Below are 115,343 nucleotides of genomic sequence, written 5' to 3'. Positions count from 1 at the left end.
TGAGCAGCACCGCCGCGTTCCTGGCCGCGGCCCGGGCCGCCACCACCGAGGACCTGGGCCCGTTCTGGGCCGACCACCGGATCGGCGCCTGAACGGGCCGGTCCCTCCCGCCCCGGTGGCCCGCCCCGGTCAGGAGACCAGACCCTGCTCCGCCAGCTCGGTCAGCGTCACGGTGCACAGCCCGCCGCGCTCGGCCCTCACGTCCGTCACCTTCAACTGGGTGCCGGGCAACAGGATGAACTCCTCCTCGCCGGTGAACGCCGAGTAGCGCTGGATGCCGGCCGCCCGCACCGGGATCACCTCGAAGAGGGTGCGCTTGCCGCGGCTGCCGAGGAACCCCCGGGCCACGCCCGGCTCGGAGGTGCAGGAGGACACGCCCCACCAGGTCACCGTCCGTCCGAGCGGATACTGCGCGCGCAGGTCCAGCGGCACCCCGCGCCAGAGCGGCTCGGTACGGGCGGGCAGCTGCGACACCGCCGAGAACAGCAGCCGCAGGTACGGGAGGTACGGCACGATCCGGTCGCGGTCCGGCGAGCGCAGGATGGCGTTGATCTCCCGGTAGAAGGCCGATTCGCAGGTGTAGAGGTAGAGGGCGGCGATCGCCTCGGCGGACAGGCCGTCGGCCGCTTCCTCCGCCCGCCGCCGGCCGAACGCGTGCGACCGCTCGACGTGCCGGTCCAGACCGGACAGCAGCCCGGCCACCGGGGCGACGGCGTCGCGGAACTCCATCAGCGGGGTGTCGAACACACCGGTGATCGCGGGGAGGACGAGCCCCTCGTCCTTGACGCTCGCGAGCCGTTCGAGGTACAGCTGGTGCAGCTCCATGGTGGAGGCGATGAACGCGCCCATGCGTTCGGCGGTGTCGCCGCCCGCCCCGCCGCTCCGCTCGGCGAGCTCGTTCCACCCCTTGGCCGGAAGCCAGTCGATCGCGTCGGCGCCGAGCGACGCGAGGGCCGCGTTCACCGTGCCGAAGTGGTCGCCGTCGCAGAAGATGTCGCCCTGCGCCGCGGGGTTGGCGTGGTCGATGTGCCGGACCTCGACCTCGGGGTACTTCTCCTGGAGCTGGAGGACGACCTTCTTCAGGCTGCGCGCGTGCGCTCCCCACCACGCGAAGACGACGCCGCGGTCCTCCTCGTCGGCGTTCTGCTTGGCCCGGAGGATCTCCTCGACGATCCGCTCGGCGACCGGCCGCCAGAACGCCGTGTGCCGGTCGGTCGCCGCCGACCCGTCGCTGCTCGCGGTGAGTGCGGCGTTCAGCAGCAGCACACCCTGGGTGAGCATCGCCTGGAACCACTCCGGCGGCTGGACGGTGTCCCGCTCCTTCAGCAGCGCGCGTATGTCGGCGATCGGGGTCTTCTTCGGGATGCCGTGCTTCCACATCGCTGCCGCCTTGATGATGCAGCGGATGCTGACCACCCGGCCGAACTGGCTGTCCTTCCAGTCGTGGAAGGTGTTGTCGAACATGGCGATGCCGGTGGCGCTCTCCGGCCTCGGGTAGGGGTTCTGGCCGAAGACGACGACCTTCCACTGGTGCGGCGCGTTGGGCTTGAGCGCCTGGAAGGTCAGCTCGCGGACGGGGACGACCTCGGGGCCGCGACCCGGTCCGATGAACGCGGAAGCGCCCGGCTGGGCCTCGATGACCGGCTTCAGCAGCGGGAGCCACGGTTCTCCGCCGCCCCGGAAGAGTTCGGCGAGCGCCAGCGGGTCGGACGGGTCGGACGGGGCCGGGGTGGCGGCGGGGGTGGTGGCATCGCTCATGGTGGTGCGGCTCCGAATCACCGTGCTTCGGCGGACATGACGGGACGACGGCGCGCGGGACTCGCCGTGCGCGGGACCTCCGGTGCGCGGGGCGTACCGTGCACGGGTCGCGGCCCTCGGAAGATCCGTGAGGGTCCGTCATGTCCGCGGCGGACTCCACTGTTCTACCGGCCGGGTGTGACAGTCGACGGCCCGGCCGCGCGGGTCCGGAGACCGCCCGCCGACGTCGCGACCGGCCTGTCAGTGGCAGGCGCTAGCGTCATGACCAGTAGAGGAACCGTGTCCCGAAGGGGAGTGGAGCATGACCGCAGACCGCGTACAGTCGCCGCTCAGGGTGGTGCTGACCGACATCGACGCACCGGTGGTGGCGGCCTGGCGGGCGGCCTTCGCCGACCTGCCGGAGATCGAGGTCCGGCAGGGATCGATCCTCGACGAGACGGTCGACGCCTGGGTCAGCCCCACCAACTCCCGCGGCCGGATGGACGGCGGGGTCGACGCGGCCGTCAAGCGGCACCTGGGCGCGGGCATCCAGCTGCGCGTGCAGCGCGCGATACGCGACCGCTTCGCGGGGGCGCTCCCGGTGGGGAGCGCGGTCTGCGTGCCGTCCGGGGCCACCAACCCGAAGTTCCTGATCTCGGCTCCGACGATGCAGGAGTCCGCACAGAACGTGAGCGCGACCTTGAACGTGGCGCTGGCGTGCGCCGCCGCGTTCCAGGCGGTCCACCGGCAGAACAGGGAGGTCCCGGGCAGCATCCGCTCGGTGGCCCTGGTCGGTATGGGTGCCCGGACCGGCCGGGTGCCGGCCCGGGTCTGCGCCAACCTGATGTGGACGGGCTACACGCTGTTCAACGACCACGCCTTCGAGGACGACGACGACCTGCGCCGCACGATCCTCGCGCAACTCGACGACCTGGAGAGCGCTCCCGCCACCGAGCGGGTCCGCATCGCCCCGCCCGCACGCCGCACGCGCCGCTGACCGACGGCCGCCCCACGCGTCCGCCCGGCCGGCCTCCCGACAGCCCCGTCGGTGGCCGGGCTCCGCGAGCCCGGCCCGCCCGGTCAGTGACCGACGGTCGCGATCCTCGCGCTCACCCGGATCTTGTGGTCCGGCTTCAGGTCGTCGAGAAAGCGCACCTTCCCCGGCTCGAACACCAGGCACATACTGGAACCCCCGTAGCTGAACCAGCCCAGCAGGTCGCCCTTCTTGACCGACTGCCCGGCCTTCACCTCGACGTGCACCGAGGAGATCTCGGTGATGCCGATGGGGATGACGCAGACCATGCCGATCTTCGGCTCCGGGCTCTCGATGAACAGCAGCCCCCGGGTGTTGACCGAGGCCTGGTAGCCCTGCGAGTACGTCCCCGCGGTCGGGTCCTCCCCGGCGGACTCCGCGTTGCTGAACATCAGGCCGTCGACGACCTCGGCGCTCCGGACGACACCGTCGATCGGCGAGCGCCAGCGATGGTAGTCGGAGCCCGGGAGGAACGACTGGAAGACGTCCCCCTTGAGGAACCTGCTGGTGTACGTGCTGCCGTGCAGCATGTCGACCAGCGAGTAGGGCTGTCCCTTGAGCCAGAAGTCGTCCGTCTCCCGGACGTCGCGCGCGATCCTGAACACGGCACCGTCGTTGGCCGAGACGACGGCCGCCGGATCGGTGTCGACCGGCCGCTTCCCCGGGAGGAGCTCCCGGTGGAAGAACCCGTTGAACGAGGCGAAGCCCCAGTGCGGCTTCTTCCGGTCCGCCTCGGTGACGTACTCCCCGAGGCCGAACTCCTCGACGGCGGGAGGGGACAGCCAGCCGTCCTCCTGCTCCGTGAGGACGCCGGCACTCGGGGCACTGTCCAGGTAGTCGCACCACTCCTTCAGGATCTTCTGGATCGCCCGGTTGAACCGCTCGATCCGGAACAGCGCCTCCCCGGCCGGCGTCATCATCATGTAGACGAAGAGCGCCGACATCGGGAAGAACACCCGCTTCTCGCGGTCCGGGCTGTACTGCGGCGCGGTCCTCCTGATGCGGTCCAGCGCCGCCAGCAACTCGTCGACCCCCTTGATGTACTGGTGCGGCGGCAGGACTTCCTGGATCATCCGGGACACGTACATCCGGACGATCCCGTCACGCTTGATCAGTTGCTCCAGCTCCCGCACTCCGGGGCTGAACGCGTCTCCCCCGTCGTCCAGCCGCAGCACGAGGTCCGCCTGCCACGCGTCGACGGCCGCCCGACTGTCCGGCAGATAGCCGGCCACCCGCGCGAACAGGTTGTCGTACTGCCCATCGAGGACAGTCTCTTGGTCACCCATGGATCTCTCCACCCTGAAGGGTCCGACTCGCACATCCTCGGCCAGTGGTACCACCGCGGAGATCCATCGTGCACGAAGACATGCGGGCAATCCGGCGACCCGTGCCCAACTCCTCCAGAAAAGAGCAGATCTGACGATTTGCCAATCATGTTCATGCCCGACATGAGCACCCGGGCACAGGGCCTACCATCAGTCGCGACACCCGACTGACGCCGCGTCGGCACGACGTCCCCCCATGACGCCCGACCGGCCGGCAACCCCCTGCAAGGGAGCACCGCATGCCCCGGAGCCGGAAGCTTCATCGCCTCAGCACCCCCGACACCAGCGAGCGTCACGCGCAGCGCATGCTGTTCCGGCACCTCCGCGACGACACCAACGCGAATCGCGGCCGGATGGCCAAGCGGGTCCGGGAGCTCCAGCTCCTCCTGGCGATGGACCCGGTCGAGTTCGAACAGCTGATAGCCCGGTTGATGGAAGCCATGGGCATGAAGGTCGAACTCACCGCCCGCTCGCGGGACGGCGGGGTGGACGTGCGGGGGATCGACACCGACCCCTTCCGCGGCGGGAACGTGATCGTGCAGGTGAAGCGCTACCGGGACACCGTCACGCCGTCGGCCGTGCGGGACCTGTACGGCACGCTGCAGCACGACCAGGCCGCGACGAAGGGCGTCCTCGTCACCACCAGCCGGTTCGGTCCGAGTTCCCACCAGTTCGTGACGGGGAAGCCCATCACGCTGATCAACGGTGCCGAGCTGGTCGGCCTGCTCAAGCACCACGGCTTCCACGAGGTGTTCGCGGCCGCGCACCACAGCGCCGGCGGGGACGGCGACCAGGACGCCGTGGACCCGTCCGGGATCGAGCTGGCCACCGAACCCGCCCGGCTCCTCCTCCACTGGACCGGCGACGAGGAGTACGACATCGCCGCTCTGGTCTGCCAGGGGAACAGGGCACTGTCGGACGAGCATCTGGTGTTCTACAACAACGGTTCCACGCCCGACGGTTCGGTGCGGCTGGTGACCGGTTACGGCGACGCGAACGCCTGCCTGATGGTGGACTTCGACGCGCTTCCGGCCGGGGCCGACCGGCTCGTCATCGTCGCCGCGGCCGACACCGAGAACCGACCGGCGGCCACCATGGCCGGGTTCGCCGGGCCGGCCCTGATCCTCGAAGCCGGCGCCGACCGGCCCCCTGCCGTGGTCCACCTCGCCGACGGCGCCGCGACCAACACCGCGATGCGCCTGGGCCGGTTCGATCGCGACGCCGCCGGCGACTGGGACTTCACCCCCGCCCTCGCCGGCTACCCCGGCGGACTGCATCAGGCCGTCGTCGCCTACGGCCTGGAGGTCGAGGAGGCGTAGACCCGGGCCACCCGGCGGATCCGGCGGGGCCGGCCCCGACGGATCCGCCGAACACACAGGCACCCCGGGCACCCCGGGCACCCCGGCGGGATCATGGCCGGATCTCCCGGGCGGGGGCAGACGGGGCGGGCATCGTTTCCCTACGCTCAACCGTCATGCGTACACCCGCCCCCACACCGAGGCACGTTCGCCTCGCCGCCGTCCTGGCCGCCGTACTCTCCCTGTTCGTCAGCCTGATCGGCTTCAGCCGGCAGGCCTCGGCCGCCGAACCCCCGCCGCCCGCCCTCACCATGAGCGTGGACCGCCCGGTCGTGGCGCCCGGCGAGGTCGGCACACTGACCCTCACCTTCACCAACCGGCAGTCCAGCGACGTGCAGTTCCTCTACGTGTCGACCTACGCCTCCGAGCAGGCCTCGCCGACCCCCGGCACCACGCGGGCGGAGTTCACCTCCTGCACCGGTGACGCCAGCACCTGCGCGTTCGACCAGATCGTGTCGTACTTCAACATGACCGCGCCCACCGTGCCCATCGCCCCGGGCGAGAGTCGCACCGTGCGGCTCACCTACCGGTTCACCCCCGAGTCCGACTGCCACAACACCTCGGTCGTCGCGTTCGGAATCCTCTACTTCTACTACGAGTACGCCCAGGGCACCGGGACCCAGGAGGGCAAGCAGTGGGTCGAGCCGGGCGTCAGCCCCACGATGACCCTGGCCTGCCCCGCCGTTCCGTAGCGCGACACGCCGGTGGTGCCGGCCCCGTCGGGGTCGGCACCACCGGCCCGCGGGCGGAGGTCAGGGCCGGATCGCGGACCAGGTCGCGGACAGCGGGTCGAACCAGCCGATGACGCGGCCCTCACCGTCGTGGACCGAACCGGCGACGGCGGCGGGCGCGATGTGCAGGTCGTCCACCCGGCGGGCCAGCGCGCCGATGGCCACCTGCAGTTGCATCCGGGCCAGGGCCGCACCCGGGCAGTGGTGGGCGCCCATGCCGAAGCCGAGGTGGGCGTTGTCGTCGCGCCCGATGTCGAAGGTGTCCGGGTGGGCGAACGCGCGCTCGTCCCGGTTGGCCGCGCAGAGCGCTCCCACCGTGACCTCGCCGCGCCGGATCAGCGTGCCGCCGATCTCGACGTCCTCCGAGGCGTAGCGGGGGAAGGTCGAGGTGCTGTGGAACGGGGTGAAGCGGATCAGCTCCTCGACCGCGGAGGGCACCAAGTCCGGGTGCCGGCCGAGCCGTTCCAGGTCGGACCGGTGGTGCATCAGGGCCCGCAGGAAGTTGGCCAGCATCAGCACGGTGTTCTGGAGTCCGGGCAGGAGCAGCCGGAGCGCCGCGGTGACGAGTTGACGGTCCGTCAAGACGGCCAGGGTCAGGTCGTCACCGGCGTCGGCGCGGGCCCGGACCATGGTGCTCAGCAGGTCGTCGGCGGAGGCGCCGGCCGCGGCACGTGCGGCGATGAGGTCGGCCAGGTGGTGGGCGAGGGCGCGCCGGTCCTGCTTCTCGGCCTCGGCCGGGGGTGACGCGGTGGAGGCTCCCCCCAGCAGGCGGGCCCGGACGTCGGTCCGGTCGCCGGCGGGCACGTCGAGCAGTTCGCAGAGGACTTCGGCGGCGAGCGGCTTGACGAATCCGGCCATCAGATCGGTGGCCGACCGACCGACCGGCTCCAGCCGGTCCAGCAGGTCGTCGGCGATCGTCTCCGTCCGCCCGCGCAGCCGCTCGATCCGCCGGGGCTTCAGCCCACCCCTGGTGAGCCGGTTGACCTGGTCGGACGTCAACGCCGCGGCGCTGCGCGCGCCCGCCGGCGCGGCTCCCTCCGACGACGGGCACACGGCCGGGGCCGGGGCGGCTGCCGGAGCGGCTGCCGGAGCGGCTGCCGGGGCCGGCGGGGTCAGCCCGAACCGGCTGTCGGTCAGGATCCGGCGGACGTCCGCGTACCGGGAACACAGCCAGGCCTCGCCGAGTCCCCCGACCTCGACCCGGCGCAGGCCCGCGGTGTCGCGCAGACCGGCGTAGCGGTGGTCGAGGTCGAGGAGGTGGGGCTCCCCGAAGGGGTGGCACAGCACATCCGGTGCGGGCTCGGGGTGAGTCACCGTGCGTTCCTCTCTGCGACTGCGACCTGCGACTACGGGTGCGGGTGCGGGTGCGGCGTGCGACGTGCGACGTGCGACGACGACCGTGACCGCGGCGTGCGAGGCGGGCGGGACCGGCGACGCTCAGGAGCGCGGCGCGAACTGCCAGCCGAAGCCGTCGTCGTCGCCGGAGGCGCGTACCGTCACGGTCAGGCCGGCGCGGCGGACGGGCGGGCGCAGCGGGTCCGAACCGACCGTGGTGCCGGGGAAGTTGCTCATGGTCCTGCCTCCGGGGGGCTGCGGGGTGGTTGTCAGGAAACCTGTATACAGCGGGGATCCGGGCAGGTCAGCAGATTGCACCGGCCTCGGGCCGACATGGCAGGGACAGTCCGTTCCGGGGCCGGGAGGCCGGTTCAGGCCACGCCCGCCGGGGTGCAGGAAGTGACCACTACCGCCCGCTCCGGCCCGGGCCACAGCATGGGACCAGTCAGCAGCCCGCTGACGACCACCAGCCGAAGGAGACTGCGATGTCCGCGTTCGAGGAGCTTGAGGAACTGGTCAACACGATGGCTGCCGCCGAGCCGGCCGAGGTCGACGAGGACGGCATCGGCGACGTGGCGTGGAAGGTCTCGTACTCGACCTTCTACAACAACTAGTCGTTGCCGGCAGGGGCACCCGCCGCACCGCGCCGCAGGGGCCTCCCCTCCGGCCGGGCGACGGGTGCCCCTGCCGCGTCCGCGCGCCGTTCCCCCACCGTCCGGGCGCGTTGCGCGCCCGCGGATCCGCCCGGCGGGTCCCCGTCGATCCGAGGAGCTCGACCATGAACTTCGTCATTCCGGACGAGAAGGTCCAGCAGGGCATCAAGGTCCTGCTCGACGACTACGTCCTCGCCGAGAGCACCGACACGTTCGTCATCACCTACACCCCGGACAGCCGCGACCCGGCGGCCTGGCTGGCGCTCGCGCTGCGCCACCGGGGCTTCGCGACGCCGATCGTCCCGATGCGCAAGCTGGAGGACCCGGAGTTCGCCGGGCGCCTGGAGGCGGTGCTCCCCGACCCGGAGACCCTGCCCGGCCGCCTGGTCCTCCTCACCCTCGAACGCGACACCATGTCGCACTTCAACGTGTTCGAGAACGCGCTGAAGAGGTTCGGCGGCGACCGCACGATGATCCTGCGGATCATCAGCGCCTCCACCGCGTTCTTCACCAAGTCCCTCAACCTGGCCCCCGCGCAGCTGACCCGCTTCAACGCGACGCTGCTGGAACGGGTGAAGCCGGCCCGCAAGGTGCGGGTCACCAGCCGCGGCGGCACCGACCTGACGATCGAGCTCGACGCGGACAAGTACCACTGGATCAGCAACCGGGGTGTCTGGCGGCCCGGCGGGTTCACCATCCTGCCGGCCGGCGAGGTCGCGACCTACCCGGTCACGGTCGACGGTGTGCTGGTGGCGGACGGGGCGTTCAACGCCAACATCATCACGCCGCTGAACGCCAGCCTGGCCGCCAACCCGGTCCGGGTGGAGATCGAGAACGGCAAGGCGGTCTCCCTCAGCTGCGCCGACCCGCAGCTCGACGCGATGTTCCAACTCTGCCTGAACAGCCCGTTCGGCCGCAACGTCGGGGAGTTCGGCCTGGGCACCAACCGCGGCATCGACGAGTTCATCACCGCCAACTCGCACATCAACGAGCGGCGTTGCGGTGTCCACCTGGGGTTCGGCCAGCACAACCAGCGGGTGAGCAAGGTCCCGTACATCGCCGACGTCCACCTCGACCTGATCACCGCCGGCGCGCTGGTCTGGGTCGACGACGACCCGGAGCCGATCGATCTGGAGACCTTCGCGGCCACCGACGCGGAGCACCCGGCGGACGCCCTGGACGAGGACATCACCGGCGACTGCTGCGGTCTGGGCTACGGCCAGCTCGAAGGCCTGGCCGCCTGCGTCGTCCCCGGCAGCCCGGTGCAGGTCCAGCGATGACGGCGGCGAACGGCACCGCGACGGCCGCTCCCGAGACCGCGGTCTCCGCCGAGGAGTTCGCCCGGCGCGGCTATGTGATCCTGCGCGGGATCCTGGACGCCGAGGAGGTGGAGCGGGCCCGGGCGCTGTGCTCCGGCTACCTCACCGGCACCGGCTCGCAGGAGATGCTCACCAGCGACTTCCTGGCCGACGACTTCCTCGCCGGCATCGTGCTGCGCGAGCGCGTGGTGCGCGCCGTCAAGGAGTTGCTGGGCGAGGACCACCCCGTGCTCTACCCGAACTGCACCGCGCGCAAGAACGTGTACGTCCCCTGGCACGTCGACGCCACGTTCGTCGGACCGACCGCCGCGTACGTGTGGGAGCCCGGGTTCGCGCACGTCCAGTGCGGGCTGTACCTGCAGGACAACGACCCGGTCGGCGGGGGCGGCATCGACGTGGTGCGCTCCTCGCACCTGATGTCCTTCGACGGATACGGCACGATGGAACCGGAGTTCGACATCCCGGCGCGGACGGTGGGCGAATCCGACCTCCGCGAACGGGTCGATACCCGGGCGGGCGACGTCGTGGTGTGGAACGCTCGTCTGATGCACACCAGCACGACGGTCGTGACGGACCCGGGCCGGGAGAAGTTCGGCGTCTTCTTCAGCTACGCCCGCCCGCACGTGCGCGACAACCACCGGTTCCTGAGCCAGATCGCGGTGGACTCGATGCGCACGATGAACGGCGTCTCCCGGCTGATCCCCCGGCTGGCCGAGATCGCCCGGATGCGGTACCCGGAGAGCTTCCCGGCCTGGTTCGCCCAGGAGGCCGCCGACTCGGGCATCCGCATCGTCACCCTGTGAAAGGACGAGCGACGTGACAACGACGGCACTGACCGGCGGGGGTGAGCAGACCTCGGAGTCGCCGGTGTTCCCCGACCACCGGTTCCGGGCCCTGTGGGCCGCGACCGGCCTGTCCCAGGTCGGTTCGGCGGTCAGCAACGTCACGATCCCGATCTGCGCGGCGGTCACGCTGGGCGCGTCGGCCCTGGAGATGACCGCGCTGGCGGTGGTCGAGGTGGTGCCGTCCCTGCTGATCCGGCTCCCGGCGGCCGCGTGGTCCGACGGGCTGCGCCGCCCCCGCGCGCCGATGATGGCGGCCTGCAATCTGGTGCAGGCCGCCGTCATGGGGGCCGTCCCGCTGCTCTGGTGGTTCGGGGTGCTGCACATCGTGCTGTTGATGGTGCTGGCCGCGCTCGCCTCGGCGGCGCTCGGGGTGTACTCCGCGCTGTCCAGCCCGCTGCTGGTGCAGATCGTCCCCAAGGCGCACCTGGTGGAGGCCAACGGGAAGATCTCGGCGACCCGCAGCATCGCGGACATCAGCGGGCCGGCGCTCGGCGGGGCCCTGCTGGCCCGGATCGCGGCGCCGTACGTGGTCCTGGTCGACGCGCTGTCGTTCCTGGCGTCCGCCGCGCTGCTCACCCGGATCCGGCCGGGGACGGCCGACGCGACGGCCGGCCGGGAGGCAGCCGACCGCGGGGCGGCCGAGCAACCGATCTCCGAACGGAGTGCCGAGGGCACCGGCGGCGCCGCCCCGAAGCCCGCGAAGCAGCAGCTCGGCGCCGCCGCCAACCTCCGGCTGGCCCGCGCGATGGCGCGCCAGTCCGGCGTCCGGGCGGTGGTCACGGTGTCCTTCGTCAACGGCGTCACCCAGCCCGTCCTGGTGCTCTTCCTGCTGCACGCGGTGGACATGCGGCCCTCGCTGATCGGCGCGCTGTTGGCGCTCGGCGCGGTCGGCGGCGTGACCGGGGGCATGCTCGTCGGCCGGGCGCAGAAGCGCTTCGGGTCGGGCCGCACGCTCGCCCTAGGCACCGGCGTCAGTCTGCTGTCACTGGCCCTGCTGCCGTTCGCGTCCGCCGGACCGAGCGCGATGGCCGGGCTGGTCCTGCTGGAACTCGCGGGCAGCTTCGGGGGGACGCTGCTGGTCGCCACCGTCTTCGGGAGCCTCCAGGCCGCGGCGCCGAAGGACCGGATCGCGCAGGTGATGGCGATGACCTTCGTACTGCTGCAGGCCGCGAGCCTGATCGGGGTACCGGTCGGCGGGGCGCTGGCCGTCGCGTTCGGGACGCGGTGGGCGCTGGTCGTCGCGTTCACGGTGATGGCGGCCGGACTGGGCCCGCAACTCCTCCGCTGGGCCCTGACCCGGTGGGCCCCGGACCCGCCGATCACCGTCTGACCGGCCCCCGGGCGCCGGGCCCTGATCACCGGCCCCCCGGACACCGGTTCCCGGACCTCGACTCCCGGGCACCGGCACCCGAGCGCCGGTCGGGCCGTCCGCGCCCCGCGGCTCGCGCGCCCGACGGAGCGGCGGCGACCGCGCGGCGCACCCGGCCCGGGACCGGCTCGGAACGACGCGAGCGAAAGGTTCAGCGTGAATGCGCCACCGGTGAAGCCGGACCAGCCGGCCGGGCCGGGAGGCGGGCGCGACGGCGCCCGCGCCCGCCGGACCGGACCGCACGCCCCGGCCGGGAGCGGGTCGACCCATGTACCTGACCAAGACCACGGTTGACACCCCCGGCGGCGCGCCGCAGTGCGCGCGGGAGCTGCACCGCCATCTGCTGTGCAGCCGGGCGGGCACCGACAGCCTCCAGCACGCGCGGATCGAGGTCCACGAGGGGTTCGTGGTGTTCAACCTCTATGTGCAGGCCCGCGACCTGCTGGACGCGGCGCGGGTGGCCGTCCAGCTCTGCCGCCGCACCATGGCGGGGGCCGGCACCTGCCCCGACTGGGCAGTCCGCTCCACCGAGGTCGGGCCCTGAGGCGGCGGGCGCACGAGACCCGAGGCGGGCGAGACGGGCCCCAGGGGCCCCGCGCGACTACGGCCCTGCGGTGGCGGGCCGAACGCGTGCTACTCCAGGTCGTCCGGGGTGATCCAGGCCCGCGAGACGGCCTGGGCCCCTGCCTGGAACCTGCTGCGCGCGCCGAGCCTGGTGTGCAGGTCGGAGGCGACCCGGCGGGCGGTGCGGACCGAGACGCCCAGCTGACGGGCGATGGCCTCGTCGGTCAGACCCGCCGCCAGCAGCCGGAGCACCTGCCGTTCCTGGCCCGACAGCCCGTCGTCGTCGCGCCGGCGGGCGGCGCCCAGCACCGTCGCGGACCGCCAGACCGAGTTGAACAGCGCGGTCAGGGCCGTGATGATGCCGACGCTGGAGATCACCACCGCCGCGGTGCCCTCCTCCTCGGCCGTGTCCAGCGGCACCACGGCCACCCGCCGGTCGACGATCAGCATCCGCAGCGGCAGCGAGGCGGTGGTGCGCACCTCGCTGCCGAGCCCGCTGAGCCACTGGGCGTACTCCAGCGTCGGCCGGTGGTTGCGGACACTGTCCTGGTAGACCGTGCGCAACCGCACCCCGCGGTCGATGGCCTCGGCGTCCAGCTCCCGGCTGGCGTTGAGGTTCTCCTCCGACTGGGCGCCGCCCGGCATGAAGGAGCTGGCCTCCCACTCGCAGCCGCGCGCGAGCTCGCTCAACCGGTCGCGGATCGCTTCGATGCCGGAGAGCCGCTCGATGCCCTGCTCGGTCTCGGCCGGCCGGCTCTCCGCCCGCTCGGCCAGCAGGGTGGACAGCGCGGCGGTGCCCTCCTCGATCTGCTGGTGCCGGCGGGCCATCTCGGCCTGCTGACGGGCCACCAGCGCCGACAGTCCGACCTCCGGCCGGACGGCTCTCGGCGCGGGGCGGCCCGGGAACACCTGGAGCAGCGAGATGCCGGTGAGCTCGTCGAGCGCGACCCGGATCTGGGCGTGGTCCACGTCGAGCCGGCGGGCGAGGACGTCGAGGCTCTCGTCCGGGTGCTGGAGCATCGCGAGATAGACGGACTCGGCAAGGCTGCTCAGCCCAAGCCCTTCGAACATTGACCACTCCCCCTGACTCGGTCCGGCGACCGGCGTCGGCGCGCATCTCCTGCCCGTTTTTCGCCATGCCCGCAGTGGATCCGGCAACTGAGTTTCACAGATTGGCACTTGACGTGCCCACCCACAAGCGGGCCTACCGGGGCAGGGCGACGGCCGTGGGGGTGGCGGGATTCGGGCACCGACGGTCCGCCCCCGGGCCCGCCGACCCCGGGCCGGCGCGGTCACCGTGGTCACACGGCATGCCCGCGGGCTCCGGCGCCGCCGGGGCCCGCCCTCCGCACCTCTCCGACCGGGCCCGCGAGGGCCGGCGGACACCCGGTGGCAGGTTCCGGCCGGAGGGCCGCGCACCGGTACGGTCACGGCGCGTTCGCCCGGGCTCAGGCGTACAACAGTGCTACCGGCGCACGTCCGTGCGCCACCCGGCGCGGCCTCCGGTACGCCTCGGCGGCCGGTGTCGGACGGTCATCGGCCGGCGAACGGACGGCGGCGGCGGCGCGGCGACCGGGCGGCGGCACCGACACCCGCCGGGCGTCAACGGCCGGGCGTCAACGGCCGGCGGCCCGCAGGGGCTCGTCGTCGCGCCGGGCGAGGAGGTGGAAGAGCCGGGCGAGCCCTCGGTAGGGGTCGCGCAGACCGGCCTGCCACTCCAGCTCGCACAGGTCCGCGAACTCCTCCGGCGACGGCTCGCCGGAGCGGTGGTCGGAGAAGACCCGCACCCCGAACCAGTCCACGGTCGCCGCCCCGAGCCCGGCCAGCCGCCGACCCAGGTCCTGCGGGGTGTCCGGCCGGGTCGGCAGGTACTGGTCGCCCTGCTCCGCGGCCTCCAGCAGGGTCGCCAGCGCACCGCGCCAGTCGCCCTGCAGCCCGTCCCGCATGGCCTGGGAGTCCCGGTTGACGGTGAGCAGCGAGAGCAATCCGCCGGGCGCGGCCAGCCGCACCAGCGCGTCCAGCATGGGGCCGGGGTCGGCAAGGTACAGCAGGACGCTGTGGCAGCAGACCAGGTCGAACCCCGTCCCGACCAGGTCGGGGGCGTCCTCCCCGAGGCCCCGGACCAGGCGTACCCGGCGGCCGACCTCGGGGGGCTCCGCGGCGACGAGGTCGGCGGCGGCCCCCAGCAACGTGGCGTCGTCGTCCACCACGGTCACCTCGTGCCCGGCCCGGGCCAGGAGGACCGCCTGGCGGCCGAAGCCGCCGCCGATGTCGACGACCCGGCAGGGGCGCGGCGGCAGGTGCCGGGCCAGCGCGCGGGTGACGAGTTCGAACCGGACCTCGCCGCGGATGCCCCGGGCGTGGTCCAGGTAGGCCTGGGCCCGCGCCGGCGCGGAGTCCGTCCACAGGTTCCGCTCCGGCCATGCGGCGGGTTTCGTCATCTGCGTCGGTCCCTTCCCTGAAGGCCCTCGTGGTGCGGGCACCGCGGGACCCCGGCGGGCGGGTCCCGACGGGCGGCCCCGGTGGGAGTCGCCCGCGGCCAGTGTCGCGCTCCGGAGGGGCCGCTGTCCCGGGGTGACCGGTGGCCGAAAGCTGCACCGGCATGAACCGGCCCCCGCCGGGCGGCCCGGCCGCTTCCGCCCCACCGGGGGCCGCCGGGACCCGCCGGATCCGGTGGCAGCAACTGACCGCTTGCGGCCCGCCGCCCCGGCCGGGTAACCGGGCCGTCCGGGCCTACCGAGGTCCGGGCCCACGGACGTCAGGACCCACCGACGTCAGGACCCACGGGCGAGCGCCCGACCGGTGGCGCGGGCCACCCCCGCCCGCCGGACCGCCCACCCGCCCCCGTCGTCGTCGTCGGACCGTCAGGACTGCTGTGCCGCCAGCGCACAGAGCTGCGCCCGGTTCGGCAGGCCCGTCTTGGCGATCAGGCTGGCGACGTGCTTCTCGACGGTGCGCGGCGAGATGTAGAGCCGGGCGGCGATGTCCTTGTTGCTGAGCCGGTCGGCCAGGAGCTGGAATATCTCGTACTCGCGGACCGTCATGCCCTTGAGCCGCAGCTGCGCCGGGATCCGGTTGGTGCCGGTCCGGTGCTGGCGGACGGGTGCGCCGATCGCGCGGAGCAGGGTGCGGCAGGCGCCGACGACGGCGGTGGCGGAGGTCTCGCGGAAGTGGTGCTCCGCCTCCCGCAGCCACCCCTCCGGGTCGCCCCAGCCCAGGGCGTGGGCCTCGTCGGCGATCAGCCGCTGCCCGAGGTGCCGGGCGGTGGGGTAGGGCGCGCCGACCTCCTGGGCGAGCTGGGCCGCCCGGCCGGCCGCCTCGGGCTCCCCCTCCCGGCCGAGCAGCACGGCCTCGGCGAGCAGCACGAAGTGGCGGTTCCAGCGCATCCGGCCGGCCGAGCTGGCGGCCACCCGGTCGAGGCGCTCGCGGTCGGCCCGGCCGTCCAGCAGGTCGAGCAACAGGCCGAGGCCGTGCCGGCCGCCGAGGTGGAAGGTGCTCGGGTTCTCGGCCTCCAGGGCCTGGAGGCCGGCCATGTCCCGGGCGGCCCGGTCCCGGTCCTCCTCCAGGAGGGCGCAGAACACCCGGGCCAGGCCGAGGGCCAGCGGCTCCTCGGGCGAGCCGCTGCCGCCCCAGCGGCCGAACTCGGTCAGCGCCTCCTCCATGGCGGCCCGGTCGCCCTGATGGGCCGCCAGCACCGAGCGGGTCATCAGCAGGTAGCGGGCCACCGGCGCCAGGCGCAGCCGGGCCGCCATGGTCAGGGCCTCGTCGCCCAGCGCGCGGGCCTCGGCGAAGCGGCCGCACAGGACGTCGTGCAGGGCGAGGATCCCGTCGAGGGTGTAGACGACGGTGACGGCGCCCAGGCGGCGGGCCTCGGTGCGGGCCTCCTCCAGGGTGGCGGTGCCGCCGTCGGCCAGCCAGCGGCTGCCGCCGAGGCGGGTGAGCGCGTACATCCGCTGGAGGGGCAGGCTGTGCCGCTCGGCGGTGCTCATCGCCCGCTCCAGGTAGGTGATCGCCTCCGCCAGGTCGCGTTCGCGGGCGACGACGCCCAGCAGCTCCCAGGCCTGGCAGGCGGCCAGGGGCTGGTCGTGCCGCTCGGCGGTGTCGATCGCGGCGCGGGCCAGCCGCTCGGCCCGCTGGGTGCGGTCCTGTCCGGGGGTGTCGAGGCACAGGTAGGCCTCCACCACGTCGGTGAGGGCGGTGTGGGCCTCGTCCGGGTCCGGTCCGAGCAGGGCGCGGGCCCGTTCGATCTGGTTGTTGCCGTCGGCCCAGCGCCCCGCCATGTAGGCCACCTGGGCGAGCCGGGTGTGCAGGGCCGCCAGCCGGGGCGCGCCGAGGCCCGCGCCGACGAGCTCGCGCAGGCTGCCGGCCAGGCTGAGCGCGCGGGTCAGCTCGCCGGTCTCGGCGAGGGCGGGCAGCAGCGCCTCCAGTGCCTCGGCGCGGGCGGCGGAGTCGGTGCCCGCCGCCAGCAGGCGCTCGGCCCGGTCGAGCAGGGCGACCGCGGAGCCGACCGTGCCGTTGGCGAGGGCGCGACGGCCGGCCTCGGTGAACAGCCGGCCGGCCCGGACCTGGTCGCCCGCGTCGGCGCGCAGGGTCGCGGCCAGCGGGCACCAGTCGCCCTGGAGCTCGGGGTGGAGGGCCTCGATCGCGTCGGCGGCCTGGTGCGAGAGGGCGGCCCGGGCCGTCGGGGTGAGCTGGGCGAGCAGGGCCTCGGCGGTCAGCGGGTGCTGGAAGGCGTACCAGTCGGGAGCGGGCTCGTCGGCCGCGACCAGACGGGCCGTCACGCTCGCGTGCAGGTGGCTCAGCAGGCTCCGGTCGTCGGCACCGGTCATCAGCTGGAGCACCGACAGGGGGAAGCGCCGGCCGAGCACGGCGGCGGCGGAGAGCAGGGTCTGCCCCTGCGGGCCGAGTTCGTCGATGCGGTGGATGGCCCCTTCGAGGAGCGCCCTCGGCACGTTGCGGCGGAGGTTGCCGGCCACCCGCCAGACGGTGTTCTCGCGGACCAGCGCGCCGCCGGTGACCGCGCCCTGGAGGAGTTCCTCGACCAGGAACGGGATGCCCGCGCTGTCCTCCCGGATCTGCGTCAGCACCTCGGCGGGCACCAGGCCGGGTTCGGTGTCCAGGCAGGAGGCGATCAGCCGGTCCACCTCGTCGCCGTCCAGCGGGGCCAGCCGGAAGACCGTACCGCTGCGGCGGCGCCCGGCGGACTCGGCGAGCAGGAGCGCCTCGCCCGGCTCCGACCGGACGGTCGCCACCAGCATGGCCGGCTGCTGTTCGAGGTTGTCGACCAGGTACTCCACGACGGCCAGCGTCTCGGTGTCGGCGTCGTGCAGGTCCTCCAGCACCAGCAGGCAGCCCTGCTCGCGGCCGGCGGAGGCGAGCAGCCGCAGCACGGCCTCGGCGAGCACCACCGTCGAGCCCTGCTCCGGGGTGCCGGTGCCCCAGTCCGGGATGAGCCGGCCGAGCACCGGGCGGTACGGGCCGAGACTCGCCTCGTCCGGCGTCTCCCCGCCGCGCGAGAGCGGCATCAGCGCCTCGGTGAGCGGCCGGAGCGGCACCATCGGTCCGATGGTGCTGCTCCGGCCGCGCAGGACGCGGACCCCGGCGTCGACGGCCGCGCCGATCACCTCGGCGACCAGCCGCGACTTGCCGATGCCGCCCTCGCCGACCAGGAAGGTGGTACCGCCGTAGGAGCGGCGGAGATCCCGCAGTGAGTCGCCCAGTTTGGCGACTTCGGCATCACGGCCGATGAGATGGGCTGCCCGCACACGCATAGCCCCGGATAGTAGTCGCTCGGGCCACGGAGCGTCGCGCTCCTGTTCGGGCGGGCTCTACGTGAGCGCAGGTCAGAAGGGCACCGAGACGCTGGTGGTGATGGAGCCGAGGCCCACCACCACGCCACTGCCGAGGTTCATTCCGGCCAGCGCGCGGGTCCGGGCGCAGGCGCCGTTCCAGCGCACCAGCCGGATCTCGCCGGCCGGGTCCGGGACGGTCGCGGCCTGGTTCGCGGCCTCGTTGCGGACAGCACCGTTGTACAGGGAGTGGGACATGGGGCTTTCCTTTCCATTCGGGAAGCGATGCGTGGTGATAAGTCGCACTGTTCTCTGCGGTTTGGGTGCTTTTCAGGTGGTTCTGTTCTCTGCGGTTCTGTTCTCTGTGGTGCTCTGTGGTGCTCTTCGGGGGGTCTGAGGGGGTGGGGACAAGAGCCCCGGGGGCGCGGGTCCGGGCGGCCGGGGGCCGTCAGGAGCGGCTCGCACTGCGGGCATCGGGCCGGGCATCGGGCCGGGCGACCGCCGCGCGGCCCGCGGGCTCCGCCCGCCCGCCGCCCGGGGCCGGGTCCAGCAGCAGGACGGAGGGCACGGTGTCGGCGAAGCCCAGCCGGAGCAGGGCGTAGCCGATCCCGGAGAGCCCGGTGAGCAGGCCGGGCGTCGGCACCTGGCCGGGCGTCCCGCAGCGCGGACCCCAGTCGTGGAGCTGCCCGAGGACCGTCCCGGCCCGGCCGGTCAGGCTGTTCCGCGCGCCGCCGTGGCCGCGCTCGGCGAGCGCCGCCAGGGCTTCCACGGTGCCCAACTCGCCGTGACAGAGGCTGAGGTCCGCCAGTGGCGGCTGGCCGGTGAGCCGGCGGACCGCGTCCCGCAGCGGGCCGTCGGCCGGCTCGGCGGACAGGCCCGCGTCGGCCGCCGCCAGCACCGTCCCGGCCGGCCCCGAGCACCAGCCGGCGGTGGGCCGGTCCGCCGCGACGGCGGCGGCGGCGGTCAACCGGGCCCGGCCGGCGGCGGCGAACCGCGCGCCCTCCGGGCCGCCGGTGAACCGGGCGTGCCGGGCGAGCGCCCAGCCGATGCCGGCCTCCCCGAAGGCGAAGCCGGCCCGCTCCGGGGCCGTGCCGTCGAGCGGACCGGGCGGCGGCAGCCGGAGCAGCCGTTCGGCGATCCGGTCCGCGAGCGCGGCGGCCTGCGGCAGGCCGCGCTCGCGGTGCACCGCGTGCAGGGCCGCGAGCGCTCCGGCCAGGCCGGCCGACACGCCGGCCGGGGCGTCCTCGTCGAGCGCCGCCAGGGCCAGCGCGTCCAGCGCGGCCGGCAGGCAGTCGGCGAGGCCGTCGTCGACCAGGCCGGCCAGCCGGGCGAGGGCGTAACAGAGGCCGCCCAGGCCGTCGAAGCCGCCCGGGCCCACGGCCCGGCTCAGCGCCGGGTCGGCGGCCATCGCGGCGACCAGTTCGGGCAGCGGGGCGATCGCCGACCGGGCCAGCCCGGTGTGCCGGGCGGAGCCGGTGAGGACCCCGAGCTGGGCCAGGAACAGGGCCACTCCGCAGTAGCCCTGGGCCAGCCCGGCGCCCATCGGCAGCACCGTCCAGTGCTCGTCGACGGCTTCCAGGCCGATCCAGTTGGCCCGGCCGTGCCCCCGGACGGAGCGGCCGGCGATCTCGTCGGCGATCCCGGAGGCGGCGGCAAGCAGCGCGGACGGCTCCGGGACGGCGGCGGGCGAGGGGCGGGTGCGGCCGCCGGACCGGTGCCGGGGGCCCGCCGCGTCCGGACCGACCGAGGCCAGCGTGGCCGAGATGACCCACTCCTGGTCGAGCCGGTCGACGGTGTTCATCCCGTCGAGCTTCGCCCGGGCGGAGGCCAGACCGGAGGTCTCCAGGACCCCGGGCACCGGGCTCCCGTCCGAGGCGAACACCTCGGGGGTCGCCGGCCGGTGGAAGAAGACGGGGATGTCGCCGTCCCACAGGTCGGCGATCTCGTACTCGATCAGGGCCTGCCGGGCCGGATCGCCCTGGGACTCGGCCCAGAGCACCGCGAACATGGCGTCCCGGTCGAGCCCGTCGCCGAGCAGCTGCGGGTGGGTCGCCTCCTCCAGCAGGGTGGCGTAGAGCATCGTCGGGCGGACCACCAGCCGGCCGATGGCCTCCGCCCCGGCGGCCAGCAGCCCGGCCGGGTCGGACAGTTCCGCCCGGTGCCGGACGACGGCGTCGTACCCGGCGCGGAACCCGGCCAGGGTCGCGGACAGCCGGTCCGCGCTCGCGGCGCCCGGCACGGTGCCGTACGGCCGGTTCCGCGCGCCGGTGAACGGTACGGGCCGGCGCACCAGGCGCATCTCGTCCGTCCCGGCGTCCTCCCAGACCATCCGGGTGTTGGGGAAGTCCCCGCCCGGCGCGGCGCCGAGGGCGGAGACGTCGACCGCGCCGAGCTCGCCGACCAGCAGCTGCGGCAGCAGGCAGGTGCGGTGCACCGAGGCGGCGTGCGCGGCGGCCGCCGGGTCCGGCAGGGTGGTGGCGCCCTCGCCCAGGACGGGGTGCAGCAGCGTCTCGACGTCCACCAGCACCGGCTGGTCACCGTGCGCGAGAAGGTTCTCGCAGTGCAGGTCCACCCCTTCGAGGGTGTACGCCAGGGCGAGCAGCGCGCCCTGACGCCGGTGGAACCGGTCGATCTCGGTCAGCGAGCGGCAGACCCGGTGGTCGATGTACTCCAGCCAGCCGTAGCCGTCGCCGGCCACCCAGCGCGGGGTGCGCAGCCCCAGGCCCGGCGCCTTGGCGTCCAGCCAGCCGGCCATGTCGTCCAGGAGCGCGTGCTGGCCGATCGGCCGCGGCTTGTAGACCGCGCCGGCGCCGCTCGCGAACCGCAGCACCGCCACCGCCCGGCCCTGCTGGTGGAGGTCGCCGTGGCCCAGTTCGACGGCGGCCAGCGGGCCCTGGTCCCGTCCGTCGAACAGCCCGGCGGTCAGCGCGGACCGGTCGGCGGCGAGCCGGGTCAGCAGCTCCGCGCCGGACCGCGCGGTGTGCCGGCACATCCGGGCCAGCAGCCGGGCGAGCACCGGGTACCGGGTGAACAGCCGGACCAGCCCGGCCCGGGTGCCCGTCCGGGCGGCGAAGTCGGCGAACCGGGCCGCGCCGGTGGCGCCGCCCAGACCGCCCGCGGCCCGGGCGGCGGCGAGTTCCACGACCAGGGTCCGGGCCGCCTCGCCGGCGAGGCGCTCCGCCAGCCAGCGGGCGTACGCCGGGGCGAACACCGCCAGGTCGTCCGGTGCGGCGCCGCCCGAGCGGGCCCGCTCCGTCAGCTCGCCGACGGCGGCCGCCACCAGCGGGCCCAGCAGCGGCGCGAACACCGCCGCCCCCTCGGCCGCCTCGACCCGGACCTCCTCGGGCCGCTCCGGCGCCGCGGCGACGGCCCGCTCCGCGAACTCCGCCCACGACGGCTTGGCCAGCCGGCCGGCCAGCCGCTCCGGCGGCTCGGCGGCGAGGGCCGCGGCCTGCTCGGCGTCGACGCCCAGCCGGGTCAGCCGGACGGACTCGCAGGCCCGCTCGACCGCCGAACGGGTGCGCGTCCCGGTGGTCGGGCCCGCCGCCGGCGCCACCGGCGGGTGCGGGGCCGACAGCCGTTCGCGCAGCGTCGCGGCGGGCGCCCACCAGGAGGGCGACGGCCCTGAGGCGTGGGAGGCGGTGTCGGTTGTGGTCACGTCCGCCACCCTCCCAGCGGCACGACCCGTCCGTACAGGGGAGCACCACCCGTACATTTCCTCGCGGACTACCCAGACGCCGTACCCACCGTGCCCCACCTTTGTCCGACCGGGCGGTCCGACGGGCGGCGGGGGCCGGCGCGCGGCCGGCTCCGGGGGCCCGCGCAGGGGCGCGGAGCTGCAGCGGAGCCCGTCCCGGGCCTCCGGGACCGGTGTCCGGATCCGGTCACGCCGCAAACGGGGACGGGCGCACGACCCGGTACCCCCCGCCGCGGCGGGGAAAGCGGGTGATCGCGCCCCATGCGGCGCGGCGCACCGGACGCGAAGACTCCTCGCCGAGAGGTTCACCCCCACGCTGACCGAGGAGTGCACATGGGCAACCCCCTGCCGCTTTGCGTCGTGGCCCTGGACCCGGTGCTCGAAGCCGGCGCCGTCAGCGCGCTGTCCGGCAACCCGGACATCGCCCTGGTCCAGCCCGAGGAGAAGGCCGACGTCGCCGTCGTGCTGGTCGACCGGGTGGACCGCCAGGAGCTCGACCTGGTGAACGCGACGCGGACCGGCCCGCACCGGCCCGCCATCGTCGTGATCGCCGCCGACCTGTCCCCGGCCGAGGCCGCGGACGCCATCAACGCCGGGGCCCGCGGCCTGCTGCGGCGACGCGAGGTCAACGCCGACCGACTGGCCCGCACCGTGCTCACCGTGGCCGGCGGCGACTGCACGGTACCGCCCGACCTGATCGACGGACTCCTCGACCACGGCACCGAGCTCGACCCGCACCCCGGTGCCCGGGGCCACGGGCCCGGGTGGGGCCTGGACGAACGGGAGCGCGCCGTGCTGCGGCTGGTGGCCGACGGCCACGAGACGGACGAGATCGCCCGGGCGCTCTGCTACTCCGCACGGACCGTCACCACCGTGGTCCGCGACATCACCCAGCGGTTCCGGCTGCGCAACCGCGCCCACGCGGTGGCCTACGCGCTGCGGGCGGGTCTGCTGTGAGCGCCCTCGCCCTCGACGTCAGGCCCGGCACCGCCGCCCCCGACGTCAGACCCCGCGCCGCGGCCCTCGACGTCAGGCCCGGCACCGCCGCCCCCGACCCCTGGCCGGGGAGCGCGCGACGGCCGGCCGGACTGCGCGTGCACCTGGGCCCGGCGGGCGGGGCGGCCCGCGAGGCGGTGGCGGCCAACCTGCGCCGGGCCGGCATCGAACTGGCCACCGCGCGCTCCGGGGCCACCGTGCGGGTCGCCGCCGGGCAGACACCCGGCGCCGCGCTGGACGGCTGGCCGGACCCCGACGGCGCCCCGCTGCTGCTGATCGCCGACACCTTCACCGCGGCCGGGGTCCGCCGGGCCGTCCGGGCCGGGGCGGTGGCCATGCTGCAGTCCACCGAGGCCACCCCGGAACGCCTGCTCACCGCCGTCCGCGGGGCCCGGCACGGCGAGGGCCGGATGCCCTACGGCGTCCTGGTCGGCCTGCTCGGTCCGGTGCGGGACGACGCCGCGGCGCCGCGCCGGCCCGCCCCCGACTCCCCGTTGACGGCCCGGCAGACGGCGGTGCTCGGTCTGGTCGCCGAGGGTCACGGCAACGCGGCCATCGCCCGCGAGCTGTCCTGCTCCGAGCACACCGTGAAGAACGTCATCTACGACCTGATGGCCCGGCTCCAGGTCCGCAACCGGGCGCACGCGGTGGCCCACGCCGTCCGCACCGGGCTGATCTGACCCGGCACCGCGGCCGGAGCCCCGCCGAACCCGGCCGAGGCCCCCGCCGACCGCCGCCGGCCCGCCGCCCACCGGTCACCGGCCCGCCGCCGGCCCGGCGGCCGACCAGAGACATTGACGCAGCAAAAGCGGCGTCCCGCGCTGCCGCTCCTTCCCTACTGCCCCGCCGCACACGACCGGCAAGCTCCGGTTGTGCCCCGACCACCCGGGGCGCGCGACGGATCGACTACCCCTTGGAGGTGAGCCGGTGGACCGCGGTGACGTCCGGACGACATCCTTCTCGCAGCAGCGGCTGTGGTTCCTCGACCAGCTGCGGCCCGGCACGGCGGATCATCTGCTGCCGCTGGCCCTGCGCCTGCGCGGCGGCGTCGACGCCGCCGCCCTCGGCGCCGCGCTGACCGCCGTGGTCGCGCGGCACGAGGTGCTGCGCACCCGGTACACGGCCGCCGACGGCGAGCCGGTGGCCCGGGCGGTGCGGGCCGTCGAGGTCCCGCTGGAGACCGTCGAGGCGCCCGCCCCCGGCGAGGCCGGCATCACCGCGGTCCTCGACCGGGTGCTGGGCCGGCCGGTCGAGCTGGCGAGCGCGCCGCCGCTGCACGCCACCCTGGCGCGGCTGGCGGCCGACGACCACCTGCTGGTCGTCGTGGTGCACCACATCGCCTTCGACTTCTCCTCGTGGAACATCTTCACCCGGGACCTGGCGGCGGCCTACCGGGCGGCGGCCGCCGGCGACCCCGCGGAGCTGCCGGAACTCCCCGAGCAGTACGCCGACTTCGCGGCCCGCCAGCAGGAGCGGACCACCGGCCCCCGGCTCGCCCGCCAGCTCGGCTACTGGGGCTCCCGGCTGGCCGGCCTGCCGCCCCTGGAGCTGCCCACCGACCGCGCCCGGCCCGCCGAGTGGGACGGCGCCGCCGCGGTGGCCCGGTTCACCCTCCCGGCGGACCTGGTGGCCCGGGCCGACCGGCTGGCCCGGTCCCGGCGCGCCACCCGGTTCATGGTGCTGCTGGCGGCCTTCCAGGCCCAGCTCGGCCGGTACAGCGGGCAGCGTGACTTCGCCGTCGGCACCCCGGTCGCCGGCCGCGGCCAGGCCGTCACCCGGGAGCTCGTCGGACCGTTCGTCAACACCGTGGTGCTGCGCGCCGACCTGTCGGGCCGGCCGAGCTTCGCCGAGCTGGTGGACCGGGTCCGGGGCACCTCCCTCGCCGGCCTCACGCACGCCGAGACGCCGTTCGAGCGCGTGGTCACCGAGCTGGCCCCGGCCCGCGACCTCAGCCGCAACCCGCTCTTCCAGGTCTCCTTCCTGACCCTCGACGCGCAGGCCGAACCGCCCGCGCTGCCCGGGCTGGAGGTGGAGCTGGTGCCCACCCCCGTCGCCGGGACGCCGTTCGACCTGGCGCTGGACCTGCTCGGCCGCCCCGACGGCAGCCTGGGCCTGCGCCTGCAGTACGCCACCGCGCTGTTCGCCCCGGAGACGGCGGCCCGCCTCACCGAGGACTACGTCCGGCTGCTGCGCGCCGTCCTCGCGGCGCCCGACGAGCCGCTGGCGCTCGCCACCGCCCAGCTGGCCCCGCTCCCCTCCGGCGAGCGCCGCCGCCGGCTCGCGCTGGGCCTCGGCCCCGCCCGCGCTGTGCTCCCCCCGACCGTCACCGACCTGTTCGAGCGGCAGGCGCGCGCCACCCCGGACGCCCCCGCCGTCCGCTCCACGGACGGCGGGCTGAGCTACGCCGAACTCGACGCCCGGGCCGACCGGCTGGCGCACCGGCTGCGCGGCCTCGGCGTGGCGCGCGGCATGCGGGTCGGCGTACTGCTGGAGCGCGGCACCGGCCTGCTCACCGCCCTGCTCGCCGTCCTCAAGGCGGACGGCGTCTACGTCCCGCTCGACCCGATGCACCCGGTGAAGCGGGTCGGCTACCTGGTCGCGGACACCGGCGCCGCGGTGGTGGTCACCACCGGCCCGCTGGCCGACCGGCTCACCGGGACGGCCGCGACGACCCTGCTGCTCGACGGCGACGAGCCCCCGGCCGGCCCGACGGACCGGCTCGACCGGCTCGACCGGCTCGACCGGACCACCGGGCCGGACGACCTCGCCTACGTCTTCCACACCTCCGGCTCGACCGGCATGCCCAAGGGCGTGCAGATCCCGCACCGGGCACTGACCAACTTCCTCCACTCGATGGCCGCCCGGCTGGAACTGCCGCCGGCCGCCACCGTCCTCGGCCTGACCACCGCCTCGTTCGACCCCTCGATGCTGGAACTGTGCCTGCCGCTGCTGACCGGCGCCCGCCTGGTGCTGGCCGACACCGAGCAGGCCCGCGACCCGGAGCGGCTGATCCGGCTGATGGACGAGGCCCGGCCGCACGTCGTCCAGGCCACCCCGTCCATGCTGCGGATGCTGACCGACACCGGCTGGACCCCCGGTCCCGGCCTCACCGTGCTCTCCGGCGGCGAGAAGCTGCACACCGAACTGGCCGCGACGCTCGCCGCCGGCGGTGCCCCGGTGTGGGACCTCTACGGGCCCACCGAGGCCACCATCTGGACGAGCGTCGCCCGCCACGGCACCGACGGGCAGGTACTGACCTGGGCCGCGGTGGACAACACCACCGTGCGGGTGCTCGACGACCGGCTGGAGCCGGTGGCCGAGGGCGGCACCGGGCAGGTCTGCATCGGCGGCGACGGCCTCGCCTGGGGCTACCGGGGGCGGCCCGGCCAGACCGCCGGCGTCTTCCTCCCCGACCCGCACGCCACCACCCCGGGCGGCCGGCTCTACACCACCGGCGACCTCGGCCGGCTCCGCCCGGACGGCTCGCTGGAGATCCTCGGCCGCAGCGACCACCAGGTGAAGATCCGCGGCCACCGGATCGAACCCGGCGAGATCGAGGCCGCGCTGCTCGCCCTGGACGGTGTGCGCGCCGCCGTCGTCCACCCGACCCCGGACGGCGCGGGCGGCCGACAGCTCACCGCGTACCTGGTCGCGGAGGACGCCGAACGGCCGCCCACCGCCGAGGAACTGCGCACCGCGCTGCTCGACTCGCTGCCGCAGCACCTCGTCCCGGCCGCGTTCGTCCTGCTGGACGCGATCCCGACGGCGGTCAGCGGGAAGGTCGACCGGCACGCGCTGCCGGTGCCGGAACCCCGGACGGCCGCCCCCGCCTCCGCCGCCCCGCGCACCCCGCAGGAGCGGGCGGTGGCCGCGGTCTGGGAGGAGGTCCTCGGCGCCACCGGGATCGGCGCCCACGACGACTTCTTCCGGCTCGGCGGGCACTCGCTGCTCGCCACCCGGGTGTCGGTTCGGCTGCGGGCCGCCCTCGGGGTGGACGTGCCGGTGCGGGCGCTCTTCGACCACCCCACCGTCGCCGCCCTCGCCGCGGCCCTGGACGACTACCCCCGGCAGGCCGCCGCCGGCCCGCTGCCCCGGCTGACCGCCCGCCCGCGCGGCGACCGCGCGACCGCCGGCCGCTGACCGCCCCGCACCGACCTCCCTGCCCTCCTCGCCCCAAGGAAGCGCCATGACCACCGCCATCACCACCGACACCTCCGTCTTCGAGAAGCTCGAATCCGAGGTGCGGATGTACTGCCGCACCTTCCCCGTGGTGTTCGAGCGTGCCAAGGGCGCGCTGCTGCACACCGACGACGGCCGCGCCTTCATCGACTTCTTCTGCGGCGCCGGCAGCCTCAACTACGGCCACAACAACGACGCGGTCAAGCAGCGCGTGCTGGACTACCTCGCCGCCGACGGCGTCATGCACGGCCTGGACATGCACACCGTCGCGAAGCGGGAGTTCCTCACCCGGTTCAACGAGGTCGTCCTGCAGCCGCGCGGGCTCGACTTCAAGGTCCAGTTCACCGGCCCGACCGGCACCGACGCGGTGGAGGCCGCCCTCAAGCTGGCCCGCCGGGCCACCGGCCGCACCGGGCTGACCGCCTTCACCGGCGGCTACCACGGCATGTCGCGCGGCTCGCTGGAGATCACCGGCAGCCGGCGCGCCCGCCGGGCCGGCGGGGTCGCCGGCGGCGACGTCACCTTCGTGCCCTTCGAGGACGGCCCGCTGGGCCCGTTCGACTCGATCGACCTGATCGATCGGCTCTGGGCCGACCCGTCCTCCGGCACCGAGCCGCCGGCCGCCGTCGTCGTCGAGCCGATCCAGATGGAGGGCGGCGTCTACCCGGCCGGCCCGGAGTGGCTGCGCCGTCTGCGCGCGGTCACCGAGCGGTACGGCGTGCTGCTGGTCCTGGACGAGATCCAGTCCGGCTGCGGCCGCACCGGCACCTTCTTCGGCTTCGAGGAGTCCGGGATCGTGCCGGACATCGTCACCGTCTCCAAGTCGCTGAGCGGCTACGGGCTGCCGCTCTCGCTCACGCTGTTCCGCCGCGAGCTCGACCTGTGGCAGCCCGGCGAGCACACCGGCACCTTCCGCGGCAACCAGCTGGCCTTCGTCGCGGCCACCGCCGCGTGCGAACTCTGGCAGCAGGAGGCGTTCCTGACCGGCCTCCGGCAGAACTCGGCCCGGCTCGACCGGTTCCGGGCGGAGCTCGGCACGCTCGACCCGGAGCTGGTGCTGCGCGGCCGGGGCATGGTGCTCGGCATCGACACCGCCCGGGCCGGCGGCCCCGACCGGGCCGAGCGCGTCCAGCGGTACGCCTTCGACCACGGCCTGATCGTCGAGCGCTGCGGGCGGCACGACGAGGTCCTCAAGGTGATGCCCCCGCTGACCATCGTGCCGGAGCTGCTCGACGAGGGCCTCGGCATCCTGCGCGACGCCCTGCGCGCCGGCTGACGGCCCGTCACCCACCACCCGTCACCCGCCCGTCACCGCCCCCGCCCCCGCCTGCCGTCGCACGGCTGTCCTACCGCCCCGCCGCACCGCCGCCCGAGGAGGAACCCTGATGCCCCGCCCGCCCCGCCGCCACCTGGTCTCGATCGACGACCTCACCGACCGCGAACTGCGCTGGATCGCCTACCGCGGCGCCCAGTACGCCGCCGGGGAGTGCGAGAGCGCCCGCCCGCTCGACGACGCCGTCGTCGGCGTCCTGTTCCGCAAGACGTCCACCCGCACCCGGACGGCGTTCTCCGCGGGCGCGCTGCGGCTCGGCGCGCGGCTGATCACCTACGGCCCCGACGACCTCCAGGAGAACACCGGCGAGACCGCCGAGGACACCGGCGACGTGCTGTCCCGGATGCTCGACGTCCTGGTGGCACGCACCGCCGGCAGCACCGAGGAGCTGCGCGCCTACGCGGCCCAGCAGCGGATGTCCGTCGTCAACGCGATGAGCGCCGCCGAACACCCCACCCAGGCCCTCACCGACCTCACCACCATGCTGGGCCACTTCGGGCGGATCGAGGGCCTGCAGGTGCTCTACACCGGCGAGGGCAACAACACCGCCTCCGCGCTCGCCCTCGCGCTCGCCCGGTTCCCCGGCACCGAGCTGCACCTGCGGACCCCGGCCGGCTACGGGCTCGACCCGGTCTACCTCGACCGCGCCCGCACCCTCGCCAAGGAGTCCGGCGCCCTGGTCGAGGAGCGGCACGACATGGCCGACCTGCCGGAGGCCGACATCGTCTACACCACGCGCTGGCAGACCACCGGCACGGCCAAGGCCGACCCGGACTGGCGCCGCGACTTCGAGCCGTTCCGGGTGGACGCCTCGGTGCTCGCGGCCTGCCCCGGCGCCGTCTTCATGCACGACCTGCCCGCGCACCGCGGCGACGAGGTGACCGCCGAGGTGCTGGACGGCCCGACGAGCATCGCGTTCCAGCAGGCCGAGAACAAGTACCACAGCGCCCGCGCGGTCCTGGAGTGGTGCCTCGGCGGCATCCCGGCCGCACAGGCCTGACGACCACACGGGCCGACGGCCGAGCAGGCCCGACGGCCGAACGGGCCCGACGGTCGGCCGGCCATCGGCGGACGACCCGGCGCACATTTCCCAGGGAGGTAGTTCAGCAATGTCCGAGACCATACGAATGCCCGGCGGTGGGTGGCGCCTGTGGCCGCACTTCGCGCTCCGCGGGCCGGGCTTCCCCGCCGCCGGGGTGCTCCGGCTGGCGCCGGAGGGCCTGGCCGCGGCCGCCGACAAGTTCACCGCCGGGGAGGCACCGGCGGGGCCGGACTGGGAGGCCTTCGAGGAGGCGTTCACCGCCGCCGCCGTGCAGACCGCGCGGGACCTCCAGGAGATCGCCGCCTCGGGACCGTTCCGGGCCGCGGTGGCCTGGCAGAACCGCGCGGTGCTCGGCACCGGCATCAAGTCCTTCCTCGACTGGACACCGTCCGCCGAGGGCCGCACCAGCATGCCGCGCCAGCGCGAGGAACTGGTCGCCCACTACTGGCAGCGGTTCTGCGTCAAGAACGACACCATCGGCTTCTTCGGCCCGGTCGGTTGGGGCACCTTCGACACCGCCCGGCGCGGCGTCGAGGTCCACCCCGGCACCGGACTGGTCGCCGACTCCCGGGTGTACTTCTCCAGTTGGTCCATGGACGCGCTGGCCAAGGCCCTCGACCGCGACCCCCGGGTCCGGGACTGGACGCCGCCGCGACCGGTGCCGTTCGTCCGGGCGGGCGAGGGGACGGTGCACCTGCCCGGCCGCCCGCCGCAGCCGGCCCCCGAGCCCGCGCTCACCGTCTTCCGGTTCTGCGACGGCCGCCGGACCCCGGCCGAGGTCGGCGAGCTGGCCGGCCGGGAGCTGGGCCGGCCGCTGCCCGCCGCGGAGGTCACCGCCGCCCTGGAGTGGCTGGTCGCCCGCCGGCTGGTGCTGTGGCGGCTCGACGTGCCCGCCGGCACCTACCCCGAGCAGGAACTGCGGGCGATGCTCGACCGGATCGGCGACGCCGAGGTGCGCGACCCCGCGCTGGCCAAGCTGGCGGTGCTCGAACAGGGCCGCGACCGGGTGCAGCGGGCCGGTACCGACCCCGAGGAGCTGACCGCCGCGCTCGGCGCGCTGGAGGCCGACTTCGCGGCGATCACCGAGGTCGCGGCGGTCCGGGAGAAAGGCGCGCGGACGGCGCCCAACCGCGCCCTGGTCTACTCCGACACCCGCCGGTCCGCCACCGCCACGGTGGGCACCGCCGTCCTGGAACAGCTCGCCCCGCTGGAGCTCTGCATGACCGCCGCCCGCTGGCTGACCAACCGGTACGCGCAGTCCGTCGGCGCCCGCATCCGCGCCGCCTACCTGGCCCTGCGCGAGCGGAGCGGCGGCCCGGTGGACCTCGGCTCGCTCTGGTTCGCCTGCCTGCCCGCCCCGCACCCGGAGTCGATCGCCGACGCCGACCGGATCCAGGCCGAGCTGCGCGAACGCTGGCGGAAGATCATCGACGCGCCGGCCGGCGCCCGGCGGGTCACCCTCGCCTCCGCCGACATCGCCGAGCAGGTCCACGAGGCCTTCCCGGAGGAGGGCCGGGGCTGGTCGCTGAGCCGGTACATCAGCCCCGACCTGATGATCATCGCCGAGGACCTCGACGCCGTCGAACGCGGCGAGTTCGAGCTCGTCATCGGCGAACTGCACGTCGCGATGAACACCCTCGGCCAGTCCCTCTTCGTCCACCAGCACCCCGACCGCGACCGGCTGATCGACGAGACCAGCCGCGACTTCCCCGGTCCGCGCCTGCTCCCGATGCTGCCCAAGGAGCTGCCGCTCAAGTGGTCCGCCCGCAGCCGGCAGGCGCTCGAACGGCCGCAGGACCACTACGTCGCCCTGACCGACCACACCGCCGACCCGCACCGCCCGCGCACCGCCCGCTCCGGCGACGTCCTGGTCGAGGAGCGCGACGGCGTCCTGTCCGCCGTGCTGCCCGACGGCTCGGTCTTCGACCTGCTCGACGTGTTCTGCCACGCGCTCACCAACCGCGTGATGGACCGCTTCAACCTGCGCTCGGACGGCGACCACTCGCCCCGGATCACCATCGACTCCACCGTGGTGGCCCGGGAGACCTGGCGGTTCGCCGGCGCCGCCCTGGACTTCGCGGACGAGAAGACCGAGGCCCGGCGGTTCGTCCGGGCCCGGCAGTGGCGGGACGAGCACGAGCTGCCCCGCTTCGTCTTCGTGGTCTCCCCCACCGAACCGCGGCCGTTCTTCGTCGACTTCGACAGCCCGGTCTACGTCACCATCCTCGCCAAGGCCGCCCGCCGGCTGGCCCGCAAGGACCCGGACGCCCGGCTGACCGTCAGCGAGATGCTCCCCACGCCGGAACAGGCCTGGCTCACCGACGACCAGGGCCGGCGCTACACCTCCGAACTGCGCCTGGTCGCCGTCGACCGGACGACCGTGACGGAGGAACCGGCATGAGCGTCCCCGCCGGGGCCACCTTCGTCGACGCCATCCGCGCCCACGCCGACCGCGCGCCGCACGCCCCCGCCCTGCTGACCGCCGACGGCGCGGTCGGCTACGGCGAACTCGCCGCCCGGATCGACCGGCTGGCCGCCCACCTCGCCGCCCACGGCCTCGGCCCGGAGCGGGTCTGCGCGCTGGCGCTGCCCCCCGGCCCGGACGCCGTGGTCGCGACCGCCGCGGTCGTCCGCACCGGCGCGGCCTTCCTCGCCCTGGACACCGAGCTGCCCGACGGCCGGCTCGCCGCGCTGGCCGCCGGCGGCCGGGCCGCGCACCTGCTCACCACCGCCGCCCTGGCCGGCCGCCTCGGCCCGCTGGTCGACGCGCCCGTCGTCCTGCTCGACCGGCTGCCCGAGGCGGCGCCCCCGGCCCCCGCGTTCCCCGCCCCGCACCCGCGCTCGCTCGCCTACGTCAGCCACACCTCCGGCTCGACCGGCACGCCCAACCCCGTCCTGATCGAACACGGCGGCCTGGACACCTACCTGCGCGCCGTCGCCCACGACAACGGACTCGGCCCCGGCACCGTGACCCTCCAACTCGCCCCGCCCGGCTACGACGCGTCCATCCGGGACACCTTCGCACCGCTCGCCGCCGGCGGGGCCGTCGTCCTGGTCGAGCGCTCGCGGCTGATGCGCGCCGACGCCTTCGCCGACACCGTCGCCGCATACGGCGTCGACACCGTCCTCAGCACCACCCCCTCCTTCCTCACCTTCCTCTCCCAGCACCCGCGCGCGGCCGAGCGGTTGCGCACCCTGCGCCTGCTCTGCTCCAGCGGCGAGTCCCTGCGTCCCTTCCTCGCCGCCGGCGGCCGCGCCCTGATCGGCGGCCGGCTGGTCAACCAATACGGCCCCACCGAGTGCACCATGACCTCCACCCGGTACGAGGTGCCGACCGCTCCGGACACCGCCACCGACACCGTCGGCACCCCGATCGACGGCACCGCCGTACGACTGCTCGACCCGCGGGGGCACCTCGTCCCGGACGGGCAGGTCGGCGAGGTGCACATCGGCGGCACCGGCCTGGCCCGCGGCTACGGCGGCCTGCCCGCACTGACCGCCGAGCGCTTCCCGCCCGACCCCTACGGCCCGCCCGGCAGCCGGCTCTACCGCACCGGCGACCTCGCCCGGCGCAGCCCCGACGGGACCCTCGACTACCTCGGCCGGGCGGACCGGCAGATCAAGATCCGCGGCCACCGGGTGGACCCGGCCGAGATCGAGGGCGCGCTGCTCACCCACCCCGACATCACCGGCGCCGTGGTCACCGCCGAGACCGACGACCGGGGCCGCACCTGGCTCGACGCCCACGTCACCGGCCCGCTCGACGGCACCACCGACGCCGGGCTGCGCGCGCACCTCGCGCGCACCCTGCCGCCGCACATGATGCCCCGGCGCTTCACCCGGCTGGAGCGGCTGCCCGTGACGCACAGCGGCAAGACCGACCGCCGCGCCCTGCGCGCGCCCGTGCCGGAGGCCGTCGCGTGACGGCCGCCGACACCCGCCTCGCGACGACCGCGGACACCCCGGTCGGACCGGCCGACGTCCTCGCCGCCGCCGAGCGGATCGCCCCGCACGTGCGGCACACCCCGCTGCTGCGCCCCGAGTCCCTGTCCGGCCTGCCCGGTCTGCCGGGCCTGCTCGTCAAGGCCGAACACCTCCAGCACAGCGGCTCGTTCAAGCTACGCGGCGCCGCCAACGCGATGCTCGCGCTCGGCGCCGACGAGGTGGTCGCCGGCTCCTCCGGCAACCACGGCATCGCGGTGGCGACCCTCGGCCGCGCCCTCGGCGTCCGGGTCACCGTGGTGATGGCCGCCGGTGCCGCCGAGGCCAAGGAGCTGGCGATCCGGGCGCTCGGCGGCGCGGTCCTGCGGGTGCCCGGCGGAGTGGCCGAACGCGACCGCCACGCCAAGGAGCTCGCCGCCCGCACCGGGGCGGCGCTGGTGCCCTCCTCCGACCACGAGCTCGTGATCGCCGGACAGGGCACCGTCGGTCTGGAGGTGTTCGCGGACGCCCCCGACCTCGACGCGATCTTCGTCCCGGTCGGCGGCGGCGGCCTGCTGGCCGGCGTCTGCCTCGCGGCCGCCCGCCTGGCCCGGCCGGTCCGCGTCATCGGGGTGGAGCCCGAACAGGCCCGCCGCTACGCCCGCTCGGTCGCCGCCGGCCGACCGGTCGAGCTGCCGCCCAGCGACACGGTCGCGGACGGGCTGCGCGGGCAGCGGCCCGGCGAGCTGATCTTCCCCGTCGTCCGGGACCGGGTCGACGAGCTGATCGGTGTCGACGACGCGGCGGTGCTGCGCGCGATGGACCTGCTGCACCGCGCCGGCATCGCGGCCGAACCCAGCGGCGCCGCCGCCCTCGCCGGCGCGCTGCGCTCCGGCGCCCTGCGGCCCGGCGGCCGCGGCCGCACCGCGGTCGTCGTCTCCGGCGGCAACTCCGCCGCCGCGCTGGCCGCCGCCGCGAAGCGCTGAGCCCCCCTCCTCTCCCCCTCTTCTCTCCCGCTCATCCACCCCTTCGGAAGGACCGACCATGACCACCATCGACACCGCCGAACTCACCGCGCGGATCACCGGGTTCTACCGCGAGACGCTCGGCGACGACAACCTCGACACCGACAGCGACTTCTTCGAGGCGGGCGGCGACTCGCTGGCCGCCTTCCAGATCGTCGACCGGCTCCAGGAGCTGGTCGGTGCCGAGATCGCCGTCGCCCTGGTCTTCACCTACCCGTCCCCCGCGGAGCTCGCGGAGGTCGTCGTCGACGACCTGTCCCTCGCCTCCGCGTCGGCCTAGGGGGCACCGGCATGCACGAGGAATCCGTCTCCCTGAGCGGCCGGTGGCGGCTGTGGGACCAGGTCGCGGTGCGCGGCCCGGGGTTCCCGGCCGATGGGGTGCTCCGGCTGGCGCCGGAGGGCCTGGGCGCGGCCGCGGACAAGTTCGGCGCCCGGGACAAGCTCTCCGGGGCCGCCTGGCAGGCCTTCGAGGAGGAGTTCGCGCAGGCCGCCGCGCAGGCCGCCGCGAACGCGCAGGAGATCGCCGCCTCCGGGTCGTTCCGGGCCGCCGTCGCCTGGCAGAACCGCGGTGTGCTCGACTCGGCGATCCGACCGTTCCTCAACTGGTCGCCCGCGACCGAGGGCCGGACCTTCAAGCAGCGCCAGCGTGAGGAGTTCGTCGCCCACTACTGGCAGCGGTTCTGCGTCAAGAACGACACCATCGGCTTCTTCGGCCCGGTCGGCTGGGGCTCCTTCGACACCACCCGGCCCGGCATCACCGTCGACCCGGGCACCGGGCTGACCGCCTCCTCGGAGATCTTCTGGTCCAGCTGGTCGATGGACGCGCTGGCCCGCGAGATCGGCGCCGATCCGGCGGTGCGCGCCTGGACGGCGCCCCGCCGGGTGCCGTTCGTCCGACTGGAGGAGGACGCCGTGCGCCTCCCCGGCCGCCCGGCGCGCCCGGTACCGGCGCACACCCTGGGGGTGCTGCGGCTCTGCGACGGCACCCGCTCGGCGCACGCCATCCAGCAGGAGACCGGCCCCGACGTCGACGTCCCCGCGCTGCTCGACGAACTCGTCCGGCTGCGCTGGATCACCTGGCAGTTCGACGTCCCCGCCGACATCCGGCCCGACCGCCGGCTCCGGGCCGGCATCGAACGGATCGGCGAGCCGGCCGTCCGCGCCGCCGCCCTGGCCCGGCTCGACGAGCTGGAACGCGCCCGCGACGCCGTCCGGGCCGCGGCGGACGACCCCGACCGCCTGGTGGCCGCCCTCACCGAGGTCGAGCAGACCTTCCAGCGGGTGACCGACGCGGCCGCCAAACGGGAGAAGAGCGGCAGCACGGCCCCCGGCCGCGCCGTGGTCTACCAGGACTGCCGCCGCGCGGCCCGGGTGACGCTCGGCAGCGACGTCCTGGCGGCCCTCGCCCCGCTCGACCTGCTGATGGACGGTGCCGCCTGGCTCGCCGCCGCGCTGGCCACCCGGGTGGCCGACCGCGTCGCCGCGGTGTACACCAAGCTGCGCGCCGAGACCGACCCCGGCCGCCCGGTGGACCTCGCCACCTTCTGGTTCGCCTGCATGCCCGTCCTGCACGGCGCCGCGGGCGCCGACGCCGCCGAGCTCCAGGCCGAGTTCGAGGGCCACTGGCAGCGGATCCTGCCCTCCTCGGACGGGGTGCGCCGGGTCAACGTCGCGGCCGCCGACCTCGCCGGCCGGGTCGCGGAGGCCTTCGGTCCCGCCACAGCCGCGGGCTGGACCGCCGCCCGGTACATCAGCCCGGACATGATGATCGCGGCGGAGGACACCGCGGCGATCGACCGCGGCGAGTTCGAACTCGCCCTGGGGGAACTGCACCTGGCCTCGAACACGCTCGGCAACGAACTCTTCGTCAACCAGCACCCCGCCCCAGGCGAGCTGTTCGACCGGACCGACCGCGACCACCCGGCACCCCGGCTGATGCCGCTGCTGCCGAAGGAGCACAAGGCCCGGCTCTCCGCCCGGATCCGGCACGCCTTGGTCCGCCCGCAGGACTACCAGGTCGCCCTGCTCGACAACACGGCCGACCCGCACCGCGAGCGCACCACGCCGAGCGCCGACACCGTGGTGGAGCAGCGGGACGGCCGGCTGGTCGTGGTGCTGCCCGACGGCGCCGTGTTCCCGGCCATCGAGGTCTTCTCGCACGTGCTGACCACCCTGGTGATGGACCGCTTCCGGCTGCTGCCCGAGACCGACCACTCCCCCCGGATCACCATCGACAAGATGGTGGTGGCCCGGGAGACCTGGCGCTTCACCGGGCCCGCGCTGGACTTCGCGGACGAGAAGACCGAACCGCGCCGGTTCGTCCGGGCCCGGCACTGGCAGGACGCGAACGAGCTGCCCCGCTTCGTCTTCGTGGTCTCCCCCACCGAACCGCGGCCGTTCTTCGTCGACTTCGACAGCCCGGTCTACGTCAACATCCTCGCCAAGGCCGCCCGCCGGCTGGCCCGCAAGGACCCGGACGCCCGCCTGACCGTCACCGAGATGTTCCCCACGCCCGAACAGGCCTGGCTCACCGACGACCAGGGCCGGCGCTACACCTCCGAACTGCGCCTCGTCGCGGTGACCGACTGACCGACCCGCACCACCGACGCACCACCGACCCCGGGCCGGGCTCCCCCAGGAGCCCGGCCCGGTCGCGTCGGCGGGCCGTCGCCTGGGTAACCCCCTGCCGGGGCGACACCGACCACCGCGCCACGTGGCTGACCTTATCGCTGGGTCATCCGCGGAGTCTGACGACCCCAAGGGCGTCAGTAGGCGAAGGTCATCCGGATACTGGGCTTGTCGATGACGTAGCCGTCGATCTTCTCGTCAGGGGTGGCGGCCAGGTGGATCGTCGTGATCGGGCGGGCTTCGCGGTCCTTTCCCCAGGCGCGGATGGCGTCGGCCAGACGGTCGGCAAGCTGGGGCCCGACCGGGCCGTGGCCCGTGGCGCCGAGCTCCCAGCGGGCCCCGTCCTCGGTCTCGACGCGGCTGGTCGTGAAGTACGCCAGCGAGTCACCCTCGGCCAGGGCCGGGCTGCGGCTGGGGATGGCGGGCCTGATCAGGCCGCTGTCGATGGCGGCCTTCTCGGCGGAGATGCGACAGGTGGCCGGGTCGGTGGTGGCCAACCGCAGCCACACCCCGTCGAACGACTCGTCGCCGCGGACCAGCACGCCGGAGCCGACCTTGGTGGGCGACTGATCGAGGACGCCCGTGAGGGCGGTGGTGCCGATGGACTGGTCCGCGTCCCAGTAGAGGGAGACCAGGCCGTCGCTGTCGATGGTGCCGGTGCGCTCGCCGTCCTGGCCGAGCATCGGGACGAAGCCGCACAGCTCCATCGAGTCCGAGACCATCCGGTTGCCTCGGTGGACGAACGAGATCGAGTAGGTGGTGCCCCGCCAGCGGAGCGGGACGACCAGCCGGCCGCCTGTGGCGAGCTGGTCCCACCAGGCCTCGGGGACGTCCCAGGCGCCGACCGTGACGATCATCCGGGTTGCCGGACCGTGGGCGGGGGCGCCGAGCGAGCCGTCGCCGGTGATCACGACCACGCCGCCATTACCGGTAGCGGCCAGGGTCCGACGGGCGTGGGCGGTCACGTCCACGTCGATGTCCACGGTGGCGACGTAGCCGGTCGGGCCGGTCAAGCGGGCCAGCAGGGCCGCGTTGTAGCCGGTCCCGGCTCCGATCTCGATCACACGGTCACCGGAGTGCACGTCGAGCTGCACCAACATGTCGGCGACCAGCGAAGGCACCGAGGCACAGCTGAGTGGCAGGCCCCCGGCGGGGTTGTCCTTGATCGTGACACTGATGTCCTCGTACGCCTTCTCGGGGGTGGCGTCGGGCACGAACTCGTGCCGGGGGACGGCCCGCATCGCCTCCTCGACCGCGGGGGTGAGCCGGTGGGTGGCGGTGATGGCGTCCACCATGCGCTCGCGCAGGACCTCGGGCGCGGTGGGTGTTGCGGTGTTCATCGTGCTCCTTGGATAGAGGTCAGCCTGCCAGGAGGAGGCAGGCGTCCCAACGGGTGGGGGGCTCAGTGGTGGTCGCGGCAGTGTGGCGGACCAGGTCGATTCCGGCGGTGCCTTCGAGCAGGCCGGTCTCGGCGGGCCGACCGGCGCGGTGGAGGTGCTGGTCGAGGCGGGCGGCGAGCCGGGGCAGCTCGGTTGTCAGGCGCTCGTCGGTGGCATCGGCACCGGCCCGCCAGACGGTCAGCAGAAGTCCGGCCCAGCCGTGGCAGAGCGTCGCGTCGGAGAGGTCGAACAGCTGGGCTGGGTCCCGGACACAGGACAGCAGGGCGCCCTCGGCCAGCTTCTGGCGCTGGGTGTCGCCGAGAGCGAGACCTGCGAGCTGCTGGGCCCGGGCGAGGCCGGGGGTGCCGTAGCACCAGGACGGCCGCCGCGGGCGATCGTGGTGGCCGGCTTCGATGATCAACTCGGTGCGGGAGATCATCTCCGGCCACCAGGTGCTCGCACGGCTGCAGCCCCGCCAGCGGTCCAGCCAAGCGCAGATCAGCGTGATCGTCTCGCTCTGTCCGGCCACGGTGACGCCCCGTCTCATCGTGCTCGACAGAAGTGCCAGCGGACCAGCGATTCCGTGAGCGATGCCGAAGTTGCCGTGCCCGCCCGGCCAACGGGGAGAGGGCCTGTCGGACGGACCGTTGACGCACCACCAGCCGGGCAGCGGTTCACCGTGAACCGTGATGGGCTCGGTGAGGCGAACGAGATAGGCCAGCACTTCCCGCAACAACTCGGTGTCGCCGTGGCGTTCGAGCAGGTAGCTACCGATGCCGGTCAGTCCGCTGATCAGGTCCCACTCCCGCAGCTCGGCCAGCCGTCCGGCGTCGATGCGGGCGTGGGCGGCGGCCAGCCGAAGGCGGGTCAGGTCGGCGACGTGCTCATCGAGGGTGGACAAGGCCCGCTGGTAGGTCCCGGGCCCGGCCGCGTGAAGGGTGAAGGCGACGGCGGGGGCGCCCCGGAACAGACTGGCTCGGGCCGCGCTGGCGTTGACCGGCTCGGCGACGGTGGCGGAGGCCCAGCGGTGGGCAGTGGCCCAGTCGCCTTCGCCGGTTCGGGCGTACTCGATCTGGGCGAGGGCGAGGCCGGGGGCGCCGATGTCGAGGGCCTGGGCCCAGCCCGGCGCCGCCTTGGCCGGGGGCACCCGGCGTTCTGTGGTGGAGGCGGTCATCACGACTGTCCTTCCTGCCGAAAACGGGCGAGCTGACGGGCCAGGCGGCGGGCGGCCGCCTCGCCGTCCGGGTCGAGGCCGACCAACCGGTTGTGATGCATATGCAGCAGTGACTCCACGACGGAGGCGGTGTCCACGTCCTCGGGCAGCAACCGCCGGTAGGCGGCCAGGGCCCGCTTGCGGTCCTGCCGGGCCCGGGCCGGCTCGCCGGTCCAGCCAGGTAGGGTCGCCAGCGCGCCCGGCCGAGTGAGGGCGACGGCCCGGTCGGCGACCGCCCGATCCACCGGGGCCGGGCGGGCCGGGCGTTCGGCCAGCCAGGCGGTACCTTCGTTCACACCGAAGAACCCGTGGGCGATGTGCAGCATGCCGAGGGCGACAAGTGCCGTCGACGGGATCTGGGCGGCCGGGACGCTGCGGAGGGCAGCGGCGGCCAGCCGGGAGTCGGCGGCGAACACTGCCTCGGCGGCTTCCAACGCCCGGCCGGTACCGTAGCGGCCGATCTCTGGGGTGTAGGCGTCGAAGGAGACTCCTGCCGCGAGGCCGTCCTGCCGCAAGTGCTCGGCCCACTCGCCGACCTCCCGGGCGAACTCGGCCTGCTGCCCGGGGCCGGTGACTCGCAGCCGCAGCCGCAGATGGTCGCTCTCGCGCGGAGTGCGGTAGCGGACAAACCAGTGCACAGGGTTGCCGAGGTCGGACAGGAGCTTGGGCAGCCGGTCGGCGACGATCTCGGTCAGCAACTCGGGATGGGTAGGGATCTTCGCGTTCAGCCAGCGGACAGCGTCGGTGCCGGGCTGGTGGCCGTGGGTGCGGGTGGCCAGCCGGGGTGCCGGTCCGGTCAGCGGCGACGGGGCCTGGGGACCGGTGGTGGTCAGGGGTAGGGCAATCTCGTGGGCGTGCCCTTCGATCCAGCCGAGGCGGTCGGCGGCCGGTTCGGTGAGGGTGGCCCTGCCGCGCTTGGCCAGCTCGGCTGCCAGGATCGCGGCGTGGGCCGGGATTGTGAGGTCGAGCCGCAGGGTGCGGTCGTCCTCGCGCCAGTCCACTACCGCAGGGCAGTGCCAGCGGCTCCGCCAGGCATCAAGATCGGCCGCTTCGGCGGCCGTCAGCTGCCAGCGGGCCGGTACCAGGACGCACCGACCGTACCGGACCCGGGGCAGGAACGGCAGGCTCGCGGCGGCCGGACCCCAGTCGAAGCCGGTCCAGGCGGCGGCGAACGCTCGGGGCAGGTGCGCGAGGAACCGGGCCAGCGGCGGGGTCTGCTTGTCGAGCGCGACCGCGTGAAAGACCTGCGGCTCGACCACCCGCATCCGGGACATGCTGACCAGGAACAGGCGGTCGCGGGTCGCGGTGACCGCGAGGTCGTCCACCTCGATCACGTCGACCCGGTCAGCGGACCGGTGCTCGCCCAGGGAGATGACATACGGCAGGTAGGCCGGGATACGGGCCACGTTCTCCGCGTGTGCGTACAGGGTAGGGAAGGACAACTGAGCTGACAGGGCGCCCTCGACCATGGCGGGCACCGCCGCGTAAACCACGGCCAGGTCGGTGCCCGTGGCGGCCGGGCTGAACCGGGAGGTGAGCGTCCCGGCAGAACGTGCCGGGGAAACGGTCACGGTGAATTCGCCCCGGTCGAGCGCGTCGGTGCTGTCCGCGTGGACGCGGGCGGCCATCTCGACGTGCGGTACCACGAAGCGCGGGTCCGGGCTGCGGCCGTCGGTGATCGCGTCGATCATCTGGTCGGTGAGGACGATCTCCTGGCCGGTGCCCACCGCCTGCCAGGCCAGCGCGAGGAGCCGTTCGTCGCGGCGCGTCGGCACGGCCACCGGCTCGGGCAGGGTGCTGCCCGGGTACTGGGCGGGGAAGCCGAGCCCGGTGGCCGGATCGACCAGCTCGGTCAGCGGGACCAGCGTGCCGATGCTGTACCTCTCCCAGAAGGCGAGGTGGTAGTCCCGCCAGACCGCTTCGCCGGACGGCTGGCGGGTCAGCCGCAGCAGGGCTCCGGCCGCCCGCTCCAGTTCGGTGGCCACCGAGCCGGGTAACCGGATGTCGCAGTCGAGGACCAGGTCCAGGGCCAGCGGCGTCCGTCCGGCCCCGGACAGCTCACGCATCCGGGCCCGGACCGCCCGGCGGACCCCCGCGAGGCCACTACCGGGCTCGGCCCGGTTGTGGGCGTGCAGCTCGGCGTGGATCGTCTCCAGCTCGCGCACCAGCTCGGCGGTGACCGGCAGGGTGGCGGCCTTCGCGTCATGCAGCCGGTCGAGGAGGTGACCGAGCGGGTCGGTGACGGTCAGCGGGGCCCGCAGGGCAGTGATCAGGAACCGGCGGCCGACCAGCTCGGTCAGCATCGCAGTCACCTTCCCCGGCTCCTGGCCCACGGCGGCGGTCAGCCGCTCAGCCAGCACGGCGAAGGGCACCGGAACGGACGCGGTCTCCTGCACGAAGCGAATCGCGGCGGTGTGCCGGATACTGACCCGGTTCGGACCGCCGTACGGGACCTGCAGACGGCTGCCCCGCTCAGCGGCGAGGTTGTTGAACACCACGTCGAGGCGATCCAGCAGCGCGGGACAGGACTCCAGAGCGTCGATGATTCCGGCCAGCCACTCAGCGTCCACCCTGGCAATGGGCCGGTGCCCGCTGCCCCACCGGACCCGGGAACCGGACCCGAGCGAGGCGTGGGCAATGCCGGCGAACAGGCCGAAGGGGGTGGGGCGACCGGTGAACCGCAACAGGTAGCGGGCGGTGGAGACAGCCGCCCGGCAGACATGCTTGTCCAGGACGGCCCGGCCGGCCAAGAGGGCGTCGATCCGCTCCGCCAGGCCGTCGCTGGCTTCCCGGACCGCGTCGGCGAAACCGGGCCGCGACCAAACCTCGGCCAGCCAGCTCCGGCACTCGGCCGTGTCGCTCAGGTCCGGCCACCTGGCGGGTACGGCGGCCAGGGGTGCGGCGGCCGCGCGCAGGAGAGCGGCGCCGGACTGCTTGTAGGGGGTGTGCATCCGTTCCTCCGCCGATCGGGTCGTGTAGGGAATGAGGGGTCGTCACGCCCCTCGGAGAAGGAGCCGGCCGGGACCGGGAAGCGAGAGCTTCCCGGTCCCGGACTGAGCGCTGGTCAGACCGCGCTGGTGCACGCCGACGCGCAGGTGGAGCCGCAGCCGTCGGAGGTACCGCAGCCGTCAGCGAGGCTGTCGCTGCCGTCCTCGGTGGTGACCGTGACATCGAGGTCGAGAAGATCGGTGCCCTGCAGGGTGGGCAGGTTGAGCTGGTTCGGTGCCATCTCGGTTCCTTCACTGGTGACTGGTGCTGTCGCTTGCGGGCGGCAGTCGTTGCTACGTGCGCAACCGCGCCCAGGCGGGTTGGTACGGCACCCCGGGGCGGCATGGGCACCACCATGCCGCCCCGTCCAAGATCAGATACGCAAACCGCCAACGAGCCCGCAGCCCCACTGCGGATCGGTCTGGACCACATCGGGGCGGACCCGCCCTGATCAGCCATCGGGACCGCGAGTTACACCTTCGGCGGGCCGAAATCGGTGCGTAAGGTCGCGCCGCCCGCAGCCGCCAGAAGGGACCGGGTGTCGATCAGGTGCTCGCCCAGGCCCCTCGTGGCCGAGGTCCTGGCCGACCGCAGCTTGCGGTGCATGTCACCGACCCTCCGCAGGGTCTCGCGATGCTGGATTCGGGCGACCAGGTCGAGTGCGGCGTGCCCGTCCTGGCAGGCCGCGTCGATGTGGCCGGCTCCGGCGTGGGCCTCGGCGCGGGCGATGTGGGCGGTGCAACGGTGCCGCAGCATCTCCGGATCGAGCCGGTCGAGCGCCCGGTCGAGGGAGGGCAGGGCCTCGTCGTACCTGCCGAGCCGCAGCAGGTCACTTCCCTCGTAGGCCGATGCCTTGGACTCGTCGAACCAGGAGATGCCGCCCCAGCGTTCGTCGTCCATCGACCCGGACAGCACGGTACGGGACTCCTCCAGGGAGGAGCGGAAACCGTGCTCGTCGCCGGTGGAGGAGTACATCTCGGAGGCGACCGCGTGGGTCCAGGCCCGCATCCGTGCGGAGGCCCCGCGTTCGGCGGCGTCCACCGCGGCGAGCGCGTAGTCCAGGCCGCCGTCCGGGTCACCCCCGTAGGAGGTGCCGAAGGCACGGCCGCCCAGCAGCAGTGCGGTCAGCTCGGGGCTCTGGATCTCCTTGGCGACCTGGTAGCCGAGTTCGCCGTAGGCGTCGGCCCGTTCCCGGTCGCCGAGGTCGATGGAGAGCAGGATCGCGGCGAGCGCGGCCATCTCGGCCACGTGGGCCAGCAGCGAGTTCCGCACGGCCTCCGGCTGGTCCTTCGGCCGCAGCGAGATGACCAGCTCGATCTGGTGGTGCGCGACCGGCACCAGGCTGGACGCCGGAAAGCTCTTGTAGGAGCGCCGGTACGTGGCGCCGATCGACCTCAGCTCATCCACCACCGTCCGATCGACAGGCGCGCCTTGCCGCGCGGCCTGGGCCTGGGACTCCGGTGAGAGGCCGACGAACGCGGCAGTCAGGCCGGCGAGCGAACCGAGAGTGAGGGTACGTCGAAGCACAGTCCCAGAGCTTTCCGCATCGGGCGCCGTCGCGCGGGGCAAAGGCGCAGATGCCGCCTGTGATCTCCCTGACTGTGCTACCACAACGGCGTTCGGGTAGCGAATGTCGAACGCCAGAACATGGTCGACCGTCAACCCCAGAGTGAGAGCCAGCCGTTCCGCCAGGCCGACGCTGTCCAGCGCGATGACCCCACGCTCCACCTGACCGACCCACGACTCGGACCGCCCCACCCTCGCTCCAAGTTGCCTTTGCTGCAATCCCCGTCGCCGTCGCCCCTTCTCGATGCGCTGCCCGACGATCTTGTTGATCTCCATCACTGGACACACCCCGAAGCCCGTGATCAAACCGCTACAGACAGCAACCGTACTCCGGGGGTGCCCGTTGCCGGCGCGAACGGGCGCACTCCGGCCATCGGATCCGGCGGTGAATAGCGCCGGACCACCCCTGCGGATTCCTCCCGGAAGCCGCGCACGCTCGACTGCCCCACCGTGCCGAAGCACGACACCGCGCCGTGCCGGGGCGCCGCGGGCGAGTCGGCGTGGATCGGGTTCCGCCGGCAGGCCCCGCTGCGCCGGCGACGTCGCCCGTTCCCCGCCGATGCCGCGAGGGCGGGGGCGCGGTGTGCGCCCCCGCCCTCGCGGTGGTTCGGTGCCGCCGGGGTCAGCCCCCGGCGAGGATGGTGGTGATCGTCTCGGCCAGGCGGCCGAGGTGGGGCGGCTTCATGACGCCGAAGTGGTCACCGGGGATCCGGTGCAGGGCGACGTCGCCGGTGAGCTCCTGCCAACGGGCCAGGTACTCCCCGAAGTCCTGGCCGGAGGCCACCTCGTGCTCGCCGTCGGCGAGTTCGTCACTGGCGATCAGGTGCAGCCGCCCGCTGTAAACGTGGTGACGGTACGTCAGGCACATCTCCATGACCTCGCGCCACATCTTCGCGGACGGCAGCCAGACCTCGCCGGCACCGTGTTCCGGCAGCACGATCCCGACCTCGGGGTCGACGTCGTCCACCAGGTGTTCGAGCAGCGCCAGGGTCTCCTTCCGGAGCACGGAGGTGTCCTGCTCGGGCGGTGCGGCGGCCAGTTCGGTCAGCTTCGCCACGCAGCTCTCGATCAGCCGGTACTCCTTCCACAGCTCGGGCCGCTCGTGGTTGTCGAGCCCCGGGTCGAGCAGGAGGAAGGTGACCTCCTCGCCCTCGGCGGTCAGCCGGTGGGCCAGCTCGCTGGTGATGCCGCTGCCGCCGCACCAGCCGAACAGCCGGTACGGGCCGTGCGGCGCCGCGGCCCGCAGTTCGGCCAGGTAGCGCTCCGCCATCTGCTCGGTGGTGGGGACGGGGCCGCCGTGCTCGGCCTGGAGGCCGGGCCAGGCGAAGGCCGCGACCGGCTGGTCCGGGTCGAGGTGGGGCACCAGGGGGCGGTACCAGTGGGCGCTGCCGCCACCGGGGTGGACGAGGAACAGCGGGGGCCGGTCGCCCTCCCGGCGGAGCCAGAGCAGCGACTCCACCGGTTCGCCGGCCGCCGCCGCGTCGACGGCGGCGGCCAGTCCGGCGACGGTCGGGTCGGCGACGAAGGAGCGGACGGTCAGCTCGATGCCGTGCCGTTCGCGCAGCAGCGCGGTGATCCGCAGGATGGCCAGCGAGTGCCCGCCGAGCAGGTAGAAGTCGTCGTCGACGCCGACCTGTTCGATGCCGAGCACCTCGGCCCAGACCTCGGCGACGGCCCGCTCGGCGGGGGTGCGCGGGGCGGTGGAGGCGGTGGCCGGGGCCGGTCCGGTGGGCGCGGGCAGCGCCGCCCGGTCGATCTTCCCGTGGGCGGTGAGCGGGAGCGCGGGCAGTTCCACCCAGGCCCCGGGCACCAGGTAGTCGGGCACCCGCCGGCGGAGCTGCTCGCGCAGTACGGCGACGTCCAGCGGGCCGGTCCCGGGTTCGAGGACCACGTAGCCGACCAGGCGCTTGTGGCCGTCCGGTCCGGGGTGGACGGCGGCCGCGGCGGACCGGACCGGCGCGAGTCCGCCGATCATGGCCTCCACCTCGGCGAGCTCCACCCGGTGGCCGCGGATCTTGACCTGGTTGTCGCGCCGGCCGACGAAGGACAGCGTCCCGTCGGGGTCGCGGCGCACGATGTCCCCGGTGCGGTAGAAGCGGGCCCCGGGGTCGGTGCCGGACGGGTCCGGCACGAAGCGGTCCGCGGTGAGGTCGGGGCGGCCCAGGTAGCCGCGGGCGAGGCCGGCGCCGCCGACCAGCAGTTCGCCGGCCACGCCGAACGGCACCGGGTCGAGGTCGTCGTCGACCACCAGGACGCGGGTGTCGGTGATCGGCACGCCGATCGGCACCCCGCGGTCGGCGTCCGCCTCGGTGACCCCGCGCAGCGCCGTGCTGAAGGTGGTGCACTCGGTGGGGCCGTACCCGTTGGTGAGCGCCACGCCGTGCCCGAGGGCGGTCCGCACGTGCGCGGGCGAGAGCGCGTCACCGCCGGCGAGCACCTGCCGGACCTCGGCCAGGGCCTCCGGTTCGGTCTCCACCATGTGCTGGAAGAGACCGGCGGTGAGCCAGAGCAGGGTCACCCGGTGCCGGCGGATCACCTCGGCCAGTTCGGCGGCGGTGGTCGCCCCGGGCGGGCAGACGGCGAGCCGGGCGCCGTTGCCCAGCGCGCCCCACACCTCCAGGGTGGAGGCGTCGAAGGCGAGCGGCGCGTGCAGCAGGAGCGCCTGGTCGGGGTCGAGGTCGGCGTAGTTGGGGTCGTGCACCAGCCGGACCACGGCCCGGTGGGTGACCTGGACGCCCTTGGGCCGGCCGGTGGAGCCGGAGGTGTAGGTGACGTAGGCCAGGTTGTCGGGGTGGGTGCCCGCCTCGACCGGGGTCTCGGGGAGGACGGCGAGCCCGGACCACCGCGCGTCCAGGGGGACGCAGCGCAGGTCGGCGATCCGCGCGAAGCGTTCGGTGTCCCGCGGGTGGCAGATCACCACCTCGGCGCGGACGTCGTCCAGGACGTAGCCGATCCGCGCGTCCGGGTAGGCGGGGTCGAGCGGGACGTAGTAGCCGCCCGCCTTGAGGACGCCGAGCATGGCCAGCACCGCTTCGATGCCGCGGTCCAGGCAGATCGCGACCGGTGTCTCGGGCCCGACGCCGAGGCCGCGCAGCAGGTGGGCCAGCTGGTTGCTGGCGGTGTCCACCTCCCGGTAGGTCAGCCGTCGCTCCGCGTCCTCCAGGGCGATCGCCCGGGGGTCGGCGCGGGTGGCGATCAGTTCGGGCACGCAGACCTCGGGCAGCGGGCGGGTGGCGGGGGCCTCGGCGGTCAGCCGGTCCAGGGCGGGGGCCCGGAAGGCCTGCGGGTCCGCCTCGGCGTCGTCGGCCATCGCGGTGAGCACGGCGAGGAAGGTCTCGCCGATCGCCGCCAGCCGCTCGCGGCCGACCCAGCCGGGGCGGCAGGTCATCCGCAGCTCGCCGGGGAAGGTCCAGACGTCGAAGGTGAACTCGTTCGGGCTGTGGTCGGTGACGGTGCCGATCTCCGTACGGTGCTCGTCGAGGACGTGGAAGTCCAGGTAGGCGAAGACCACCTCGACCAGCGGCTCCCCGCCGCCCCATTCGCGCTGCATCGCGGGCAGCGGGTAGCGGCGGTGCGGCCACAGGGCGAGCTCCTCGGCGAACACCGAGCGCACCAGCTCGCGCCAGCTCGGCGCCCGCAGGTCGACGGCGAAGGGCACGGTGTTGAGGTACATGCCCCGCACCCGGTCGCCGCCCGGCAGCTCGGGCCGGCCGTTGGTCACCGCGCCGGCGAAGAACCGGCGCTGGCCGCTGAGCAGGCCGAGCACCTTGAGGTGGGCGGTGTAGAGGACGGTCTTGAGCGAGCTCTGGGTGTCGGCGGCGAGCCGGCGCAGCCTCGGCTCCAGCCCGGCCCAGGGCAGCCGGACCTCGGTGGCGGGCAGGTGCGCCTCGGCCGGGGCGCTGTCGGCGGGCAGCCGGAGCCGGTCGCGGCCGGTGATCCGCCCGCGCCAGAACTCGCGGTCGGCCGGGGAGGCCAGGGCCTGCTTCTCCAGCTGGATGAAGTCGGCGTAGCGGACCTCCGGCGGCGCCGCGGCGGGGGCGCCGGTGCCGGCGGCCAGCTCGCGGTAGACGGCCCGCAGCTCGCCGATGACGGAGTGGTGGCTCCAGCCGTCCAGGATGGCGTGGCACTCGACGTGGGTGAGCAGCCACTCCCGGTCGCCGACCAGATGGGCGTGGTAGCGCAGCAGCGGGGCGCGCCCGATGTCGAACGGGGTGCGCTGGGCCTCGGCACGGAAGCGCCGGACGACCGCCTGCTGCTCCTCGGCCGGCAGGCCGCGCAGGTCGTCCACGCCGATCTCCAGGTGGAGGCGGTCGGCGGCGTGCACGAGTTGGAGCGGTTCGGAGTACCCGGAGAGGTCGAAGGAGGTGCGCAGGATCTCGTGCCGCTCCAGCAGCAGGCGGACCGCGCCGTTCAGCGCCTCGGCGGAGAACGGGCCGTCGTCGACGATCTGGAAGGTGCTGACGTTCTGGTAGGTGTTGCGCTCGGGGTCGGCCAGCAGCTCGTAGACCATGCCGACCTGGACCTGGCCCATCGGGTAGGCGTCGACCAGGCCCTCGGGGAGGCGGGCGCGGTCGCCCGGGGCGAGCAGCTCGAACCGGCCGACCAGGGCGGTCTCCACCGGTGCGGCGGCCGGCCGGCCGGCGGCCAGCGGGGCCAGCTCGGCGACGGTCTGCCGGGCGAAGACGTCCTGGACGGAGAGGGCCAGCCCCTGGTCGCGCAGCGCGCCGACGGCCCGGATGGCGCGCATCGAGTCGCCGCCGAGCTGGAAGAAGCCGTCGTGCACGCCGACCTCGTCGACGCCGAGGGCGGCGGCGAAGGCGTCCGCGAGGGTCTGTTCGATCGCGTCGCGCGGGGCGACGAACGCGCCGACCAGCTCGGAGCGGGTCCGGTCGGGTGCCGGCAGCGCCTTGCGGTCGGTCTTGCCGCTGGGGGTCAGCGGCAGGGTCTCCAGGGTCGTCCAGTGCACCGGCCGCATGTGCTCCGGCAGCCGCCCGCGCAGGTGCTCGCGGGCCGCCTCGACGTCGGCCGCGGCCGGCACCAGGTAGCCGACGAGCTGTTCGTCGTGGACGGCGACGGCCGCGGCCGTGACGCCGGGGGCCTGGGCCAGCACCGCCTCGATCTCGCCGAGTTCGACCCGCTGGCCGCGGATCTTCACCTGGTGGTCGAGCCGGCCGAGGTACTCGATCTCGCCGTCCGCCCGGTAGCGGGCGAGGTCGCCGGTGCGGTAGAGCCGCCCGCCGGGGGCGGCGGCGAAGGGGTCGGGCACGAAGCGGTCGGCGGTGAGCCCGGGGCGACCGAGGTAGCCGCGGGCCAACTGGACGCCGCCGAGCAGGAGTTCGCCGGGCACCCCGATCGGCAGCGGGCGCAGCGCGGCGTCCAGGACGTAGGCGCGGGTGTTGGCGATCGGACGGCCGATGGTGACGGGTCGGCCGGGCTCGCAGCGGACCGCGGTGACGTCGACCGCGGCCTCGGTCGGTCCGTACAGGTTGTGCAGCTCGCAGCCGATCCGCTCGTGGACGGCGGTGACCAGGTCGCCGGGCAGGGCCTCGCCGCTGCACACCATGCGGCGCACCGAGGGCAGCGGCCGCAGCGGCTCGGCGAGGAAGGCCCGCAGCATCGACGGGACGAAGTGCAGGGTGGTGATCGCCTCGTCGTCGATCAGGTCGGCGAGGTAGGCGGGGTCGCGGTGGCCGCCGGGGCGGGCCATCACCAGGGTGGCGCCGGTGATCAGCGGCCAGAAGAACTCCCACACCGAGACGTCGAAGCTGTACGGGGTCTTCTGCAGCACCCGGTCGGTGGCGTCGAGTCCGTAGGCCTCCTGCATCCAGTGCAGCCGGTTGACGATGGCCCGGTGCTCGACCAGGACGCCCTTGGGGCGGCCGGTCGAGCCGGAGGTGTAGATCAGGTAGGCCGGGTGTTCGGGGGCCGCCGCGAAGACCGGGTCGTGGCTCCAGCCGCCGGGCAGTTCGGCGGTGATGTCCACCAGGTGCGGGGTGTGGCCGGAGACCAGGGGGGTGAGCCCGGGGTCGGTGACCACGGCGCGGGCGCCGGAGTCGGCCAGCATGAAGGCGAGCCGGTCCGCCGGGTAGTCCGGGTCGAGCGGCAGGTACGCGCCGCCGGCCTTGAGCACCGCGAGCAGCGCCACCACGAGGTCGGCGCCGCGGTGCAGGCAGACGCCGACCACGGACTCCGGGCCGACGCCGAGGGTGCGCAGGTGGTGGGCGAGCAGGTTGGCCCGGACGTCGAGCTCGCGGTAGGTGAGGTCGGCGCCCTCGAACCGCACCGCGGCCGCGTTCGGGGTCCGGGCGGCCTGGGCCTCGAACAGCAGCGGCAGGGTGCCGGTGGGGTAGTCGCGGCCGGTGGCGTTCCAGGTGAGGAGCTGGCGCTCGCGCTCCTCCCGGGGGAGGATCTCCAGCTCGTCGAGCGGGGCGTCGGGCGTGCTGACGGCGCTCTCCAGCAGGCGGGCGAACTGGGCGGCGAACCGCTCGGCGGTCGCCCGGTCGAACAGCGCGGTGGCGTAGTTGACGCTGCCCGCGAGCGAGCCGTCCGGCTGTTCGGCCAGGCCCACGGTGAGGTCGAACTTGGCGGTGCTCTCGCCGACCGGCAGCCGCTCCGACGTCAGGCCGCCCATGGCGGCGGGCGCCGGGGCGCCGGCCGCGTCCTGCCACAGCAGCATCGAGGAGAAGAGCGGGGTGCGGGCCGGGTCGCGCTCGGGCGCCAGCTCCTCGACCAGCCGCTCGAAGGGCACCTCCTGGTGCCCGTAGGCGTCCAGGGCGCTCTCCCGGACCTGCCGCAGCAGCTCGGCGAAGGTGGGCCGGCCGGTGAGGTCGACCCGGAGCACCAGGGTGTTGAGGAAGAGGCCGACGAGGTCCTGCACCTCGGCGCGGTCGCGCCCGGCCACCGGGGAGCCGACGGCGATGTCGCGCTGCCCGCTCCAGCGGCCGAGCAGGACGGCGTGGGCGGCCAGCAGGGCCATGAACGGGGTCGCGCCCTGTTCCCGGGCGAGCGCCGTCAGCCGCCCGGCGGTGTCGGCCGGGACGGCCAGCGGCACCAGGGCGCCGGCCGCGTCGCGCACCGGCGGGCGGGGCCGGTCGGTGGGCAGTTCCAGCGGCGCCAGTCCGGCGAGCCGCTCGGTCCAGTGGTCGAGCCGGCGCCGCAGGGCCCCGTCGGAGAGGCGCTCGCGCTGCCAGACCGCGTAGTCGGCGTACTGCACCGCGAGTTCCGGGGTGCGGGCCGGGCGCCCGGCGACGGCGTCGTCGTAGCGCTCGGCGAGTTCGCGCACCAGCAGGTCCTCGGACCAGCCGTCGCAGGCGATGTGGTGCACGGTCAGCAGCAGGACGTGCTCCCGCGGGGTGAGCCGGGCGAGCACGACGGAGAACACCGGGCCCTCGGCGAGGTCCACCGGGCGGCGCGCGCCGGTGGCCAGGTCGGCCAGCCGGGCGGTCGCGGTCGCGCGGTCCAGGGCGGTCAGGTCCTCCTCGGCGAGCGGGACGCGCCCCGGCGCCTCGATGACCTGGACGGGTTCGCCGTCCACCACCGGGTACCTGGTCCGCAGGACTTCGTGCCGGTGCTGGATGCCGTCCAGCGCGGTGTGCAGCGCGGCGCGGTCGAGCGGGCCGCGCAGCCGCAGCGAGGCCGTCACCAGGTACTCGGTGCTGCCGGGCTGGAGCCGGTCGAGGATCCAGAGCCGGCGCTGGGCGAAGGAGAGCGGAAGCGGGCCGCCGCGGGGTGCCCGGCCGATGCCCTCGGCCGGGGCGGCGGCCCGGCCGGCGAGGCGCCGGCGGAGCAGCTCCTGCCGGAGCTGGGCGCGGTCCTTGGTGTCGGTCATCGGTGCCCCTCCTCGGCGAGCAGGCCCGCCACTTCCTCGTCGGTGAGCGCGGTGATCTCGGCCTCGACGGCGTCGGTCACCGCCTCGGTGAGCCGGGCCACCGTGGTGGCTTCGAACAGCAGGCGCAGCGGCAGCTCGACGGCGAACGCCTCGCGGAGCCGGGCCAGGACCCGGGTGGCGAGCAGCGAGTGCCCGCCCAGGGCGAAGAAGTCGTCCTGGACGCCGATCCGCTCCACGCCCAGCACCTCGCTCCAGATCGCGGCGACCGCCTCCTCGGCGGGGTCGCGCGGGGCCAGGTGCTCGCGGGCGCCGCCGGCCAGGGCGGCGGAGGCGTCGGGCAGGGCCTTGCGGTCGACCTTCTTGCTGGCGGTCAGCGGGAGCACGTCGAGCGGCACCCAGAGCGCGGGGATCATGTACTCGGGGAGCAGCGCCCGCAGGTGGCCGCGGAGTTCGGCGACGTCGGGCATCGGGCTGCCGGGCCGGGCCACCAGGTAGGCGGCCAGCCGGCGTTCGCCCGGGGCGGTCTCCGGCGCGGTCACCACCGCCTCCTGGAGGGCGGGGTGGCGAGCCAGGGCCGCCTCGATCTCGCCGAGTTCGATGCGCAGGCCGCGGACCTTGACCTGCTGGTCGATCCGGCCGAGGAACTCGATGGTGCCGTCCGGCCGGTGACGGGCGAGGTCGCCGGTCCGGTACAGGCGCCGGCCGGGCTCCTCGGCGAAGGGGTCGGGCACGAAGCGCTCGGCGGTCAGCTCCGGGCGCCGGTGGTAGCCGCGCGCCAGCCGGACGCCGCCCAGGTACAGCTCCCCGGGCACCCCCACCGGCACGGGCCGCTGGTCGGCGTCCAGGATGTGGGCGCGGGTGCCGGGGACGGGCCGTCCGAGCGGCAGGGCCGAGGCCTCGTCCCCCTCGGCCGGCACCTCGGAGACCGGGTGCAGCAGGCAGGTGACGGTGGCCTCGGTCGGGCCGTAGTTGCACAGGAAGCGGGCGGGCAGGCCGGTCCGCGCCCAGCGCCGGGCGTCGAGGCCGGTGACCACGTCGCTGCCGACGTTCATCAGCTTCAGCCCGCTCAGCAGGGGCAGGTCGGGGGACTCCAGGACGGCCCGGTAGTAGGAGGGGGTGATCTCGACGATGGTGACGCCGTGCTCGGCGAGCTTGGCGGGCAGCTCGGCCGGGGTCCAGAACACCGGGTCGGCCACCACGACGGTGGCGCCCGCGACCAGGGTCGCCGCGATCTGGTCCATCGCCACGTCGAAGGTGAGCGCGGAGAGCAGCACCACCCGCTCGCCGGGCGCGATGCCGTACTGGTCGGCGATCACCCGGCAGTGGTGGGCGTACGAGCGGTGCTCGATCATCACGCCCTTGGGGCGGCCGGTCGAGCCGGAGGTGTAGATGACGTAGGCGAGGTTCTCCGGGTGGATCCGGACGGGCGCCGGCGCGGTCGCGGCCTCGGCCGTGAGATCGGCCGGGGCATCGGTCGCGGCGCCGGTCGGGGCGTCCACCCCGGCGCCGGTCGGGGCGCCGGTCGGGGCGTCCACCCCGGCGTCGGTCGCCGCGTCGGTCCCGTCGGCGAGCACCACGCGATAGGGCCCGGTCACCCGCTCGGCGAACGCGCCGGTGGTGACCACCAGCTCCGGGCCGGCGTCGGCGAGCATGAAGTCCAGCCGCTCGGCCGGGTGCTGCGGGTCGAACGGCACGTACAGGCCGCCGGACTTGAGCACCCCGAGCAGCACCACCACCGCCTCGACGCTCCGCTCCAGCAGCGAGCCGACGACGGTCTCCGCGGTGACCCCGAGGGAGCGCAGCCGGGCGGCGAACCGGTCGGCCCGCGCGTCGAGTTCGGCGTAGCTCAGCCGCTGCTCGCCGAAGACCACGGCGATCGCGTCCGGGGTGCGCCGGGCCTGCCGGGCGAAGAGCTCCGGCACGGTGAGCCCGTGCTCCGCGACCGGGTCGAGCGCGGCGGTCCGGTCGCCCGCCGGGTCGGCCCAGCGGGTGAGGGCGGTGTGCCGCTCGGCGTCGGTGAGCATGCCGAGGTCGCCGATCCGCGCGCCGGGGGCGGCGGTGACGCTGCCGATCAGGGTCAGGTAGTGGCCCGCCATCCGTTCGACGGTGGCCCGGTCGAAGAGCGCGGTGGCGTACTCGAACCAGCAGTACATCCGGCCGCCGCGCTCCTTGACGGTCACGGTGAGGTCGAACTTGGCGATCTCCAGGCCGGCCCGGACGGGCTCCACGGCGGCCGCGCCGAGCCGGGCGGGGACGCCCGCCAGGTGCTGGTGCTCGAACATGACCTGGAACAGCGGATTGCGGGAGAGGTCCCGTTCCGGCCGCAGCGCGTCTACCAGGTGCTCGAACGGCACGTCCTGGTGGGCGAAGGCGTCGAGCACCGAACCGCGGACGTGGTCCAGCAGGTCGGTGAAGGCCGGGTTGCCGCCCAGGTCGTTGCGGATCACCAGGTTGTTGGTGAAGAACCCGACCAGCTCCTCGGTCTCCTGGCGGGTCCGCCCGGCGACCGGGGTGCCCACCGCGAGGTCGTCGAGACCGGTGTAGCGCCGCAGCATCACCTGGAACACCGCGAGCAGCACCATGAACGGGGTGGCGCCGTGCCGGCCGGCCAGTTCGGTGACCGCCCGGCCGACCTCCGGCGCGACCTCCACGACCACGTTGCCGCCGCGGGAGTCGCGGACCGCGGCGCGGACCCGGTCGGTGGGCAGCTCGACGGGCGTCAGACCGCCCAGGCGGTCCCGCCAGTAGGCGAGTTGGTGATCCAGCCGGCCGGCGTCCTGCTGCTCGCGCTGCCAGTGGGCGAAGTCCGCGTACTGGACCGGCTCGGGGGCCGGCAGGGCCGGCGCGTCCTCGGTGAGGGAGCGGTAGGCGAGGTCCAGTTCGCGCAGGTAGACGTTGGTCGACCAGGCGTCGAAGGCGATGTGGTGCAGGGTCAGGACGAGCAGGTGGTCCTCGGGGGCGGTGCGGATCAGGGTGACCCGCAGCGGGTGGCCCTGGGCCAGGTCGAACGGCGAGCGGGCCAGCTCGTCGACCAGGGCGCGGGCCCGCGCCTCGGCGTCGGCACCGTCCACCGAGCCGGTCAGGTCGGTCAGGTCGGTCAGGTCGGTCAGGTCGGTCAGGTCGGTCAGGTCGGTCAGGGTGAAGTCGACCGGGCCGGCAGGGTCGATGACCTGGACGGGATCGCCGCCCTCGTCCCGGTACCGGGTGCGCAACACCTCGTGCCGGGCGGAGAGCGCGTCCAACGCACCGCGCAGCGCCCCGGTGTCGAGCGGACCGGTCAGCCGCAGCGCCAGCGGGACGACGTACTCGTGGCTCCCCGGCTCCAGTTGGTCGAGGAACCACATCCGCTGCTGGCCGAAGGAGAGCGGCAGCGGGCGGTCGCGGCCCACCGGGCGGACGGCGTCCTCGGCACCGCGCGGCGCGGTGTCGGCGACGCCGGCGATCCGGGCGGCCAGCCCGGCGACCGTCGGCGCGTGGAACAGCTCACCGACGGTCAGCTCGATGCCGAAGGCGCGGCGCAGCCGCAGCACCAGCTTGATCGCGAGCAGCGAGTACCCACCGAGCAGGAAGAAGTCGTCCTGCGCGCCGACCCGTTCGACGTCCAGCACCTCGGCCATCAGCGCGGCGACGGTCCGCTCGGCGTCGGTGCGCGGCGCCTCCCAGGCCGTCCCGGCCGGCCGCTCCGCCTCGGCGGCGACGTCGGGCAGCCGGCGGCGGTCCACCTTGCCGTTGGGCGTGAGCGGCAGTTCGTCGAGCGTGACGACGGCGGACGGCACCATGGCCTCCGGCAGTCCGGCCGCCAGGTGGGCGCGGAGCGCCTCCGGTTCGGTCCGGGTCCCGGCGGCGGCCACCACGTAGGCGGTCAGCCGGGTGTCGCCGGTGCCGGAGCGCTGGGCGACGACCACGGCGGCGGCCACCGAGGGGTGGGTCGCCAGCAGGGCCTCGATCTCACCGGGCTCGATCCGCACGCCGCCGATCTTGACCTGGTCGTCGACGCGTCCGACGTACTCCAGCGCGCCGTCCGCGCGGCGGCGCACCAGGTCTCCGGTGCGGTAGCGGCGGGCACCGGGGACGGCGGCGAAGGGATCGGGGACGAACCGGTCGGCGGTGAGGTCGCCGCGGCCGGCGTAGCCGCGGGCGAGCCCGATGCCGCCGACGCACAGCTCGCCGACCACGCCGACGGGCACCAGCCGGTCCTCGGCGTCCACCACGTAGGCGCGCACATTGGGCAGCGGCAGGCCGATCGGCACCTGCTCCCCGGACTCGGCCGGGTCGTAGGGCCAGGCGGTGGAGTCGATGGCGCACTCGGTCGGGCCGTAGGTGTTGACCACCTCGACGTCGACGATCCGGCGCAGCCGGGCGCAGAGGTCGGCGGGCAGCGGCTCGCCCGCCGAGCAGACCACGCGCAGCGCGTCGCAGTCGGCCAGCGCCGGCTCGTCCAGCAGCAGGCGCAACATCGAGGGCACGCCCTGGAGCACGGTGACCTGGTGCTCGGCGACGGCGCGGGCCATCACCGCCGGGTCGCGGTGGGCGTCCCGCGGGCCGGTCACCACGGTGGCCCCGCAGACCAGCGGGGAGAGGAACTCCCACACGGCGGCGTCGAAGCCGATGGTGGTCTTCTGCAGCACCCGGTCCCCGGGGCCCAGGCCGTAGCGCTCCACCGACCAGAGCACCCGGTTGCGGATCGCGGCCTCCGGGACGACCACGCCCTTGGGCAGGCCGGTGGAGCCGGAGGTGTACATCACGTAGGCGGCCTCGGTGCCGGCCGCGCCGACGGGGTCGAGGCCCGGGGCCTCACCGCGGCCGTCGGCGGCGTCCAGCACGAGCGTGTTCGGGTGCTCGGGCACCTGTCCGAGCAGGGCGTTCTCGGTCACCAGCAGGCTCACCCCGGCGTCGGCGACCAGGTGGGCCAGCCGGTCGGCCGGCTGCTCCGGGGCCAGCGGGACGTAGACCCCGCCCGCGGTCAGCACCGCGAGGAGGGTGGTGACCAGGTCGGTGCCGCGGTGCAGCGCGACGCCGACGGCGCTCTCCCGGCCGACGCCGCGCGAGCGCAGCCGGCCGGCGAGCCGGCGGACCCGGTCGGCCAGGTCGGCGTAGTCGGTCTCCCGCGCGCCGGACACCACGGCGACCGCGTCCGGGGTGGCCAGCGCCTGGGCGAAGAACAGTTCGGCCAGCGACTGCCCCGGGCGCTCGGTCTCGGTGCGGTTCCAGCGGGCCAGGGCCGCCAGCTCCGCGTCGGGCACGGTCTCCAGCGCGTACGCGGGGGCGGCCGGACGGTCGGCGATCCCCGCGAGCAGCCGCAGTAGGCTCGCCGCCATCCGCTCGACGCGGGCCCGGTCGAACAGCGCGGTGGGGTAGATGAGCTTGGCCGCGAACGAGCCGTCGGGGAGTTCGGACAGGTGCAGCGAGAGGTCGAAGGCGGAGTGCTCGGTGGCCGTCCCGACCTTGGTGACGTCCAGTCCGGGCAGCCGCAGCGGGCGGCGTTCGGCGTTGTGCAGCGCGAACCCGACCTGGAACACCGGGTTGCGGGAGAGGTCCCGCTCGGGGGCGAGGTCGGCCACCACCCAGCCGAACGGCACGTCCTGGTGCTCGTAGGCGTCCAGGGTGGTCTCGCGGACCCGTGCCAGCAGGTCGAGGAAGGACCCGCGGCCGGAAAGGTCGGTCCGCAGCACCACGGTGTTGAGGAACATGCCGACCAGCGGCTCCAGGGCGACTTCGTTGCGGTCGGAGACCGACACGCCGACCGCCACGTCGGGCCGGCCGGACCAGCGCGCGAGCAGCAGTTGGAACGCGGCCAGGTGCACCATGAACGGGGTCGCGCCGCCCTCCTGGCCGAGCGCGGCCAGCCGTCGCGCCAGCTCCGCCGGCACGGTGAACGGGACGCTGTCGCCGGCCGGGTCCCAGCGGGCCGGGCGCCGGCGGTCGGTGGGCAGCTCCAGCGGTTCCAGCCCCGCCAGCCGCTCCCGCCAGTAGCCGCGCCGCCGCTCCTCGCGCTCGGGGTCGGCGGCCCAGGTGTCGCGCTGCCACTGCGCGAAGTCGGCGTACTGCACCGGGACCGGCTCCAGCGGCGACGGCTCGCCGGTCGCGAAGGCGGTGCAGAGCTCGTGCAGCTCGCGCGCCAGCAGGCCCCAGGACCAGCCGTCGAAGGCGATGTGGTGGACCGTCACCAGCAGGACGGACTCCTCCTCGGCGAGCCGGGCCAGCGTCAGCCGCCAGGGCGCCCGGGTGCGCAGGTCGATCGGGGTGCGCAGCTCGGTGGCGTGCAGCTCGGCCAGCCGCGCCTCGCGGTCGGCCTCCGCCAGGCCGGTCAGGTCGACCGGGGCGAGCGGCACGGGGCCGGGCTCGTCGACGTACTGCACCCCGGTGCCGGCCTCGGTGCCGTAGCGCGTGCGCAGCACCTCGTGCCGCGCCGCGATCTCGCCGAACGCCGCCTCCAGGACCGGCAGGTCGAGCGGGCCGCGGATCCGGAACGCCTCGCACATCAGGTACTCGGTGGAGGCGCCGGAGCGGAGCTGATCAAGGAACCAGAGCTGTTCCTGGGCGAACGAGAGCGGCAGGCCGCTGTCACCGGTGGGCATCGGAGGTCTCCAGGCGCGAGTCGGGGTTCACGACGGCCGAGTGCGGCTCGGCCATGGCCACGGCGATCCGGCGCGGGCCGGTGAAGGGCTCGCGGGCGTGCGCCGACAGCATGTTGTCCACGAGCAGGACGTCGTCCCGCTGCCAGTCGAAGCGCCGCCACTCGGCGCGGTAGCAGGCGCGCAGGTGCGCCACGATGTCGTCCGGGACCGGCCGGCCGTCGCCGTAGTAGGTGTTGGTCGGCAGCTGCTCGTCGTCGTACATCTCCCGCAGCGCGGCGCTCACCTCCTCGCCCAGCGTGGTCACGTGGAAGAAGGTCAGGTGGTTGAACCACACCGTCTCCCCGGTCACCGGGTGGCGGTGGACCGCCGCGCGGCGGGCGCGAGTGCGCAGGCCGTCCGCGGTCCACTCGGTGGCGACGCCGTTGCGCGCGCAGTAGGCGTCCACCTCGGCGCGGTCGGAGGTGTTGAAGGCCTGCTGCCACGGCACGCCGAAGCCGTCCGAGAAGTTGCGCACCACCATCCAGCCGCGGGCGGCGAACTCCTCCCGGACGGCGGGGTCGATCGCCCGGTAGACCCGGCGGGTGTCGGCGAGCGGGGTGGCGCCGAGCGTCTCCGGCGGCTCGACGCAGTGGAAGAAGAGGGTCAGCGGCCAGTCCGCCTGGTAGGAGTTCTCGTTGTGGAGGAAGATCTCCTCGTTCGGCGGGTAGTCGGTCGAGGTGTACACCTGCCCCTTGATGGTGCTGCGCGGCGAGGACCGCTCGGCGTAGGCGAGGGGGGAGCCGGACACCGCCCGCACCGCCGCCTCGAACCCGTCCACGCCGCCGACGTCGAACCCGCGCAGCAGGACCGCGCCGTGTTCGAGCAGCCGGCCGCGGACGAACGGTCGGGCGGCCGAGAGGTACGCGGCCAGGGGCGTGCCGGGAGTGTCGGCCGGCACGGTCAGGGGGAGGACGGAGCCCGCGCCGTTCGCCCGGGCTCGGTCCGCCGGCACGGGCCGGATGGAGGGGTTCGCAGTCATGCGCCTCAGCGTCGTCGCCCGGGCCACGACCCTTCGAGAGAACAACCGGCAGTCACACCGGCAGCCTTGGCGTCACGGTGACTGCGCCTCCTTCTCTGCAGCCGGGCCCGGCGGGTGCGGCAGGCTCGCTGGCGCCGCCACCGGTCACGTGAGGTTCGTGACGCGGCAGTTCACCCGAGGGAGGCCCGCCGTGGCCGAGGAAGACACCGACGACCGCACCTACCGCGTCGTCCTCAACGACGAGGAGCAGTACTCCGTCTGGGCCGCCGACCGGGAGCTCCCGCTCGGCTGGTACGCGGAGGGCACCGAGGGCACCAGGGCCGACTGCCTGGCCCACATCGGCACGGTCTGGACCGACATGCGGCCGCTCAGTCTGCGCCGCCAGATGGAGCGGGCGGCCGGCTGACGGCCGGTCCGGCCCCGCGAGGTGCGTGAGAGATGACCAGCCCCGACACGCGGGCGCCGGCGGACCCGGAGGAGCGTCCGCCGGACCCGCCCGACCCGCCGAACCCGGCCGACGCGACCGCCGCCGAGCCGGTGGTCCCGCTGCACCGCAACCGCGACTTCCTGCTGCTGTGGGGCGGCTCGGCCGTCTCACTGCTCGGCTCGACGGCTACCACCATCGCCTACCCCCTGCTGGTCCTGGCCCTCACCGGCTCGCCCTTCGACGCCGGCCTGGCCGGCTTCGTCGCCCTGTTGCCCGCCCTGCTCCTGCAACTGCCGGCCGGCGCCCTGGTGGACCGCTGGCCGCGCCGGCGGCTGATGATCTGGTGCGACGCGCTGCGCGCGCTCGGCGCGGCGGTCATCGCCGTCTCGTCGGCGCTCGACCTGCTCAGCCTGCCGCTGGTGCTGGCCGTGGGCTTCGCGGAGGGCGCGCTCACCGTGTTCCACGGGCTCGCCGCGCACGCGGCCGTCCCGAACGTGGTGGCGCCGGGCCAGCTCTCGCTGGCCCTGTCCCGCAACGAGGCGCGCGGGCGGGGCGCCGTGATGCTCGGCACGCCGCTCGGCGGCATCCTGTTCGGATTCGGCCGGGCCGTGCCCTTCGTGGCCGACGCGCTGACCTACCTGGTCTCGCTGACCGGCCTGCTGTTCATCCGCAAGGAGTTCGAGGCCGACCGCCCCGCCCGGACCGGCACGCTGGGCGAGCAGGTCCTTGAGGGACTGCGGTGGCTCTGGCAGCACCCGTTCCTGCGCACCACCACCCTGCTGGTGGCCGGCAGCAACCTGATGTTCCGGGCCCTGTTCCTGGTCGCCATCGTGCTGGCCACCGATGTCGGCGCCTCCTCGGCCGGGGTCGGTCTGATGGTCGGGGTCGCGGGCGGCGGCGGCCTCCTCGGCTCGCTGGCCGCACCGTGGTTCGCCCGCCGCCTGGGCCTGCCCGCCCTGGTGATCGCGGCGAACTGGGCCTGGGCCGTCCTGATGATCGTGATCGCCCTCAGTCGCGACCCGCTGACGCTCACCGCCGCCTACGCGGCGATGTGGTTCGTCGGACCGCTGTGGAACGTGGCGCTCGGCAGCTACCAGCTGGGCATCACCCCCGACCGGCTGCGCGGCCGGGTGCTCGCGGCGATGAGCACGCTGTCCAACGGGGCCCTGCCGATCGGCTCGCTGCTCGGCGGCCTGCTGCTCGACTCGGCCGGCGCGCGGACCGCCGCGACGGTCCTGGCGGGCTGGATGGTGCTGCTCGCCGTCGCCGCCTCGGCCGCCCGTACGGTGCGCAGCGTGCCCGGCCCGGCCTCCCCGTGAGACCGGGCGGCTCCACCCGGTCGCCCCGCCACCCCTCCCCGGGTGGTCCTCCCCCGGCCACCGCTCCCCCGGTGGCCCCTCTCCCGGCCGCCACTCCCCCGGTGGCCCCTCTCCCGGCCGCCACTCCCCCGGTGGCCCCTCTCCCGGCCGCCACCGCCACTCGACGGCGGCTGCCGCCCGACGACCGCTCCCCCGACCGGGGCGACGGGCCGCCGGACAACCCCTCGATCCAGCGCTGACAGGAGGAACTAGCGTGTTCCGCACCATGCTCGGGCCGCGCCCCGATCCGACGGGGCGAGGCCATCATGCCGGAACCTGACGACCGGCCGGCCGGCGTACTCGGCACGATCGGCGGCACCCCGCTGGTCGAACTCGCCAAGCTCGCGCCGGGCCGGCACTTCACCACCTACGCCAAGCTGGAGGCCTTCAACCCCGGCGGCAGCATGAAGGACCGGTCGGCGCTGGAGATGCTCCGCGAGCGGATCCGCACCGGCGCGCTGGTGCCCGGCCGCTCGGTGGTCGTCGAATCCAGCTCCGGCAACCTCGGGATCGGGCTCGCCCAGGTCTGCGCCTACTACGGGCTCCGGTTCATCTGCGTGGTGGACCCGCGCACCAACCGCCAGAACATCGCCGTCATGCGGGCGCTCGGCGCCGAGGTCGAGGTGGTCCGCGACACCGACCCGGCCACCGGCGAGTACCTGCCCGTCCGGATCCGCCGGATCAGCGAGATCACCGCCCGGATCCCCGGGGCGTACTGGCCCAACCAGTACGCCAACCCGCTGAACCCCCAGGCGCACCGGCGGACGATGCGCGAGATCCTGGCGGCGGTCCCCGGCGGGATCGACTACCTGTTCTGCGCGACGAGTTCGTGCGGCACCCTGCGCGGGTGCGCGGAGCACGTCCGCGACCTCGGACTGCCGGTGACGGTCGTCGCGGTGGACGCCCGGGGCAGCGCCATCTTCGGCGGCGTCCCGACCTCCCGGCTGATCCCCGGCCACGGCGCGGCCGTCCGGCCCGCGCTCTACCGCGACGGCCTCGCCGACGAGGTCGTCCACGTGACGGACCTCGACTGCGTGGTCGGCTGCCGGCGGCTCGCCGGCCGGGAGGCGATCCTGGCGGGCGGCTCCTCCGGCGCGCTGGTGGCCGCGATCGACCTGATGGCCGACAGCATCCCCGCCGGCTCACGCTGCGCCGTCGTCCTGCCCGACCGCGGCGAGCGCTACCTCGACACGATCTACGACGACGAATGGGTCGCCCGCCACTTCGGCGACGTGTCCCACCTGTGGAAGGAGAAGGAGTTGGCGATGAAGGTGGCACCATGCTGATCCTGGGAGCCGGGGAGGTCCGACAGGTCCTCGACGGTGCCGAGAGCGAGGTCGTCGCGGCCGTGCGCCGCGCCTACGTCCTGCACGACCGGGGCCGCACGGCCCTGCCGCACTCGGTGTTCCTCCGCTTTCCCGACGAGCCGCGCAACCGGATCATCGGACTGCCCGCCTACCTCGGCGAGGACGTCCCGGTGGCGGGCATCAAGTGGATCTCCTCCTTCCCCGGCAACACCGCCGCCGGGCTGGAACGCGCCTCCGCCGCGGTGATCCTCAACTCGATGGCCACCGGTCACCCGGAGGCCCTGCTGGAGGGCTCGCTGATCTCGGCGCGGCGCACGGCGGCGAGCGCCGCCCTCGCCGCGTCCGTCCTCACCTCGGACACCCCCGAGACCGGCGTCAGCCTGATCGGCTGCGGCGTGATCGGCTTCGAGATCCTGAACTACCTGCGGGCCGTCCTGCCGGACCTCGGCACCGTCACCGTCTTCGACCTCGACCGGTCCCGCGCGGAGGCGTTCGCCGCCCGCTGCGCGGCCCGCTGGCCGGGGTTCAAGACCGCCGTCGCCGAGACCGCCGAGGACGCGCTGGCCGCCCACCGGCTGGTCTGCCTCGCCACCACCGCCGCGACCCCGCACCTGACCACCGAGGCCTGCCGGCCCGGCACCCTGGTGCTGCACGTGTCGCTGCGCGACCTGACCGCCGGGAGCATCCTGGGCGCCGTCAACGTCGTCGACGACGCCGACCACGTGTGCCGTGAGGGGACGTCCCTGCACCTCGCCGAACAGCAGGTCGGCAACCGGGACTTCATCAGCACCTCGATCGGCTCCGTGCTCCGCGCCGACCAGCCCTTCCGGCGCCCCGAGGACGGCGTCACCGTCTTCTCGCCGTTCGGGCTCGGCGCGCTCGACCTCGCGCTCGCCGGCCTCGTCCACCGGCAGGCGCTGGAGCGCGGGCTGGGCGTCCGCGTGCCGGGCTTCCTGCCGGAGGCCGCCGGGGCCGCCATCGGCTGACCGCACCGGCACCACCGGGGCCCCGGGCCCGCCGTCCACCGGCGGCGCCCGGGGCCCGGCGGCGTAGGGCGCGGCAGTGCGCGGCCTGGCAGCGTAGGGCGCGGCAGTGCGGGGCCCGGCGGCGTAGGGCCCGGCGGCGTGGGCCACCCGGGCCGGATGGGCAGGTCGTCGCAGGTCAAGGCCACCGACAGTATGATGATCCCTCACCAATCGGGGGGTCAGATGAGCCAGCCGGAGCCTCCGGCCCTGGGACCGCTGCTGCGCGCGCACCGCCACGACGCCGGGTTGACCCTGGAGGAACTGGCGGAGGGTTCGGGCGTCAGCGACCGCGCCATCGGCGACATGGAGCGCGGCCACAGCCGCGGCCCCCAGGCCCGCACCGTCCAGGCCCTCGCCACCGCGCTGGGGCTCGCCCCGGCCGCCACCGAGGCGCTGCTGGCCGCGGCCCGCGCGGGCCGGCGGCGACAGCCGGCCGCCGCACCGCCCGGCCTCTGCGACCTGCCTCCCACGGTGCCCGACTTCACCGGCCGCGCGGCCGAGACCGCCTGGCTCGCCCGGACCCTGGACTCCCCCGCCGGTCCGCCCGTGTCGGTCGTCTCCGGCGCCCCCGGCCTCGGCAAGACCGCACTCGTGGTGCACGCCGGGGCGCGTGTGGCCGACCGGTTCGCCGACGGCTGCTTCTTCGTCGACCTGCGCGGTCTGGACGCCGAACCCGTCACCCCGCACGACGCCCTGGGCCGCCTGCTGCGGGCCCTGGGCGTCCGCGAGCGGGACCTGCCGGGCGAGACCGACGAACGCCGCGGCCTCTACCGCCGGCTGATGCGGGAGCGGGAGACCCTCGTCGTCCTCGACAACGCCGCGCACGAGGCCCAGGTCCGCGCCCTGCTGCCCGGACCGGGGGCGGGCCGGCTCTGGGTGACCAGCCGCCGTACGCTCGCCGGCATCGAGCACGCGCGACGGCTCGTCCTGGCACCGCTGCCCGTCGACGCCGCCACCGCGCTGCTCGGCGCGATCCTCGCACAGCGCGAGGACGGGACGGCGGACGGCGGCGCGGCCGGGTCCGACCCGGCCGCCTTCGCGCGGATCGCCGAGCTCTGCGGACACCTGCCGCTGGCGCTGCGGATAGCGGGGAACCGCCTGCTGAGCCGGCCCGCCTGGAGCCCGCGCGCCCTCGCCGATCGGCTCGGTGACGAGGACCTGCGACTCCAGCGTCTGACCGCCGGGGACCTACGCATCCGCTCCGCGTTCCGGCTCTCCTACGAACAGCTCGCGGAACCGGTGCGGCTCCTCTTCCGCCGGCTGGCGCTCGTCCCGGGCGCGGACTTCGACACGGGGGCGGGCGCCGCCCTCACCGGTCTGCGGCCGGACCAGGTCGAGGAGATGCTCGACGAACTCCTCGACCTGGGCCTGCTCGGCCACACCGCCGCCGACCGCCTGCTCTTCCACGACCTGCTGCGGCTCTACGCGCGCGAGCGGCTCCAGGAGGAGGAGAGCCCGCAGGAGATCGCGGCCGCCGAGGCGGCGCTGCACCGCTGGCTGCTCGACACGGCCGCGGCGGCCGGCCAGTGGTTCCAGCCCGGTCCGCCGCCGACGGACGCGACCCAGGCCGGGGCGGCCCAGGCCGACGGGTTCGGCTCGGCGCGCGCCGCGCAGGCCTGGCTGGAGGCCGAGAGCGCCAACTGGCTGGCCGCGCTGCGCGCCGCGGCGGCCGCCGGCCGGCACACCGAGGTGGTGCGGACGGCCGAGTCCATGCACTGGTTCTCCGACCGCTGGACCCACTGGGGCCACTGGCCGACGGTCTTCGGACTGTCCCGCACGGCGGCCCACGCCCTGGGCGACGACGTCCTGGCGGCCACCCACGCCAACTACCTGGCCTGGGCCGTGCACTACTGCTCGCACCAGCCCCGCGAGTCCTCGGCGATCGCCGAGCAGGCGGCCGAACTCGCCCGCCGGGGCGGCGATGTCACCCAGGAGGCGTGGGCGCACTTCTACGCGGCCGCCGCCGCCATCCGGCTCGGCGAGCCCGCCGAGGCGGTCCACCGGGCCGGCCGGGCGGCCGAGCTGTTCGCGACGGCAGGCGACCGCGAAGGCCGGCCGCAGGCCCTGCTGGCCCTGGCCTCCGCCCAGGCGGCCGGCGCCGACCACGCGGACGCGCTGACCACCACCGACACCATCCTCGCCCTGCTCACCGACCCGGCGACCGCACCCGCCGCCCACATCAGCGACTTCACCCGGACCAACGCCCTCAACCAGAAGGGCCGGGCCCTGCTGGCCCTCGGCCGCCCCCGGGAGGCCGAGCACACCTACACCGAGGCCCGCGCCGTGGGCGCCCGGGTCGCCGTCCCCCTCCTCCAGGCCATCGCCGCCCTCGGCCAGGCCAAGGCCCTGGCGGAACTCGGCGACCGCGCCGGCGCCCTCACCGCCGCCCGCGAGGCCCGGTCCTTCGCCGAGACCGCCGGCGACCCGGCCCGACTCACCGAGGCGACGACCCTGCGGGACACCCTGGCGGGCGCCGGGGAGGACGGCGCGGAGGGCACCGCGCACTGACCGGCGCACCGGGCGGACGGAAGCCACAGGTCTGCCCACCGTCTCCGCAGGATCGCCGCGCCCTCCCGCGCCCCCTCACCGGCGGCCTGACCCCCTCGCCGCCAAGCCAGTCGGCTCCGAGCGCCGCATCGCCCTTCAGGCCCCTGCGTGCTCTCACTTCGCGCCCGCCTCCATCAGCAGGCCCAGGAGAAGGAGAAGGAGAAGGCCGGCTCTGGCTGGGTGGACACCGGTCCAGGTCTTCACCCGGCCCGACGGTCACCCCATCGAGCCTGCCACTTCAACGCGCTTCTCCGCCGCGCCCAGCTCCGCCAGATCCGCTTCCATGACCTGAGGCGCTCGACCGCGACCCTGCTCCTGGAACAGGGCGTCGAACTCGTCGTCATCAAGGAACTCCTCGGCCACACCCACATCGGCGTCACCGCCACCGTCTACGCACACGTCCGCCTCCGCCTCCAGCGCGACGCCATCGACCTCCTCAGCCGCACCCTCGGCGAGGTCTCCGAGGCTGCTACCAGGCCCGACGACGGCAATGATCTACCTCTTTGTGCAGCACCCGCCCGCAGACGTTGCCGTCAGCCTACTCCCGTCAAAAACCCGGAGGCCTCACCGGAACAGTGAGGCCTCCGGTACACCATTACACGAATTCATGATACTGAAATCGCTCGAATTTCAGAGCAGGCCAAGGACCTCACCGCTCCACCCCAGAGCCTGTGGAGAATGCCAGTTTGGACGCCCTCCACTAATGGCGAGATCACGCCCTTCGCGAATTGCATCACTGCATGAATCACCGAGAGAAATAGCCCGTCGAATCAGAGACCTGGCTTCCCCATGGAATCCCCGACTGACTAGGAACTCTAGCAGATCTTGCCCAAATCCAGTTGGGCGGAGGAGCGCATCTGACACCACTTCAGCCAAATTCTCGGGATCCTCAGAAGAGCTGAACCATGGCAAAGCAACCTCTCTTACGTGCTCACACAACCCATCGACGACCGCAAGCCTGTCAGAAGGAAGAGTGACGATCACCTTGGCCTCCCTCGAAATTTCAAGAAAACTGGCGGCGCAAACAATTCCCTCTACAGATTCAGGGCGCTCAACTGTGAGGCCAGGATTAGACTGCCTCCATGCTTTGAGCCCCTCATCGAAGACCTCCAGGCTCACAATGCTGAACTCGATCAGCTTTCCCCTCTTGTTCCAGCGGCTTCCCTCAAGACGCATGCGCTCAAATCGCCCATCAACGCGACGCTCCAAGCTATTTCGTCCCTTAAGCCACTGAAAGCCGTCCCGCTCCAGTCGATACGCCATCCACTCTCCGGAAGCCAGAAGAACTTCCTTGGGGCCCTCAAGTTCGATCAATCGTTCAGCCAGGCGTGTCGCCGAACGCCCTTGCTCATTGGTAGCCATGGCCCTCATTATGCCGCATCCATCGAAGCTTACGCAGTGGAGCCTTCCCATTTGACAGTAGATAAGTAACCACAAAATGGGCTCGGACCACCAAAGCGCCCCGAGCCCGTTTCTTTATCGCGGATTACATACGCCACATTGCCAATGGTCAATCTCCAAGGGCATTGTAACTGTACTACCCTTCTTTAGTCCGTATTGTTCAAGCTTGCTCGTATTGAGAATTACTCCACGCCTCGTTAGCTCTGGATATCCTACGGCTTGATGATCTGTCACCGTCGCTCCACCCACCTTGGATTCAATCGCAACCCAGCTTCCATTCGGAGTTCGCGCGACAAAGTCTGCAATGAAGACATCACCATCGCTGTTGATGAAACGCACCTGCGGGGTGATATCTGTATACCCACCCTTCTGGAGTCGATCAAGCGATGCCGCTTCGCCAATCGCACCGTGCGGAACCCCATCTACAGGACATTCTCCGACATTGTGCACCAATACCGGCGTAGTTCCCGCGAGTACATAGTACGTGTGAAGTTCTGAAACCGTGAGGTTGTAGGTAACGACCTGCTGATGATAGTTGCGAACGCTGGTGATGGTCACTGGCCCGCCATCAGGCTGCTGGAGTTGCTCACCCACATGAAGTGAGCTGGCCTCTATCCATCGACCAGCAGTGAGACTCCAGAACGGGTGATGCCAGGTCGTCGTGAGCGTTACGTCTTGTCGCGGTCCGGATGTCGCCGGAGCCGAGCTTTCCCGAAGAGACAGGTCGGTGAAGTCTTCGTCATCGGGCGTCGTGACAACAGCGGTCACCGCCTTGGCATCGGTGACTCCCGTTTGTGGGTCAGTGGCGAGGACCTCGTCGCCGACCTCTATCTCTTCAATGGGCTTCTGACCGCCGTTTGCCATCATCACAAGGGTTCCGGCGACAAAGCTGCGGCACAGTTGCGACCGGGCTTTCGCAGACAAGCCCATCAGTTCGCCAGGCCGACCACCCCGGGCAGCAACGCCCATCATTGAACCGGCGACTGAGTTGGCAGCCTTCTCCATCGGAGAATTACCGAACGGTGTACTGAGGGGGTCGCCCACCGCATTGTGGCCGGTCATCTGACCTTCGAGGCCACAATCGATGAAGATGCAATAGTTGGCGCGGAAGAAGTCGGCTTCTTCCTCTGTGGCGCCGAACTCCCACATCTGAAGTGCGGCCCAGTCGATGGTGCTTGTGCCCGAGTTGTACTTCCGGAGCACACGGTTGATCTCTACCGCGGTGGTGTTCTTGGAGCTCCTGACTATTTCCTGATGCTGGGCCATCTCTGCGGTCTTCAGGAAGGAGCGCATGGTGCGCTCTTCGAGAGACGCGCACGAGTTGTCGTGCCTGCAGTCGAAGGAACCATACCCGGTGCCAAGGAAGGGCGGAGTCATGGCTGATACAGGGCCCGGGGACGGATCGTGGAACCCTCCGCAAGACATCCCCATACACAGCAGGCCGGTCGGATCAGAACCGTTGACCGGGTCGTTGTTGCTATAGGCGTATGCGTTCCACTGTTGCGGGTCTGTGGGGTCGAGGATCGGGTCGGGGCTGATGAAACGGCCGGTAGCGGGGTCGTATTGACGTGCTCCGAGGTTGGTGAGGCCGGTGGTGTCGTCCTTGCTGCCACCGACGAATCCCTTGGTGCCGGCCCATCCAGAGGCGGGCGGCTGGGTGCCGCGCGGCTTGCCGAATGGATCGGTGGGCCTTCTAGTGACGGCCATCGCAGCATCGGTGTTGATCTGGACACCATTGGTGTGGTGGGGATCTGCGGCCTGGATCAGGACGGTGCCGCCGCCAATGGGGGCGGTCACGCGGGTGTAGGTGAGCCCGCCCGATGCGCCGATGGAACGGACGTTGCTCATCGAGCCGCTGGCGGTGTCGAGGGTGAGCTCGTCGGTGGGAAGGTTGAGCGTGGTCTTACCAGGGTTACGCCGGATGAGCTGGTTGCCGTCGGCGTCGTAGAGGTAGGTAGTGGCGCCGGCCTGACCGGTTTTGGTGAGCGATTCGAGCTTGTCCTCGCCGTTCCAGGCCAGGGTGGCGGTGCCGTCGGTGTCGGTGATGGCGGTGGTGTTGCCGTTGGCGTCGTACTGGTAGCCGACGGCCTTGGTGCCTACCGAGGTCTTGATGCTGGTACTCAGCAGGGCGTGGGGGCCACCCGTGCCCCCTCCTGTGTTGGGCGCGCCGGTAGGGGTATTGGTGCTCCTGTTGACCCCGAAGGCCTGGGTGGTGACGGTGTCATTGCTGCTGTTGCCGGTGATGTCGTGCTGGATCAGACCACTGCGGTTGCCGGTGGCGTCGTAGCTGTAGGTGTTCCAGTAAGGCGCCGGGCCGCCGACCGTGCGACCCCCGGGACCGGTGATCGCAGGGCCGCCGGCATTCGTACAGCCGCCGATGCCGGGCACGGTAGTGGAGCTGCCGGTCCCGTGGACGACGTCGGAGGAGTCCGTCCAATCAGCGGTGGTGTACGTGGTACCAGTGTCGGTCCAGGCGTTGATCAACCGGCCGAGGTGGTCATAGGTGTAGCACTGCAGGTCGCGGTCACGGGCGTCCTGCAGGTCACTGGCCGAGGTGATCCGCCCGGAGGCGGTGTAGGTGTAGGAGGTCTGGTCGGTCGAGACCGTGCCGCTCTGCCGGTCGACAAAGGAGTTGATGACCCGTCCGGTGACCCAGTCGTACTGCTGGGTGGAGACCACCTGACTGCCGTAGTCCCCCATGGTGGTACGGGTGACCCGGCCGAGCGCGTCGTAGTCCCGCTGCGCCACGATCTGCTGGGTGTAGTTGCTGTCCACGGTCGTCGGCAGGCCGGTGTCAGTGTAGGCGTAGCCGATGGTCTCGGTAGGCAGCCCGCCGGCTGCCGGGACCCGCATCTCCTTGAGCGAACCGAGGACCGCACTGTAGGTGTTCTTGGTGGTGTAGGTCCCGGCCAGAGCGCCTTCGGCTGCGGGGATGATCACTGAAGTACCGCGAGGCCGGTAGGCGGTGTCGTAGGCGGTAACGGCTGTGGTGTAAGCGGCTCCACCAGCTCCTCCGACGTAGCGGGTGGACGAGGTGAGGTGCTCCTTGGCGAGAGTGTCGTAGGTCCAGGCAGCGAGTTGGTTGGCGGGGGCGACGCTGCCGTTGTAGAGGCCGGTCTTCCGGTTGAGCAGGTCGTAGCTGTAGGCGAGGGTGGTGCCCTTGGCTCCGGTGACGTGGTCGATGCGTGAGTTGGCGTCGTAGAACGTTCTGGTCGTTCCGGCGTCCGGATCACTGACGGACGTCCGGCGACCCCGCAGGTCGTAGGCATAGGCCCAGGTGTTGCCGGCACTGTCGGTGTGGCCCGAGGGTTGGCCCGCCGCGGTGTAGCGGTAGGTGGTGACGTCGGCGTCCGCAGGGTTGCCGGTGGGCGTCGCGGTCCGGTACTGCCAGGCGGTGGTGGTCCGTCCCCGGGCGTCAGTCAGCGTGGAGGTGGGCGCGGTGCCGGACGGCGGGGTCACGTCGACACGGTCCGCGCCTGGGTAGGCGGTGGTGGTGGCCCACTGGGGGTTGGCGTAGGAGCGGAATTCCGCTCGGACGACGCGGCCCTGTCCGTCGTAGGTGTTCCATGTCTGGGCAGGAACCTGGCCGTCACCTGCGGGGGCGAAGATGGTGCCGTTGGGGAACGTCGTCTTCTCGTAGTAGGGATCGGAGGTCTTGATCACCCAGCCGTGCGAGTCGTACACGGTGTCGGTGATCAGACGTCCTGCCGGCTTCGCGTCGCTGGTCTGCTGTGTCTGCCGCGGGCGCCCCAGTCCGTCGAGGATCTCGACCTTGGCGGAGTAGGTCTGACCCCCCTCCTGGATCGACTCGGTCATGACGCTACTCGGCGCGGACGAGCCGTTGAGGGTGTAGGAGAAGCGCTGGGTGGGGTTCTGATCGATGGGCCGGTCGGGAGCCCATACTGCGGTCACGCGCCCGATGGCGTCATAGCGCACGGTCGTGACCCGCCCGTTGACGTCGGTCGTCGTCAGGGGTGTGGCGCGGCCGGGATCCTGGGTCGTAGTGGTGACCCAGCCACTGCCCATCGGGCCGACAGTGCGGGTCTGGGTCGGCAGGACCGCGGTAGCGGGTGTGAAGGCGACGGTGTTGACCGCAGGGGTGATGGAGGGGCCGGTCAGCTGGTTGCCCGCCGCGTCGTAGGTTGATCCGTCGGTCGTCGCCGCCGAGGTGGCGCGGCCGTAGGTGTCGTAGGTGGTTGTCCCGGACAGGGCGTAGACCGGCTTGCCCATTCCGTCGTAGTGGTCGAGGACCTGCGCGCTGGTGGAGTAGCCGGTGGGACCGGCTTGTCTGAAAGGCTTGCCGTCATAGAGGGTGCGACTGCCCGACACGGTGTTTGACGTGTTCGCCGTGGTTCCGCACGCGCCCTGGACGGTGGTCTGTTCGGAGACGAGAGTCAGTACCTGTGGATTGGTGCTGACAGCGTAGTCGGTGGTGGTGCAGAGTTCTGGGGTCGCGGCGCTGCCGTCGCCCTTGTCGTCAACCTGGATGACGCGGCCGCCGTGGTAGGGGTCCGTGGTGGTGGTGACAGTGGACGTGCGCCATGTGGCGTCGGCGAGCTTGGTTTTGGAGACCGCGTTGGTCTGCGACTCCGGGTAGCGTGCGTAGATCTTCGGCGCGCCTGCGCTCTGGGCATGGGTGGCGCTGGGGTCCGTCGCTCCGCTGTATGTGTTGCCGGAGACGGCAATGACCGTGCCGCCGGCCTTGTCATACATCTCGGTGGCGACGACGCGGCCTCTCAACCAGTCGTTGTCGGTGACGGTGCCTCCGAGCGGACTGGGAACATCGGTGTTCTGGGCCGTGCGCTGGCTTGTGCCGTTGGCGAGGTAGTCGCCGAGCATGCCACGCAGGTAGGTGACCTTCTGTTGGGTCTTGGGGGCCTCGCCGGCGAAACCGCTGCCGGTGGTGGTGGTCACCGACTGGTAGCCGCGGAAGCTGTCCCAGGTGCGGGTCTTGGGGTCGATGAGCTCGGCATCGTTGCGGTGCCACGCCGCGCCACCGTTGTAGGTGTACTCGGTGACTCGGTTGACGGTGGGGCTCGTCACGAGGTCCTGTTCGGTGACGGCTTTCACCAAGTACTTGTTGAACCAGTCGTTGACGGGGTCAGGTGACGACTGCCCGGACAGGTACCACTTAACCGGCATGCAGGCCATCAAGTTGTTGTCCTCGGAGGCCGGCATGCGGTTGTTCACGCGTGAACACTCGACATCCTTGTAGAGGACGTTGATCCGACCACCGGTCTCGGTGGTGATCTGCTGGATGCGTGGGCGCATGAACATCGGTGAGGGCGGAACGAGGCCGTCGACGCGGTTGGCCATCGGCTTGTAGCCGAACTTCACCTGGGGAAGGTCCTCGATCGGAGTCTGGCCGTTACTGGGGACGCGCTGGATCGAGTCGAGTTGCAGGGTTCGCTTGGTTCCGTCGTGGGGATCGGCGAGGGTCTGGTTCAGTTTCCATGTGTCGACGTCGCGGTAACCGGAGCCGACCTTCACCCTCGTGGTGATGGCGGTCAGACGCTTGGTCGAGAAGAAGGTGGGGGCGTAGTTGGAGCAGTCTCCCGTTCCGGTGCAGATCTGATCGATCGGGACGTCCGGCCACGAGTCTGCGTTGGCTTCGGTGCGCTGCTCCTCGACACACGTGATCGCGCCGTCTGCCTGGCAGCGCTCCTCGGTCTGAAAGACAACTTTCGCCGCCGGGTCCAGCGATCCATTCGCGCGGAGCTGCTCGTCCAGGCGCTGGCCGTAGCCAATCTCTCGCAGGTATCCGGCCCGCTGGTAGTCGGCGAGTGTGCCGTTGGCGCCATTCTTGGCGCCTCGACTGTACTTGTTGTTCTCCGTCGCGTACTTGTAGGTCGTCAGGCTGCCGTGGGTGTCGACGACGTAGTCGAGCTGCCAGCGCCAGGCCATCTGGCACCACGAACCGGTTCCGTTCGCGGCGCTGTAGCAGGGATCACCGCTGTTCGGTGAGTGGACCGGGGTGGTGCGCACAGAGGCGGCAGCAGGGTCGTTGCCGTCGCCGCCGGGCAGGTGGTTGCGGCCGAAGTAGTACTCGGTACCGTCAGGTGTGGTAATCCGCCAGTACTCGTCGCGGTACTCGACTCCGCCGACATTTCTCGGAGCACTGGTGAACTGCTCCACCTTGGATCCGTCGTCGTCCTGCAGGTGCCAGGTTCCTGTGCGGTCGTCACGCACGAGGGCACCGGAATGGGTTCCCAGAGAAAGGGCGGCGTTCTGGCCACCCCAGCACTGGTCGGACGAACCGGGTATGCCCGCCGTGTCGCAGCTTCGATAGGAGCGCTCGATGAAACCCGGCTCGTAGTTCCATCCGTCGCCGATCCAAGAGGACTGCGAGTTCGTCGAGGACGTCTTCCCGTCGACAGCGGCCGAGTCGTAGCCCAGTTCGACAGTGGGTGCCTTGCCACCGAGGGACGGGGGCAGTTGGAGGGGGTAGCCGTAGGTGAAGTTTCCGATGTTCGACCCCGCTTTCCAGTCCGCCGACGGCGAGAGCGAGGTCGCTGTGAAGCTGCCGCCGGGGCCGGACGGCGTCGGAACCGGGGCGAGTACCACCGGTGTGCCTGTCCCGCCAGCTGTGGCGGGTGCCAGCGCCGGAGCGCCCGTAGCGGTGAACGAGACCTGCGTCGCACCGTTCTTCCCACCGGACGTGGGGGCGGGATCCGTGGTGAGGGGCAGGGTGACGTCGGCGGTCATCTTGCCGGTGCCATCGAGGCGAGAGGCTACGGGCACCTGGGTACGGCACTCGGGCCTTTCCGGAGTTGTCAGCGCGCAGGGCGGCAGCGACACGAGCTTTGCCCGGTCGGACCAGCCGGCCGCCCGCAGGCCCTTGAGGTCCAGGGTGATGTTCGCGGTGCGACCGTCGCGCGTGGACGTCAGGTCAGCGTCGGATACGGCGACAAGCGGAGCAGTGACACCGGCAGCCTTGCCCTTGTCCGGGTCGGTCACCTGGACGGTGACGGTGTGTGCGCTCTCGCCCTGGCCGGCACCGGGGGCTACCCGCACCGGCAGGGCTCCGGCCTTGGATCCGGTCGCGCCTCCCGACGCGGGTGAGGCCCCTCCGGTGGCGGAGCGGGCGGCCTTCGCCTCGGCGCTGTCGGCACCGATTGTGACCGTCTCGATCCCCGTAACCACCGGCACCGCTACTTCCGGCTTCCAGCCGGTCGGCCTGCTGTCCGGCAACGCGCCTGGAGGCCGGACGTCGTGGCCCTTGACCGAGGCGTCCGCACCGCCCAGCGGCGTGTTCGGAGGTGTCCAAACCTTCCCCGCAGGTTCGGGGAACGTCCAGGCCGCCGCCGGCGGCACGGCGATTCCTGTCATCGCCAGTGCGACTGCGGTCGCCACGCCGGGTGAGCGCCATCGGCCCCCCGCTCGTCTCACAGCCCGTTTACGGGCAGGCCAAAGGCTCACAGTGGTCTCCTCGTTCATTATCGACATAGCGTCATACAGGCACAGCTGTCTTATGATCGAAGTGACGATAGGTGAGGAATCCAATACGCCGCCAGGTCGTTCGGTCACCATGTATGTAATGTTTACAGATTCTTTATCTGATCATCTGTCGCGTTTCGGACATGTCATCCCAAGACGTCAATCGGGTTGACCTAAGCGCAGGTCAACCCGCATCGTTCCGACCCGAACACCGCTCCGAAACGGAGCTTCAAACCGGGAGGGATCACTCCACCGACATGTCCGCCACGTCATACCCATGCACGAAAACGCCACCGCCGACATCGATACGCACTCGCGCGATCCGCATGACCGCCTGGGGCGCAAGCTGCATCCTCGGTTTCGGCCTGCTCACGGCGCCGGCTGCACTCGCCGCTGACGGCACCGCACCGCCTTCTCACGGACCGGTGGGCGGCGTGCTCCCCCTCACCCCTTCGACGCCCGCGCCGACCCGTACACCGCTGCAGCAGGCGATGCTCGATGCCGTCACCAAGGCCAGGTCGACCGGCAAGCCGGTCGTCGTGGACGCGATGACCGACGAAGCGTCGAAGACCGTCGCGAACCCCGACGGCACGCTGACGACCACCGACGACGCCCTGCCCGTACGGACCAGGCGCGGCGGCACGTGGGCCGACATCGACTCAACGCTCCGCCCCAACTCGGACGGGACTCTCAGCCCCGCCGTCGCGACCACCGGTCTGACGTTCTCCGGCGGCGGCAGCGGAGCCATGGCCACCGTCTTGACCTCGGACGGCAAGCAACTGTCCGTCAACGCCCCGTTCACGCTGCCCAGGCCAACGTTGAACGGAGCCACCGCCACCTACACAGACGTCTTGCCCGGTGTCGATCTCCAGCTGACCGCGCTCCCGGTCGGCGGATGGCGCGACGTGATCGTCGTCCGCACGCCGCAGGCCGCCGCGAACCCGGCGCTCAAGACCCTGCACTTCCCACTCTCCGGCCAGGGCCTGACCGTCTCCTCCGACGATCAGGGGCGCATCGAGGTCAAGGACGACGCCGGCGGATTGCGCTTCCGTTCACCGGCCCCCCTGCAGTGGGACTCCTCCCGCTCCGCTACCGGCTCCCCCACCATCACGCCCAGGTCCGCCAAGCTCGCCGCCGCGGCCCCGGCCGCCGCACCGCAGCACGTCGGCAGCGGTGCGCCGTCGACCACGGAGGCGCCCGGGGACGGCGCCAACGTCGCCGCGATCGGCAGCAAGGTCATTGGCAACATCCTTGAGCTGACGCCCGACCAGGACGCTCTCGGCACCGGCACCGGCCCCTGGTACCTGGACCCATCACTCACAGCCGTCACCAGCTACACCCAGAGCTCGGTGGAGGTCCAGGAGAACCACGAGACGGCGGAGAACTACAACAAGAAGTCCAGCCTCTCCACCGGTTTCTGCGGCTACCACAGCCCCGACCCCAACCTCGACTGTGGCAAAGAAGGCCGCCAGCGCGCCTACTTCCAGTTCAACGTCAACCCCGCCATCTACAGCAAGGCCAATGGCGCCGAAGTTCCACCGACGCTGTTCACCTCCACCCTCAACGGTCAGGTCACCAGCGCCGCCAACCCCACTGCCAACACCCCGCTCGCCGTGTTCTGGGCCCCCACCGGTATCGACGAGCACACCAGCTGGCTCCGTCAACCGTGCGGGAACGACAAGAGCGTGGTCATGCAGAACTGCCCGCTGGTCAGCAGTCAGTCGGTGACCGGCACCGTTCCCCTTGCCATCGACGTCACCGATATGATGAAGCGCGCCGCCGCCGGCAAGTGGGCCACTTGGACCATCGCCATCGCCCCTCAGACCAACGAGTTCGACAAGGCCTTCCGGCACGCCATCGCCAGCAACCCCAGCGTCACCACCACCTACGACATCACCCCCACCATCTGGGACCCGCGCACCAGTCCCACCCCCGGGTTCGCCAACAGGCCTGGCGACACGAATCCCCCACGGTGCACCAGCGGCGGCACCAACCCCTGGGACAACCCCGGCTGGATCGGCAGCAACCAGAACATCTACCTCACCGCCAACAGCTACTCCCCCAGCGGCCAGCCCCTCTACACGGGCTACCAGATGTGGGACGACAACGACTCCGACTTCCGTCCCCGCCCGGGTGACTGGGGTGGCAGCTACAACAACCCCGGCGTGACAGTCAGCGTCGGATCACTGTCGGACGGGCACCAGTACGGCTGGCTCGCCCACTCCACCGACGATCTGCTCGCCTCTCCCGCGAGCAACTGGTGCTACTTCCGCGTCGACAAGACCAACCCCCGCCTGAGTATCAACTCCACCGACTTCCCACCCTCCGGTACCCCCAATCCCAGCCCCGCCAGGTACGCGGGCGACACTGATCATCCCGGCACCTTCGTCATCAGCGCCGAGGACCCCTCCCCCGGCAGCGGCCTCCAGGCCTCCGGCATCGCGTGCATCCGCTTCAGCACCGACTCCACCCCGCTCGCCGGATGGCAGTGCGGCCAGCCCGATACCTACTGGCCAGGCACTCCGGTCCAGTTCGCTCCACGCAACTGGGGCACCAACAGCGTCTACGCCTGGGCCATGGATGTCGCGGGCAACTACAGCCAGCGCGCCGACTACAACTTCTACGCACCCTGGAAGCCCGGCACCCAGCCGGTCTTCGGCGACGTCGACAACGACCAGAAGCCCGACATCGTCATCACCGACGCCAACGGCAACTTGCGGATCATCGGCGGCATCACCGACCCGCTGAACTCCCTGGCCCCTGCGGCCGCCGCACCAGGAACCGACAGCACGCACAAGCCCACATGGGCCGACTACCAGATCACCCACCGCGGCACTCTCAACTCCGGCCAGGCGGTGGACCAGATCATTGCCCACAACACCAAGGACGCCGACCTCAAGAAGAAGCTGTACGTCGTGACCAGCGACGGCGCCGGTCACTTCGATGCGATCCGCTCCGGCAGCCTGACCCGGCCGGGCGACTGCGAGACCGTCGAGACCCTCGCTGCCTGCGACGGCTACAACACGCAGTACTGGTCGGACGTCTCCCAGGTCGTCGCCATCGGCACACCCGAAGGCGAGTCCCTCAAGAAACAGGGCGACCTGACCGTCACCAACACCCGCACCTCCCTGCTCACCGTCGAGAACGGCAAGCTCTACCTCTTTCCGCACGGCACGTCCGACGACGTGATGCCGACCGCGAACCTCATCCCCACCCTGCCCGGCAACGGGTCCTGGGACGACTACGACCTCATCAACCCCGGCCCCGCCAACGGCCTCACCGGAATTTCCGCTACCGAGAGCAAGAGGCAAGCAACCCTCTGGGCCCGCCACCGCGCCACCGGCGACATCTACGCGTACCCCATCACCTGGAAGAACGGGGCGCCCGACTACAGCGCCCTCACCAAGCCCGGTGCCGGGACCCGGATCCTCACCGGTGCCGGCCTGACAGCCACGAGCCACAGCCGGATCGGCGCCGGCGACCTCAACAACGACGGCTACGCCGACCTCTGGGTGATCGACGGAACGAACGCCATCGCCGTCTTCCCCGGACGAAGTAACGACAACACCGAGAGCAAGGTCGACGGATTCGGTCAGTGGAGCCTGGTCGGCTACTCCGATGCCAGCGTCTCCCTCCATCCCGGCCTCGCGCCCTGGCAGTGCGCCGACACCGAGGGCGGCCCCCGCATCGACGCCCAACTCGCTATCTGGGGCTGCTGGAACACAACCAACCAGCGCTTCAACTTCGCCACCGACGGAACCATTCGCGCCGGCAACTACTGCGTGTCGACCAAGGACAACGCACTCGGCAACGGAGCCGCAGTCGTCCTCGCTCGCTGCGAGAACAAGGGCGGGCAGAAGTGGGCCATGCGCCCAGACGGCCGCGTCTACCTTCCGAGTTCCGTCGACGCTGCCACCAGCCCCGAGGGTCTTTGCCTCGAACTGCCAGGTTGGGCAGTCGACCAGGGGACCCACCTGGGCATCTGGAGCTGCCCAGGTCTCCAGGGTAACCAGCAATGGACACTCAACCCTGAGCGAAACCGCTGAAATCACCCAGGCCTAGCTGGTGACCTAGATGTACTCGGCCCGGGGCAAGGACCCTTCGACCATGAAGGATCCCGGCCCCGGGCCGGAAAGCCCCTGTCCCCCATAATCGGGCCGAATGGCCGACTTCAGAACGTCTACGCGATATCGCCGACTCCCGAGTGCCGATTGTGGCTGGAACACCCCGCTCTGCCGACGGCCTGCACACGCCGGGGCGAAACTCGCCCCGGCCCCGCTGGGCGAGGTCCGCTACCCTCGCGCGCGAACCCTGGACAGACCCCGCCCGGCGCTGCCCGGCCAGGAGTCGCGAGTGGGCACAGGAACCGCCATGACCTCCGCCCCACGAGACCCCTTGCCGCCCGTCGACCCCCTCCGCGGGGGCCGACGGGCGGGTTCAGTGCTACGCCAGGCTCTGTTGGATGGCCAGCACCGCCAGTCGGACCCGGTTCAGGCTGCCGGTCTTGGTCATCAGGTTCGACAGATGGGTCTTCACCGTCGTCACGCCGACGTGCAACCGATCGGCGATGTCGTTGTTGGAGTGTCCGGCCGCGACCAGCCGGAGGACCTCCCGCTCCCGGTCGCCGAGGTGCCGTCCATGGCGGGCATGTGCAGGTCCATCAGGACGACCTCCGGCGACGGCTGTTCGGCGAACCGCAGCGCCTCCGTTCCCTTCGCCGCCTCCCCCACTACGGTGAGGTCCGAGGTGGACTCGCAGAGCATCCGGACGCCGGCACGGACCAGCTGCTGGTCGTCGCCGATCAGCACCTTGATCACGCTCGGCTCCCGGCCGGTGCGGAGGTCGGGAGGCGGCGGGCAGCCGGGCGGTCAGACGCCAGCCGTCGGCTGTCGCGCCGGCATCGAGGGAGCCTCCGACCAGCGCGACACGCTCGCGCATCCCGAGCAGCCCGTAGCCGGTGCCGCCGCGTTCCGGCCGTCCGGTCCCGTCCGCTCCGTCCGGGCGGGGCAGGTCGTTCTCCAGGTCCAGTAGCAAGGTCCGTTCCTCCATCCCCGCTGCTGGGCCGCTGGGCCTGGTGGGCGCGCCGCAGCCCCTGCGGGATCTCCGGCTCCGGATGAATTTCGGTCCTGGGGAGCGAAATTCGGCCGGCCGGCCGCTCGCGACGGAGACCGCTGAGCGGCCCGCCCCGCCGGGCCGGCCGGGCCCCGGCACCGGCCCCGTCCGCCGTCAGGCCGGCCAGGCCTCCGGCTCGCGGGCGCCGGCCTGCCAGGCGCGCGGGGTGACCCCGTAGGTGGCCCGGAACACCCGGCTGAAGTGGCTGGTGCTGACGAACCCCCAGCGGCCGGCGACGGCCGCCACGGTGGCCGGGCGGGCCGAGGGGCGGGCCAGGTCGCGGCGGCACATCTCCAGGCGGCGGCGCTGGATCCAACGGCCCACGGTCACGCCCTCGTACTGGAAGAGCTTGTGGAGGTAGCGCACCGAGAAGTGGTGGGCGGCCGCGATGCCCTCCGGGGTGAGAGCGGGATCGCCCAGCCGCCGCAGGATGTACTCCTTCGTCCGGGCGATCGTGGCCCGGACCTCCTCGGGAGCCGGCCGGGCCGCGCGCCGGCGGTGTTCCTGGGCGAGGACGGCGAGCAGGTCCTGGGCCGTGCCGGCGAGCCGGGCGGCCGTCCGCAGGTCCAGCGAGTCCACCGGCCGGGCCAGCCGGCCGAGGTAGGCGGCCACCAGCGCGGCCGTGCCGGTGTCCGTCCCGAAGGCCGTCCCGGACAGCTCGCGCAGATCGTCCTCGGCCAGCCCGGCGGCCTCCCGGGGCCAGTGGAACGCGGTGCCGGAGAAGTCCTCCGAGACCTCCAGGACGACCGGGCGGCCGGCCCGGGCGACGGCGAACGCGCCCGGTCGCAGCGGCAGCCGGTGGCCGTCCAGGAGCAGCGCGGCCGTGCCGTGGTGCGGGAGGACCAGGGTGACGTGGTCCTCCCGGCCGCACAGGACCGGAGCGCGGCCGTGCGCGGCCGGCCAGGGACCGGCCACGATCGAGGAGATCCGCAGCGGGCCGAGCCGGTGGCCGGCGATGCTCGCGGCGTACGGGACGCCCCGGGGCGGTGGCGGCGGCACGGCAGACGGGCCGGACGGGTCGCAGGCCCGGTGCGGGCGGCGGGCGGCGGGCACCGCGCCGGGTGAGGACGGGGCGAGGGTGAGGGCGGACATCGGTGCTCCTGCGGTGGCCGCCGGGTGGTGTCCGGACGGGCCGTGTGCTGACGCGGGGTGAGGGTGGCGGCGCGGGGCCGTGACGGCCGGGCGCCCGGGCCGTCGCCCGGGCCGGCCGGAGAAGCCGCCGCGCCCGCCCTCCCATTCCAACCCGCCGGGGGGCACTCGGCCAGGAAGAACAGCAGGAGGAACTTCGCCCCGGCGAGCCCCGCTCCCGGCGCCCCCGGTCCCCCGCCCCCGCCCCGGGCGCGGGATCAGGCGAGGAAGGCGGCCAGTTCGGAGTTGACCTCCTCGGCGTGCGTGAAGATCAGGCCGTGCGGCGCGCCCGGGACGATGCGCAGGGTGGCGTCGGCGAGCAGGGCGGCCAGCGGTTCGGCCGTCACGCCCGGCGGCAGGGTCCGGTCGGCGGCGCCGTGCAGGACCAGCACCGGCACGTCGATCCGGGGCAGGTCGGGCCGCAGATCGGTGCCCCAGGCGTCCGCGCAGGCGGTGGTGGCGCGGGCGGAGGACTCCAGGCCCACGCCCCGGTGGTAGGCGGCCACCCGCTCGCTCACTCCGGCGCCGCGCAGCAGGTCCACCGCGTACAGGTCGTGCAGGTAGCCGGTCATGAAGGCGGCCCGGTCGGTCACCACCGTCTCGCGCAGCGCGCTCAGGGCACCGCTGCCGGGGCGGTCGTGGGCACCGCACGGGTACGGCGGGGCGGCGGCGATGAGGACGGCGGAGCGGACCCGTCCGGAGCCGTGGACGGCGAGGTAGCGGGTGACCTCGCCACCGCCGAGCGAGTAGCCGACCAGGGTCGCGTCCCGCAGGTCGAGTGCGGTGACCAGGGTGTGCAGATCGGTCGCCAGGGTGTCGAGGTCGTACCCGTCCCAGGGCCGGTCGGAGCGGCCGAAACCCCGCCGGTCGTAGCTGACGACACGGTGGCCGGCCGCGAGCAGGGCCGCCTCCTGGCTCTCCCAGGAGGCGGCGTTGAGCGGCCAGGCGGGCACCAGGACCACCGGACGGCCCGTCCCGTGGTCCTCGTAGTAGAGGCGCACCGGAGCGGCGTTCTCCTCGCCGACGGTCAGGAAGGGCATGCGGGGCTCCGTGGCTCGGCCGTACGGGGGGCGGACTGTCGTCGACCGTACGGACGGGCAGGGGCCCGGCTGTGCCGACAGCGCACACCCTCTGTCCGCCGGGCGACCGCGCCCGGCCGAGGGTCCCCGACGGACGGCGGACCCGGGCTACCAGGCCCGGCGGTGCAGGGCGATGTGCAGGGTGTCCACGGCCTGGATCAGGGCGGAGCGGGCCGAGTCGGTGCGGCAGTGGGAGTCGAGCAGTACGAAGCCGTGCACGACGCCCTGGTACCGGGTGGCCACCACCGGGACACCCGCCCGGCGCAGCCGGGCCGCGTAGGCCTCGCCCTCGTCGCGCAGCACGTCGGCCTCCGCGGTGATCACCAATGCCGGTGGCAGGCCGGTGAGTTCCGACGGTTCGGCGCGCAGCGGGGCGGCGACGGCCTGGGTGCGGTGGGCCGGGTCGGGCAGGTAGGCGTCCCAGAAGCGGCGCATGTCCGCCCGGTGAAGGAAGTACCCCTCGGCGAAGGCGCGGTAGGACGGGGTGTCGAAGTCCGCGTCGGTGACCGGGCAGAGCAGCACCTGGTGGAGCAGCCGGGCACCGCCGCGCCGGCGCAGGAGCAGGGTCAGTGCCGCGACGAGGTTGGCACCCGCCGAGTCACCGGCCGCGGCCATCCGGCTCCCGTCGAGCCCGATCTCGTGCCCGTGCTCGGCGATCCAGCGGGCCACGGCGTAGCACTGCTCGACGGCGACCGGGAACCGCGCGGCGGGCGGCCGCCCGTAGTCGACGAAGACCACCGCGGCGTCCGCGCCCACGGCGAACTCGCGCAGCAGGTGGCGGTAGCTGTCGGCGTCGCCCAGCGCCCAGCCGAGGCCGTGCAGGTAGAGGACGACCGGGGTCGGCCGGGCCGCGTCGACCGGTCTGATCACCTGGATCCGGACGCGACCATTCGGGGTGGGCAGGGCCAGCCGGGTGGTGACCGTGTCCCGGTGGCCGTCCGACGGGTGCGGTCCGGCCAGGAAGGAGAGGTCGAGGGGGTCGGGCGCGGCCTCCCCGGACGCCGCCGGACCGGGGCGGCGGGCGTGCGAACGGGCGGTCAGGAACTCCTGGAGGTCGCCGTCCAGGATCGGGCCGCGGGCTTCGGGGGTGGCGCTGTCGGACACGGGTCTGCTCCTGGCCTGGTGGCCGGTCGGACCGGCTGCCGCGGGTGGTAGGCGCTTCCCTGGGCCGGTCGGCGCCTCGCTCGGGTGTCCGCAACCGCGGTGCGCGGCGGCCGCCGCGGTTCCGGGCACGGCGGCGAGCCGGGGGAACCGCCACCGTGCCCGGAGAGCGTGCCGGGCCGGGGCCCGGGGCGCCCGGACCGCACGTCTCCACGCTAGGGACCGGTGCGGTCCGGAACCATGCCGAGCGGGAACCGGAATCCGCCCCTCCGTGCACGGCCGCCGGTCAGGCCTGCTCCGTCCGGCGCGCCCGACGGTCAGGCCTCCGCCGCCCGGCGCGCCCGCCACTCGCGCGGGGACGTCCCGTAGGCGGCCCGGAACGCCCGGCTGAAGTGCGCGGGATTGACGAACCCCCAGCGCTGGGCGACCGCCGAGACGGTCGGTGCGCTGCGGCCGCGCCGGCCGAGCTCCCGGGCGCACTCCTCCAGCCGGCGCCGCTGGATCAGCCGGCTCACCGTCACCCCCTCCCCCTCGAAGAGCCGGTGCAGGTAGCGGACCGAGATGCGGTGGGCGTCGGCGATGCTCTGCGGGGTCAGCCCGGGGTCGCCGAGCCGGCCGTCGATGTGGGTCCGGACCAGCCGGACGAGATGGGCGTTCGCGTCGTCGGGGTCGGCGGCCGGCCGGCCGGCGAGCTCGGTGACGAGCGTCAGGAAGAGGTCGGCGACGCTGTCGGCCAGCAGGTCACCGGCGGCGGCCGGGTAGCTGGGCGCGGCATCGGCGAGGGTGTCGAGGAAGGGGAGCAGGACGGCCCCCAGGCTCTCCCGCGAGCCGACGGCCCGGCCCGTCACCCGACGGATCTCGGCCTCCGGCACCCCGAGCAGCCGGTGCGGCAGGTGGAACACGTGGGAGCGGAAGCGCTCCGGGTAGTCCACGGAGTAGGGCCGCGCGGTGTCGTACAGCACGAGGTCCCCGGCCGCGACCTCGGCCCGGCGGCCGTCCTGGGTCAGCACGGCCCGTCCGGACACCTGGACGCCCACCGCCACCTGCGGCTCGGCGCCCGGCGAACGCGCGATCAGGCCCGGTGTGCGGGACAGCCGGGTCGCGTCCGCCTCCAGGGTGGACACCCGCAGACTGCCCAGCCGGTGCGACTCCAGCCGGCCGTCGAACGGGCCGTCGGCGAGCGGCACCACCTCCACCGGCGCCAGGGCGTACGACACCGCCCGGCCCCAGTGCACCGCCTTCTCCCCGTCCGGCACCGCGGCGGTCGTGACCCGCTGGTTCACCAGGCTGCCCCTTTCTGTCGGCACGCGCGGCCCAGGCCCCGCACGACCAGCCTGGGCCGGGGGGTAGCGGGTCGCCTAGGTCATCTGACTGTCGCACCGCCCGATGCGGTGGGGCGTGCGCCGAGAGGCACGGGGAGTGCGCGGCCGGCACAGCCGGCGACGGGTCACGGTGCACGGCCGGGACAGCCTTCGACGGGGCGGACGGGCGCCGCGCGGGCCCGGGGCAGCTCCTGCCCGCGGCCTCACCGACCCTCCAGGGCCTGGGTGAGCGCCGCCCGCGAGGCGATGCCGAGCTTGGGAAAGATCTTGTACAGGTGCGCCGCGACGGTGCGGTGCGAGAGCCCGAGCCGGTGCCCGATGTCCTTGTTGCTCAGGCCGGTCGCGGCGAGCCGGGCGATCCGCAGCTCCTGCCCGGTCAGCGCGTCGGGCACCCGGTTCGGCTCCGCCGCGACCGGACCGCCGGCGGCCCGCAGCTCCTCCTCGCAGCGCCGGGCCCACGGCTCCGCCCGGAGCCCCCGGAAGGCCCGGTGCGCCGCGCGCAGCACCTCCCGGGCCTCGGCCCGGTGCCGGCGGCGCAGCCAGGAGCCGTGGGCCAGCCGCAGCCGGGCCAGCTCGAAGACCCACTGCTCGGCGCCCGGTACGTCGTACGCGGCGCGGTAGGCCCGGTCGGCCGCGTCGTCCTCGGCCGCCAGGGCGGCCGCCGCCGCGAACAGGAAGGTGTGGTGACCGGAGATCTCACCGGCGCGCCCGGCCGCCCCGGCGGCGACGTGGGCGCGGGCCTCGGCGTGCCGGCCGGTGTGCACGGCGGCGTCGACCAGGTCGAAGGCGAGCTGGTGGAACCAGGGCACGCCCCCGGGCCGCCGACCGGCCGGCAGCAGCCCGGTGAGGTGCGTGTACGCCTCCTCGTAGCGCCCGTGCGCCAGCGCGGCCAGCCCCTGCAGATGGGTCAGCCGGTCCAGCACGAACCGCATCCCGGCGCGGGCGGCCACCGGCCCGATCAGCCGGACCGTCTCCGCCAGGCCGGCCTCGTCGCCGCGCCCGGCCAGGAAGTGCGCGTGGTAGTGGCGGAACATCAGCGCGTTGCAGTGGTAGCCGAGTTCCCCGGCCGCCTCGGCCTCGCGCAGGCAGACGTCCGCGAGCTCCCAGCGGCCGCGCAGGAAGTCCTGGTAGCACGTGGCCTTCGCGACGGAGCCCTGGGTGGCGTAGCCGTGCAGGCCGGTGAAGCGCCGCCACAGGTCACCGTCGGCGACGTCGACCGCCGAGGCGGTCCAGAGCAGCAGCCAGGCGGCCCCCGCCTCCTGTTCCTCGCTCATCCGGTCGACCAGCGCGGTCAGCTCCCGGGCCACCCCGCGGGCGGTCCGGGCCGGGTCCAGCCAGGCCCGGTGGCAGAGCCGGGCGGGCTCGGAGGCGTGCTCGCGGTGGCGGTCCAGCGCCTGCCAGGCCCTCGGGTCGTCGGTGTAGGTCGCGGTGAGCAGCAGTTTGAAGAAGACCTGCTCGGCCAGCCCGTCGAAGGTCTCGGCTCCGGGGGCGGCCAGCGCGTCGAGGGCCGCGGGCAGCAGGGCGGCGGCCGACTCGAAGTCGATCCGGTGGCTCTGGTCGACGTACACCACCGCGTAGGCGAACAGCGGCGCGATGTCCGGCGGCACCGGCCGGGTCCGCAGCTCCGCCACCAGGGCCGCGCTGTGCCGCAGCCGGCCGCCGCGGGCCGCCATCACCGCCGCCCAGGTGAGCCGCCGGGCCCGCTCGTCCGGGTCGGCGCTGAGCGCGGCGGCGCGGTCCAGCAGCAACGCCCCTTCCGCGTCGCCGCCCCGGCGGGCCAGCCGGCTGCCGGCCTCCTGGAGCCGGCGGGCCAGGTCCTCGTCCGGGAACAGCGCCGCCGACGCCTCGTGCACCAGCCGCTGCGGGTCCTCCGGTGCCAGTCGGGCGGCGAGCGCGCGGTGCGCCTCGCGCCGCGCGGCCGGCGTGGCCGCCGAGATCACGGCCGTGCGCACCAAGGGGTGACGGAAGACCAGCCGGCCGGCGTGGTCCAGCCGGGCCAGCCCGCCGGCCTCGATCTGCGCCAGGGCCTCCTGGGCGTCCTCGCCGGCGACGGCCCGCAGCCACACCCCGCCGGAGGAGTCCGGCCCGGCGGCGAGTGCCGCCAGCAGGAGCAGCCGGCCGGCGGACGGGGTCAGCGCGGCGAGCCGCCCGGCGAACATCCGCTCCAGGTGACGCCCCAACGGAAGGCGGTCGGGCAGCGGGACGACCCCCCGCCGCTGGTCCGCGGCCAGCTGACGCGGCAGCTCGACCAGCGCGAGCGGGTTGCCGGCCGCCTCCCGCAGGACCCGCCGGGCGGCGGTCGCCGCCAGCTGCGGGTAGCTCCGCCGCAACAGCAGGGCGGCGTCCGGCTCGGCGAGTGCCCGCACCTCGATGGGCTCGGCCGACCACGACTGGGCCACCGGACCAGCCGGGCGGCTCGCGCCGACGACCACCAGCGGCAGCTCGGCGCAGCGCCTGCGGACGAACGCGAACACCGTGGCACTGGAGGAGTCGATCCAGTGCAGGTCGTCCAGCAGCAGCAGGAGCGGCCCGCCCAGCGAGGCCTCGGCCAGCAGGGCCAGCGTGGCGGCGCCGACGGCGAACCCGCTCGGCGCGGTCCCGGCCTGGACGCCCAGGGCGCTTTCGAGGGCCACCCGCTGATGGGCCGACAGTGCGCGGGAGTCGGCCAGCAGGGCCCAGACGGCCTGGTGGAGCGCCCCGAACGCGAAGTCGGTCTCCGCCTCGGCGCCGACCGCGCTCAGCACGGTGAACCCGCGCGCGCGTGCCTCGCGGGCCGTCCGCTCCAGCAGCGTGCTCTTGCCGACCCCCGGCTCGCCCCGCACCAGGACGGCCGAGCCGCCCGCGCCACCGGCCGCCCGGGTCAGCGCCGCGTCCAGCAGGTCCGTCTCCCGCCGGCGACCGACCAGGAGCGGACCGCAGATCTCCCGCACCGTCGCTCCCCGGGCCGGCGACCGCCCGGAGGGGGTCGGCAGATCGTCGCTCCCCGCGCGGGCGCGCGGGACCCGACGGGCCGGGGCCGCCCGACGGCGACCCGTCGCCGGGCAGGCTCAAGGCTAACCGCCCGACGGCGGTCCGCGTGCCGGTCCGGGAACGCCCGAGGGCCCCTCGGCCGCGCGTCGGCGCAGGTGAGGGGCGCTCGGGGCGTGCAGTGGCGCGGTGGTGCGTGGCCGATCGAGCCGGCCGGAACCGGTCCTCGCGGGGTCGGACCGGAGGAGTCCGGGGCCGGGCGGCGACCGGCCGGGTCAGCCGGCGACGAACTCCAGCAGGTCCTTGGTGAACGCGGCCTCGTACGCGCCGACCAGGCCGTGCGGGGCCCCCGGGTAGACCTTGAGGATGCCCTGGGACAACAGCTCGACGCTCTTCTCCGCGGAGGCGGCGATCGGGACGATCTGGTCGTCGTCGCCGTGGGCGACCAGGACCGGAATGTCGATCTTCTTGAGGTCCTCGGTGAAGTCGGTCTCCGAGAACGCCTCGACGCAGCCCAGGGCCCCCTTGAGGCCGGCCTGCATGCCCTGCAGCCAGAACTCGCGGCGCTTGCCCTCGGACACCTCGGCGCCGGGCCGGTTGAAGCCGAAGAACGCCTCGCTGAGGTCGTGGTAGAACTGCGACCGGTCGGCGGCCACACCGGCCCGGATGCCGTCGAAGGCCTCGATCGGGGTGCCCTCGGGGTTGGCCTCGGTCCGCAGCATCAGCGGCGGCACCGCGCCGAGCAGCACGGCCTTGCGCACCCGGTCGCTGCCGTGGCGGCCGAGGTAGCGGGCGACCTCGCCACCGCCGGTCGAGTGGCCGACCAGGACGGCGTCGGTGAGGTCGAGCCGCTCCATCAGCTCGGCCAGGTCGTCCGCGTACTGGTCCATGTGGTTGCCGTCCCAGGTCTGGCCGGAGCGGCCGTGGCCGCGCCGGTCGTGGGCGACGACCCGATAGCCGGCCTCGGCGACCGCGACGGCGAGGCTGTCCCAGGCGTCGGCGTTCAGCGGCCAGCCGTGCGAGAGGACCACCGGACGGCCGGTGCCCCAGTCCTTGAAGAACTTCTGCGAGCCGTCGGAGAGCGTGATGAAGGGCATGACGCGCCTTTCGATGTCGGTGCTGGGCCCTGGCCGGTGGGCCGGGCCGGGGAGCGTCGAACAGGTCAGGGGTGGAGGGGTATCAGGGGGGTTGGGGTCGGGCGGGCGGGCGAAGGGACCCGTCCTCAGGAGCCGGCGGGTGCCGGGGCCGGGCGGTGCAGCAGGACGCGGACGGCGAGCCCGCTGCCGACGCCGCCCAGCAGGGTGACCGCCACCCACCAGGCGGCCCAGGGCGCCAACCCCAGGACCTGGTCGACGGAGTAGCGGCCGGGCCCGGTGAGCGCGAGCACCGTGGCGACGACGATCAGCACCAACGGGTACTCGTAGCCGTCCTTCTGCACCCACAGGCCGTGCGGCCACTTCACGGTCAGGGCGACCGTCATCACCCCGGCCGCGCCGGCCGCCGCGAGCGGGGTCAGCACCCCGGCGGCCAGCAGCAGGCCCGAGCCGATCTGGCCGGCTCCGGCGGCGAGCGCGGTGAGCGTCCCGCCGCGGAAGCCGTCGTGCCGGAACTCCTCGGTGCCGCCCGCGAGGCCGCTGCCGTCGAGCCGGTAGCTGACCTTCTGGATGCCGTGGCCGGCGATCAGCAGCCCGGTCACCAGGCGGAGAATGAGCATACCGGTGTCCATGGTCTCGTTCCGTTCCCGGTCAGCCCGCGGCGTGCGGGTCGATCATGGACTGCGCGTAGACCACGCCCATCCCGTACGCGCCGCCGTGCTCCTTGACCACGTCCAGGGTGTCCGCGTAGGTCTCGGTGCGGGCCCAGTCGCGCTGGAGCTCCAGCAGCACCTGGAGCCAGGTGACCGGCACCGCGCCGGCGGCGGTCATCCGCTGGAGGGCGTGCTCGTGCGCGGCCGGCGTGACGCCGGCGGAGGCGTCGGCGACCACGTACACCTCGTAGCCCTGGGATATCGCGGACAGGGCCGGCAGGACCAGGCAGACCTCGGTCCAGAGGCCGGAGAGCACGATCTTGCGGCGGCCGGTGGCCTTGACCGCCTCGACCAGTGCGGTGTCCTCCCAGGCGTTCATCGAGGTGCGGTCCACGACCTCGTGCTCGGGGAAGACCGCGCGCAGCTGCGGCAGGATCGGCCCGGAGAAGGACTCCGCCGCGACGGTGGAGAGCACTACCGGGACGTCGAAGACCCGGGCGGCCTTGGCCAGGCCGACGGTCGCGTTGATGACCCCGGCGCGGTCGGCGCTCGCCGCGCCGAAGAACATCTGCGGCTGGTGGTCGACGAACAGCATCATCGCGTTGTCGGGCGAGATGAGGTCCGGGCTGGGCCGGGCCGAGACGCCGGTGAGGTCGATGTCGGGTGCGGGGGTGAGGTCGGTCATGGTCGGCTCCTTGAATCGGGAGGGTCGGGACAGGGAAGGGAGGGGCAGGGAGCGTCGGGTGGTCGTCGCGGCCGGGGCGGCCGGGGCGGCCGGGGATTCGCGGTGCGCCCCGGGCCCCGCTGGTCAGCCCCCGAAGCAGGGGTCGACGAAGCCGGCCGGGCCGGCGGGTTCCAGGCCGCGGGCGAGCCGCCACCGGTACTGCTCCTCGGCACCGGCCGCCACCTCGGCCAGGCGGTCGGCCTGCCGGGCGCCGGAGGTCGAGGGCGGCGGGGAGGCCTGGTAGCCGCCGAAGTGGGCGACCGGGCTCCAGGCCGGGCTGATCGGCGGCGCCGCCTCGTCCAGGCCCTCGTACTCGGCCGCCGCGTGGACCAGGCGGCCGCCCACCACGGTCAGCACGGCCTCGATGTGCGGGATGTCCGCCGCGGGCACCGTGAAGTAGTCCTGGGAGAGCACCGCGAAGTCCGCGAGGAAACCTTCCTTCAGGAGCCCCTTCGACTCCTCCTCGCCGGTGATCCGGGCGCCGCCGCGGGTGTACAGCTCCAGCGCGCTCTCCCGGGAGAGCAGCCGCTCCGGCGGGTAGAGTCCGCGACCGCCGACGATCCGCCCGGTCACCAGCCAGTGCAGGGCCACCCACGGGTTGTAGGAGGAGACCCGGGTGGCGTCGGTGCCGGCCGCGACCGGCAGGCCGAGCGCCAGCATCTCCGTCACCGGAGGGGTCCTGGCGGCGGCCTCGGCGCCGTAGCGGTCCACGAACGCCGAGCCCTGGAAGGACATCCGGTTCTGCACGCTGATCGCGCCGCCGAGCGCCGCGATCCGCTCCAGGCTGTCCGGGGAGACGGTCTCGGCGTGGTCGAAGAGCCAGCGGTTGCCGGCCGGGAAGAGCCCGTCCGCGGCGAGCCGCTCGAAGACCGCGAGGTCGCGCCGGATGGTCTCGTCGTACGTCGCGTGCAGCCGGAAGCCCCAGCCGTGCTCCATCAGCAACCGGACGGCCTGCTCGAAGCGGCCCTCGTAGCCGGCCTCCAGTTCGGGCCGGGGCTCGCTGAAGTTCTCGAAGTCGGCGGCGGCCCAGGTGAGGTTCTCCCCCGCGCCGTTCAGCCGCAGCCACTCGTCGCCCTCGTCCGGGCGGACCGTCTCGACCCAGCGGCGCAGGTCGTCGAGCTCCTGTCCGGCGGTCTGCGGGAACAGGTGGTAGCCGATGCGCAGCGTGAGCTGCCCCTCGCGGGCCAACTCGATGACGGTGGCGTAGTTCTCGGGGAAGTTCTGGAAGCCGCCGGCGGCGTCCACCGCCGAGGTGAGGCCGAAGCGGTTGAGCTCGCGCAGGAAGTGCCGGGTGGAGGTCTTGCGGTCGGCCGCGTCCAGCGCGGGGGCCTTCGCCAGCGTCGAGTACAGCACCAGCGCGCCGGGGGCGGCCAGCAGGACGCCGTTGGGTTCGCCGTCGCGGCCCCGGACGATCTGCCCGCCGCGCGGATCGGGCGTGTCGCGGGTGAAGCCGGCCGCACGCACGGCGGCCCGGTTCAGAATCGCGGACTGGTAGAGGTGCAGGACGAAGACCGGGGTGTCCGGTGCCGCGGCGTTGAGTTCGGCCGGGGTGGGCGGCCGCCGCTCGGCGAACTGCTCGGCCGTCCACCCGCCGACCACCCGGATCCACTGGCCCTTCGGGGTGCGGGCCGCCTGCTCGCGGAGCATCGCCAGGGCCCGGCGCAGCGAGCGCACGCCGTCCCAGCGCAGTTCCAGGACGTAGTTCAGTCCGCCGCGGATGACGTGCAGGTGGGAGTCGTTGAGCCCGGGGACGACCCGTCGGCCCAGGCCGTCGACCACCCTGGTGTCCGGGCCGAGGTGGGCCGCGACGTCGCGCTCGTCCCCCAGGGCGAGCACCCGGCCGTCGCGGACGGCGAGCGCGCGGGCCCGGGGCCGGGCCGGGTCGCCGGTGTGGATCTTCGCGTTGCGCAGTACCAGGTCGGCGGGGTGCTGGGGCGGGCCGGCAGCGGGCACAGTGCCGCCGACGGGCATGGATTCTGCCATGATCGTCGCTTTCGGGAGGAGGCCGGGGGAACGGGCCAGGAGGAGGTCAGAGGGTGCGGCGTACGCCGGCCTGGCGTTCGAGATCGCGGAGTTGGACCGTCAGATCGCCCTCCACCGCGTGGTGGGCGGGGCCGCTGCGGCCGATCGGCAGGACTTCCCCGCCCCGCATGTCCTCCAGCATCAGCGCGAACGCGGTGTAGAGGGCGACAGCGGCGAGCAGCAGCCCGAGGGCGCCGGAAAGGGTGCCCAGCCAGGCGACACCGGTCAGGTTGGCCAGCGCGGCCACCGCGAACCGGGGCACCGCGGCGCAGAGCACCAGCCAGAGGGCCCGCTTGCGACCCGCGACCGCCGCCATCATCAGCGCGAACAGCGCGAAGGTCGCGTTCAGCACCCCCAGGACACGGGTGCCGCCGACCGGCTCGACCACCAGGACGAGCGAACTCGCCAGCCAGAGGCCGGAGAAGCAGGCCATCAGGGTCGCCGCGAGGACGTCCCGGGCACCGAGGGCGAACACCGCCACCACCAGTTGCAGGACGAACGCCGGCAGGATCGCCAGGCCCACCGCACGCCGTGCGCCGTCCTCGAAGACGCCGAGTTGGAAGCAGCCGACCAGCACCGAGGCGATCCCGACCGCGTAGAACCCGAGCGGCATCGGCGAGGCGATCGGCCGCAGGTTGATCCGCGTCATCCGGCGCAGGTCCGGCTCGAAGCGGCGGCCACCGGGCGGTTCGGCCGGGGAGCTCTCACTGGTCGTCATGATGCCTACTCCGATGCGGTGGAAGAGCTGCGCGGACCGCCGCGACGCGGGTCGCACGCGGTCCGGTCCGGCGGGCCGGAACCCGGTCGCCGCGCGGAACACCACGGACGGTATGGCCGCTTCGGGGCGGCCGGTGCTCTCTCCCTGCACAGGCCTTGCTCACGGGCGCACCGACGCCGCGACCGCCCGGAGCGCCGGGAGCGCCCGGAGCGAACCCCGCGCCACCACGACGCGAACGGGACGGTGCCGAAGGCGGCACCGTCCCGTTCGCCCACCCCCTCCGACCGGGCCCGGCGCTCCGCCCCGGCCGCACCGCTCCGGGCCGGTCAGCCGGCCGACCGGGGCGCGCGGATCACACGCTCTGCACAGTGGCCACAGGCCCCCTCACCGGGGCGCAGTTCGGCCAGCACCACCCACAGCGGCCGCCGGCACGACGCGCAGCTCCCGCTCCACGGCACGGCCGGGCCCGGAAAGGGCACACCCGGGAGGAAGTGGCTCTCCGCCGCGTACGTCGTCGCGGCCTCCTCGGCGAACCGCAGCAGGGTGGTGACGCCCGGCGGACGCCCGGCCGGCCGCCGGGACGGGTCGCCGACGACCCCGGACCGGGCCGCCCGCAGCAGCGCGGAGATGTCCGGCAGCCGGGGCGCGGGACGCCGCGGCGGCGGGACGGACGGGCCCGGTCGCGGGGGAAGTCCGGGCCCTTGATGAGCCGCTGGAGCCTCGGACCCGTCCGCCGGCGGCAGGCCCACCGCTCCGACCGGCCCGCCCTCCCGGCCCGACGCCGCCACGGTGACCCGGGACCAGACCACCCGCCACACCTCGAACTCGCGCTCGGCCACCCCGAGCGCCGCGAGACAGCCCTGGAGGGTGCGCCAGGTCGGCACCGCCCGGCCGGTCAGGAACTCGTCGATGGTGCTGCGGCCCACCGCGTACCCGCGCCGTGCCGCGGCGGCGGCCATCGTGCGCAGCGCGGGGCGGCCGCGCTGCGCCCGGAGCACCCGCACCGCGTCCATGAGTTCGTGGGGCTGGGTGATCAGGTCGAGCGGCCGGTCCAGGGCGAGCGTGGTTCGCCTGGTCGGCCGCCCACCGGCCCCGGGGAGCGGTGGGTAGACCGGCGTCCGGTTGGCGGCCGCCTTCTCCCACAGGGCGCGCACCCGGTCCGGAGGGGCGCCCACGGCCGCGCCGATCGCCTCGGTGGCCGCCCGACCGACCAGGGTCTCGCCGCCGAGCGCCCGGTTCACCGAGGCCGGTGAGCACCCGGCGGTGCCATGCAGCGCCGCCGCGACGGCACGGTGGCTCATCCCCCGGGCGAGCCTCGCCTGGTTCAACTCCTCGGCGAGGCGACGGACATGGATCTGCGCACGGGCCCGACGCACGGCCCCGGGGGTCTGCTCGGCGGGCCCGCTCATCGGCTCGGACGCCGGGTGCGGCGCAGCTCGCGGACCAGGAGCACGGCGACCGCGCCACCGATCCCCAGGACCGCACCGATCTCCCGGCCCCCCAGACCGGACAGTGCCAGGGCGCCCGACTCGCCCATCACCGCGGCGACCACCCCGGCCGCGGCGAGGGAACGCAGGGCGAGTTCACGCACCAGGAGCACGGCGACCGCGCCGGCCGGCCCGAGCACCACACCGATCTCCGCCGTCCGCATCCCCGCCAGTGCCGCCGCGCCGGCCGCGCCCATCACCGACACCACCACCACGGCCGCGGCGGCCGAGCGGGTGCGGTCCGCCGCGCCGCCGCCCGCGGCGGCACCCCGGCCGTTCCCGGGCCACCGGCCATTCGCCGATCCCCGGCCGTCCCTGGATCCTCGACTCACGAAAGAGTCCTCACGTTCGTGGCCCTGGTCGAGGCACTGCCTCGTCCGGGCCGACCTGATGCCACGTCATGCCCGTTACCACTCGGTTGAGTCCGGTGGGTTGCACCCCTTTCCGGCCCCTCGGGCTGCCCCCGATGATGCACTCCTCCCGGGGCGCGCCACCACTCGTCCCTGGCGGTGCCTCACGATGTCCGGCGCCTCACAACCGGCGGGAGGCCCGGACCGGGGTCCGTCACCCGCTGCCGCCCTGGCCACAGCGGTGTCCGGGTGTGCCAAAACTCGTGTCCGGCCCCTCGTGTCCGGCGCTCCCCTCGCATCGCCAGACCGCGCCGGTCTACAGTCCGTCCGACCGGGAGACGACCGCCGCAGGGGCGGCCGTTCCCGAGCCGGCCGCCCCGGCCGATGCCACGTCGCATCAGGGGATTTCGGCGCCCTCCGTTGCACCGGAGCCGCCGCGCGACCGACGGGTTGAGTCGGTCGCGGGTGTTCCGGCAGCGATCCGCTGCCGGAACACCCGCCCGGCCGTGCCACCCGTCGGGCTACGGCCGAGCACGCCAACGGCCCATCTGTCCATGGCTATTGACTAAGAATCCAACAGTGGCGATTCTCGTCACACCGAGTACGCGGGACATGACAGTCGCCCGGCCGGGGCGGTCAGGCGCCCCGCCGGCCGGCCGTTCCTCCGCGTCGTCCGCGCACCGAAGACCTGAGTGGTGACCATGACCCGACACCCCTTCCGCAGACGCAGACTCGTCACGGCCCTGGCCTCCCTGCTGACCCTCCTCGCCCTGGTGTTCGCCGCCCCCGCGCCGGGGGCCTCGGGCGGGACGGGCTGGTGGGACCCGGTCGCGCGGCCCGCGCCCGACTCGCAGATCGGCGTCACCGGCGAGCCCTTCCGGGGCACCGACGCCCAGGGCCGGGTCCGCGGCTTCGTCGACGCGCACGACCACCTGATGTCCAACGAGGCCTTCGGCGGGCGGCTCCTGTGCGGCAGCACGTTCTCCGAGTCGGGGATCGCGGACGCGCTCAAGGACTGCCCCGAGCACTACCCCGACGGCTCGCTCGCCGTCTTCGACCTCATCACCAAGGGCGGCGACGGCAAGCACGACCCGGTCGGCTGGCCCACCTTCAAGGACTGGCCGGCCCACGACTCGCTGACCCACGAACAGAACTACTACGCCTGGGTCGAGCGGGCCTGGCGCGGCGGCCAGCGGGTGCTGGTCGACGACCTGGTCACCAACGGGGTGATCTGCTCGATCTACTTCTTCAAGGACCGCGGCTGCGACGAGATGGACTCCATCCGCCTCCAGGCGCGGAAGACCTACGAGCTGCAGGCCTACATCGACCGGATGTACGGCGGTCCGGGCAAGGGCTGGTTCCGGATCGTCACCGACAGCGCGCAGGCCCGCTCGGTGATCGAGCAGGGCAAACTCGCCGTCGTGCTCGGCGTGGAGACGTCCGAGCCGTTCGGCTGCAAGCAGGTCCTGGACATCGCGCAGTGCAGCCGGGCCGACATCGACCGCGGCCTGGACGAGCTGTACGGCCTGGGCGTGCGCAGCATGTTCCTCTGCCACAAGTTCGACAACGCGCTGTGCGGGGTGCGGTTCGACGAGGGCGCCCTCGGCACGGCCATCAACGTCGGCCAGTTCCTGTCCACCGGCACCTTCTGGGCGACGGAGCAGTGCGCCGGGCCGCAGCACGACAACCCGATCGGCCTCGCCCCCGCGCCGGCCGCGCAGAGCTCGCTGCCGCCGGGAGTGGCCGTCCCGTCCTACGCGGCCGGCGCGCGGTGCAACACCCGCGGCCTCACCGAGCTGGGCGAGTACGCCCTGCGCGGCATGATGCAGCGCAGGATGATGCTGGAGGTCGACCACATGAGCGTCAAGGCGGCCGACCGCGCCTTCGACGTCCTCGAATCGGCCTCGTACCCGGGCGTCATCTCCTCGCACAGCTGGATGGACCTCGACTGGACCGAGCGCGTCTACAAGCTGGGCGGCTTCGTCGCCCAGTACATGAACGGCGCCGAGGCGTTCAGCGCGGAGGCCCGGCGCACTGACGCGCTGCGCGACAAGTACGGGGTGGGCTACGGCTACGGCACCGACATGAACGGCCTCGGCGGCTGGCCGGCCCCGCCCGGTGCCAACGCCCCGAACCCGGTCCGGTACCCGTTCCGCACCGCCGACGGCGGTTCCGTCGTCGACCGCCAGACCACCGGTGAGCGCACCTGGGACTACAACACCGACGGCGCCGCGCACTACGGTCTCGTCCCGGACTGGCTGGAGGAGATCCGGCTGGTCGGCGGGCAGGGCGTGGTCGACGACCTCTTCCGGGGCGCCGAGTCCTACCTCGGCACCTGGGGGGCCACCGAGCGCCACCGCGCCGCGGTGAACCTCGCCGCCGGCTCGACGGTCACGGCGGCCTCGACGGAGTGGAACCCGTTCACCAGCTACGCGGCGGCCCGGGCGGTCGACGGCGACCGGGGCACCCGTTGGGCCAGCGACTGGAGCGACGACCAGTGGCTGCGGATCGACCTCGGCGCGACCACCCTGGTCGGCCGCGTCACCCTGGACTGGGAGCGCGCCTACGGGAGGGCGTACCGCATCGAGGTCTCCACCGACGGGACCGGCTGGCAGTCCGTGTGGTCCACCACCACCGGTGCCGGCGGCCTGGACACCGCGCGGTTCGCCGGCGTCCCGGCCCGGTACGTCCGGGTGCACGGGCTCCAACGCGGCACCGGCTGGGGCTACTCGCTCTACGAGGTCGGGGTCTTCAGCACCTGACGGACGTCCCCGACGGGGTTCGCGGGCCCCGGGCGACCGCCCGGGGCCCGTGGGGGCGTGCCCGCTGCCCGGGCGCGCTCCGCCTCACCCCCGGCAGGTGTGCGGCATCAGGTAGACGTCCACCGCGACCTGGCGCTCGGGGTGGGCCGACGGGAAGGAGGAGAACTCCAGGTAGTAGGGCAGCGGCGGGCGCTCGGTGCGCTGCATGCCCTTGGTGGCGGCACTGACCGCCAGGTGCATGTAGGTGAACGGGATCAGCTCGGGCGGTCCGACGTGACGCATCGCCAGACCGGTGGAGGCGGGCACCACTTGGACGCCCATGCCGTCGCGGGTCTGCGGATCGAAGCGGTCCGAGACCGGGACGCAGATGTCGTGCCGCGTCCGGGCCCCGATGAAGAAGTCCGGGTCGTCGTAGGAGACGCCCAGGGCCTTGGAGCGGGCCGGACAGTGGCCGTGGGTGGTGAGCCAGCCCCGCAGCCGCTCCCAGGCGGTGTCGGCGCTGTCGATCGGGCCGAGGTGGGAGTAGAACGCGACCCGGCGCTGCGGGATCGCGGCCGGACGGATGTCCGCGCCGGCCGCGCCGGCGGTGGGCCAGGTCGTGTTCTGCGGATTGGTGCGCAGGTCGGTGGGACATATCCCGTAGGCGGACCGGAACGCGCGGGTGAACGCCGCGTGCGAGTTGTACCCGGCGCTGACGGCGATGTCGATGATCGTGCGGTCGCCGTAGACCAGCCGGTAGGCCGCCAGGGAGAGTCTCAGCCTGCGCACGTAGCGGTGGATCGGCTCGCCGACCTGGTGCCGGAAGACCCGGCGCAGGTAGTCGGGCGAGGTGTTGGTGGCCATCGCCAGCTCCTCCAGGGAGACGGCCGCCTCACCGTCCCTGACCTGGGCCACGATGTGGGGGATGGCCCGGCGCAGACGCTCGTCGTGGCTGCTCAGTGTGTCGATCTTCATAGCAGACTGAAGCCCTCCGCTTCTCGGGTCCGCCGGGCGGGTCCGACGGGCGACCGGAGCCGATTCCGGGCCTGTGGGGCCGACGCCTGACGACGGACCGACCGATGGCATGTCAATCGATCGCACCTCAAGGACTACCTGCGCGATCACCCCCCGTGCGCGCCAGGGTCGGACGTCCGGATCCCATCGCCCCGGGGCATGCCCGGCGAACGGACATGCCCTGACAGCAGCTCCCGGGGACGGGCGAAAGACGGGCCCCGACGGGCTCCTGGCCCTGACGGGGATTCTCACGATGCTAGGGGGGGCGTCCATGGCTGTCCAGCGGGCCGCAACCGGTGCACGGAGGTGCGCCACGGCGGCCACCGGAGGTCACCGGCCCGTGCCCGGGTGTGCCGACGCCTCAGGACACCGGCTGGCGCAGGATGGTACGGCGTCGCTCGGGCGCCGTCCTGGTCGGGTCCGAGAGGTAGATCTCGTGGTGCCGGCCGGCCTCGCGCAGACCCTCGGTGTGCAGATAGTCGTGCAGCAGCTTCACGGTCCGCGGCTCGGTCTCGTAGGGGCCCTTGTGCAGCACCTGGACGCAGCCGCCCTCGGCGAAGGTCTTCCGGCGCAGCCGGCCGGCCGCCTCCGCCCCGGCCTTGGCCGCCGCCTTGGCGAGCGCGGCGGAGAGTTGCGCGTCGGTGTAGGGGACGGGCTGGCGGATCAGCAGGGTCCACTCCCAGCCGGCCCGGGCGCCGGGACCGTAGGAGTCGGCGGAGAGGGCGTCGAACTCCGGGTCACCGCTGCTCCACAGACCTTCCAGCGGCATCACCGCGTAGTCCGTCCCGGTGTCGGCCCGGACGGCGAACTTGAGGGCGTACGAGGCGGCGTACAGCGCGGCGACGGCGGGCCCGAACTCGGGGCCGCGCTGCGGGTCGCCGGCGCCGTCGACGGCCAGGAAGTCGAACTCCGGGACCTCGACGGGCTCCGGGACGGCCTTGGCGCTGTACAGCGCGCCGCCGAGCTTGCGGTGGTCGGTCTTCGCTGCCTTGCCGGTGGTACTCATGGTGCGGAACTCCCGTACGGCTGTGGGTCGGGGCGCCCGGGGCGCCGGTGGGCAGGGCGGCCGGAGGCCCCCGCAGGGGGGAACGAGACGGCGCGGCGACGGTCACCGCGCGCCCGGTCGCGCGGTCCGGTCCGTCGGCCGGGCGCCGGCCCGGGCGTCTGACCCGGGCTTCGCCCAGGAGTGAGCCGGTCCGGGACCGCTTTTCCACCGTTGCGGTCAAGTCCTCCCCCGGCAACCGATCCAAAGCTTGACTGAGCCGGTCAACAACGCTCCAACCGCTTCTCACCCGGTCGTTTCGCTGCGAGAACTGACGTGCGCGGTTCCCCCATCCGGATGACGAGAGGGATGCATCGTGACTCCAGCCGCCCAGTGGACCCCCGTACCGGTGCCGGCCGCAGCGGACCCCCGCGAGGTCCCCTCGCACTGGTTCAACCTCGTCCCCAGCCTCCCCGGCCCCGTCCCGCCGCCCCGCGAGCCCGAGGGCGCGGAGCACGACGCCTGGGGCTCCCGGCTCGCCCTGCAGCAGCGGATCCGGCTCGACGCCGTCCGCGCCCAGGACGGTGCCACCGAACCCTTCCTGCCGATCCCGGCCCAGGTGCGCGAGGAGCTGGCCTCGATCGGGCGCCCCACCCCGCTGCTGCGGGCCCGGGCCCTGGAGCGGTACCTGGAGACGCCGGCCCGGATCTACCTCAAGCGCGAGGACGTCCTGCCCACCGGCAGCTTCAAGCTCAACTCCGCCATCGCCCAGGCCCACTTCGCGGCCGAACAGGGCGTCGACACGCTGGTCACCGAGACCGGCGCCGGCCAGTGGGGCCACGCCGTGGCCTGGGCCGCCCGCCGCTTCGGCCTCAAGGCCGTCATCTACTGGGCGGGGGTCTCGGCCCGCCAGAAGCCCGGCCGGCGTGCCCTGATCGAGATGCTCGGCGCCGAGGTGCACGCCTCCCCCAGCGAACGGACGCCGGTCGGCAAGGCCCTGCTGCGGGACGGGCGGCACCTGCTGGGCTCGCTCGGCACCGCGATCGGCGAGGCGATCAGCCACGCCGCGCTGCACCCGGACACCCGCTACATCTCCGGCAGCAACCTGGCGCACGTGCTGATCCACCAGACCGTCATCGGCCAGGAGACCAAGGCCCAGCTGGCCGCCCTCGGCGAGCGGCCGGACGCGCTGGTCGCCTGCGTCGGCGGCGGCAGCAACCTCGGCGGCTTCATGGGCCCCTACCTGGCCGAGAAGGCGGAGCGCGGCGACGGCCTGCTGCTGCTCGGCGCGGAGTCCGCGAGCGCCCCCCGGCTCACCCGGGGCACCCTCGCCTACGACCACGCCGACCCGGAGGGCGTCACCCCGCTCGGCAAGTCGTACACCCTGGGCCGCGACTACGAGCTCCCGGAGACCCACGTCGGCGGTCTGCGCCAGCACAGCGGCTCGCCCATCATCGGCGTGCTGCGCGGCCAGGGACTGCTGGACGCGGTCGCGTACGAGGAGGCCGACGTGTTCGAGACCGGGCGGCTGGTGCTCTCCACCGAGGGGATGCTGATCGCGCCCGAGTCCTGCCACGCGCTGCGCGCGGCCGTGGACCGCGCCGTCCTGGCCCGGGAGTCCGGGCGGGCCGAGGTGATCGTCGCCTGCGTCAGCGGCAATGGGCTGCTCGACCTCGACGGCTACCTCGCGCACCGCTGAACCGCTGAACCGCCGCACCGCCGCACCGCCGCACCGCCGCACCGCTCAACGCCGAACCGCCGCACCACCCGCCCGCCGCACCGCTGAGCCGCGACGGCGCCCCCGCACCGATCCGCCGTCCCGCCCGCCGCCCACCCGCGCACCGCCGCCCCGGACGCTGCCGACCGCGCACGCCGGGAGCACAGCGCCGCGCACGCGGGCCCGCCCGCACCACCGGGAGCACCCCCGCGCACGACCGCGGCCGCGGGACCACCCGTCCGGGACCACGCGTCCGGGACCACGCGCCCCAGGACCACCCGTTCCGACACCACCCGTTCCGACACCCTGCGCGAAAGGACCGACGTGTCCGACGGAACCATCATCGAACTTTCCAGCGGGACCAGCCCGAGCTGCCCGTACTATCTCGGCGAGTCCATCGGCGACCGGCTGCCCGAGTACCTGGGCCGGCACGCGTTCGACGAGTTCTACCTGGTCACCAGCCAGCCGCTGTACGAGCTGTTCGGCCGGGACCTCGCGAACCGGCTCGGCCGGGCCGGCGTCGCCGTCAATCTGATCACCGTGGCCGAGGGCGAGAGCGTCAAGGGCTGGCCCGAACTCACCGCCCTCTGCGAGCGCCTGGTGGCCGCCGGCGCCACCAAGGACTCGATCGTCGGCGCGCTCGGCGGCGGCATGATCAGCAACCTGGCCGGGCTCGCCGCCGCCATGGTCTACCGGGGCCTGCGCTTCGTCGAGATCCCGACCACCATGCTGAACCTCACCGACGGCACCCTCAGCAACAAGCAGGCCGTCAACGGCGCCCTCGGCAAGAACCAGTTCGGCGTCTACCACGCGCCGCTGTTCATCTGGGCCGACGTGGCGATGCTGCGCAGCGAGCCGGAGCGCCAGCACCGCAGCGCCCTGGTCGAGGCGTTGAAGAACGGCCTGGTCAACGACGCCGCCTGGGTCGACCGGATGGAGGGCCTGCTGGCCGACGGGGTGACGGGCATCCGGGACGACCTGCTCGGCGTCTGCCACGAGGTGGTGCGCAGCAAGCTGAGCATCCTGGCGCAGGACCCGGGCGAACGCGGCGCCGGCATCATCCTGGAGTACGGCCACACGGTGGGCCACGCGGTGGAGTTCCTCTCCGGCGGCGCGCTGCTGCACGGCGAGGCGGTCGGGATCGGGATGTGCGCGGCGGCCCGGCTGGGCATCCGGCTCGGGATCACCGCCCCGGAGGTCCTGGCCCGCCAGGAGCACCTGCTGGGCACCCTGATCGGCACGCCGACCGCGCTGCCCCGGGAGTTCACCCCGGAGCGGATCGTCGAGGTCATCCTCAGCGACAACAAGCGCCGGGCGGGCAGCGCGGTGCGGTTCGTGCTGGTGCCCGAGGTCGGCCGGGTGCACATCGTCGACGGCGACCACGAGACGCCGGTGCCCGAGCCACTGCTGAAGAGCGTCCTCGCCGAAGCCTGAGCACTCCGCCCGGCACTGCGCCCGGCTCTCCGCCCGCCGGCTCCCGCACCCAGCACCCCGCACCCCCGCCCGGCACCCGCACCCCGCCCGCCTCGCGCGACCCCGCGCCGCCCGGCGCGCCCGGCACACCCTCCGACCGCCGAACCAGCAGGGCCCGACGGCCTGTTCGGCCTCCCGAAGGAGTCATCCATGTACGACGCGCAATCCCCGGAGATCGCCGAGACGGTCTACCGGCTCGACGGCCCGCTGCGCTGGGCGCTCGGCGAGGTGCAGGACCTGCTGCGCAGCGTCGGCGCCGCCCCCGGCCAGCAGGTGGTCGACGTCGGCGCGGGGACGGGCTACGCGGCCGTACCCGCCGCCCGGCTGGTCGGCCCGCAGGGCTCGGTGCACTGCGTCGACGGCAGCCCGGAGCTGCTGGAGGTGCTCGCCACCCGGGCCGCCCGGGAGGGCGTGGCCGACCGGCTGACCCGCACCGTGGGCCCGGTGGTGCCGCTGCCCGTCGCCGACGCCGCCGCCGACCTGGTGATCTCCACCTACGTCCTGCACGAGCTGGCCGACGAGGCCCCGGCCGCGATCGCCGAGATGTACCGGGTGCTGCGCCCCGGCGGGCGGGTCGCCCTGGCGGACTACCGCAAGACCGCCGACAAGGAGCGCGACCGGGAGATCGAGGCCTGGTACGCCCGGCAGCCCGACGGCGCCGGCCCCGAGGAGGTGCACCTGCGCTTCTCGCTCAACGAGCTGGAGGAGATGCTGCGCGCCGCCGGGTTCCGGCGGATCGAACTGCGCACCTGGCACGACTTCCACGTGCACGCCACCGCGGAGAAGTGAGCGCGCCGACACCGCGGGGCCGCCCCGGCGGCCGCCCGCGACCCCGTACCTGACCGGTCAGCACGAACCAAGGAGAACTGTCGTGGTCAAGCTCGCCTACAACGCCAACGGCCTGCGGACGATCCCGGTGGAGCGGGCCATCGAGGTGGTCGCCGACGCCGGCTACGAGGGGATCGAACTCTCGCTGCACCCGGCCCACCTGGACCCGTTCGCGTTCGGCCCCGCCGAGGCCGCGCCGATCCGCAAGGCGCTGGAGCGCTCCGGACTGACGGCCTGCTGCCTGGCCGCGGGCGCCGACAACCTGCTGGGCGAGGAGCGGTTCGAGCCCTCGCTGATCCACCCCACCGCCGAGGGCCGGGCCCGCCGCGTCGACCTCGTGCTGCGGGCGGTCCGGATCGCCGACGAACTGGGCATCCCCTACGTCAACTTCGCCACCGGCAAGCGCAAGGCCGAGGTGGGCGAGGAGCAGGCCCGGCAGTGGCTGGACGAGGGCGTGCGGCAGGTGCTGGACGGTCCGGGCAGCGCGGTGCTGGCGATGGAGCCCGAGCCGGAGTTCTTCCTGGAGAGCAACGACGGGGTCGCCCGGCTGGCCGACGCGCTGGCCTCCGACCGGTTCGCCCTCGCCCAGGACCTCGGGCACTGCCGGGTGGTGGAGGAGGACTACCTCGGCTCGGTCGAGCGGAACCTGCCCTACACGAAGATCATCCAGGTCGAGGACATCAAGGGCCGGGTGCACCACCACGAGATCCCCGGGGACGGCGACATCGACTTCGCCGGGTTCTTCTCGGTGCTCGGGCGCGGCGGCTACGACGGCTACGTCAGCGTGGAGCTGTACAACCACGCCGACCGCTACGAGCACGCGCTGCGCCGCAGCCGCGAGGTGCTGACCGCCGCGATCGCCGCCGCGGCCGCCGGTCCGCGGGGCTGAGCCGGCCGTGCCCGCCGACCGTCCCGGCCCGCCGCCGCCCCCGCCGCCGCTCGCCCCCCGGGCCCTGCAGGGGACCGGTCTGACGCCGCTGTTCGACCATCACATCCACACCGACCTGCGCAACGCGGACGACTACGAGCTGATGGCCGTCAGCGGGGTGCTCACCGCGCTCGCGCCGTGCTCCGCCTCGCTGGAGACCCGGGAGTCCGGCAGCGCCTTCGCCGCCCGGTTCGAGCGGCTCACCGGGGCCGAGACCGCACGGGCCGCCGCGTACGGGATCGACCTGCACGTGGCGCTCGCGGTGCACGCGGCCGACATCGGGGACCTGCGCGGCGCGCTGGCCGGGATCGAGGTGCTGGAGCGGTACCTGGACCACCCGAGCGTCCGGGCGCTGGGAGAGGTGTCGCTGCGGGCCGGTGGCCCGGACGAGGTGGAGGTGCTGGAGCGGCAGCTGAAGCTGGCGTCGGCGCGCGCGCTGCCGGTGCTGGTGGAGTCGCCACCCGCGCTGCCGGCCTTCCGGGCGATGCTGGCGCCGCTGGCCGGCGCGGTGGAACGGGCCGGCATCGACCCCGCCACGATCGCCCTGCTCGACCTGGACGAGCGGCGGATCGACCTGCTGGCCGAGCACCCGGCGCTGCGCGGGCTCGGCGGGTACGGGATCGCGGTCGCCCCGCGCCAGGACGCGCTGTTCCAGATCCGCGAGAAGCAGTCGCACCGCGAGGTGCTGGGCCTGCTGGAGCGGTTCGGCCCGAAGCGGCTGATGCTCAACACCGGCCTGCACTTCGGCTCGGCCGACCCGCTGGGTCTGGCCCGGACGGTGCACCGGCTCCGACTCCATGGTGTCCCCGAGCAGATCGTGAGGGCTCTCGCTCATGGCAACGCTGCCCAGTTCTTCGCCGTCCCCCACCGGGTCCCCGCCGCCGGCTGAGCCCGCCGGCGACCGCCCGGCCGGGCTGCCCGACCGGGGCGCGCCCGTCGAGCAGGTGCTGGCCGAGCTGGCCGGCCTCTGCGCCGACGACCACGACTACCGGGACGGCACCGTCTTCAACTCGATCTGCTCGACGCCGCTGCCGGTGGCCCAGCAGGTGTTCGCCGCCCACCAGCAGAGCAATCTGGGCGACAACCGGATCTTCCCCTCGCTGCCGCGCGCCGAGGCCGAGGTGACGGCCATGCTGGCCGACCTGATGGACGGCCCGGGGGCGTCCGGGGTGGCCACCTCGGGCGGCACCGAGGCCAACCTGCTGGCGGTGCTCGCCGCCGTCCGGCACCACCGGGCCCGGTTCGGGGCCGGCGCGCCGGCCCGCGTCCTGCTCGGCGACAGCGCGCACTTCTCCTTCGACAAGATCGCCGCGCTGCTGGCGGTCGAGGTGGTCCGGGTCCCCTCCGACGAAGGGCTGCGGGTCGACACCGCCCGGCTGCTGCCGCTGATCACCCCGGACACCGCCCTGGTGGTGGCCACCGCGGGCAGCTCCGAGTCGGGCGCCGTGGACGACGTGCCGGCGATCGCCGCGCACGCCGCCGCGCTCGGCGTGCCGGTGCACGTGGACGCCGCCACCGGCGCCTTCCTGGTGCCCTTCGCCCGGGAGCTGGGCGAGCCGCTGCCGCCGATCGGGTTCGACGTCCCGGGTGTCTCCTCGGTCACGCTGGACCCGCACAAGTACGGTGGCGCGCCGATCCCCGCGGGCCACGTCCTGTTCCGCGACCAGGAGGCGCCGGACGCCCTGCGCACCTCCTCGCACTACCGGGGCACCCTCGACCACCACGCCCTGCTCGGCACCCGGCCCGGCGGCGCGCTGCTGGCCACCTGGGCCGCGCTGCGCGCCCAGGGCCGCGGCGGCTACCGGGCGTCGGTGGCCGGGCTGTGGGAGCGGCGCGCGCTGCTGGTGGGACTGCTGACCGAGGCCGGCTTCGAGGTCGCCCCGCGACCCGAGCTCACCGTGGTGACGGTCCGTCACCCGGCCCCGGAGAAGCTGGTGGACGCGCTGGAGGAGCGCGGCCTGATCGCCTCGGTGGCCCGCCGGCTGGGCCTGCTGCGGCTGGTCGTGCACTGGCACCAGAGCGAGCGGCAGCTGCGCCACCTGGTCGCGGTGCTGGCCGAGGTCGACGGGGGCCGGCCGTGAAGGTGCTCTTCGTGTCGATCAACAAGCTGAAGTCCTTCCGGCCGGTGCTGCCGATCGGCATGGTCACCATCGCCACCCAGGCCCGGGCCGCCGGGCACCGGGTCGAGACGCTGGACCTGATGTGGGAGGAGGAGGACGAGCCGGTGGTGCGGGCGGCGGTCGGCTCCTTCAAGCCCGACGTGGTGGGGATATCGATCCGCAACGTCGACTCGCAGAGCATGCTGGAGCCGGTCGTCTACACCCCGCTGGCCCGCGAGGTGGCCGACTGGGCGCGCGACGAACTGCCCGGCGTCACCGTGCTGCTGGGCGGCCCGGGGTTCTCCACCGTCCCCGAGGACCTGATGGACTTCGTCCGGGCCGACTACGGGATCACCGGCTTCGCCGAGGAGTCGGTCCAGCCACTGCTGGAGCACCTGGCCCGCGGCGAGGAGCCGCTGGACGTGCCCGGGGTGATCCGCCCGCTCCCGGGCGGCGGGTACCACCGCCGCGACGCCGTCTTCCGGATCGACTACCGCAAGGCGGCCCGCCCCGACCCGGCGCTGTACGACCAGCGGTACTTCAGCTACTCGTACGAGACGCACGACCGCAGCCTCAAGGTGCCGGCGACCATCCAGACCAAGAAGGGCTGCGTGCTGGAGTGCGTCTTCTGCAGCAACTTCCTGGTGGACGGCACCGGGGTGAAGTTCGACGAGGTCTCCCGGGTCGCCGACGAGGTGGAGCGGCTGCGCGACGAGGGCCTGGAGGTCCTGGAGATCGTCGACGGGGTGTTCAACCTGCCGCTCAACTACTCGCTGGAGGTGCTGCGGGAGTTCGTCCGGCGGGGCATCGAGATGCCCTGGTCCTGCATGGTCAACCCGGGCAACGTGACCGCCGAACTGGTCGACCTGATGGCCCGGACCGGCTGCTACTACGTGGAGTTCGGCACCGACTCGGCCTGTGACCGGATCCTGCGCGGGCTGAAGAAGAACTTCCGCCAGCGCCAGATCGTCGAGTCCCACCGCAGGTTCGTCGAGGCCGGCATCCGGGTCGAGCACTGCCTGTTCATCGGCAGCCCCGGCGACGACCGGGACTCCGTCCGCGAGACCTTCGACGTGATGGAGCGGCTCGTCCCGCCCGCCACGCCCGACGTGCACGCCTTCTGGACGCTCGGCCTGCGGGTCTGCCGGGGCACCGCCCTGCACGGCACCGCCGTCGCCGAGGGAATGATCACCGGAACGGAGCGATTCATCGTGCCCAAGTACTACTGCTCCCGTGCGGTCATCGAGGACGACGCCCTCCTCGACGAGATCCAGGCGCGGGTGCTCGCCAACGACAACTGGTACCTGTGGTGGGGCCTCAACTCGATCAGCCTGCGCGAGCGCATCACCATGGCCCGCAAGGAGAGCGAGCGGATCGAGGCCGAGCTCAACGACCACCTGCCGCCGCTCCAGGCGCCGCCCGCGGGCGGTGCGCGATGAGTGCCGGGGCGGACCTGCGACTGACCGCCCCCGGCCGGCTCACCGTCGGCGAGGCGAAGCCGCCGACCGCGCCGCTCGGCCCCGACGAGGTGCTGGTCCAGGTCGACCGGGTCACCCTGTGCGGCAGCGACCAGGCCCTGTTCGACGGCGCCTACGGCGGCCCCAGCAGCTACCCGCTGCGCTTCGGCCACGAGTGGTCCGGCCTGGTCGTCGACACCGGGCGGAACGGCCGGGCGCTGCTGGGCCAGTGGGTCACCGGCGACTGCTCGCGCTGGTGCGGCGACTGCCCCCGGTGCGGCACCGACCGCAACGTCTGCGCCCGGATCGAGAAGTTCGGTCTCACCGTGGACGGCTTCTCGACCCGCCTGCGGACGGTGGACCGGCGCTACCTCTACCCCGACACCCACGGCCTGGGCCCCGGACTGCTGGCGCTCTCCGAGTTCTTCGCGGTCGCCGCCCAGGGCCTGGACCGGATCGGGCCGCGGCCCGACGAGCGGATCCTGGTGATCGGCGCCGGCGCCCTCGGCCTCGCCTCGTACCTGCTGCTCACCGGGGCGTACGGGGCCGGCGCGGTGGAGCTGCTGGAGGCGGACGAGGTGAAGGCCGCCGCCGTCCGGCGGTTGCTGCCGAGCGCCCGGGTGCGCACCGAGGCGCCCGAGCCGGACGCCGCCGCGCGGTCGGCCGGCGGCTACGCCGCCCTCACCGCCGCCGCCCGCTACGACCTGACCGTCGACTGCTCCAGCGGCGCCGACGGGCTCGCCACCGCCCTGGCCTGCGCCGTACCGCGCGGGCGGGTGCTCTGCTTCGGGCTGCGCCGCAGCGCGGCGCTGCGCACCGACCTGCTGGTCGCCAACGCGCTGACCCTGGTCGGCTCGATCGGCGGCACCGGCGGCTTCCACCGGGCCCAGGAGTTCCTGGCCGGCCACCGCGAGGAGGCCGCGCTGCTGGTCACCCACCGGCTGCCCGCCGAGCGGGCGGCGGAGGCCTTCGCCCTCGACCCCCGCACCCGGATCAAGACCCAGCTGATGTTTGGAGAGGATGCCCGGTGACCACCGCCGACCGCCCGCCGCACCTGCGCTATCCGGAGATCCGGGAAGCCGCGCTCGCCGACCTCGCGGCCTTCGAGAAGCTCAGCCCCGACCAGGTCCCCGACCACCAGTTCACCCTGCTGCGGCGCCAGTTGGACCACGCCTTCGCCAACTCGCCGTTCTACCGCGAGCACTGGGCCGACCAGCACGGGTCGCTGCGGCCCGGCACCGTCGAGGAGCTGCGGACGCTGCCCTTCACCACCAAGGCGGAGCTGCGCGGCGCCTACCCGTTCGGGCTGCTCGCGGTGGGCCGGGAGGAGCTGATCCGCTACGGCGAGTCCACCGGCACCACCGGCAGCCCCACCTCGTCGATGATCACCTACGAGGACTGGATCCGCGGCAACGTCGCGGTCGAGCAGTCCGTCGGCCACGTCCTGGGCCCCGGCGACCTCGCCTTCATCGCCATCCCCTACGAGCTGGCCTTCGCCTCGTACGACCTGGACCGCGCGCTGGAGCAGAACGGCGCGGCCGTGGTGCCGGTCGGCACGCTCAGCCTGGTCTGCCCGTTCGAGCGGATGGTCGAGATGATGTGGACCGTCCGCCCGACCGCGCTGGTCTGCACACCGAGCCGGGCGCTGCGCCTCTACGACATGCTCAAGGACACCGGGCGCGACCCGGCCGAGATCGGCCTGCGGACCTTCCTCTACGTCGGCGAGACCTGCTCGGCCGCCAAGCTGGAGAAGATCGCCTCGCTCTGGGGCGTCCGGCTCTCCAACGCCTACGGCTCCACCGAGACCAACTCGCTCGGCCTGGTCTGCGAGCGCGGCAGCCTGCACCTCACCGAGGACCGGCACCTGTTCGAGGTGATCGACCCGGAGACCACCGCGCCGGTGCCGGACGGCACCGCCGGGGAGCTCGTCATCACCTCGCTGGCCGGCCGGGCCATGCCGCTGCTGCGCTACCGCAGCGGGGACTTCGTCACCGTCTCCGCCGAGCCCTGCGCCTGCGGCAGCCCGCGCCGGGTGCTCGCCCACCACGGGCGGGTCAGCGAGCAGCTGACCGTCGGCGGCCGGCGGATCAACAAGCTGGCGCTGGAGCAGACCGTGCTCGCCACCGAGGGCGCCGGCCTCTACTGGGCGGCCGGCGTGGCCGGGGAGCGCCTGGAGATCCGGGTCGAGGCCGAGGGCGGTGACCCGACGGCGCTCTGCGCGACGGTCGCCGAGCGGGTCACCGCCGAGTTCGGGGTACCCGCGGCGGTCGCCCCGATCGACCGGGCCCAGGTGCGCCGGGCGATGGACCGGATGCTCAAGCCCGGCAGCCTGACCATCGAGGACCTGGAGGCGGTCTCATGACGCTCGGTCCGCGCCCCGGCAACCCGGCCGAACCCCGGCACAACGACCCCGGGACGATCGCCGTGGTCGGCCTCGGCCGGCTCGGCGCGGTGCTGGCCGACCGGCTGGCCGAACGCTTCCCCGTACTGCTCAACGACAGCGACCCCGCGGTGGCCCGGCGGGTCGCCGCCGAGCTCTCGCTGCCCGACATGGACCAGCGCGAGATCCTCACCGCCGCCGACACCGTGCTGCTCTGCGTCCCCCCGCAGGAGACCGCGGCCGCGCTGCGCCGGCTCGCCGCGCTGACCGACCAGGTCGGCCGCCGGGCGCTGTTCGTCAACATGGCGACCAGCGTGCCCACCGAGGACCTGCCCGACCTCGGCGTGGAGGTGGTCGGCCTCAAACCGGTCTGCCAGTTCACGGCGGTCGCGCTGGGCCTCAAGACCGTCCTGGTGACCTCCGCGCCGCGCCGGATCGGGCTGCTGCGGACCCTGGCCGCCGACCTCGGCGAAGTGGTGCTCGGGCCCGAGGCCTGCGTCGGCCCGGCCAACCGCGCCGCCACCAAGGCCGCCCTGCGCGCCTGCGCCGATCTGGCCGCCGAGCTGACCGGACGCGGCCTGCCCACCGACATCGTGCGGGCCGCGATCCGCAACGTCTTCGTCGGAACGGCTCTGGACTACCCGCCCTCGGACGCCAACCCCTACACCCGCTCGGTGCTGGACGAGATCGCCGCCGAGGCCGCGGCCGCCACCCGGCCGCCGGCCGCCCCGGCACCCGTCGCCGCGCCCTTCGCCCCGCCGGCCGCCGCGCTCGTCCCGCCGGACGCGCTCGGCTGGACCGCCTGGGCCGAACGCCCCGTCACCCCGGGAGGACCCGCATGACCGTCACCCCGCCGGACCTGCCGCACGGCGGCGCGCACTGCGAGACCGCCTCGCTGCGCAAGCAGCTGGCCGCCCACGGCCTGCCGATCAGCGAGGCGATGCTGTTCGGCGTGGCCGGCGGCATCAACTTCATGCACATGCCCGCGCCGCCCGGCGGGCGCGGCTTCACCGGCGGGCGCAACGGCCCGTTCCCGGAGTTCACCCGGCGGATGGCGGCCGGCGTCGGCCTGGACCTGGAGGTCGCCGTCACCGACGACCCCGGCCGGGCCTGGGACGACCTGCTGGCCGAACTCGACGGGGGCCGGCCGGCGGTCGTCTACGCCGACCTCTTCCACCTGCCGTACTTCCAGGCCACCCGGCACTTCGGCGGCCACGCGATCGTCGTCCTCGGACACGACCGGGAGCGGGGCACCGTCACCGTCTCCGACCGCCCGGCCCGCCCGCAGACCCTGACGACGGCCGAACTGGCCACCGCCCGGGCCTCCGGCCACCAGCCCTTCCCGCCCCGGCACGCCCTGCTGCGCGCCGACTGGAAGGCCGCCCGGCACCCCACCGAGGACGACATCCGCCAGGGCATCCGGCAGTCCTGCCGCGCCATGCTGCACCCGCCGGTGCCCAGCTTCGGGCTGCGCGGCCTGGACTCCTACGCGGCCGGGCTGGGGCACCTGCTGCTCAGCGGCACCGCCGCCGACGCCGTGGTGGAGGAACTGTCCGGCGCCTACGTCGACTTCGAGCTGGCCGGCACCGGCGGGAACGCCTTCCGCAACCTGTTCCGGGCGTTCCTGACCGAGGCGGCCGAGCTCACCGGCGACCACCGGCTCGCCGACGCCGCCCTGCTCTGCGCCGACAGCGCCGGGCGCTGGGAGCGGGTGATCGCGCTGCTGCTGCCGGACTGGACGGCGGACTTCGCCGAACTCGGCGCCGCCTACCGGGCCCGGGAGGCGGAGCTGCTGGACGGCGGCGCCGCCGCCCTGGCCCGCGCCGCCCTGCTGGGCGAGCGGCTGCCCGGCCTGCGGGCCGCCGCCGCGGCCGGGCTCGGCCCGGTGCGCGAACGCCTCGCCGGGGAGCTGCGCGCCGCCCTCAACGCCGTCGCCGAGACCGAGCGGGAGCTGTTCGCCCTGCTGAGGGAGGTGTGAGCACCGTGTCCACCGGCCTGCTGCCGGCCGTCCGGACGCCGACCCGCCATCGGCTCTCCGACGAGGCGGACCGCCTCGCGTACGACCGGTACGTGGCCGCCCGCAACCAGTACAAGGAGGAGTTCCTCGACCTCCTGGAGAGCGCCTGCGCGGACGGCCCGGTGCTGGAGGTCGGCCCCGGCTACGGCGGGTTCGCCGGCCTGCTGCTGGCGCGCCGCCCGGTCGACCTGCGGGTGCTCTGCACCGACCCGGGCGCCGTCGGCCCGCTGCGCGAGCGGCTCGGCGCCGCGGTGCCCGTCGACCACTGGCCGGCCGGGAGCCCGCTGCCGGCCGCCCTCGCCGGGCACCACCCGCTGGTCTACAGCGTGCACGCGCTCGGCGAGTGCCTCGAACCCACCGGCCTGCTGCGCGGGTTGGCGCGGGCCCTGGCCCCCGGCGGCCGGCTGCTGGTCAACGACCTGCGCCGGGACCCGGACCCGTTCATCCTCGAATACACCCTGCGTGAGATGGCCGCCGACGACTCGCCCGACGGCCGGTACCGCTTGCGCACCTACCTGGACTCCCTGCGCGGCGCCTGGACCAGTGCCGAACTGCGCGAACGGCTCGACGCCGCGGGGATGGCCGACTGGGCGGTCGGCCCGGACGGCCCGATGGCACTCACCGTCGAGCACCACCGCGCCACCTGACGAACCGGAGGGGCACACGCACATGACCCAAGAAGCGATCACCCGGAACTTCCTCGACACCCCGAGCTTCTGGCGGGACTACCCGGAGCGGGACATCGAGTTCGTCCGCTGGTACCCGTGCGACGTCAAGCCGTTGACGGCGGACCAGATCTACGCCACCCGCGAGAAGTTCCCCAAGACCACCTCGTTCTACGTGCACATCCCGTTCTGCAACCAGGTGTGCACCAGCTGCCCGTACAACAAGTTCTCCACCCGCAACACCCTCACCCAGCGCTACCTCCAGGCCCTCAAGCGCGAGATCGACCTGTACGCGCAGCTGCCGCACGTCCGGGAGACCGTGTTCACCTCCGGCTACTTCGGCGGCGGCACCCCGACCACGCTGCGCGCCGAGGAACTCGACGACCTGCTCGGCTACATGAAGCAGCGGCTGAACTTCAGCCCGGACTGCTCGATCACCATCGAGTCGACCCCGGTCGACGTCGACCAGCAGAAGCTCGACGTGCTGCTCAAGCACGGCGTCAACCGGATGAGCCTGGGCGTCCAGACCTTCCACGACCCGCTGCTGCGCTACCTCGGCCGGGCCCGGGCGCACACCGGCGAGTCCGCCACCCGCACCATCGAGCTGATCGACCGCAGCGGCCTGGAGAACCTCTGCATCGACTACATGATCGGCATCCCCGGCCAGACCCCGGAGCTCTGGGCGCAGGACATCCGCACCCTGATGGACCTGCCGGTGACGTCGTTCTCGGTCTACAACTACGCGGTCATGCCCGGCTCGGAGGTGTTCTTCGCGCTGCAGAGCGGGGCCACCCCGCCCTGCCCGAGCACCCGCGAGGCCGACGAGATGTACCAGTACCTGCACACCACGCTGATGGACGCGGGCTACCTGGCGCTCACCTACAACGACTTCATCGAGCCGATGCGGCCGCAGTGGGAGGCCGCCGGGGTCAAGACGTACCCGGTGGTCAAGGACGGCAGCAAGCCGTACCGCGGCCTGGAGACGGACACCTTCTACCTCACCGACCACCTCTCCCAGATCTGGGGCCGGTGCGGGGACATGGTGGCCATCGGCTCGGGGGCCTACGGGTACCTGAACAACCACATGTACCTCAACGAGCCGGACATCGAGTCGTACATCAGCCGGTGCAACGAGGGCCGGCTGCCGGTGGTGATGGGCGCCTACACCGACGAGCACGAGCAGCGCTGCCGCAGCCTCGTGCTGGGGCTGAAGCTGCTGCGGGTCAAGCGCTCGGTCTACCGCGAGCGGCACGGCGTCGACCCGTACGAGTACTTCAAGGACAAGATCGACGACCTGGTGGCCAAGGGGCTGCTGGAGGTCGACGCCGACGCGATCCAGGTCACCTACCCGAAGGGCTGGTACTACATCGACAACATCTCCAAGAGCTTCTACTCGGACGCCAACTACCGGCTCCCGCAGCCGACCTCGGCGAGCACCGAGATCCTCAAGTGGCAGATCGACCGTACCGACGGCCGGAAGGGGCTCCCCCTTGTCCAGTTCTGAGACCACCGCGCGCCGCGCCCGCCGGGGCCGGATCTTCGACCTCGCCGAGCGGACCCCGCAGGGCGACCCGTTCGAGACCACCGAGGAGTGCCGCGCGTACGACCGCAGCGTGCGCACCTCGATGATCATCCCGATGCAGCACATGATGAAGCTGATCGGGCCGGACTGCGGGCCGGACAAGAACGTCCTGGAGATCGGCTGCGCCAGCGGGCTGCTGTCGCTGCGCCTGGCCGCCCAGCACCGCGACTCCACCTTCACCGGGCTGGACAGCAACGACGCCTTCCTGGAGGTCGCCCGGGAGAACACCATCTTCGCCAACCTGGTCTCCTACGGCGGCGACTTCGCCTGTGACTGGGCCCGGTACAGCCGGCTGCCGTACCCGGACGACAGCTTCGACGTGGTGTTCAGCTTCTGCGCGATCAACCGGTGGGACAAGCCCGCCCGGATCCTGCCCGAGCTGGCGCGGGTCTGCCGCCCCGGCGGCGCCGTCCTGCTGTACGACCTGGCCCGCGACGCCGACGAGGGCATGGTCTCCTTCGTGCTGCAGTACGCCGGCGGTGACGCGAACGCGTTCATGCGCTCGCTGCGGGCCTCGTACTCGACCGAGGAGATGCGCGAGCTGCTCGACCAGGTCGGCCTGGGCGACTGGAGCGTCAGCCGGGAGGGCATCAACCTGGTGGTCTCCTCCCGGACCCGGGACACCGGGTACACCGTCGGCGAGCCCGGCATCTACGACCGGATCTTCGACTGACGGTCCCCCCGCGGTTCCGCCGGCGCCCCCTCGGCCCGGCGGAGCACCGGCGGGGCGTGGTGCCCGCCGCAGCGCGGGC

General features: G+C 73.6%; 76 protein-coding genes and 1 pseudogene (1 of these 77 running past the window's edge). 41 read left to right on the top strand and 36 right to left on the bottom strand.

The window, feature by feature from the left end:
* Positions 1 to 92, top strand: the 3' end of a protein-coding gene (locus ACFXHB_RS13585) for a M1 family metallopeptidase (protein ID WP_380574226.1). 1,282 nt of this gene lie to the left of the window's left edge; only the last 92 of its 1,374 coding nucleotides appear in the window; its start codon lies beyond the left edge, outside the window; it ends in the stop codon at positions 90 to 92.
* A 37-nt stretch (positions 93 to 129) separates the two neighbouring features.
* On the opposite strand, the gene ACFXHB_RS13580 is transcribed toward ACFXHB_RS13585, so the two are convergent.
* Positions 130 to 1,758: an ADP-ribosyltransferase domain-containing protein gene (locus ACFXHB_RS13580; RefSeq protein ID WP_380574225.1), complete on the bottom strand. Its 1,629-nt coding sequence runs from the start codon at positions 1,756 to 1,758 to the stop codon at positions 130 to 132.
* A 301-nt stretch (positions 1,759 to 2,059) separates the two neighbouring features.
* Here ACFXHB_RS13580 and ACFXHB_RS13575 point away from each other — a divergent pair, with 301 nt between their 5' ends.
* On the top strand, positions 2,060 to 2,734 hold the full coding sequence (locus ACFXHB_RS13575) for a macro domain-containing protein (protein ID WP_380574223.1): 675 nt from the start codon (positions 2,060 to 2,062) through the stop codon (positions 2,732 to 2,734).
* An 83-nt stretch (positions 2,735 to 2,817) separates the two neighbouring features.
* Here the strand turns inward: ACFXHB_RS13575 and ACFXHB_RS13570 are convergent, their stop codons facing one another.
* Entirely contained in the window at positions 2,818 to 4,056 is a 1,239-nt protein-coding gene (locus tag ACFXHB_RS13570) for a phosphatidylserine decarboxylase family protein (RefSeq protein ID WP_380574222.1), read from the bottom strand.
* A 278-nt stretch (positions 4,057 to 4,334) separates the two neighbouring features.
* Between ACFXHB_RS13570 and ACFXHB_RS13565 the strand changes: the two genes are divergently transcribed.
* A complete protein-coding gene (locus tag ACFXHB_RS13565) occupies positions 4,335 to 5,414 on the top strand; it encodes a restriction endonuclease (protein WP_380574221.1) in 1,080 nt (359 codons plus the stop codon).
* A 155-nt stretch (positions 5,415 to 5,569) separates the two neighbouring features.
* On the top strand, positions 5,570 to 6,145 hold the full coding sequence (locus ACFXHB_RS13560; protein ID WP_380574220.1) for a hypothetical protein: 576 nt from the start codon (positions 5,570 to 5,572) through the stop codon (positions 6,143 to 6,145).
* Positions 6,146 to 6,205: 60 nt separating this feature from the next.
* Here ACFXHB_RS13560 and ACFXHB_RS13555 read toward each other — a convergent pair whose 3' ends face one another.
* The gene (locus ACFXHB_RS13555; protein WP_380574219.1) at positions 6,206 to 7,498 is read right to left on the bottom strand and encodes a cytochrome P450; all 1,293 of its coding nucleotides are present in this window, start codon (positions 7,496 to 7,498) and stop codon (positions 6,206 to 6,208) included.
* Positions 7,499 to 7,621: 123 nt separating this feature from the next.
* A complete protein-coding gene (locus ACFXHB_RS13550; RefSeq protein WP_380574218.1) occupies positions 7,622 to 7,756 on the bottom strand; it encodes a hypothetical protein in 135 nt (44 codons plus the stop codon).
* A gap of 248 nt (positions 7,757 to 8,004) precedes the next feature.
* Between ACFXHB_RS13550 and ACFXHB_RS13545 the strand changes: the two genes are divergently transcribed.
* From ACFXHB_RS13545 to ACFXHB_RS13525, 5 genes are all read left to right on the top strand, one after another.
* Positions 8,005 to 8,133 (top strand): hypothetical protein, encoded by a 129-nt coding sequence (locus ACFXHB_RS13545; RefSeq protein ID WP_360634607.1) that lies wholly within the window; start codon positions 8,005 to 8,007, stop codon positions 8,131 to 8,133.
* A gap of 164 nt (positions 8,134 to 8,297) precedes the next feature.
* On the top strand, positions 8,298 to 9,452 hold the full coding sequence (locus tag ACFXHB_RS13540; RefSeq protein WP_380574217.1) for a hypothetical protein: 1,155 nt from the start codon (positions 8,298 to 8,300) through the stop codon (positions 9,450 to 9,452).
* Positions 9,449 to 10,294, top strand: coding sequence for a phytanoyl-CoA dioxygenase family protein (locus ACFXHB_RS13535; protein WP_380574216.1), 846 nt, complete (start codon positions 9,449 to 9,451; stop codon positions 10,292 to 10,294). The genes ACFXHB_RS13540 and ACFXHB_RS13535 overlap by 4 nt, the downstream gene beginning before the upstream one ends.
* 13 nt (positions 10,295 to 10,307) lie before the next feature.
* Positions 10,308 to 11,666 (top strand): MFS transporter, encoded by a 1,359-nt coding sequence (locus ACFXHB_RS13530; protein ID WP_380574215.1) that lies wholly within the window; start codon positions 10,308 to 10,310, stop codon positions 11,664 to 11,666.
* A 307-nt stretch (positions 11,667 to 11,973) separates the two neighbouring features.
* On the top strand, positions 11,974 to 12,249 hold the full coding sequence (locus tag ACFXHB_RS13525) for a hypothetical protein (RefSeq protein ID WP_380574214.1): 276 nt from the start codon (positions 11,974 to 11,976) through the stop codon (positions 12,247 to 12,249).
* A gap of 89 nt (positions 12,250 to 12,338) precedes the next feature.
* On the opposite strand, the gene ACFXHB_RS13520 is transcribed toward ACFXHB_RS13525, so the two are convergent.
* The 5 genes from ACFXHB_RS13520 to ACFXHB_RS13500 all read right to left on the bottom strand — a co-directional run bounded on the left by ACFXHB_RS13520 (position 12,339) and on the right by ACFXHB_RS13500 (position 21,716).
* Positions 12,339 to 13,340, bottom strand: a complete 1,002-nt coding sequence (locus ACFXHB_RS13520) for a LuxR C-terminal-related transcriptional regulator (protein WP_380574213.1) — start codon at positions 13,338 to 13,340, stop codon at positions 12,339 to 12,341.
* Between the two features lie 545 nt (positions 13,341 to 13,885).
* Positions 13,886 to 14,710, bottom strand: coding sequence for a methyltransferase (locus tag ACFXHB_RS13515; RefSeq protein WP_380574212.1), 825 nt, complete (start codon positions 14,708 to 14,710; stop codon positions 13,886 to 13,888).
* Between the two features lie 423 nt (positions 14,711 to 15,133).
* A complete protein-coding gene (locus ACFXHB_RS13510) occupies positions 15,134 to 18,040 on the bottom strand; it encodes an AAA family ATPase (RefSeq protein WP_380574211.1) in 2,907 nt (968 codons plus the stop codon).
* Between the two features lie 72 nt (positions 18,041 to 18,112).
* Positions 18,113 to 18,316 carry a hypothetical protein gene (locus ACFXHB_RS13505; protein ID WP_380574210.1) on the bottom strand — a complete coding sequence of 68 codons (204 nt, stop codon included), beginning with the start codon at positions 18,314 to 18,316 and terminating at the stop codon, positions 18,113 to 18,115.
* Positions 18,317 to 18,506: 190 nt separating this feature from the next.
* On the bottom strand, positions 18,507 to 21,716 hold the full coding sequence (locus ACFXHB_RS13500; RefSeq protein ID WP_380574209.1) for a type 2 lanthipeptide synthetase LanM family protein: 3,210 nt from the start codon (positions 21,714 to 21,716) through the stop codon (positions 18,507 to 18,509).
* A gap of 372 nt (positions 21,717 to 22,088) precedes the next feature.
* On the opposite strand from ACFXHB_RS13500, the gene ACFXHB_RS13495 reads away from it, so the two are divergent.
* The 10 genes from ACFXHB_RS13495 (at position 22,089) to ACFXHB_RS13450 (ending at position 36,840) form a co-directional block, all read left to right on the top strand.
* Positions 22,089 to 22,712 (top strand): response regulator transcription factor, encoded by a 624-nt coding sequence (locus ACFXHB_RS13495; protein ID WP_380574208.1) that lies wholly within the window; start codon positions 22,089 to 22,091, stop codon positions 22,710 to 22,712.
* Positions 22,709 to 23,431: a response regulator transcription factor gene (locus tag ACFXHB_RS13490; RefSeq protein ID WP_380574207.1), complete on the top strand. Its 723-nt coding sequence runs from the start codon at positions 22,709 to 22,711 to the stop codon at positions 23,429 to 23,431. Before ACFXHB_RS13495 ends, ACFXHB_RS13490 begins: the two co-directional genes overlap by 4 nt.
* 247 nt (positions 23,432 to 23,678) lie before the next feature.
* Positions 23,679 to 26,891 (top strand): amino acid adenylation domain-containing protein, encoded by a 3,213-nt coding sequence (locus ACFXHB_RS13485; RefSeq protein ID WP_380574206.1) that lies wholly within the window; start codon positions 23,679 to 23,681, stop codon positions 26,889 to 26,891.
* Positions 26,892 to 26,937: 46 nt separating this feature from the next.
* Entirely contained in the window at positions 26,938 to 28,206 is a 1,269-nt protein-coding gene (locus ACFXHB_RS13480; protein ID WP_380574205.1) for an aspartate aminotransferase family protein, read from the top strand.
* Between the two features lie 109 nt (positions 28,207 to 28,315).
* Complete coding sequence (locus tag ACFXHB_RS13475; RefSeq protein ID WP_380574204.1) at positions 28,316 to 29,263, top strand: ornithine carbamoyltransferase; 948 nt, start codon at positions 28,316 to 28,318, stop codon at positions 29,261 to 29,263.
* A gap of 109 nt (positions 29,264 to 29,372) precedes the next feature.
* Positions 29,373 to 31,706, top strand: a complete 2,334-nt coding sequence (locus ACFXHB_RS13470; protein ID WP_380574203.1) for a lantibiotic dehydratase — start codon at positions 29,373 to 29,375, stop codon at positions 31,704 to 31,706.
* Positions 31,703 to 33,229 carry an amino acid adenylation domain-containing protein gene (locus ACFXHB_RS13465; protein WP_380574202.1) on the top strand — a complete coding sequence of 509 codons (1,527 nt, stop codon included), beginning with the start codon at positions 31,703 to 31,705 and terminating at the stop codon, positions 33,227 to 33,229. Before ACFXHB_RS13470 ends, ACFXHB_RS13465 begins: the two co-directional genes overlap by 4 nt.
* The gene (locus tag ACFXHB_RS13460; protein ID WP_380574201.1) at positions 33,226 to 34,212 is read left to right on the top strand and encodes a threonine/serine dehydratase; all 987 of its coding nucleotides are present in this window, start codon (positions 33,226 to 33,228) and stop codon (positions 34,210 to 34,212) included. The genes ACFXHB_RS13465 and ACFXHB_RS13460 overlap by 4 nt, the downstream gene beginning before the upstream one ends.
* 58 nt (positions 34,213 to 34,270) lie before the next feature.
* Entirely contained in the window at positions 34,271 to 34,531 is a 261-nt protein-coding gene (locus tag ACFXHB_RS13455) for a phosphopantetheine-binding protein (protein ID WP_380574199.1), read from the top strand.
* Positions 34,532 to 34,542: 11 nt separating this feature from the next.
* Positions 34,543 to 36,840, top strand: coding sequence for a lantibiotic dehydratase (locus ACFXHB_RS13450; RefSeq protein ID WP_380574198.1), 2,298 nt, complete (start codon positions 34,543 to 34,545; stop codon positions 36,838 to 36,840).
* 176 nt (positions 36,841 to 37,016) lie between these two features.
* Here ACFXHB_RS13450 and fxlM read toward each other — a convergent pair whose 3' ends face one another.
* The 9 genes and pseudogenes from fxlM to ACFXHB_RS13405 form a co-directional block, all read right to left on the bottom strand.
* Positions 37,017 to 38,219 (bottom strand): methyltransferase, FxLD system, encoded by a 1,203-nt coding sequence (gene fxlM / locus ACFXHB_RS13445; RefSeq protein WP_380574197.1) that lies wholly within the window; start codon positions 38,217 to 38,219, stop codon positions 37,017 to 37,019.
* Positions 38,220 to 38,238: 19 nt separating this feature from the next.
* A complete protein-coding gene (locus ACFXHB_RS13440) occupies positions 38,239 to 39,432 on the bottom strand; it encodes a lanthionine synthetase C family protein (RefSeq protein ID WP_380574196.1) in 1,194 nt (397 codons plus the stop codon).
* On the bottom strand, positions 39,432 to 42,422 hold the full coding sequence (locus ACFXHB_RS13435) for a lantibiotic dehydratase (RefSeq protein ID WP_380574195.1): 2,991 nt from the start codon (positions 42,420 to 42,422) through the stop codon (positions 39,432 to 39,434). The genes ACFXHB_RS13440 and ACFXHB_RS13435 overlap by 1 nt, the downstream gene beginning before the upstream one ends.
* Before the next feature lie 113 nt (positions 42,423 to 42,535).
* The gene (locus ACFXHB_RS13430) at positions 42,536 to 42,700 is read right to left on the bottom strand and encodes an FxLD family lanthipeptide (RefSeq protein WP_380574193.1); all 165 of its coding nucleotides are present in this window, start codon (positions 42,698 to 42,700) and stop codon (positions 42,536 to 42,538) included.
* Between the two features lie 230 nt (positions 42,701 to 42,930).
* Complete coding sequence (locus ACFXHB_RS13425) at positions 42,931 to 43,869, bottom strand: hypothetical protein (RefSeq protein ID WP_380574241.1); 939 nt, start codon at positions 43,867 to 43,869, stop codon at positions 42,931 to 42,933.
* Positions 43,870 to 44,115: 246 nt separating this feature from the next.
* Positions 44,116 to 44,301: pseudogene (locus ACFXHB_RS13420) on the bottom strand (helix-turn-helix domain-containing protein); the annotation flags it as partial.
* Positions 44,302 to 44,647: 346 nt separating this feature from the next.
* Positions 44,648 to 51,853, bottom strand: coding sequence for an amino acid adenylation domain-containing protein (locus ACFXHB_RS13415; RefSeq protein ID WP_380574191.1), 7,206 nt, complete (start codon positions 51,851 to 51,853; stop codon positions 44,648 to 44,650).
* On the bottom strand, positions 51,850 to 58,431 hold the full coding sequence (locus tag ACFXHB_RS13410) for an amino acid adenylation domain-containing protein (protein WP_380574190.1): 6,582 nt from the start codon (positions 58,429 to 58,431) through the stop codon (positions 51,850 to 51,852). The genes ACFXHB_RS13415 and ACFXHB_RS13410 overlap by 4 nt, the downstream gene beginning before the upstream one ends.
* A complete protein-coding gene (locus ACFXHB_RS13405) occupies positions 58,418 to 59,449 on the bottom strand; it encodes a TauD/TfdA family dioxygenase (protein ID WP_380574189.1) in 1,032 nt (343 codons plus the stop codon). Before ACFXHB_RS13405 ends, ACFXHB_RS13410 begins: the two co-directional genes overlap by 14 nt.
* Positions 59,450 to 59,639: 190 nt before the next feature.
* Between ACFXHB_RS13405 and ACFXHB_RS13400 the strand changes: the two genes are divergently transcribed.
* From ACFXHB_RS13400 to ACFXHB_RS13375, 6 genes are all read left to right on the top strand, one after another.
* Complete coding sequence (locus tag ACFXHB_RS13400; protein ID WP_380574188.1) at positions 59,640 to 59,855, top strand: MbtH family protein; 216 nt, start codon at positions 59,640 to 59,642, stop codon at positions 59,853 to 59,855.
* A gap of 32 nt (positions 59,856 to 59,887) precedes the next feature.
* Positions 59,888 to 61,195, top strand: coding sequence for an MFS transporter (locus ACFXHB_RS13395; RefSeq protein WP_380574187.1), 1,308 nt, complete (start codon positions 59,888 to 59,890; stop codon positions 61,193 to 61,195).
* A 305-nt stretch (positions 61,196 to 61,500) separates the two neighbouring features.
* Positions 61,501 to 62,520, top strand: coding sequence for a 2,3-diaminopropionate biosynthesis protein SbnA (gene sbnA / locus ACFXHB_RS13390; RefSeq protein ID WP_380574186.1), 1,020 nt, complete (start codon positions 61,501 to 61,503; stop codon positions 62,518 to 62,520).
* Entirely contained in the window at positions 62,514 to 63,527 is a 1,014-nt protein-coding gene (gene sbnB, locus ACFXHB_RS13385) for a 2,3-diaminopropionate biosynthesis protein SbnB (RefSeq protein WP_380574185.1), read from the top strand. The genes sbnA and sbnB overlap by 7 nt, the downstream gene beginning before the upstream one ends.
* 222 nt (positions 63,528 to 63,749) lie before the next feature.
* Positions 63,750 to 66,074 carry an ATP-binding protein gene (locus tag ACFXHB_RS13380; RefSeq protein ID WP_380574184.1) on the top strand — a complete coding sequence of 775 codons (2,325 nt, stop codon included), beginning with the start codon at positions 63,750 to 63,752 and terminating at the stop codon, positions 66,072 to 66,074.
* Between the two features lie 147 nt (positions 66,075 to 66,221).
* Positions 66,222 to 66,692, top strand: a complete 471-nt coding sequence (locus ACFXHB_RS13375; RefSeq protein WP_380574183.1) for a tyrosine-type recombinase/integrase — start codon at positions 66,222 to 66,224, stop codon at positions 66,690 to 66,692.
* 51 nt (positions 66,693 to 66,743) lie between these two features.
* Here the strand turns inward: ACFXHB_RS13375 and ACFXHB_RS13370 are convergent, their stop codons facing one another.
* Together ACFXHB_RS13370 and ACFXHB_RS13365 are read right to left on the bottom strand one after the other, a co-directional pair.
* Positions 66,744 to 67,475, bottom strand: a complete 732-nt coding sequence (locus ACFXHB_RS13370; protein WP_380574182.1) for a hypothetical protein — start codon at positions 67,473 to 67,475, stop codon at positions 66,744 to 66,746.
* 114 nt (positions 67,476 to 67,589) lie between these two features.
* Positions 67,590 to 74,867 carry an RHS repeat-associated core domain-containing protein gene (locus ACFXHB_RS13365; protein ID WP_380574181.1) on the bottom strand — a complete coding sequence of 2,426 codons (7,278 nt, stop codon included), beginning with the start codon at positions 74,865 to 74,867 and terminating at the stop codon, positions 67,590 to 67,592.
* A gap of 518 nt (positions 74,868 to 75,385) precedes the next feature.
* On the opposite strand from ACFXHB_RS13365, the gene ACFXHB_RS13360 reads away from it, so the two are divergent.
* Positions 75,386 to 78,997 carry a ricin-type beta-trefoil lectin domain protein gene (locus ACFXHB_RS13360; protein WP_380574180.1) on the top strand — a complete coding sequence of 1,204 codons (3,612 nt, stop codon included), beginning with the start codon at positions 75,386 to 75,388 and terminating at the stop codon, positions 78,995 to 78,997.
* 397 nt (positions 78,998 to 79,394) lie between these two features.
* Here ACFXHB_RS13360 and ACFXHB_RS13355 read toward each other — a convergent pair whose 3' ends face one another.
* The 14 genes from ACFXHB_RS13355 to ACFXHB_RS13290 form a co-directional block, all read right to left on the bottom strand.
* The gene (locus tag ACFXHB_RS13355) at positions 79,395 to 79,520 is read right to left on the bottom strand and encodes a LuxR C-terminal-related transcriptional regulator (protein WP_380574240.1); all 126 of its coding nucleotides are present in this window, start codon (positions 79,518 to 79,520) and stop codon (positions 79,395 to 79,397) included.
* A complete protein-coding gene (locus tag ACFXHB_RS13350; RefSeq protein WP_380574179.1) occupies positions 79,493 to 79,768 on the bottom strand; it encodes a response regulator transcription factor in 276 nt (91 codons plus the stop codon). The genes ACFXHB_RS13355 and ACFXHB_RS13350 overlap by 28 nt, the downstream gene beginning before the upstream one ends.
* Before the next feature lie 409 nt (positions 79,769 to 80,177).
* Complete coding sequence (locus tag ACFXHB_RS13345) at positions 80,178 to 81,155, bottom strand: helix-turn-helix domain-containing protein (protein WP_380574178.1); 978 nt, start codon at positions 81,153 to 81,155, stop codon at positions 80,178 to 80,180.
* A 254-nt stretch (positions 81,156 to 81,409) separates the two neighbouring features.
* Positions 81,410 to 82,231: an alpha/beta fold hydrolase gene (locus tag ACFXHB_RS13340; RefSeq protein WP_380574176.1), complete on the bottom strand. Its 822-nt coding sequence runs from the start codon at positions 82,229 to 82,231 to the stop codon at positions 81,410 to 81,412.
* A gap of 147 nt (positions 82,232 to 82,378) precedes the next feature.
* Positions 82,379 to 83,374, bottom strand: coding sequence for an alpha/beta hydrolase (locus tag ACFXHB_RS13335; RefSeq protein WP_380574175.1), 996 nt, complete (start codon positions 83,372 to 83,374; stop codon positions 82,379 to 82,381).
* 314 nt (positions 83,375 to 83,688) lie between these two features.
* Positions 83,689 to 84,654: a helix-turn-helix domain-containing protein gene (locus tag ACFXHB_RS13330; protein WP_380574174.1), complete on the bottom strand. Its 966-nt coding sequence runs from the start codon at positions 84,652 to 84,654 to the stop codon at positions 83,689 to 83,691.
* 242 nt (positions 84,655 to 84,896) lie between these two features.
* Positions 84,897 to 87,623 (bottom strand): AAA family ATPase, encoded by a 2,727-nt coding sequence (locus tag ACFXHB_RS13325; RefSeq protein WP_380574173.1) that lies wholly within the window; start codon positions 87,621 to 87,623, stop codon positions 84,897 to 84,899.
* A 312-nt stretch (positions 87,624 to 87,935) separates the two neighbouring features.
* A complete protein-coding gene (locus ACFXHB_RS13320; RefSeq protein WP_380574172.1) occupies positions 87,936 to 88,757 on the bottom strand; it encodes an alpha/beta fold hydrolase in 822 nt (273 codons plus the stop codon).
* A 125-nt stretch (positions 88,758 to 88,882) separates the two neighbouring features.
* Positions 88,883 to 89,386: a DoxX family protein gene (locus ACFXHB_RS13315; protein ID WP_380574171.1), complete on the bottom strand. Its 504-nt coding sequence runs from the start codon at positions 89,384 to 89,386 to the stop codon at positions 88,883 to 88,885.
* A 19-nt stretch (positions 89,387 to 89,405) separates the two neighbouring features.
* The gene (locus ACFXHB_RS13310; protein ID WP_380574170.1) at positions 89,406 to 90,092 is read right to left on the bottom strand and encodes a hydrolase; all 687 of its coding nucleotides are present in this window, start codon (positions 90,090 to 90,092) and stop codon (positions 89,406 to 89,408) included.
* Between the two features lie 123 nt (positions 90,093 to 90,215).
* On the bottom strand, positions 90,216 to 92,114 hold the full coding sequence (locus tag ACFXHB_RS13305) for an amidohydrolase (protein ID WP_380574168.1): 1,899 nt from the start codon (positions 92,112 to 92,114) through the stop codon (positions 90,216 to 90,218).
* 46 nt (positions 92,115 to 92,160) lie between these two features.
* Complete coding sequence (locus tag ACFXHB_RS13300; protein ID WP_380574167.1) at positions 92,161 to 92,871, bottom strand: GPR1/FUN34/YaaH family transporter; 711 nt, start codon at positions 92,869 to 92,871, stop codon at positions 92,161 to 92,163.
* A 326-nt stretch (positions 92,872 to 93,197) separates the two neighbouring features.
* Positions 93,198 to 94,280 (bottom strand): helix-turn-helix domain-containing protein, encoded by a 1,083-nt coding sequence (locus tag ACFXHB_RS13295; protein WP_380574166.1) that lies wholly within the window; start codon positions 94,278 to 94,280, stop codon positions 93,198 to 93,200.
* Entirely contained in the window at positions 94,277 to 94,690 is a 414-nt protein-coding gene (locus tag ACFXHB_RS13290) for a hypothetical protein (protein ID WP_380574165.1), read from the bottom strand. The genes ACFXHB_RS13295 and ACFXHB_RS13290 overlap by 4 nt, the downstream gene beginning before the upstream one ends.
* A gap of 719 nt (positions 94,691 to 95,409) precedes the next feature.
* On the opposite strand from ACFXHB_RS13290, the gene ACFXHB_RS13285 reads away from it, so the two are divergent.
* Complete coding sequence (locus ACFXHB_RS13285) at positions 95,410 to 97,470, top strand: discoidin domain-containing protein (RefSeq protein ID WP_380574164.1); 2,061 nt, start codon at positions 95,410 to 95,412, stop codon at positions 97,468 to 97,470.
* An 84-nt stretch (positions 97,471 to 97,554) separates the two neighbouring features.
* On the opposite strand, the gene ACFXHB_RS13280 is transcribed toward ACFXHB_RS13285, so the two are convergent.
* Both ACFXHB_RS13280 and ACFXHB_RS13275 read right to left on the bottom strand, forming a co-directional pair.
* Positions 97,555 to 98,424, bottom strand: a complete 870-nt coding sequence (locus ACFXHB_RS13280; protein WP_380574163.1) for a GyrI-like domain-containing protein — start codon at positions 98,422 to 98,424, stop codon at positions 97,555 to 97,557.
* Between the two features lie 400 nt (positions 98,425 to 98,824).
* A complete protein-coding gene (locus ACFXHB_RS13275; RefSeq protein ID WP_380574162.1) occupies positions 98,825 to 99,469 on the bottom strand; it encodes a GyrI-like domain-containing protein in 645 nt (214 codons plus the stop codon).
* Positions 99,470 to 99,821: 352 nt separating this feature from the next.
* Here ACFXHB_RS13275 and ACFXHB_RS13270 point away from each other — a divergent pair, with 352 nt between their 5' ends.
* The 14 genes from ACFXHB_RS13270 (at position 99,822) to ACFXHB_RS13205 (ending at position 115,264) form a co-directional block, all read left to right on the top strand.
* On the top strand, positions 99,822 to 101,144 hold the full coding sequence (locus ACFXHB_RS13270; protein ID WP_380574161.1) for a TrpB-like pyridoxal phosphate-dependent enzyme: 1,323 nt from the start codon (positions 99,822 to 99,824) through the stop codon (positions 101,142 to 101,144).
* Positions 101,145 to 101,486: 342 nt separating this feature from the next.
* Positions 101,487 to 102,596: a 2-deoxy-scyllo-inosose synthase gene (locus ACFXHB_RS13265; RefSeq protein WP_380574159.1), complete on the top strand. Its 1,110-nt coding sequence runs from the start codon at positions 101,487 to 101,489 to the stop codon at positions 102,594 to 102,596.
* 189 nt (positions 102,597 to 102,785) lie between these two features.
* Positions 102,786 to 103,424 (top strand): class I SAM-dependent methyltransferase, encoded by a 639-nt coding sequence (locus ACFXHB_RS13260; RefSeq protein ID WP_380574158.1) that lies wholly within the window; start codon positions 102,786 to 102,788, stop codon positions 103,422 to 103,424.
* Between the two features lie 82 nt (positions 103,425 to 103,506).
* A complete protein-coding gene (locus tag ACFXHB_RS13255; RefSeq protein WP_380574157.1) occupies positions 103,507 to 104,352 on the top strand; it encodes a sugar phosphate isomerase/epimerase family protein in 846 nt (281 codons plus the stop codon).
* 7 nt (positions 104,353 to 104,359) lie between these two features.
* Positions 104,360 to 105,280, top strand: a complete 921-nt coding sequence (locus tag ACFXHB_RS13250) for a deoxyribonuclease (protein ID WP_380574156.1) — start codon at positions 104,360 to 104,362, stop codon at positions 105,278 to 105,280.
* Positions 105,225 to 106,472, top strand: a complete 1,248-nt coding sequence (gene mfnA, locus ACFXHB_RS13245) for a tyrosine decarboxylase MfnA (RefSeq protein WP_380574154.1) — start codon at positions 105,225 to 105,227, stop codon at positions 106,470 to 106,472. The genes ACFXHB_RS13250 and mfnA overlap by 56 nt, the downstream gene beginning before the upstream one ends.
* A gap of 11 nt (positions 106,473 to 106,483) precedes the next feature.
* Positions 106,484 to 107,929: a B12-binding domain-containing radical SAM protein gene (locus tag ACFXHB_RS13240; RefSeq protein WP_380574153.1), complete on the top strand. Its 1,446-nt coding sequence runs from the start codon at positions 106,484 to 106,486 to the stop codon at positions 107,927 to 107,929.
* Positions 107,926 to 108,978 (top strand): zinc-binding dehydrogenase, encoded by a 1,053-nt coding sequence (locus tag ACFXHB_RS13235; RefSeq protein ID WP_380574152.1) that lies wholly within the window; start codon positions 107,926 to 107,928, stop codon positions 108,976 to 108,978. Before ACFXHB_RS13240 ends, ACFXHB_RS13235 begins: the two co-directional genes overlap by 4 nt.
* Positions 108,975 to 110,309 carry a phenylacetate--CoA ligase family protein gene (locus ACFXHB_RS13230; protein ID WP_380574151.1) on the top strand — a complete coding sequence of 445 codons (1,335 nt, stop codon included), beginning with the start codon at positions 108,975 to 108,977 and terminating at the stop codon, positions 110,307 to 110,309. Before ACFXHB_RS13235 ends, ACFXHB_RS13230 begins: the two co-directional genes overlap by 4 nt.
* Positions 110,306 to 111,169, top strand: coding sequence for an NAD(P)-binding domain-containing protein (locus ACFXHB_RS13225; protein WP_380574150.1), 864 nt, complete (start codon positions 110,306 to 110,308; stop codon positions 111,167 to 111,169). The genes ACFXHB_RS13230 and ACFXHB_RS13225 overlap by 4 nt, the downstream gene beginning before the upstream one ends.
* Positions 111,166 to 112,305, top strand: a complete 1,140-nt coding sequence (locus ACFXHB_RS13220) for a BtrH N-terminal domain-containing protein (protein WP_380574149.1) — start codon at positions 111,166 to 111,168, stop codon at positions 112,303 to 112,305. The genes ACFXHB_RS13225 and ACFXHB_RS13220 overlap by 4 nt, the downstream gene beginning before the upstream one ends.
* The gene (locus tag ACFXHB_RS13215; protein WP_380574147.1) at positions 112,302 to 112,991 is read left to right on the top strand and encodes a class I SAM-dependent methyltransferase; all 690 of its coding nucleotides are present in this window, start codon (positions 112,302 to 112,304) and stop codon (positions 112,989 to 112,991) included. Before ACFXHB_RS13220 ends, ACFXHB_RS13215 begins: the two co-directional genes overlap by 4 nt.
* Before the next feature lie 22 nt (positions 112,992 to 113,013).
* Entirely contained in the window at positions 113,014 to 114,513 is a 1,500-nt protein-coding gene (locus ACFXHB_RS13210; RefSeq protein ID WP_380574146.1) for a coproporphyrinogen-III oxidase family protein, read from the top strand.
* Positions 114,500 to 115,264 (top strand): class I SAM-dependent methyltransferase, encoded by a 765-nt coding sequence (locus ACFXHB_RS13205; RefSeq protein WP_380574144.1) that lies wholly within the window; start codon positions 114,500 to 114,502, stop codon positions 115,262 to 115,264. Before ACFXHB_RS13210 ends, ACFXHB_RS13205 begins: the two co-directional genes overlap by 14 nt.
* Positions 115,265 to 115,343: the final 79 nt, after the last annotated feature.

This window comes from Kitasatospora sp. NPDC059327, assembly GCF_042752535.1.
Classification (GTDB): Bacteria; Actinomycetota; Actinomycetes; order Streptomycetales; family Streptomycetaceae; genus Kitasatospora.
The sequence above is the reverse complement of the archived record's forward strand: the minus strand, read 5'-3'. Positions and strand labels throughout refer to the sequence as shown.

Excerpts from the sequence above, each read along its gene's own strand:
- ACFXHB_RS13480 (WP_380574205.1), top strand. The coding sequence starts at position 26,938 with ATGACCACCGCCATCACCACCGACACCTCCGTCTTCGAGAAGCTCGAA.
- mfnA (WP_380574154.1), top strand. The coding sequence starts at position 105,225 with ATGGCAACGCTGCCCAGTTCTTCGCCGTCCCCCACCGGGTCCCCGCCG.
- ACFXHB_RS13310 (WP_380574170.1), bottom strand. The coding sequence starts at position 90,092 with ATGACCGACCTCACCCCCGCACCCGACATCGACCTCACCGGCGTCTCG.
- ACFXHB_RS13440 (WP_380574196.1), bottom strand. The coding sequence starts at position 39,432 with ATGACCGCCTCCACCACAGAACGCCGGGTGCCCCCGGCCAAGGCGGCG.
- ACFXHB_RS13525 (WP_380574214.1), top strand. The coding sequence starts at position 11,974 with ATGTACCTGACCAAGACCACGGTTGACACCCCCGGCGGCGCGCCGCAG.
- ACFXHB_RS13225 (WP_380574150.1), top strand. The coding sequence starts at position 110,306 with ATGACGCTCGGTCCGCGCCCCGGCAACCCGGCCGAACCCCGGCACAAC.
- ACFXHB_RS13315 (WP_380574171.1), bottom strand. The coding sequence starts at position 89,386 with ATGGACACCGGTATGCTCATTCTCCGCCTGGTGACCGGGCTGCTGATC.
- fxlM (WP_380574197.1), bottom strand. The coding sequence starts at position 38,219 with ATGAACACCGCAACACCCACCGCGCCCGAGGTCCTGCGCGAGCGCATG.
- ACFXHB_RS13435 (WP_380574195.1), bottom strand. The coding sequence starts at position 42,422 with ATGCACACCCCCTACAAGCAGTCCGGCGCCGCTCTCCTGCGCGCGGCC.
- ACFXHB_RS13345 (WP_380574178.1), bottom strand. The coding sequence starts at position 81,155 with ATGTCCGCCCTCACCCTCGCCCCGTCCTCACCCGGCGCGGTGCCCGCC.
- ACFXHB_RS13300 (WP_380574167.1), bottom strand. The coding sequence starts at position 92,871 with ATGACGACCAGTGAGAGCTCCCCGGCCGAACCGCCCGGTGGCCGCCGC.
- ACFXHB_RS13560 (WP_380574220.1), top strand. The coding sequence starts at position 5,570 with ATGCGTACACCCGCCCCCACACCGAGGCACGTTCGCCTCGCCGCCGTC.
- ACFXHB_RS13520 (WP_380574213.1), bottom strand. The coding sequence starts at position 13,340 with ATGTTCGAAGGGCTTGGGCTGAGCAGCCTTGCCGAGTCCGTCTATCTC.
- ACFXHB_RS13575 (WP_380574223.1), top strand. The coding sequence starts at position 2,060 with ATGACCGCAGACCGCGTACAGTCGCCGCTCAGGGTGGTGCTGACCGAC.
- ACFXHB_RS13395 (WP_380574187.1), top strand. The coding sequence starts at position 59,888 with ATGACCAGCCCCGACACGCGGGCGCCGGCGGACCCGGAGGAGCGTCCG.
- ACFXHB_RS13455 (WP_380574199.1), top strand. The coding sequence starts at position 34,271 with ATGACCACCATCGACACCGCCGAACTCACCGCGCGGATCACCGGGTTC.
- ACFXHB_RS13275 (WP_380574162.1), bottom strand. The coding sequence starts at position 99,469 with ATGAGTACCACCGGCAAGGCAGCGAAGACCGACCACCGCAAGCTCGGC.
- ACFXHB_RS13545 (WP_360634607.1), top strand. The coding sequence starts at position 8,005 with ATGTCCGCGTTCGAGGAGCTTGAGGAACTGGTCAACACGATGGCTGCC.
- ACFXHB_RS13570 (WP_380574222.1), bottom strand. The coding sequence starts at position 4,056 with ATGGGTGACCAAGAGACTGTCCTCGATGGGCAGTACGACAACCTGTTC.
- ACFXHB_RS13495 (WP_380574208.1), top strand. The coding sequence starts at position 22,089 with ATGGGCAACCCCCTGCCGCTTTGCGTCGTGGCCCTGGACCCGGTGCTC.
- ACFXHB_RS13505 (WP_380574210.1), bottom strand. The coding sequence starts at position 18,316 with ATGTCCCACTCCCTGTACAACGGTGCTGTCCGCAACGAGGCCGCGAAC.
- ACFXHB_RS13565 (WP_380574221.1), top strand. The coding sequence starts at position 4,335 with ATGCCCCGGAGCCGGAAGCTTCATCGCCTCAGCACCCCCGACACCAGC.
- ACFXHB_RS13535 (WP_380574216.1), top strand. The coding sequence starts at position 9,449 with ATGACGGCGGCGAACGGCACCGCGACGGCCGCTCCCGAGACCGCGGTC.
- ACFXHB_RS13510 (WP_380574211.1), bottom strand. The coding sequence starts at position 18,040 with ATGCGTGTGCGGGCAGCCCATCTCATCGGCCGTGATGCCGAAGTCGCC.
- ACFXHB_RS13415 (WP_380574191.1), bottom strand. The coding sequence starts at position 51,853 with ATGACCGACACCAAGGACCGCGCCCAGCTCCGGCAGGAGCTGCTCCGC.
- ACFXHB_RS13580 (WP_380574225.1), bottom strand. The coding sequence starts at position 1,758 with ATGAGCGATGCCACCACCCCCGCCGCCACCCCGGCCCCGTCCGACCCG.
- ACFXHB_RS13515 (WP_380574212.1), bottom strand. The coding sequence starts at position 14,710 with ATGACGAAACCCGCCGCATGGCCGGAGCGGAACCTGTGGACGGACTCC.
- ACFXHB_RS13405 (WP_380574189.1), bottom strand. The coding sequence starts at position 59,449 with ATGACTGCGAACCCCTCCATCCGGCCCGTGCCGGCGGACCGAGCCCGG.
- ACFXHB_RS13305 (WP_380574168.1), bottom strand. The coding sequence starts at position 92,114 with ATGGCAGAATCCATGCCCGTCGGCGGCACTGTGCCCGCTGCCGGCCCG.
- ACFXHB_RS13285 (WP_380574164.1), top strand. The coding sequence starts at position 95,410 with ATGACCCGACACCCCTTCCGCAGACGCAGACTCGTCACGGCCCTGGCC.
- ACFXHB_RS13235 (WP_380574152.1), top strand. The coding sequence starts at position 107,926 with ATGAGTGCCGGGGCGGACCTGCGACTGACCGCCCCCGGCCGGCTCACC.
- ACFXHB_RS13295 (WP_380574166.1), bottom strand. The coding sequence starts at position 94,280 with ATGAGCGGGCCCGCCGAGCAGACCCCCGGGGCCGTGCGTCGGGCCCGT.
- ACFXHB_RS13430 (WP_380574193.1), bottom strand. The coding sequence starts at position 42,700 with ATGGCACCGAACCAGCTCAACCTGCCCACCCTGCAGGGCACCGATCTT.
- ACFXHB_RS13470 (WP_380574203.1), top strand. The coding sequence starts at position 29,373 with ATGTCCGAGACCATACGAATGCCCGGCGGTGGGTGGCGCCTGTGGCCG.
- ACFXHB_RS13370 (WP_380574182.1), bottom strand. The coding sequence starts at position 67,475 with ATGGCTACCAATGAGCAAGGGCGTTCGGCGACACGCCTGGCTGAACGA.
- ACFXHB_RS13540 (WP_380574217.1), top strand. The coding sequence starts at position 8,298 with ATGAACTTCGTCATTCCGGACGAGAAGGTCCAGCAGGGCATCAAGGTC.
- ACFXHB_RS13320 (WP_380574172.1), bottom strand. The coding sequence starts at position 88,757 with ATGCCCTTCATCACGCTCTCCGACGGCTCGCAGAAGTTCTTCAAGGAC.
- sbnB (WP_380574185.1), top strand. The coding sequence starts at position 62,514 with ATGCTGATCCTGGGAGCCGGGGAGGTCCGACAGGTCCTCGACGGTGCC.
- ACFXHB_RS13220 (WP_380574149.1), top strand. The coding sequence starts at position 111,166 with ATGACCGTCACCCCGCCGGACCTGCCGCACGGCGGCGCGCACTGCGAG.
- ACFXHB_RS13380 (WP_380574184.1), top strand. The coding sequence starts at position 63,750 with ATGAGCCAGCCGGAGCCTCCGGCCCTGGGACCGCTGCTGCGCGCGCAC.
- ACFXHB_RS13450 (WP_380574198.1), top strand. The coding sequence starts at position 34,543 with ATGCACGAGGAATCCGTCTCCCTGAGCGGCCGGTGGCGGCTGTGGGAC.
- ACFXHB_RS13340 (WP_380574176.1), bottom strand. The coding sequence starts at position 82,231 with ATGCCCTTCCTGACCGTCGGCGAGGAGAACGCCGCTCCGGTGCGCCTC.
- ACFXHB_RS13550 (WP_380574218.1), bottom strand. The coding sequence starts at position 7,756 with ATGAGCAACTTCCCCGGCACCACGGTCGGTTCGGACCCGCTGCGCCCG.
- ACFXHB_RS13280 (WP_380574163.1), bottom strand. The coding sequence starts at position 98,424 with ATGAAGATCGACACACTGAGCAGCCACGACGAGCGTCTGCGCCGGGCC.
- ACFXHB_RS13260 (WP_380574158.1), top strand. The coding sequence starts at position 102,786 with ATGTACGACGCGCAATCCCCGGAGATCGCCGAGACGGTCTACCGGCTC.
- ACFXHB_RS13475 (WP_380574204.1), top strand. The coding sequence starts at position 28,316 with ATGCCCCGCCCGCCCCGCCGCCACCTGGTCTCGATCGACGACCTCACC.
- ACFXHB_RS13210 (WP_380574146.1), top strand. The coding sequence starts at position 113,014 with ATGACCCAAGAAGCGATCACCCGGAACTTCCTCGACACCCCGAGCTTC.
- sbnA (WP_380574186.1), top strand. The coding sequence starts at position 61,501 with ATGCCGGAACCTGACGACCGGCCGGCCGGCGTACTCGGCACGATCGGC.
- ACFXHB_RS13465 (WP_380574202.1), top strand. The coding sequence starts at position 31,703 with ATGAGCGTCCCCGCCGGGGCCACCTTCGTCGACGCCATCCGCGCCCAC.
- ACFXHB_RS13410 (WP_380574190.1), bottom strand. The coding sequence starts at position 58,431 with ATGCCCACCGGTGACAGCGGCCTGCCGCTCTCGTTCGCCCAGGAACAG.